Here is a 112238-nt window from a genome sequence, read left to right as displayed (position 1 = left end):
GCAAGAAGAACGCATCCGTCATCTTCGCCACGCAAAGCCTTTCGGACATCGACGGCAGTTCAATCGCGCCCGCCATTATCGAGAGCTGCCAGACCCGGCTTCTGCTCCCCAACGAACGGGCGATCGAGCCGCAGATCACCGCCATCTATCGCCGCTTCGGCCTCAACGACCGCCAGATCGAGATCCTCGCGCGGGCCACGCCCAAGCGCGACTACTACTGCCAGTCGCGGCGCGGTAACCGGCTGTTCGAGCTGGGCCTGTCCGACGTGGCGCTGGCGCTCTGCGCCGCCTCGGCGAAGACCGACCAGACCGCCATCGCCCGCATCGTCACTGACAACGGCCGCGACGGCTTCCTCGCCGCCTGGCTGCGCCATCGCAGCGTCGCCTGGGCCGCCGACCTCATCCCCGACCTCACCAACATGGAGACACCATCATGATGTTTCGTCGTTCACGCGCGGCGTTTGTCGCCGCATCCATCCTGTCGCTGCCAATCGCGCTATCACCGGTGTTCACCACGCCCGCGGCCGCGCAGTGGGTGGTGTTCGATCCGTCGAACTATGCGCAGAACATCCTGACGGCGGCGCGCACGCTCCAGTCGGTCAATCAACAGATCACCCAGCTTCAGAACGAAGCCCAGATGCTGATGAACCAGGCCCGCAATCTCGCCAGCCTGCCATATTCGTCGCTGCAACAGCTTCAGCAGTCAGTGCAGCGCACGCAGCAACTGCTCAATCAGGCGCAGAATATCGCCTTCGACGTCCAGCAGATCGACCAGATGTTCAGCCAGAAATACGGCAATGTCTCGATGTCGGCCTCCGACCAGCAACTGGTCACGGACGCCCGCGCGCGCTGGCAGAACACCGTCGGCGGCTTGCAGGACGCGATGAAGGTGCAGGCCGGTGTCGTCGGCAATATCGACACCAACCGCGCTCAGATGTCGGCCCTGGTCGGATCGAGCCAGTCCGCGACCGGCGCGCTTCAGGCGACGCAGGCCGGCAACCAGCTTCTCGCGCTTCAGGCCCAGCAGCTCGCCGACCTCACCGCCGTGGTCGCTGCCAACGGTCGGGCGCAGGCGTTGACCGAAGCCGAGCGGGCGGCGGCGGCCGAACAGGGTCGCGAGCAGCGCCGTCGCTTCCTGGCGCCGGGCACGGGCTATCAGCCCGGCAATGCGCAGATGTTCAACAACGGCAACAACTGAGCGGGGGATAGCGCCATGGACGGCAAGACCCTCGCGCGCCTTGGCGCGGTCATCTTCGTCGCCATCGCCGTGACGGCCACGGCGATCGAGATGACCCGTCAGGACGAGCCGCCGACGAACGCAGCCATGCCTATGGTCGCGCCGTCCGCTCCCGATCCGCTGCGTGAGGGACAGCGCCGGTGCCAGCGCCTCGGAGAGGCCGGCGCGCGTGACGCCGAATGCCTGCGCGTCTGGGCCGAGAGCCGCGACCGCTTCCTCGGCATCAAGACCCAACCGATCGCACCGACCGAACCCAACTCGGTCGGGGAGCGCTGACCATGGGCGGCACCGGCGTCATCGACCAGTTCCTGGCCGTCTTCACCCGCTACATCGATAGCGGCTTCGGCCTGCTGTCGGGCGAGGTCGCCTTCATCGCCACGACGCTGATCGTCATCGATGTGACGCTCGCGGCGCTGTTCTGGTCGTTGGGCGGCGACGACGACATCATCGGCCGGCTCATCAAGAAGACCCTGTTCGTCGGGGTCTTCGCCTACATCATCGGCAACTGGAACAACCTTGCACGGATCGTCTTCGAGAGCTTCGCCGGTCTCGGCCTGAAGGCATCTGGCACGGGGTTCACGACCACCGATCTCCTGCGCCCCGGCAAGGTGGCGCAGGTCGGCTTGGACGCCGGACGGCCGCTGCTGGAATCCATCTCCGGCCTGATGGGCTGGATCTCCTTCTTCGAGAACTTCATCCAGATCGCCTGCCTGCTGTTCGCCTGGGCGCTGGTGTTGCTCGCCTTCTTCATCCTCGCCATCCAGCTTTTCGTCACCCTGATCGAGTTCAAGCTGACGACGCTCGCCGGCTTCGTGCTCATTCCCTTCGGGCTGTTCGGCAAGTCCGCCTTCATGGCTGAACGGGTGCTGGGCAACGTCATCTCGTCCGGCATCAAGGTGCTAGTGCTGGCCGTCATCATCGGCATCGGCTCGACGCTGTTCAGCCAGTTCACCGCCGGATTCGGCGGCGCCGCGCCGACGATCGACGACGCGATGGCGATCGTACTGGCCGCGCTCTCGTTGCTTGGCCTCGGCATCTTCGGTCCCGGCATCGCCAACGGGCTGGTTTCCGGCGGCCCTCAACTCGGCGCGGGCGCGGCGATCGGAACGGGTCTGGCGGCAGGCGGCATGGTCGCCGCCGGAGGTGCTGCAATCGGCGCCGTCACATCCGGTGGCGCCGCTCTGGCCGGAGGGGCTGCCGCTGCCGCACGAGGCGGTGCGAGCCTCGCCGGTGGAGCCACGGCTGCCTATCGCGCGGGTGGCGCGTCAGGCGTCGCCAGCACGAGCGCGTCCAAGGCCGGTTCCGCCATCGCTAGCCCGTTCAAACGTGCCGCCGCCTCCATGAAGGACAGCTTCCAGGCCGGCGAACGGTCGGTCAGCGGCGAGGCCGCGCCGGATAGCGCCGACGCGCCATCCGCATCGTCTTCGTCCGCCAGCGCTGGCGGCCCACCCGCATGGGCCAAGCGCATGAAGCGCGGCCAGCAAGCCTCCCACGGTGTCCAGGCCGCTGCCCATGCCGTCAAGTCTGGCGATAGCCATGGCGGCGGCTCTTCCGTCAACCTCTCCGAAAGCGACCGCTGATGTTCAAACGACCCTCCACCCACTACGGCAAGACGCCGCAACCCGAGACCCCTTACCAACGCGCCGCCCAGGTCTGGGATGAGCGCATCGGCTCGGCCCGCGTTCAGGCGAAGAACTGGCGGCTCATGGCCTTCGGCTCGCTGATCCTGTCGGCCGGATTGTCCGGCGCGTTGGTCTGGCAATCGGCCAACGGCTCGATCGTGCCGTGGGTGGTGCAGGTCGACCGGCTCGGACAGGCGCAGGCCATCGCACCGGCGCAAGCCGACTACCGTCCGACCGATCCGCAGATCGCCTGGCATCTGGCGCGCTTCATCGAGCAGGTCCGCTCGATCCCGGCCGACGCCATCATCGTGCGGCAGAACTGGCTGCGCGCTTACGAGTTCACCACCGATCGCGGCGCGATGGCGCTCAATGACTATGCCCGCGTCAACGACCCCTTCACCAAGGTCGGCAAGCAACAGATCGCCATCGAGGTGTCGTCCGTCATCCGCGCATCGCCCGACAGCTTCCGCGTCGCCTGGGTCGAGCGCCGCTATCAGGATGGCAGCCTCGCGGAAACCTCGCGCTGGACCGCCATCCTGACCATTGCTGTAGCGCCGCCGCGCGACGCCGAAAAACTCCGGGCCAATCCGCTCGGAATCTACGTCAACGCCATCAACTGGTCGAAGGAGCTGGGTCAATGAGACCGTCTTTCCGTAACGCCGGGAAGCCGGCTTCCCGCACATCCGCGTTCGCGGCTTTCCTGCTTTGCACGTCGGCGCTCGCCGGCTGCGCCACGACGCAAAAACCGCCCGAGATCGCCTATGACGATGCCGCGCCCGCCGTGCAGACCGTCGATCCGCCGTCGCCCGTCACCGTCGTCGAATTGCCGCGTCCCTTGCCGTTGCCCGGCCAGATGAAGCCGGTGGAGCGGTCGCGCCAGACACCGGAGCCGACCGATCCGGCCGCCCGCGTCAATCAGGCAAACGCCGCCGCACGCATCCAGCCGGTGCGGGACGGCTTCATCAATGCCATGCAGGTCTATCCCTATACCGGCGGCGCGCTCTATCAGGTCTACACCGCCGTCGGCCAGATCACCGACATCGCGCTCCAGCCGGGCGAAACCCTCGTCGGCTCCGGCCCGGTCGCTGCCGGCGACACCGTGCGCTGGATCATCGGCGACACGCTGAGCGGCTCCGGCGTGACCCAGCAGGTGCATATCCTGGTGAAGCCGACGCGGCCCGAGCTGATGACCAACCTCGTCATCAACACCAACCTGCGCACTTATCACATGGAGCTGCGCTCGACCGAGCGGACCTATATGGCGTCCGTCTCCTGGCAGTATCCGCAGGACCAGCTCATCGCCCTGCGCCGGCAGAACGCCCAAGCGGAGGCCGCTCAGCCCATCGCAAACGGCGTGGATCTCGCCAACGTCAACTTCCGATATTTGATCGAGGGCGACCGCGCGCCGTGGCGGCCGTTGCGCGCCTTCGACGATGGCCGACAGGTGTTCATCGAATTCCCGCGCGGCATCGCGCAAGGAGAGATGCCGCCGCTGTTCGTGGTCGGTCCCGAGGGCGACACCTCCGAGCTGGTCAACTACCGGGTTCGCGGCCGGCACATGATCGTCGACCGGCTGTTCGCCGCCGCCGAACTGCGCTTCGGCACGGGCGACACCCAGCGCCGCGTCCGCATCACCCGCACCGACGGGAGGCCGGCATCGTGAGCGACATCGGTCCCGAGAAGAAGCTGACGCCTGAGCCGGATGACGATGACGCCCGCCCGTTGACCGGCGAACCCGCCGCACCCATGCGGCTGCGGGCCGAGCCCCCGCGCGTCACCCGTCTGTCGCGCAAGGTGCTCGCCGGTCTGGGCCTGGTCGGCAGCCTCAGTATCGGCGGCGCGCTGATCTACGCCCTTCAGACCCGCGATGGCGGTAGGCCGGAGGAGCTGATCTCTACCGACAACCGCTCGACCCCAGACGGTCTGGCCGGTCTGCCGAAGGACTATACCGGCCCCGTTCTCGGCCCGGCGTTGCCCGGCGATCTCGGTCGGCCGATCCTCGACGCCCAGAATCGCGGTCAGCCCGTGCCTGCGCCGGGCATTGGCGCACCCACCGCGACGCCGCCGGGTCTCAGCGCCGAAGAGCAGCGCCGGCTTCAGGAAATCGAAGCGGCGCGGACCGGCCGGCTGTTCGCCTCCACCGAGACGCGCAACGTGGCGTCACCGGCGACCACGACCGCCAATGCCACGCCGTCCCTGCCGGACCTGGCCAGCCTCGGCCTCGCGCCTCAGCCGGCGACGCCTTCGGCCCAGGACCGGCAACTTGCCTTCCTCAATCAGGCGGCCGACCGGCGTACCGTCGCGCCCGATCGCGTCACGGCACCAGCCTCGCCGAACATCCTGCAAGCCGGAGCGGTAATTCCGGCCGCGCTCATCACCGGCATCCGCTCCGATCTGCCCGGCCAGATCACCGCCCAGGTCACGGAGAATGTCTATGACAGCCCGACCGGCCGCATCCTGCTCGTGCCGCAGGGCACGCGATTGATCGGCCAGTACGACAACGGCGTCGGCTTCGGTCAGCGCCGCGTCCTGCTGGTCTGGAACCGGCTGATCCTGCCGACCGGCCGGTCGATCGTGCTGGAGCGCCAGCCGGGCGCGGACGCCGAAGGCTATGCGGGATTGGAGGACGGCGTCGATTACCACTGGTGGGATCTGGCGAAGGCCGCCGCCCTCTCGACGCTGCTCGGCGTAGGTGCCGAACTCGCTACCGATCAGAACGACCGGCTGATCGGCGCCATCCGCGACGGTGCGCAGGACACCATCAACGACGCCGGTCAGCAGATCGTCCGCCGCCAGCTCAACGTCCAGCCGACCCTCACCATCCGGCCAGGATTCCCCGTCCGTGTCATCGTCACCCGCGATCTCGTGCTCGAACCATACGGAGCCACGCCATGACAAAGCTGAAGCTCGGACCGATTGCCGACGATAAGCCGGTGAAGGTGACGGTCGAACTGCCCGCCGACCTCCACCGCGACCTGACCGCCTATGCCGACGTGCTCGGCCGCGAGAACAACCATCCGCCCACCGATCCCGTCCGCCTGATCGTGCCGATGCTGGAGCGGTTCATCGCCACCGATCGCGCGTTTGCGAAAGCGCGGCGGACTATGCCGGGGAGTGGGGGCGGGCCATCGTGATGCCGACGCTTGCATATCTCCATCAGACCGATCGCCAAACCCGATCGCGATATCGCAACGCGCCGTCTTCACAGTTCGCGCAATCCGCCGATGCTGGAAGAATTGCGCGGCGTCAGGGCGAAGGCCAGCAGCAGGATGAAGGGTCAGGTGTCGTTACGGTTGATCATCTCACACAACGTGATTCCCATGTCCCGGCGCGCCGCTGATCGCCCGCGACGCCGGCTCCGTATCATGTCCGGCGCTCTGCCCGACGACCTCTACGACTATATCCCGCAGGACGACATCGAGACGCCAGCCCCGCGCATCGGCCGACCGCCGAAACACGATGTCGAGACCTGGACCGTCACTGACGACTGGCCCGAGCGCGTGCCGGTGACGGAGGCCGAGATCGACCTGTTCGAGGCATGGTTCGGCGACATCTTCGACGAGCTATTCGGGCCGTCCAAGTGAGCCGTGATCGGCCCTGGCTATGCCCGTCCGGACGCATTTTCACTTGAAGTAGTTACTCTGTGATGATAACTATAGGCGGTGATTTTCCGATCCGCCGTCGAAGACCTTGGTCAGGCCCGGCGGGCGCCAGACGGAGGCAATACGCCATGACAACGCTGAAGGTCGGCATCGCCGATCCCGAGGAGATGAAAGCCCGCACACTGCGCATCGCACAGGGCGAGGAGAAGCCGTCGCCGGGTGATCCCACCGCCTGGTTCGCCTCGACCGAATCCTTTGCCCGCATTCTTTCGGCTCCCAATCGCGAGATGCTGCGCATCATCGCAGAGCAGGCCCCGGACTCGCTCGACGAACTGGCGGCGCTATCCGATCGCGCCAAGTCCAACCTCTCGCGCACACTCAAGACGATGATCGGTTGCGGCCTGATCCGCATGGAGCGCAGCGGGCGAAAGCTCGCACCCAAACTCATCCACGATCGCGTCGTGCTGGAATTGGCGTTGACTGGTCCACGCCGCCAGCCATCCCGCCGCAAGGAGAACGACCATGAATAAAGAAGCTCCGCTGGTCGCCACGCGCGCCGCCCTCTATCTCCGCGTCTCGACCGCGCGGCAGGCCGAGCATGACGTGTCCATCCCAGACCAGCGCAAGCAAGGCGAAGCCTATTGCCAGGCGCGCGGCTACCAGCTTGTCGAAATCTTCGTCGAGCCGGGCAACACCGCCACCAACGATCGCCGGCCCGAGTTCCAGCGCATGATCGAGGCGGGCACATCCAAACCGGCGTCCTTCGACGTGGTGCTGGTTCACAGCTTCTCTCGCTTCTTCCGCGACGCCTTCGACATGGAATATTACTACCGGAAGCTCGCCAAAAATGGCGTCCGGCTCGTTTCCATCACGCAGGAACTGGGTGACGATCCGATCCACGACATGATGCGTCAGATCATGGCGCTGTTCGACGAGTATCAGTCCAAGGAGAACGGCAAGCACGTCATGCGCGCCCTCAAGGAGAACGCCCGGCAGGGCTTCTGGAACGGCGCGCTGCCACCGATCGGCTATCGCATCGTCGCAGCCGAGCAGCGTGGGGCGAAGACCAAGAAGAAGCTGGAGATCGATCCGCTGCACGCCGACACCGTGCGACTGATCTACCGGCTGGCGCTGGAGGGCAACGGCACGTCCGGCCCGATGGGCGTCAAGGCGATCGTATCCCATCTGAATGCCCGGAGCATCTTCACCCGTGACGGCGGGCGCTGGGGCATCGGCCAGCTTCACCGCATCCTGACGCGCCGCACCTATATCGGCGAGCATGAGTTCAACAAGCGCTCCAAGACCAAGGAGCTGAAGCCCATCAGCGAGATCGTCACGGTGCCCGTGCCGCCGCTGATCGACCTTGAGACCTTCGACGCGGTGCAGGCGCATCTGAGAGCCCGCAATCCCAAGGTCACGCCGCCGCGCGTGGTCAGCGGGCCGACCTTGCTGACCGGGATCTGCTTCTGCGAGAAGTGCGGCGGGGCCATGACGATCCGTACCGGCAAGGGCGGGCGCTATCGCTACTACACCTGCTCGATCAAGGCGCGGCAGGGTGAGACCGGTTGCTCGGGCCGCTCGATCCCGATGGAGAAGCTCGACACCATCGTCGCCAGCCATATCGAGGATCGGCTACTCCAGCCCGACCGGCTGGAAGAGGTGCTGGCCTCGGTCCTCGACCGTCGCCACGAGCGAGCCGAACGCCGGCAGGACCATATCGCCGAATTGAACCGCCGGGCGGCCGAGACCGATCTTCGGCTCAAGCGCCTCTATGACGCGATCGAATCAGGCGTGGCCGATATTACCGACCCGGCGCTGAAGGACCGCATCGCCGGGCTGAAGGCGCTTCGGGACCAGGCGCAGGTCGATGCCGAGCGGGCGCAGGCCATGCTCGAAAGCTCCGGCAATCGGGCGGTGACGCCCGCCACCGTGCGCCGGTTCGCTGACGTGGCGCGGCAGCGCATCCGCCTCGACGGGGGCGGCTATCGGCGGGATCACCTGCGCGCTTTCGCCCAGCGGGTCGAGGTCGGGGAGACCGAAGTCCGCATCATGGGATCGAAGGGAGAGCTGCTGCGCACGCTCACAGCCGTTTCCAGCGGGAAATCGGCGGGAATCGGCGTGCCCAGCTTGGGACTGAAATGGCGGTGAGAGAGGGATTCGAACCCTCGATAGAGTTTCCCCTATACACGCGTTCCAGGCGTGCGCCTTCAACCACTCGGCCACCTCACCAGCGCGTTCGAGACGAGGGTGGTTGAGACCCCCGGCGCGGGAAGGCGCGCAATATACTCAGGGGCCGGCCGGTAGCAAGCGCGTAACGGGATGAAAACGGCGGGGGCCGGCACTATATCTGGCGACGCGAAATCCCCGCCTGCGAAAGGGCCGCGCCATGCTGTTCAAGAAGTCCCTCGAAATGCCCACCGCCGACACGGCCCTCCCCGGCCGCGCCGCGCCGATCCCCACGGCGACCACGCACTTCGTCAACGGTCGCCCGCTGAAGGGTCCCTACCCCGACGGCCTGGAGACCGCGATCTTCGCCATGGGCTGTTTCTGGGGCGTGGAGCGGGTGTTCTGGCAGGTTCCCGGCGTCTATGTGACCGCCGCCGGCTACGCGGCGGGCATCACGCCGAACCCGACCTACGAGGAGGTCTGCACCGGCCGCACCGGCCACACCGAGGTGGTGCTGGTGGTGTTCGACCCCAAGGTCGTCACCTACGAGGCGCTGCTGAAGACCTTCTGGGAGAACCACGACCCGACCCAGGGCATGCGCCAGGGCGGCGACATCGGCACCCAGTATCGCTCGGGGATCTATGTCACCAGCGACGCCCAGGCCGCCGCGGCGGCGGAGTCGAAGGAAGCCTATCAGCAGGCCCTGTCGGCCAAGGGCCTGGGCGCGATCACCACCGAGATCGCCGCGGCCGGCCCGTTCTATTTCGCCGAGGACTATCACCAGCAGTACCTCGCCAAGAACCCTGGCGGCTATTGCGGCATCGGCGGCACCGGCGTGGTCTGCCCGATCGGGGTGGGCGTCGAGGCCTGAGCCGGCGGGCGGGGCCGGGCCGGGCGGGGTCAGGGGCCGGCGACGGCCTTGGGTCCCGCCAGGCCCTTCAGCGCCATGACCTCGATGGCCTCCAGCAGGCGCTCGTTGGTCAGGCCCGGCGTGGTCGGCGCCCACTTGGTCAGCCAGATCAGCATGCCGACCATCAGCTGCACCACCAGCGCCGGCTCGCAGGGCGCGATGGTGCCGTCGGCCATGCCGTCCTCGAGAAACCGTTCCAGCCGCGCCGACAAGCGCGCGCTCCAGGCCTCGATGGCCTGGCGCTGCTCCGCGTCGAGATACGAGTTGTCGCCGAAATAGAGCTGCGGGCCGTTGCCAACCGCGTCGTCCAGCAGGGCGGCGAGCAGGCGGCGCAGCTTGCAAAGGCCCGTGCCGCCCTCGGCCTCGACCCGGGCCAGGATGGCCTCGAACCGCTCGAGCGAGCGCTGGTGTCCGGCGAAGGCCAGGGCCTGCTTGTTCGGGAAATAATAGTAGAGCGCCGCGTCCCGCAGATCGATCGCCGCGGCGATCTCGGTCATTGTGGCGGCCGCGAAACCCTTGGCGTTGATGACCTCGATGGCCGCGCTCAGGATCGCCTCGCGCTTCTTCATCGACTTCTGGCTATGCGCCAGGGGCCTGACGTCTTCCGCCAGGATCATCAGGTCCGCGCCCTTCGACAACCGTTCTCTCCCGCGCGGCCGCCCGATTCTGTCGCCGGGGCAAGCGCCGCTGGCCTAGTTTGTCCCGAACCTTCGCGGGTTCAATCGGATAAATTCTAACTTGCGCTAGAATATCGAGATCATATTAAAATCAGCGTCAGTTACGGACGGGATGCAAGCTCGTCCGGGCTGGGGCGGAAACATGACGCAAAGCGTCCTACTCCACGGTCAAACGCCTTCGACCGCCTTTCGCGGGTCGACCTTCCGGCCAGGAGCGCCCTTCCGCTACGTCAACACGGCTGTCCTTCTCCACAAAGAACCCGCGAGTGCTCGAGGCGGGATGAGAGGGAGCGTGGCCGATAATAAAGAAAAACAGGGAGTTAGTAATGAGAAACGTCCAACTGCTGGGGGCGTCGGCCCTGGCGCTCGCCATCGCCGCCCCCGCCTACGCCCAACAAACCCCCGCCGATAACAACTCGATCGCGGAAATCGTCGTCACCGCCACCAAGCGCGAACAGACCCTGCAGGACGTGCCGATCTCGGTCGCCGTCACCGGCCAGCAGACGATCGAACGCGCTCAGGTTCGCGACCTGCTCGACCTGCAGTCGGTCGTGCCGTCGCTGAAGGTCCAGCAATTCAACGCCGCGGGCCAGACCAACTTCGTGATCCGCGGCTTCGGCAACGGCAACGGCAACGACGGCATCGAAAGCTCGGTCGGCATCTTCATCGACGGCGTCTATCGCTCGCGGTCCGCCGCCGCCCTCGACGACCTGCCCGAGATCGAGCGCGTCGAAGTCCTGCGCGGCCCGCAGTCGACCCTGTTCGGCAAGAACGTGTCGGCCGGCGCGATCAGCATCGTCACCAAGCGGCCCCAGTTCGACTTCGGCGGCAAGGTCGAGGCCACCTACGGCAACTACAACACCCGGCAGCTGAAGGGCACCATCACCGGCCCGCTCAGCGACACCCTGGCGGTGCGCCTGTCGGGCAGCGTCAACAAGCGCGACGGCTATTTCACCAATCAGACCACCCGCAGCGACGTCAACGACCGGAACCGCTGGTCGATCCGCGGCGACGTGCTGTGGGAGCCGACCGACAAGACCTCGTTCCGCTTCATCGCCGACTACAACAAGATCAACGAGACCTGCTGCGGCGTGACCTCGATCTATAACGGTCCGGCCACCCTCGCCATCGGCGGCATCCTGAAGAAGCCGATCAGCGATACGACCAAGATCTTCGACCGCAACGTGATCTTCAACACCGACCCGGCGAACAACCTGTCGGGCAAGGGGGTCTCGGGCCAACTGGACCACGACCTCGGCTTCGCCAAGCTGACGGTGATCACCGCCTATCGCGACCAGAAGAACGCCTCGTTCCAGGACATCGACTTCACCGGCGCGGACATCTCCAACAACCGCACCGCCAACGACATCAAGACTTTCACCCACGAAATGCGCCTGGCGTCGAGCGGCGATGGCCCGATCAACTGGCTGATCGGCGGCTTCTACCAGAACGAGAAGCTGGATACCGGCCGCACCGTCAGCTACGGCACGGACGTCCGCGCCTTCGCCGACGCCCTGGGCGGCGCGGTCCCGCCGACCTTGCTCGGCGCCCTGCCCCCCACGCTGCGCCCGGCCCTGAACGGCCGCTCGAACATCTACGCGCTGGAGTTCCTGCAGAGCCTGGTGACGCCGTCGATCAGGCCCGGTTCGACCTACTTCCAGGCCGGTCAAGGCATCAACGACTACTACAAGATGAAGCAGGAGTCGTACTCGCTGTTCGGCCAGGTCGACTACAAGGTCACCGACAAGCTGACCCTGACCGGCGGCCTCGCCTACATGAACGACACCAAGAACGCGCGCTCCAACGTCGTGCTGAACGACCCGTTCTCGTCGCTGAACCTGGGCGCCGTGCCGCAGTTCACGGCCCTCGGCCTGCCGGGCAACATCTATAGCGCCCTGGGCGGCCTGCAGTTCTTCTACGGCAACGATCCGACCCACGGCCCGACCAACTATCCGAACGCCACCGAGTCCGGCCAGTTGAAGGGCGACAAGGTCACCTACGCCGTGCGCGCGGCCTATGACTTCGGCGCGATCAACGCCTATGTCAGCTACTCCACGGGCTGGAAGGCCGGCGCCTACAACCTGTCGTCCGACAGCCGTCCGCCGAACGCCAACGGCGTGGGCCGCACGGCCAATCCGGAAGACGTCAGCGTCTATGAAGTGGGCGTGAAGGCGCGCTTCCCCGGCGGCTACGCCAACCTCGCGGCCTTCAAGCAGTCGATCAAGGGCTTCCAGTCGAACGCCTTCACGGGCCTCGGCTACAGCCTGGTCAACGCCGGCGAGGAGTCGGTGAAGGGCTTCGAGGTCGACAGCGCCTGGCGTCCGGTCCAGTGGCTGAACCTGGCCGCTTCGGTCACCTATCTGGATCCGAAGTACGACAGCTTCACCGGCGCGGCCTGCGTGACCTTCGACACCGTCCGCTGCCCGGTCGATCCGACCACCGGCCGTCGTCCGAACTTCCGCAACCTGACGGGCGACACGCCGGCCGGCATCGCCAAGTGGTCCTTCTCGACCTCGGCGACGGTCAATCACGACATCGCCGAGAACTGGCAGGGCTACGCGCGCGTGGAATACGACCACAGCAGCAAGGTCCAGCTGACCGAGACGGTGTCGCCGACCCTGGCCAGCTACGGCACCGACGTCGTCAACGCCAGCCTGGGCGTCATCAACACCGCGCACCAGATCGAGGTGTCGCTGTGGGCGCGTAACCTGACCGACGACAAGAGCCTGATCTCGGCCTTCCCGACCGTGGCCCAGGACGGCAGCTACAGCGGCTATCCGAACCAGCCGCGCACCTACGGCGTCACGGTGCGCAAGTCGTTCTAAGCCAAGACCAAGACCCCACCTCCAGCGGTCCGGCGTCACGCCGGGCCGCTTTTTCTTTGCGCAAAGTGGCCTGACCAATCTCTATTGCGCCCTGACCATCGGCGATGTTTGATGGGGCCAAACCAAGACGGGGGGAACGATGGGACTGAAGACCTTGGCGGGCGCGCTCGGCGCCTTGATCCTGCTGGCGCCGTTGGCCGCGACAGCCGGCGCGCCCACCCTGACGCGGGCCGACACCCGCGAGGGCCTGGACCTCTCCGGGACCTGGCATTGGTCGGTCGATCCCTACCGCGACGGACTGGAAGGCTTCCACCACGGCCCGCCAGGCCTTGGCCATCGACGCTATGACGATGTCGACGTCGACGCGGCGACCCGCGCCAAGCCGACCGCCCTCTACGAATACGACATGGACCGCGCCCCCACGGCGGTCCTGCCCCAGGCCTGGATCGGCCATGATCCGACCCTGCGCTACTATCAGGGCCTGATGTGGTACGCGCGGCGCTTCGACGCCCCGCCGCTCAAGCCCGGCCAGCGCGCCTTCCTGCGCTTCGAGGCCGTCAACTACACGGCCAAGGTCTATCTGAACGGCAAGAGCGTCGGCGAGCACGAGGGCGGCTTCACGCCGTTCTCGCTGGAGGTCACCGACGTCCTGCGGGCCAGCAACAACCAGCTGACCGTCGGCGTCGACTCGACGGCCCGCACCGACGGCGTGCCGCCGCCGGTCACCGACTGGGAGAACTACGGCGGCGTCACCCGGCCGATGCGGCTGGTGATCACGCCCGGCACCTTCGTCGACGAGGCCTGGGTGCGGCTGACCAAGGACGGCAAGATCGCCGCGACGGTCAAGCTGGACGGCGCCCGGGCCGCGAACCAGACGGTGCATGTCCGCATCGCCGAACTCGGTCTTGACCTGGCCGGCGTGACGGACGCGGGCGGCGCGCTGAACGCCTCGACCGCCGCGCCGAGGTCGCTGGTCCGCTGGTCGCCCGAGACGCCGAAGCTCTACGACGTCGTCGTCCAGACCGACGAGGACCGCCTGACCGATCGCGTCGGCTTGCGGACCATCGAGACGCGCGGCAGCCAGATCCTGCTCAATGGCAAGCCGATCTTCCTGCGCGGCATCTCGGTCCACGAAGAGGAGTTCGGCGACAACCCCGCCCGCACGATCACCGAGGCAAGCGCGCGCGCCCTGCTGGCCGAGGTCAAGCAAGGCCTGCACGGCAATTTCGTGCGGCTGGCGCACTATCCGCACAGCGAGATCATGACGCGGCTGGCCGACGAGATGGGCCTCCTGGTCTGGAGCGAGATCCCGGTCTACTGGCTGGTCGACTTCTCCAATCCCCGCACCCTGGCCCTGGCGCGCGGCATGCTGGCCGACAACATCCGCCGCGACCGCGACCGCGCCTCGATCATCCTGTGGAGCGTGGCCAACGAGACCCCGATCACGGAGCCGCGCAACACCTTCCTCGGCCAACTGGTCGACGACGTCCGCGCCCTGGACGATAGCCGCCTCGTCACCGCCGCCCTGCTCACCGCCCGCAAGACCGCGCCCGACGGCACGGTGGAGATGGGCCTGAACGACCCGCTCGCCGCCAAGCTCGATGTGCTGGCCGCCAACACCTATAACGGCTGGTACAGCGACGACCCGCTGGACCGCCTGCCAGACATGGTCTGGAAGGCGACCGACAAGCCGCTGGTGTTCTCGGAATTCGGCGCGGACGCCCTGGCCGGCTTCAGCGACCCCAAGCTGATGCGCAAGTTCTCCGAGGACTTCCAGAAGGCCTACTACGAAAAGACCCTGGCCATGGCCGCCAAGGCCCCGACCCTGCGCGGCATGTCGCCCTGGATCCTGAAGGACTTCCGGGCGCCGCGCCGCCAGCACCCGATCTATCAGCAGGGCTGGAACCGCAAGGGCCTGGTCTCGCCGACCGGCCGCCGCAAGCCGGCCTTCTTCGTGCTGCGCGGCTTCTACGAGGCCAAGGAGGCGGGCCGATAGGCGGGGCTTCCGCGTCCGCTGGCGCCTGCGCCTCTTTGTCGCAGCGGCGCGACAAGCTCGGTGGTTGCTACGAAGGGGAGACTCGTCGATGTGTCGAGGACTCGGCGCACCCCACCGCGTCCGACACCTTCTGTGGCCGGCTGGCCCGCCTCGCGCGCGCCAGCCGGCTTCATTTGGGCCAGGACTTCGCCATGCTTCACGGCCAATACGTCGTCAGCTTCGACCCGGGCGCCTTTCTGCTCCGCCGCCTGCTGCCTGTCCTGCTGACGCTCGTTCTATGGAGCGCGCTGATTGACAGCCTACGCCTGCTGACCGGCGCGCTCTGATCCGAGCGGTCACCGCGTGGGATCACGCGCGTAGTCGCGCTCGCGGTATTCGAACACGTCGAAATCGGCCGGCGCGGCGGCGCCCGATGTGTCCTGGCAAGCCATGCCCACGAACGCGCCGGTGAAGTTCGGCGCCCCCGGCGTGGTGGCCTCGTCGGACAGGATCGAGGCGTCGAACACCTCCGGCAGCCAGGTCCACGCCCCGTCCCCCTGGCGGTAGCCGAACCGCAAGCGCTCGAAATCGACCTCGGCCCGCAGCGCGATCGGGCCGGCGGCCAGCGGGATCGGGGCGGTGAAGCTGTCGGCCTGCGGGCTGTCGGGCGTGCAGGTCATCACCCGCAGATGCTTGCCGATCGCCTCGTCGTGGCTGACGTGCAGATAGTGCAGCTTCTGGCCGTTGTAGTAGCAGACCAGCCCCGCCGCCTGCTGGAAGTGCGCGGGCTCGAAGTCCATCACGGTGGCGGCCGAATAGCAGTGCGCCTGCTGGCGACGCGCCACCAACGCCTGGCGGAACAGGCTGCCCAGGCTCTCGCGGCCGAACAGGCGCAGGAAGCCGGGCCGCTCCGTCAGGCTGAAGAGTTCGGCCGGGAACGGCGAGCGTAGCCACTGGAAGTCGATCGGCAGGCTTGGCGCGTCGAAGTCCTCCCGCGTCGAGGGCGAGGGCCAGGGGTGCGGCGGCAGGTCCGGGGCCGGCGTCTCCAGCGTGGGATCGCCCGAGCCGTCCAGCGTCCGGGGCCAGCCGTCCTCGCCCCAGACCAGCTTCTGGATCGCCGTCTCGCGGCCCAGGACGCAGCGCCCGCGATTGGGAAGCGGCCGGCCGCACAGATAGACCGCGTAGGTCTCGCCGGCGGCGGTCTCGACCAGGTCCGCGTGCCCCGCGCGCTGCAAGGCCACGTGCGGCCGGTCGTGGGCCGTCAGCATGTGCGTGTCGGGATGCAGGTCGTACGGTCCGTCTATCGTCCGCGACCGCGCCATGGTCACCGCGTGCCCCCAGCCGGTGCCGCCCTCGGCCGTGACCAGATAGTACCAGCCGTCCCGCTTGTAGAGGTGCGGCGCCTCGGTCAGCCCTAGGGCCGTGCCCTGGAAGATCACCTTGCGCTCGCCGACCAGCCGGCGCTCGGCGACGGAATATTCCTGCAGCACGATGCCGGCGAAGCGATTGCGGCCCGGCCGGTGGTCCCAGAGCTGATTGAGCAGCCACTTGCGCCCGTCATCGTCGTGGAACAGCGACGGGTCGAAGCCGGAGCTGTTCAGGGGGATGGGGTCCGACCATTCGCCGTCGATCGTCTCGGCCGTGACCAGATAGTTGTGGAAGTCGCGCAGCGACGCGCCGGAGGCCCCGCCCACCGTGGTGCGGCCATAGCGCTTGACGTCGGTGAAGATCAGCCAGAACCGGCCGTCGGCGTGGCTCAGGCACGGCGCCCAGACGCCGCAGCCGTCGGGGTCGCCCAAAAGGTTCAGCTGGCTCGGGCGGGTCAGCGGCCGGGTCAGCAGCCGCCAATTCACGAGGTCCCGCGAATGGTGGATCTGCACACCCGGGAACCATTCGAAGGTCGAGGTGGCGATGTAATAGTTCTCGCCCACCCGCACGATCGACGGGTCGGGGTTGAAGCCGGGCAGAATGGGATTGCGGATCATCGGCGCGCTCACGATCGGACGACCTCCGGCGCGGCGGGGTCCTTGACCAGGGTCCACAGCAGTACCGCGCCGCCGATGTCCAGCACGCCCAGCGCCACGAAGAACGGGTCATAGCCGATCCGCGTCACCAGGCCGCCGATCAGCAGCGAGAACAGCAGCACGCCGAGATTGCCCATCATCCCCGCCAGGCCCGCGACCGTCGCCACCTCGTCGCGGCGGAAGAGGTCCGAGGCCATGGTGATCACCGTCACCGACAGGGTCTGGTGCGCGAAGCCGCCCAGGCACAACAGGGCGATGGCGGCGTAGGGGCTGTGAACCCGGCCCACGAACATCATCCCGGTCATCAGCGCCGCCCCCAGGGTGAAGGCCATCCGCCGAGCATTGATCAGCGACACGCCGCGCTTCTGAAACAGGTGCGCGACGGCCGGACCGAACAGGCAGCCCAGATCCGCCGCCACGAACGGCATCCAGGCGAACAGCGCGATCTGCTTCAGATCAAAGCCGCGCGTCTGGGTCAGATACAGCGGAACCCAGAACGACAGCGTCCCCCAGGTGGGATCGGCCAGGAAGCGCGGCAGGGCGATGCCCCAGAACCACCGCTGCCCCAGGATCGAGGGGATCGACGGCCGGGCGCCGCCGGCCGACGCCAGATGCGCCTCCTGGCCGGCGGCGATCCGCTGGCGCTCTTCGGCGCTCAGGGCGGGATGCCGGTCCGGCGCGCGATAGAAGATCAGCCACAGCGCCACCCAGAGGAGGCCCAGCACGCCCGTCAGCACGAACGCCGCTCGCCAGCTCCAGGTCAGCACGGCCCAGACCACCAGCGGCGGCGCCAGCACCGAGCCGATCGAGGCGCCGATATTGAACACGCCGCCGGCGAACCCGCGCTCGGAGGCCGGGAACCAGGTGGCCACCGCCTTCATCCCCGCCGGCTGGGCCGAGCCCTCGGCCAGGCCCAGGAGGCCGCGCAGGGCGGCGAGGCCTTGCCAGTTCGCGGCCAGGCCGTGGGCCATGGCGATCAGCGACCAGGCCGCCGCGAACACCGCGAAACCGGTCCGCAGGCCCAGCGTGTCCAGCACGTAGCCGCAGGCCGGCTGCAGCATGATCCCCAGCTGGAAGGCGCTGGTGATCCAGGAATATTCCTTCACCGAGACGCCGAGATCCTTCAGCACCGTCGGCGCCGCCACGCCCATGGCCGAACGGGTCAGGTAGTTGACGATCGCGCCCAGCATGACCAGGCCGATGATCCACCAGCGCAGGGCGCGCAGCTTGGGCAAGGCGGTTCTCCCCATCGGGGCGCCTCGTCGAGCGGCTCCCTTTCGATGTTACCGCTATCGCCGATGTGGTCAGGCGTCCACTCCGGAGTGGTCTGACGCCGGGTCAGAGGGAGGCGTCGGCGTCCCTGGCCCGCGCCGGCTGGCGAGCGTCCGGCTTGGCGGCGCGGGTCATCTCGCCGACGAAACGGTCCGCGCCCCCCTCGGCCAAAGCCGGCGCCCATACGAAGACCCCGGCGCAGTCGTGCGCTTGGGCGATCTCGGAGGCGAGGCCCAGAGCCTCGACATCGTTCTCGGCGATCTCGGCGATGAAGGTCAGGGAGACGCCGTCGGCGCGTCGCGGATAGAACAGATAGGTCGGCATGACTTGGGCTACGGCTATAGCGAGCGGGAGCGAAAGCCTGAGCCTCTTCTCTCAGCCACCAGCGCTCGATGAGGTCGTTGCCGATGATGACTAAACCTTACCACCTGTACTTCAGGAAAGCGAGAAAAAAGGCTCAAGCTGTGCAATAGACAAATGTCGAGATTTCGACATTGACATGGATAATGCTAATTTAAGCCCGCCAATTACAGCGCTTTTACAGGCGAATTCACGCCGGAAGCTCTCCTAATTCCTGGCCAGCGAATCCACCCAACGCGATGAATTTTCGCTGGCGTCGATCGCCGCCTTTGGCCACCCTGCCCCCGCGCAACGAACGGGAGGGAGCGCGATGATCGGATACACGCTGGTCGGCAGCAACGACCTGGACAAGGCCAAGGGCTTCTATGACGGGCTGTTCGGCGCGCTGGGCGTCGGCCGGCTGATGGAGTTCTCGACCGGCGGCTGCGCCTGGGGCGTGGACTGGAGCAAGCCGATGTTCGGCGTCGGCAAACCCTATGACGGCCAACCCGCCAGCTTCGGCAACGGCGCGATGATCGCCCTGGCCGTGGACGAGCGCGCCAAGGTCGACGCGCTGTACGCCAAGGCCATCGAACTGGGCGGTCAGTGCGAAGGCGGCCCGGGCGTGCGCGGCGAGGAAGGCCCCCAGGCGTTCTATGCCGCCTATTTCCGCGATCTCGACGGCAACAAGCTGTGCGCCTACCGCGTGGGGCCGGCGCAATAGCCTCGGCTCGAGAAGCGCTTATCGGTAAGTGAGCGTCCAGCTGACCCGGATCGGCCCCGTGGCGCCGGCCGCGCCGGTACAGCTGGTCAGGGACGTCATCGGCCCGGTCGGGCTCTCATAGGCCCGCTCCTCGGCCAGCGGCCGGGTCGAGCAGGTCAGCCCCTCGACCTGGAAGCCGGTGACGTCGCCGGTCCCGAACGTGGTCACGCCGCCCCTGGTCGTCGCGTTGCCCGAGAAGCCGGCGAAGGCCAGGTCGACCGCCTTGACCGCCACGCCGGGCTTCGGCGTGAAGACGTCGGTGCGCCGGATCCGGCCGGGCTCGAGCCCATAGGTGGTCGCGACGCTGAAGCGGTCGTCGGCGACCGGCGCCTTGCCCCCCAGGCGGTCCAGCCGATCCTGGTCGTAGGTGATCGTCGTGCGCGCGCCGCGGCCGGCGACCTTGACGTTCGCGGCATAGGCCAGCGGCGCCAGCTGGGTCCCGTCGGACAGGGTGATGCGCGGCAGGAGCTGCGGGAACGCCCCATCCGCCACGCCCTGCAGCATCCCGGGGGAGAACGGGATCGGATAGTAGGGCGTGTTCATGTGCTGGCTCTCGCCGCCATTGATGATCGGCAGGCCGATCACCCGCCCGCGATCCCGGATGGTCACGACCAGCCGGTCGTTCCGGCCCCGCGCGAACCAGGTCACCGTGCGCTTGGGCAGCGTGTCGAGCCAGGCGGCATAGCCCGGGTCGGGCGCCTTGTCCTTGAAGCCCTGCCCGTTCCAGATCGCGTTGGTGTAGATGTACTGCCGCCCCAGACTCAGGTTCTCGCCCAGGATGCGGTGCTTGGCGCGATAGGCATCCGTGCGGCGGCCATGCTCCCACATGTTGACCGAGCCCATGGCCGGGTCGAACCAGAAGTCCATGTAGCGCGCCGCCACCCGCGACGAGAAGGCGTAGGCCATCGCCTTTTCCTTCGGCGTCAGCACGTCCAGCTTGGCGGCCGCGGTCAGCACCTCCAGGAACGCCGTCTCGCCATAGGTCCCGATGCTGCGGCCGTATTCGAAGCCCTCGCCGCGCATATTGAGGCGCGGCAGCATCAGGTCGACCGAGCGCCGCAGCCAGGCGCGGACCTCCGGCGTCGCGGGCATGCCGGCCTCGATCAGGCGGTGGCTGATCTCGCCGATCAGCAGCACGCTGTAGCGGTCGAAGCGACCGTCGCCGTCGGTCTCGTCGGCGAAGCCGTATTCGCCGGAATATTTCCGGTAGTGTTCCAGGGTGCGGCTCAGCAGGGCCTCGCTCGCCGAGGCGTCCTCCCAGCCCAGACGGTAGCGCAACCGCGCCACGCTGAACGCCACGCCGTAATAGTTGTTCGGCAGGTTGATCAGGGAGAGGTCGTCGGTCCGTACGAAGCGCCGCCAGTCCAGCTTGGCCTTCAGCTTCTCCAGCGTCGCGGGCGCGATCGCCTCGTCCAGCAGGCCGGCTTCCTTCAGCATGAAGATGGCCTGGCAATAGTAGTAGATGCCCCAGGTGTCGTTGGGATCGTCGACGGTCAGGTCGGCGATCTGGCGGTAGGCGGCCAGATACTTGGCGAACCTCGGATCGGCGCGCGGCGTGTCGACGATCAGATAGGCCAGGCCGACGGCGATCTTGCCCGGCAGGAACTTGTCGTCGGCCTCGAACACCTTGACCCCATCCAGGGTCATGTCGCGCTTTTCGGCCACCAGCTTGTCGGCCAGCACCGCCAGTTGCGGCAGCAGGCGCGTCTCGATCGTCCGGTTCATCGGCGCGACGGCGCCGGCGTAGAGCGGTCCGCGCGGATCGCGGGCGGAAGGCGGCGCCTTGGTCTCGGCGGCGATGGCGGGGACGGAGCAGCAGGCCGTCAGGGCCGCCGTCAGCAACAGAAATCTACGCACGCGCATCGCTCGCTCAAGGCGCCCGCCCTCCCAGGCGGGTCGGTTATGCGGCGTCGCGGCGCAAGCCGGCGGACGCCGAGTTTGGTATGACCAATCTCAGCGCCCGCCCGTAGGTGTCAAGCCAATTTGGCCTTACCAGTTGAACATGGTGCCGTCCTGCAGACGGTTCACCGGCAGATAGGCGCGCTTGTACTCGTACTTGGAGGCCAGTTCCTCGTCGATATCGACGCCCAGGCCCGGCTTGTCGCCCGGATGCAGCATGCCGTCGGCGAAGGTGTAGGCGTGCGGGAACACCGCGTCCGTCTCGGCCGTGTGGCGCATATATTCCTGCAGGCCGAAGTTCGGGATCGACATGTCGAAGTGCAGGGCCGCGGCCATGGTGATCGGCGACAGATCGGTCGCCCCGTGGCAGCCGGTCTTGACGTGGTGCAGGTCGGCGAAGGCGGCGATCTTCTTCAGGTTGGTGATGCCGCCGGCGTGCAGGACGGTGGCGCGCAGATAGTCGATCAGCTGTTCCTCGATCAGCTGCTTGGCGTCCCAGACGTGGGCGAAGATCTCGCCGACGGCCAGCGGGGTCGTCGTGTGCTGGCGGATCAGGCGGAAGCCGGCCTGGTTCTCGGCGGGGACCGAGTCCTCCAGCCAGAACAGGCGGTAGGGCTCCAGATCCTTGCCCAGGCGCGCGGCCTCGATCGGGGTCAGCCGGTGGTGGACGTCGTGCAGCAGGTGGACGTCCCAGCCCAGCGCCTCGCGCGCCTTCTCGAACAGTTTCGGCACGTGCTTCAGATAGGCCGAGGTCGACCAGACGTTCTCGGACGGCAGATCGTTGTCGGCCGGCTCGTAGAACATCTTGTCCTTCGAGACGCCATAGGTGCTGGGCAGGCCCGGCACGCCGGTCTGCAGGCGGATGGCCTTGTAGCCCATGGCCTTGTACTTCACCGCCTCGGCGATGGTGTCCTCGATGGTCTCGCCGTTGGCGTGGCCATAGACGGTGACGCCGGTGCGGCAGGCGCCGCCCAGCAGCTGGTAGACGGGCAGGCCCGCGACCTTGCCCTTGATGTCCCACAGCGCCATGTCGACGGCGGCCAGGGCGGTCATGGCCACCGGGCCGCCGCGCCAGTACGAGCCGCGATAGAAGAACTGCCAGATGTCCTCGATCTGGTGGGCGTCGCGGCCGATCAGGCTGGGGATCATGTGATCCTGCAGGAAGCTGACCACCGACAGCTCGCGGCCGTTCAGGGTGGCGTCGCCGACGCCGGTGATCCCGTCCTCGGTGGTGATCTTCAGGGTCACGAAGTTGCGACCGGGGCAGGTGACGATGACCTTGGCGTCGATGATCTTCAGCATGGACCTAGGAAGTTGAGCATGGCCGTAAAGTGGCCTGACCACTTCTAGCCGGTTATCTGGCAAGATGCTAGTGGCCTTACCACCCCGCCGACCAGGGTTCTGTAGCGCGCCCCCGACGGATGCAATAGGCTACTTCGACCCGACTCCGCGTCGGACGGATAGTGAGACCATGACGACCTCCACGGCCGAAACCCGCAAGCTTTACCAACAGGTGGCCAATTCGATCGCCGACGCGATTCGCGACGGCGTGCACCGGCCCGGACAACGTCTGCCGTCCGAACGGGACCTCGCCGAGGACTACAAGGTCAGCCGCCCGACGGTGCGCGAGGCGATGATCGCCCTGGAGATCCGCGGCCTGGTCGAGGCCCGCCACGGCTCGGGCGTCTATGTCACCGAAGCGCCGCGCCCCGAGGTTCCGGCCCCCGAGCTCGACATCGGCGCCTTCGAACTGACCGAGGCCCGCCGGCTGATCGAGGGCGAGGTCGCCGCCCTGGCCGCCGCCACCATCACCGACGAGGAGCTGACCGAGCTGGCCACGATCATGGACGACATGGTCGTGGAGAACGACAACAACGTCCGGGGCGAGCGCGCCGACCGCCGCTTCCACGTCACCATCGCCCGCGCCAGCCGCAACAGCGCGCTGGTCACCGTCGTCGAGAACCTCTGGGACCTGCGCTACGCCTCGCCCCTGTGCCGGGCCATGCTGGAGCGCGCCCGCCAGGTCGGCGTGCGCCCGCTGATCGACGACCACCAGGAGATCCTGCTGGCCCTGCGCGAACGCGACCCTACCGCCGCCCGCAACGCCATGCGCGAGCACCTGGGCCGGGTGATCGACAACCTGCTCACCGCCACCGAGATCGACGCCCTGGAACGCGCCCGCAGCGAGGTTGCCCAGCGCCGCACGGAGCTGGCGCGGCGGTCGGCGATTTAGCGGCGGGGGATGTGGTTGGGTTAGGGATCGGCGGCGCCGCGTACGCAGCTCCGCCGATCCCTCTAAACCACCGTCATTCTCGCCCTCGTGGCGAGAACCCCTGGTTCAGCCCGCAAGTGAAGCGCCTTGGCGCGCCAGCGCGCCACACCTCCGCCCCTGCGGCAGACAGAGGGTTTCCCGCCACGAGGGCGGGAATGACGGGTTGTTTGGAGGTGTTGTGGCTCTCGTCCGCCCGTCGGGAGGAGCCATCCTTACATCTCATGGCGAGACGATCACAGGGCTGCGGCAAGAGATGTAAGGATCGCACCCGACGCTGAGGTCGGCTTCCGACCCAAGTCGGACGTCAGTCTTCTGTCGGAGAAGACGTGTCGACAACGCCCACGTCGCGATCGACTTTGTTACGATCGCCAAAGGCATAGGTTGTCATCAGGTAGCTTCTGCGAGGCTCCTCGACGATCCGATATTCGCCAACAAATCGGCCGAACTCACAGCGAAAGATGGTTTGTGAGCTGTTGGCGAAGCGATCGATCCGCATGAAGCGAGTATTGCGGTAGCAGGCTTCAACCTCGTCTACCCGAGGAGGGCTTGGCAGCACGCCCGCCGACTTGGTCGGCGCATAATAGCATTCGCGAGAGCCGCCGTTGCATCGCCGATACTCCGCCAAGGCTCGCTCCAAGGGCGTCTGCGGTTTTGAGCAAGCGGCAAGCAGGCTGAGCAAAAGCAGGGTCGTCGCTATGGTCGTCTTTTGCATATCGGCAAAATATCTCGCGATCGGGGCACCGCGAGTATGGCAGGTCGGAGTTCCACTTCCCACCCTAGTTGGCCATCGAGATCGTCCGCTAGCCGCCCAGGGCTTAAACGGTGGCGCGTTCCCAACGAGTTCGTTCAACCTCGATCGCTTGTTCGGTCACGGCCCAGATCTCATCTGCAAACTGTCGCATGGCCGCCAGGTCGTTAGCTTCGGCTTCCGATGTTGGCACGAATCGCTTCAGGCCGGCCACCATCTCACCATGCCAGCTCTGAAGGCGGGCGTGCAGGGCAGCCGGATCGTCCACACCCGTAAAATAGGCGTCGTTGCGGCGGTACACATACGCGCAATCACCATGCTCGACGATGTGCGAGACAGGCCCCGCCAGGTTGTCCTGCCATCCCTCCAAATCAATCCAACACGATCTCGCGCGCTCGCTCTGCCAAACGTAGGCTGCGAAAGGGAAAACGAATGCTGCGTCAAAAGCCGCGCGTAGGTGGGAGTTGTGCTTGCTCACGCCCAAGCCTTAGGTGCAACCATGGGGCCGGACAAGCCACAGTCGAACGCAGTCTTCCCACACTGTTCAGACGTTCCGACAAGCAGGTAGTGTCCCGGCATGATTGATGACGACGATACTTGCGTCTGCGCCGACCATGGCGTTCAGCCTGTCACATTTGTTTGCGGCCATATCGTCGCCGTGCCTCGTGGCGAGACGGTTGGTTTCGTCTCTGGAGCGCCGGAGAACGAAGCCGACCTGCGGGATGCTTGGTGTGACAACTGCCACGAGTATCTCATGTCGCACGGCGGCGAGTGGACTGACGATGGGGTCGATGTTCCCGGCGGCATCAAGATCATATGCGCTGAGTGCTACCGTGTTCGGGAGGCCGACGCTCAGAGTTTGGGCCGCCGGACGATCTACTAGCGTCCGTTCTCCACCCATCGCGGACCCTCGCGGCGTCCGCTCGCCCGCCCCTACGCCGGCCCCCGCAGGATCTTCGCCATCGCCTTTCCCTTGGCCAGTTCGTCGATCAGCTTGTCGAGATAGCGGATCTCGCGCATCAGCGGCTCCTCGATGTCCTCGACCCGCACGCCACAGACCACGCCCGTGATCTCGACCCTGGCCGGATTGAGCCTCGGCGCGCTCGCGAAGAAGGTCTGGAAGTCGGTCTTGGCCGCGATTTCCGCCTCCAGCCCCTCCGGCGTGTAGCCGGTCAGCCACCGCAGGATCTCGTCGACCTCGGCCTTGGTCCTCCCCTTCTTCTCCGCCTTGGCGACATAGAGCGGGTACACGCTGGCGAAGCTCGTCGTGTAGATGCGGTGGGTCATGGCGGCCTCCGAACCGCATTTGGCTAGCATGTTTTCACGCCGATGAACAAAGGCGCGGCCGGCGGGTTTGCCTTCCGAAGGAGCCCGTCATGCTCGAGAAGATCCCCCACGGCCTGGGCCACGCGTTGCGCGGCGTGCGCGCCGGGTTCGACAAGATCGCCAGCGAGGACCCCGCCTTCGCCGACATCCCCGACACGATCGCGCTCTCCAGCGTGGCGTTCGAGGACGGCGGCGCGATCCCGGCGCGCCACACCGCCGATGGCGAGGGCCTGTCGCCGCCGCTGGCCTGGCGCGTGTCGCCGCCCGGCGCCGGCGCGGTGGCCCTGCTGGTCGAGGACCCCGACGCGCCGACACCCGAGCCCCTGGTCCATCTCTTGGCCTGGGACCTGCCGCCGGACCTCGCCGGGCTCCCCGAGGGCCAGTTCCGCGGCCCCGGTCACGACGGCCTGGACGAGAACCTCGGGCGCAACAGCTTCCTGCGCGCCGGCTGGCTGCCGCCCGATCCGCCGACCGGCCACGGTCCGCACCTCTATGTCTTCCAGCTCTTCGCGCTGGACCGGCCGCTGGCGTTCGACCATCACCCGAGCCGAGGCGCGTTCCTCGACGCGATCAAGGGCCGGGTGCTGGCGCGCGGCATGCTGGTCGGGACCTACGAACGCCCCTGAGCCGGTAGCCTATTTCCGGTAAGCCGCCACGGTCAGCCGGCTGCGCGCCGCCGGCTGCTTCTTGGCGATGAGCTCGGCCGTGGCCGCCAAGCCCGGGTCGTCATAGGCCCAGGCCGCCAGGTCGTAGAGCGGCAGCGCCTCGTCGCTGGCGTCCTGCGGCTTCAGCTCCTGGTACGGGAACGCCGCCTCGGCGCCGACGAACTGGGAAAGATAGGTCAAGGCCGCGCGGATGCTCTGCCCCTTCGGTCCCTTGTAGCCCCACAGATCGACGCCGACGCACGGGCCGAGCTCCGCCAGGCCGATCAGCGGCTCCAGGGCGAAATAGCTGTAGTGCAGCCCCCGGGTGCGGGCGAGCTCCTTGGGCATCTTGCCGTCGGCCTCGATCTGCGGGTCGATCCGCCCCTTGGCGGCGCCGGCGATGGTGGCCTTGGCGAGGTCGGGCTGGCGCGCGAACAGGGCGTACTGGGCCAGCTGGTCGTCGTACCAGATGCCGTGATTGTTCTCGGCGGCGCGCTCCTCCTTGGCGGTCGGGGCGGTTCGCAGCCACTGGACATAGTCGCCGAACCAGGTCTCCAGCCCCTTCTGTTCGGCGGCCGTCAGCACCTTGGCCGGGGCCAGGACGCCGATCGACTCGATCACCGGCAGCAGGCGATAGGTGTCCAGCACGCCCTCGGCCCGGCCCAGGGTGCGGCCCGGCACGCCCTGGGCATAGGCCATCGACGGGTTCATCCGCGTGGCCGGGTCCAGGAACCAGACGCGCAGCAGCTGGGCGGCCTTGGCGGCGTATTTCGTCTCGCCGGTCAGGTAATAGGCCAGGGACAGCGCCTCGACCGCGCCGCCGAACGCATCCATGCGCACCGCGTCGAAGGCGTTGGTGGCGCGCTCCGGATTGAACTCGCCGTCCTTGCGGATATAGGGCTCGCCGTTCGGCTTGCTCGGGTCGGGCCACCAGTAGGGGCCCATCGAGATATAGTCGTGCTTGTCGCCGCTGGGCGGCGTGCGGCTCTTGTCGGTCACGCTGTAGACCGGACCGGCCAGGGCCTTGTCGGCGCGGGCGATCAGCGCCTGGCGGGCCGGCGCGAGCGCCGGGTCCGTCTTGGCCGCTTCCAGCCATTGCGGCTTCCAGCGGAAGGTGCGGCGACCGCCGAAATCGGCGGCGTAGCCGTCGCTGGCCTTGCAGACCGGGGTCGCGGCGCTGGCCGGGACGGCGACCGCCAGCGCGCCGATGGCGGCGCAGAGGGTCAGCACGCGGACCGAGGCTCTGATCATCTGTCTTCCCCCATGGATGGGCTCTCCGGCCCTCTGGACGGTCGGAGCTTTACCCGATCCCGAAGCCGGGGCAAGGATATTGGTATGACCAAATAGGCCCTTTCCGCCCAAATTGGTAATTTGTCTTCTGCCCGTTTGCGTGGATCGGGTCAGGTCGGTTATCACCGAGCGAAGCTTTCGCGGCCTTGCCCGGCCGCCATGGCGCCCGTCAGAGGCGCGCGGAGGAAACAGGACAGATGACGCCGACGCGCTTACGTCTCGCCGCCGCCCTCGCCTGCCTGGCGCTGGCCCCCGCGCCCGCCCTGGCGCGGCCCGCGCCGATCCCGGCCGCCGCCTCGCCCGACCTCGCCGCCTCGGCCCTGACGCTGGGCCGGGCCGTGGCCGACTGGCAGCTCCGCTACCTGGACGGTCGGTTCGACTATGTGCAGACCCACCGCCCCGGGACGCAGAACCCGCGCGGCTGGATCCAGGGCGCCTTCTATGTCGGCCTCGCCGCCTTCGCCGATCGGACGGGCGACGCGCGCTACGTGGAGGCGATCCGCGCCCACGGGGTCCAGGAAGGCTGGGGCCTGGGCGCCCGCCCGCTGCACGCCGACGACCACGTGGTCGCCCAGAGCTGGATCTGGCTCTATCGCCGCGACCGCGATCCGGCGCGGATCGCGCCGGTCAAGGCCCGCTTCGACGCCATTCTCGCCGCGCCGCCCGAGGCCGACCTGACCTTCATCGACGGGACCGAGAACCAGCCGTGCCAGGCCCGCTGGTGCTGGAGCGACGCGCTGTTCATGGGGCCGCCCACCTGGACCGCCCTGTCGGCCGCGACCGGCGACCCGCGCTACGCCGCCTATGCCGACCGCGAGTTCTGGGCGACGACGGACTGGCTGCTGGACAAGGAGACCGGGCTCTATTTCCGCGACAGCCGGTTCTTCGATCGCCGCGACGACCAGGGCCGCAAGATCTTCTGGAGCCGCGGCAACGGCTGGGTCTATGCCGGCCTCGTCAACATCCTGAAGACCCTGCCGGCCGACCACCCCTCGCGGCCGCGCTATGTCGCCCTATTCCAGCGGATGTCGGCGCGGCTGGTCAGCCTGCAGAAGTCCGACGGCTACTGGTCGGTGTCGCTGCTCGCGCCCGAGCACAGCCCGCCGGAGAGCAGCGGCACGAGCTTCTTCGTCTACGGCCTGGCCTGGGGCGTGAACCAGGGTCTGCTGACGGCGCCGCGATACGCCGCCTCGGCGCGTCTGGGCTGGTCGGCCCTGGCCAGGGCCGTGCGGCCGGACGGCATGATCGGCTGGGTGCAGCAGGTCGGCTACGCCCCCGATCACGTCGAGGCCGACGACACCCAGCTCTACGGCGCGGGCGCTTTCCTGCTGGCCGCCTCCGAGGTCTCGCGCGGCCGCTTCTGACCGCGACGATCCAAGGGTTCCACGGGCCTGACCGGGCGCCAGCGCCGCCTCGCGAGCGCGTCTACGCTTGCGATGACACCGGTCACCAATCGCCGTTATCAAGTATACCCAGCCATCGAAAATCGATGTTTCACCAAGCTGTGCAATACGCGTGGCCGCTGCAACGCAGGCGACCTTGAATCGATCCCGACTGATTTCTATAAAGTTTTGTAATGTTTCCCCCTCGATACCAACTTGACTTAATCACGCCGCAATCCGACCTAAGCCGTTGCCTTTGAGATACAGCTTCAAGACAAAATTATTACATAAAAGCGGCCGCGATTGACCCTCGGCGCGACGCGGTCCTAAGCCGCCAGCAACCGCCTGAACGGGGCGGGAAACTCGTCTTGCATCGGACCGTCACGACGTCGGCGCGCGCGCCGAAGGGAAGGTCTGGAAGGGTCATCTCATGAAGTATCAGCTTAACCGCGGCCGCCTGCTCGCGACCACGATGATCGCGGGCCTGGCCACCCTGGCCGGCTTCGCCGCCAACGCTCAGACCGCGCCCGCCAAGCCCCCGGCCGACCCGAACACCGAGGTCGAGGCCGTCGTGGTCACCGGCTCGCTGCTGCGCCGCACCGACACCGCCACGCCCTCGCCCGTGACCGTCCAGACCAGCGAGCAGCTGAAGGCCCAGGGCATCACCACCGTCGCCGACGCGATCCGCAGCCTGTCGGCCGACAACTCCGGCTCGATCCCCGCCGCGTTCGGCAACGGCTTCGCCGCCGGCTCGACCGGCGTCTCGCTGCGCGGCCTGTCGGTGAACTCGACCCTGGTGATGATCGACGGCCTGCGCAACGCCAACTATCCGCTGGCCGACGACGGCCAGAAGGCGTTCGTCGACCTGAACTCGATCCCGTTCAACGCGGTCGAGCGCATCGAGACCCTGAAGGACGGCGCCTCGTCGCTGTACGGCGCCGACGCCATCGGCGGCGTGGTCAACATCATCATGAAGTCGAACTATCAGGGCATGAGCGCCGACGCCTCGTACGGGCGCAGCCAGCACGGCGGCGGCGACCAGTACCGCTTCAACGCCGACATCGGCCACGGCGACCTGGAGACCGACAAGTACAACGCCTATTTCGACGTCGAATACCAGCTGGACAAGCGCATCCGCGGCAACCAGCGCGGCTTCCCCTACAACACCAATGACCTGTCCTCGATCCCCGGCGGCGAGAACAACAATCCGCAGACCGGCGGCAGCACCTTCTACGGCAACGTCAAGCGCGCCACCCTGACCACCCCGGGCAATCTGGCCAGCGGCCTGGCGATCGACAGCCCGACCAATGTCTGGCAGCCGCTGCGCACCTGCGCCGCCGACGCCCCGCTGACCACCCAGCGCGACGACGACGGCACGCTGATGGGCACGTACTGCGCCCAGAACGTCGCCAACTTCGGCGACATCCAGCCCCAGCAGTCGCGGATCGGCGCCTATGGCCGGTTCACGATCAAGCCGACCGACAATCTCGAGGCCTACATCTCGGGCAGCTTCGTGCAGAGCAAGACCTCGGTGAACGGCACGCCCGTCACCGTCTCGTCGAGCACGCCGAACAACCTCTCGAACCTGGTTCTGCCGGTCTATATCTGCTCGGCCGGCGCCAACTGCGCCACCGCGCCCGACCGTCGCCTGAACCCGAACAACCCGTTCGCCTCGACCGGCGACTACGCGCTGATCAAGTACCGCTTCAGCGACCTGCCCGCCTCGTCCAACTACACCAACCGCATGTTCCGCATGGTCGGCGGCGTGAAGGGCAACGCGATGGACTGGGACTACCAGGCCAATCTCGTGATCGCCCACGACACCCTGGAAAGCGCCCAGACCGGCTTCCTCAGCTACAAGCAGCTGATGAGCGACATCCAGACGGGGGCCTACAACTTCGTCGACCCGTCGCAGAACAGCCAGGCCGTCCGCGACGCCCTGTCGCCGGTGCTGGCCAAGACCTCGACCACGGACCTGGACTCGCTGAGCGTCCAGGCCTCGCGCAAGCTGTTCAGCCTGCCGGGCGGCGACGCCCAGCTGGGTCTCGGCGGCGAGTTCCGTTACGAGGCGACCAACGACCCGGCCCTGAACCCCGTCAACGACGCGCAAGGGTTGGGCAACGCCCGCACCCAAGGCAACCGCACGGTGGCCTCGGCCTTCGCCGAACTGGGCATGCCGGTCCTCGACAAGCTCGAGGTCAACCTGTCGGGCCGCTATGACCACTATTCGGACTTCGGCGGCAACTTCTCGCCCAAGCTCGGCGTGAAGTTCACGCCGATCAAGTCGGTGGCCCTGCGCGGCACCGTCTCGAAGGGCTTCCGCGCGCCGTCGTTCTCGGAAGCCGGCAACTCGGCGAGCCAGGGCTTCACGACCTTCTCGTTCAAGGCCGACCAGTACGCGGCCTTCCGCGCCGCCCACGGCAACAACGACTACACCAAGGCCTATTCGCTCTCGTCGATCACCTCGGCCAATCCGGACCTGAAGCCGGAGAAGTCGACCAGCTACACGTTCGGCGCGGTCTGGGCCCCGACGCGGACGTTCAGCGTCGCGCTCGACTACTACCACATCAAGAAGAACGACGTGATCGCCCAGGCCAGCGCGGGCACGGCCCTGGCCGCCTACTATGCCGGCCAGGCCATCCCGACCGGCTATATCGTGACCCCCGACGCCCGCGACCCGGAACATCCCACGGCCCTGCCGCGGGTGCTGTCGGTGTCGTCGCCGTACATCAACGCGGACTCGCTGGTGACCAGCGGTCTGGACCTGAACGTCCAGGCCTCGTTCTACCTGCCGGCCGACGTGAAGTGGACCAGCACCGTCGATGCCACGACCATCTTCGACTACAAGTACACGCAAGGCGGCGTGACCTACGACTATGTCGGCACCGAAGGGCCCTACGCCCTGTCGTCGGGCGCCGGCACGCCGAAGAACCGCCTGCAGTGGACCAATACGTTCGAACGCGGCCCGATCCGCGTGACGGGCACGATGAACTATGTCAGCGGCATGCGTGAAGGCGACGACAGCTATCAGGACGGCTGCCTGTACGGCGACTCGAACTTCAACTGCCGGATCAAGTCGTTCACGACCTTCGACCTGACGGGCGCCTACGACGTGACCAAGAACGCCTCGGTCTATGCCGACGTGCTGAACCTGTTCGACACCGGCCCGATGTTCAACCCGGCCAACTACGCCGGCGTGAACTGGAACCCGACCTATTCGCAGTCGGGCATCGTGGGCCGTTACTTCCGCGTCGGCATGCGCGTGAAGTACTAAATCCCGAGCTATCTCGCGTACGGGTCGCGTGCATGTATGACCCGATGAGATGGAGGGGCCGCCCGCGAGGGCGGCCCCTTTTTGGCCGCTTTCACATGAGTCCGCGCTCGGTCCGGATGGAAATCCTCCTCCCCCCGGGTCCGGCGGCGCCGGCCCGAGGACGTGCTTCGACAAGCTCAGGATGAGGATTTTGTGCCCGGGGACCGACAGTCGTCCTCACCCTGAGCTTGTCGAAGGGCGAGGACGGCCTCCGCCGCACCTCGACACGCAACGTCGAAACGGCCTTCGAGCCCGCCCCACAAAAAATGGGCTGAGCCGACCATTGCCGAACGTGCGGAAACATCGTCCGCTTACGTCAGTCTAGGGAGAGGCGGGCGCGTCCCAGCGATCGCCGAGGGCTTACGGGGTTTCAGATGATGACGCGTGGCGGAGCGATGGCCGGGGCGGCCCTCGGCGTGGTGCTGGCTTTTGGCGGGATGGCGGGCGCGTTCGCGGCCGATCTGCCAACGCCCCAGACGGCGTTCGCGCAGCCGGTGGGCAGCGACTACTTCCTGGCCGACTACACGGCCTACGAGGCCTATCTGAAGGCCCTGGCCGCCAAGTCCGACCGCATGAAGCTGGTCGACATCGGCAAGACCGAGGAAGGCCGCACCATGTGGATGGCCATCGTCTCCTCGCCCGCCAACCTGGCCAAGCTGGACCGCTACAAGGAGATCGCCCGCAAGCTGGCCAAGGCCGAGGGCGTCAAGGAGGACGAGGCTCGGACGCTGGCCGCCGAGGGCAAGGCCATCGTCTGGATCGACGCTGGCCTGCACGCCAGCGAGACCATCACCTCGCAGGGCCAGATCCAGGTGCTCTACCGGATGCTGACGGAGAACGATCCGGAAACCCTGCGGATGCTGGACGACTGCGTGATCCTGTTCGGCCAGGACAATCCGGACGGCATGGAGATGATCGCCGACTGGTACATGCGCAACCCGGATCCGAAGAAGCGCGAGTTCGGCTCGCTGCCGCGCCTGTATCACAAGTATATCGGCCACGATAACAACCGCGACAGCTTCATGTCGGCGATGTCGGAGACGACCAACGTCAACAAGCAGCTGTTCCGCGAGTGGTTCCCGCAGATCGTCTACAACCAGCACCAGACCGGCCCGAACGGCATGGTGGTGTTCGTGCCGCCGTTCCGCGACCCGTTCAACTTCAACTACGACCCGCTGGTCATGACCGAGCTCCAAGAGGTCGGCATGGCCATGCACAGCCGGCTGGTGGCCGAGGACAAGCCGGGCTCGGGCGCCCGCAGCGCCGCCCCCTACTCCACCTGGCACAACGGCATGGAGCGGTCGGTCGCCTATTTCCACAACTCGATCGGCCTTCTGACCGAGATCATCGGCGGCCCGACCCCGACCACGGTCAATCTGGTTCCGGAGCTGCAGCTGCCGGGCAATGACCGCCCCGCCCCCATCGCGCCCAGGGAATGGCATCTGCAGGACTCGCTGGACTACCAGTGGACCATGAACCGGGCGGTGATCGACTACGCCTCGCGCAACCGCGAGCGGCTGCTGTTCAACATCTGGAAGATGGGCGACAACAGCATCAAGCGCGGCTCGCGCGACAGCTGGACCATGACCCCGACCCGCGTCGATGAGCTGGCCAAGGCCGGCAAGGACAAGCCGGGTCCCTATGGCGCGGCGATCGACCCCAGCCTCTACAAGACCGTGCTGCAGACCCCCGAGGCTCGCGACGCGCGCGGCTATGTCCTGCCGTCCGACCAGGCCGACATGCCGACCGTCACGGCCTTCCTGAACACCCTGATCAAGAACGGCGTCGACGTCGACAAGGCCACCAAGCCCTTCACGATCGGGAGCAAGACCTATCCGGCCGGCTCGTACGTGATCCGCGCGGCCCAGGCCTATCGCCCGCACATCCTCGACATGTTCGAGCCGCAGGACCACCCGCACGACCTGGAATATCCGGGCGGTCCGCCCAAGGCGCCGTACGACGTCACCGGCTACACCCTGGCCTATCAGATGGGGATCAAGTTCGACCGCATTCTCGATGGTTTCGAGGCCCCGACCACCCGCGTGCCCGACCTGATCACGGTGGCGCCGGGGGCGGTGAAGGGCTCGGGCGGCGCGGGCTGGCTGATCAGCCACGAGACCAACGCCAGCTTCACCCTGACCAACCGCCTCTTGAAGGCCGGCGCCAAGGTCTACTGGGTCAAGGACGGCGCCAAGGCCGGCAAGGTCGCCTTCGGCCCCGGCGCGATCTTCGTCCCCGCCTCGCCCGCCGCCAAGGCGGTGATCGACAAGGGCGTCAAGGATCTGGGCATCGACGCCTACGCGGTGGGCGGCAAGCCCTTGGGCGCGACGATCGCCCTGAAGCCGATCCGCATCGGCCTTGTCGACGTCTATGGCGGCTCGATGCCCTCGGGCTGGAACCGCTGGATGTTCGAGAAGTTCGAGGCGCCGTTCCAGGTCGTCTATCCGCAGCGCCTGGACGCCGGCGACATCCAGAAGGACTTCGACGTCCTGGTCTTCCCCGACGGCGTGGTGCCCAGCGAGACCGGCCGCGGCGGGCGGGGCGGCGGCGGCCAGCCCAAGCCCGAGGACATTCCGGCCGAATACCGCGCGTGGCTCGGCCGGTTCAGTGACGACAAGACCCTGCCCAAGGTCGCCGAGTTCGTGAAGGGCGGCGGTACGGTGGTGGCCATCGGCGCCTCGACCCGCTTGGCGACGGCCATGGGCGCGCCGATCGAACTGGCCACGGCCAAGACCGAGAACGGCCAGACCAAGCCCTACTCCACCCGCGAGCTCTACATCCCCGGCTCGGTGCTGCGCGCCAAGGTCGATCCCAAGCAGCCCCTGGCCTACGGCGCGGCCGATCAGGTCGACGTCTTCTTCGACCGCAGCCCGACCTACACGATCAAGGCCGACGCCAAGGGCGTGGCCAAGGTCTCGTGGTTCGACACCGACAAGCCCCTGCGCAGCGGCTGGGCCGTCGGCCAGGAGAAGCTGAAGGGCTCGGTCGACATGCTCGACATCGACATCGGCAAGGGCAAGGTCTTCGCCTTCGGCCCCGAGATCACCCAGCGCGCCCAGTCGTGGGGCACGTTCAAGTTCCTGTTCAACGGCCTGCTGTACGGGCCGGCGGTGAGCGGGAAGTAGGACCGCCGCTGGCCGGCTCATCCCGGGCCGCTAGCGGTTGTCTGGCGTGAAGCGGTCGGTTAGCCATGACAACGCCGCGGCTCGGGGGCGGCGCGGCGAACGGTCGAGCATGGCCGTGATCGGCTGACGCCCTCTGACATGGGGGAAGAGATGCTGGATCGACGCGTTCGATGGGCGATGGTCGCCCTGACCGTTCAACTGCTTTGCGCCGGCGCGGTGGCCGCCCAACAGCCCGCGCCGTCGCACGACCCAGCGCCGGCCGCCGCGCCCGCCGTGGAAGACTATGGCGCGCCCATCCATTACGACGAGGCCCTCAAGATCATCCAGGCCGGGATGCTGAAGAGCCGGGCCGCGGGCCTGCGCCAGGCGTTCGCGATCGTTGAACCGTCGGGCGAACTGGTGGCCTTCGGGCGCATGGACGGCGTTTCGTATGGCGCGATCCGCGCGGCGCAGTTGAAGGCGCGCACCTCCGCCCGATACCGGGTCGCGACCAGCGTTCGAGAGTCCCAGCTGCAGGGCGGCCGCTTGGCCATTCTGTCCAACGACGAGGTCATAGCGATCGGCGGCGGCGCGCCGATCGTCCGAGACGGGCTCATCGTCGGGGCGGTCGGCGTCTCGGGCGGCAGCGCCGATCAGGACGCCAATGTCGCCGCGGCCATCGCCGCCGCCGAGAACGCGCGCCCGCGTTGATCTGAGCGTTCGCGAAGCCGCCTTCGCGGCGGCTTCCTCGAAGGCTTGGGCCTCGGAAGCGCGTTCGGCGCCGGAGGGGAAGCTCCGGCGCCGGGAACCGACGCGAGGTCGCGGGGAGCAAAGGCCTCGCGCCGATCCGTTCAGGCGGCTCGACGCCAGGGGTCGGCGGCGTGTCCGGCGCTCTCGCCCAGTTGGAACATGCCGACCAGCTCGGCCAGGCGCGCGGCCTCGGAGCCCAGGGCGTGGCTGGCTGCGGTCGCCTGCTCCACCATGGCCGCGTTCTGCTGGGTCACCTGGTCCATCTGGTTGACGGCCGAGTTCACCTCGGTCAGTCCCATGGCCTGGTCCCGGGCCGAGGTGGCGATCTCGCCGACCAGGGCGTTGATCTCGCCGACCCGGCCGACGATCATCTCCAGCGCCGACCCCGTCTTGCTGACCAGACCCACCCCCTGCTCCACCTGCTGGCTGGAGGCCTGGATCAGGCCCTTGATCTCGCGCGCCGCGTCGGCCGAGCGTTGGGCCAGCGCCCGCACCTCCTGGGCGACGACCGCGAAGCCGCGGCCGCTCTCCCCCGCCCGCGCCGCCTCGACGCCGGCGTTCAGGGCCAGCAGGTTGGTCTGGAAGGCGATCTCGTCGACCACGCCGACGATCTGGCTGATCTCCTGCGCGTAGCGGGCGATCTCGTTCATGGCGACGACGGCGTTCAGCGCGATCTTGCCGGAGGTCTCGGCGTCGCCGCGCGCGGCGGCGACCACGCTCGAGGCGTTGTTGGCGTTCTGGGCCATCTTGCGGACCGCGCCGGTGACCTCGTCGAGCGCCGCGGCGGTCTCTTCCAGGCTGGCGGCCTGGCGCTCGGTGCGCCGCGACAGGTCGGCCGAGGCGCTGGAGATTTCGCGCGCGCCGCCGTGGATGCCTTCCGAGACCACGTTGATCGTGCGCATGGCTTCGCCCAGCTTGGCGATGGCCTGGTTGAAATCGGTCCGCAGCTTTTCGTACGCCGGCGGGAACGCCGTCCCGAGGCGATAGGCCAGGTCCCCCGAAGCCAGGCGCTCCAGCCCCCGCGCCAGCCCCTCGACGACGCTCTGCTGCTCGGCCTGGGCCAGCGAGCGCTCGCGCTCCTGTTCGGCGCGGGCGGCGGCTTCGCGGCCGTTGGCGCTCTCCTGCTCGGCCCGGAGGGCGACGATACGATGCTGATTGTCACGGAAGACCGAGAGCGACCGCACGATCGCGCCCAGTTCGTCGCCGCGTTGCAGGGCGTCCAGATCGAGGGCGACGTCGCCCTCCGCCAGGCGTTCGGTGGCGTTGGAGATGGCGTCGACGGCGCGGCGGATGCCCATCACCCCGGCGATGGCCACGACGGCGACGGCGATGATGGTGAAGAGCACGAGACCCATCAGCATCGCGCCATAGAGCCGGGCCTTGGCGGCGCTGGCCTGGGCCTTGGCGCTGGAGTCGGTGATGACCTCCTTGGAGGCCTTGTCCAGCGCCGCCGTCATGCTGGCGTACTGCGCCTCGAACGGCTCGACGAAGGCGGCGGCGGACGGGAAGTCAATGCCGAGCATCGAGCCCACGACCTCGATGCCGCCGCGATAATTGGCCAGATCCTTCAGCACGCCGGCGAACTTGGCCTGCTGGTCGGCGGGAAGATCGGTCTTGATGGCGGTCAGTTCGGCCTTGATGCCGTCGACCTCGCCGATCAGCGCCTTCAGCTTGGCGTCGCTGCCGGTCGCGCCGGCGGCGCCGGCGGCGGCTTGGCGGGTCAGGACCTGATAGAGCGTCCCATGAGCGGCCGCGATGCGCTTGGAGGCCAGGAGCAGGCGACTGCTGGTCGTCATGTCCTGTTCGACCACGTGCCGCAGCAGCACGGTCTGCTGGGTCTGGGTCCAGAAGGCTCCGGCCGCCACCAGGGTGAGCATGATCACCGCGAAGGCCGGCGCCACCGCCATCTTCACCACCAGCGGCAGGTTGGCGATCTTAAGCTTCGTCATCGACTGTCTCCGAAGGAAGTCGGCCCCGCGGTCGCCCGCGGGGCCGCCAGGCGTCACCAGCTCTTGCTGACGGTGAACTGGACGCGGCGCTCGGCTTGCAGCCCGCGAGTCTGCTGCTGCCGCGCGTTGAGCAGGTTCTGGCCGCCGACGGCGAAGACCAGGCCGTCGCCGGCCTTGTACCCGACGCGGCTCGACAGCGACGCGTAGGCCTTCACCGGCTGCAGGGCGCCATTGGTGATGTCGTACCATTGGAAGTCGCCGACATAGTGCAGGTTCGCGTCGGCCTCCCACGGCCCGCCGGACCAATCGACGCCCAGGTTGCCGCGGCTCTTGGGCGTGGTCTGCGCGAAGGCCACGTAGCGCTGCACGGCGTTGAAGCCGGGGAACAGCGAGTCCTTGACGTCGGTATAGGTGTAGTTGGCGCGCCAGCCGAAGCCGCCGGCGACCTTGCCCGAGGCGATCAGTTCGACGCCCTTCATCTTGGAGTCGCTGACATTGCGGTAGGTGAAGCCCGGCGCGGTCGTGGCGGTCGGCGCGAAGTCCATGGCCGCCGTGCTGATCCCGCTCTTCAGGTCGGTCCAGTCCTGAAGGAAGAAGCGCACGCCCAGCTTGGCGTTCTTAAGCTCCCGATCGTAGGCCGCCTCGTAATTGGCGACGATCGTCGGTCTCAGGTTCGGGTTGCCCAGCAGATAGACCGGACCCGAACCCAGCTGCACGCCGCCCAGCTCGGTCAGGCTCGGGGCCTGAACGCCGCGCCCGTACGAAAGGCGGAAGGTGTCGAAGTCCGTCGGCCGCCACGCGGCCGTCAGGTTCAGGCTCGGCTCGTTGATGTCGCGGTTCCAGTACTTGTTGTCGCCCAGGGGGATCCGCGCGGGGAACGGACCGGTGCGCGCCAGGCTCAGCTTGTCGAAGCGAAGCGCCGCCGTCGTGGTCAGCTTATCGTTGACCACCCAGTTCCACATGGCCGAGGCGGACCAGACATCGTAGCTGACCTTACCGCCGGTGATCGGCGCGGTGTTCAGGGTGTTGTGGCGATATTCGCCGCCCAGGCGGATCGTGTTCGCCGCGCCGATCTTGAACAGATCCTGCACGCTCACGACGTCGATCGTGTTCTTCCAGTTGATGCCGCCGGCCAGGCCGTACTTGGCGGTCAGCCTGTTCTCGTAGGCTTGGGCTTGCAGCTGCCCCAGGCGCGTGTCCGAGGTCAGGGTCGCCTTGCCCGAGCTGGTGATCATCTTCATCGCGGTGTAGCTGTAGCCGCCGGCCACGCTGTCTTCCTGGATGTTCGACCACGAGCCTTCGGCGCGGAGCTCGGTCTTGGGGGCCAGTTGCGCCACGACGTCCAGAGCCGTGGAGAGGCGCCGCGGATCGTGCAAGCTGGCCGCCGTCGGCAGCGCCCCCGTGCGGGCCCATTCGTTCTGCTTCTCGGCGCCGGCCGAAAGGCGCGCCGAGATCGCCTGGCCCAGCTTGACCGTCGTCGCCAGCGAGACCGTCCTCTGGCCATGGTCGCCCACGCGGGCGGTCGCGACGTTCAGGTCGTCGAACTTCGGATTGAAGGTGATGATGTTGACCACGCCCGAGACGGCGTTGAAGCCGAACAGCGCGCTGTTGGGCCCCTTCACGACCTCGATCTGACGGATCTCGTCCATCTGGACGGGAAGGGAGGCCCAGACGGTCAGGCCATAGTGGTCCAGATAGACTTGGCGGCCGTTGACCAGCACCAGCAGACGCGGAGAGCTGACCTGATCGTAGCCGCGAACATTGACGTCCGCCTGGCCGGCCGAGAAGTTCAGCACGTCGATACCGGCGACGCGCTGCAGAACGCCTGGCAGCGTCACCTCGCCCGAGCGGCGGATGTCGGCGGCCGAGATGATCTGCATGTCGGCGGGCGCCTGGGTGGCGCGCTGCGGCGAGCCGGTGGCGCTGGTGGTGACGGGCTCGTTGAACAGCTGCTCCAGCGCGCCGTAGTCGATCGACTGGGCGGAAGCGGCGGTGGCCGAGGCCAGCATGCAGAGGCCGACGGAGGCGCCGGCGAAGAGCGTGGTTTTCATGGTCATGGTTCTCTGGGCGGCTCGGATCAGACTTCGCGGATCATCATGCGGAAGGCGGCCTTGAAGACCGCGCCGACGGCGGCGGCGGCGCCGCGGTTGACGATGATCTCGACCTTGGGCTCGGTGGCGACGCTCATGGCGCAGCCGCCGCTGGTGGCGCACTCGGGGTCCGACCCGATGGTGATGATCTTCTTGGCCTTGGCCGCGCCGCCGACGGCCGCGTAGTTGACGCCCTTGGTGACGAACAGGGCGACCACGCCGCTGGCGCCGCCCACGGCGCCGGCTTCGATCGGCTTGCCGGTCAGGGTCAGCGCGCCCGCCTGCAGGCCGCCGCCGATGGCGGACATCAAGGCGTTCTTCTCGGCCACCGAGGCGGGCTTGGACGGGTCGTAGACGATGCCCAGCACGCCCGATCCGCTCGGTCCGTTTTCGAGGAAGGTAAGCCCCCGCCCCGCGACCTGCAGATCCTTGGCGGGGTCGGCGTGGGCGGCGGTGGCGAGCAGCGCGCAAGACAGCGCCGCCCCCAGAGCGGTTAGGTTAGTTCGAGACATCTGTATCCCCATAAACGCGACAACTTCTGGCCGCGAAATCTGGGGACAAACGCTGCTTTAAAAGAAAACAAGTCGTTAATTCGTCAATACCCAAATAGGGTACAAAATGGAATGAAAGACTTGCTACAATATAATTACTTTGCACTCAGGCCGATATATGCATGGCGGTTCGCGGTATATCGACATATATTTACTCGATATCGATGCGAGATTATCGGCTCATCCGGTAGATCGCCCTTAAATCGATAGGTGCGTTTGAGCTTATCGAGGACTAGAATCTGAAACTCGCCTTCCGCCGGCTGTTCGCTGCTCAGGTCCAAGCGCGGCTTTGCCTGAGGACGGACAGATTGTCGCACCCCGAAAAAACCGTTTTGAGACAGTCGGTTGCCCGGTTGTATCGCGCCGCCGCGCTCGCTCCGCGACCGTCGCCGGGCGGCCAGAAACGCGTTCGGCGCCGGAGGGGCAGCTCCGGCGCCGATGATCGAGACCCTTGGAGGACGTTCAGGGAGGAAGGACGTCCCTAGGGCGCGACCGCCTCGGCGCCCGGACGACGCGGATCCGCGCCGCCCAGATAGAGGCCATTCTCGATCATGATCGATTGGGCGGAGCCCATGGTCTCGTCCGAGGATAGGGGGTGGCCCATCGCCTTGAGGGCGGCCACCGTGTCGGGATTGAAGTTCGGCTCGACGCGCAGATTGTCGCTGGCGTCCTGGAAGATGCGCGGCTGATGGGTGGCCTCGGCGACGTTCAGCTTGAAATCGACGACGTTGACGATGACCTGCAGCACCGTGTCGATGATCGTGCTGCCGCCCGGCGTGCCGGTGATCAGCCAGGGCTTGCCGTCCTTGAAGATCATGGTCGGCATCATGGTCGACAGCACCCGCTTGCCCGGTTGCAGGGCGTTTGGCGGCAGCGGGCGACCGGCCTTCCGGGCCCGCCAGGCGGCCTCGTGGGCGTAGTTGTTCATCTGGTTGTTCAGAACAAAGCCCGCGCCCTCGACCATCACGCCAGAGCCGAAATCGGCGCCCAGGGTGAAGGTGTTGCTGACCGCGTTGCCCTCGGCGTCGGCCACCGAGAAGTGCGTGGTGTTGTGGCTCTCGAACGCCCAGGGGTCGCCGACGCCCAGGTCCTTGGCGCTCTTGGCGCGGTCGGGGTCGATCAGCTTGGCCCGCTCGGCGCCGTAGGCCTTGGACGTGAAGCCCTTCAGCGGGACCTTGACGAAATCGGTGTCGCCCAGGAACCGCGCGCGATCGGCGTAGCCCAGCTTCATCGCCTCGGCTTCCAGGTGCAGCGTCTTGGCCGAGCCGAGGCCCGCGGCCTTCAGGTCGAACCGCTCCAGGATGTTCAGCATCTCGAGCAGGGTCGCGCCGCCGGCGCTGGCCGGAGGCGAGGTCTTGACCGTCAGGCCGCGATAGCTGCCCTCCAGCGGCTGGCGGATCACCGCCTTGTACGAGGCCAGATCCTCGGCGGTGATCAGGCCGCCGTGCGCCTTCATGTCGGCGGCGAAGCGCTGGGCGATCGCGCCGCGATAGAAGGCGTCGGCGCCCTGGTCGGCGATCTGGCGCAGCGACCAGGCAAGGTCGGGCTGCTTCAGCACCTCGCCGGCGCGATAGAGCTCGCCGCCGGGCTTGTAGAAGGTCCGCTTGCCAGCCGCGCTCTCGGACAGGCGCTGCTTGCCCCAGCTGAAGACGAAGGCCTCGTCCGGCGACAGGGTCACGCCCTCGCCCGCCAGCTTGATGGCCGGCTCGACCAGCGTCTTCCAGGGCAGCCGTCCATATTTCTGATGCGCGAGATAGAGGCCCGCCACCGTCCCTGGCACCACCGGCGCCCGATAGCCGCGCGAGGAGACGTCGTTGTCTTCCTTGCCGTCGGCGTCGACGAAGGTCTCGAGCCTGGCGGCCATCGGCGCGACGCCGCGGTAGTCGATGAACACCGTGTCGTTGGTCTTGGCCATGTAGACCATCATGAAGCCGTCGCCGCCGATATTGCCGGCGCGCGGCAGGACCACCGCCAGGGCGAAGGCGGTCGCGATGGCGGCGTCCACGGCGTTGCCGCCCTGGCGCAGGATGTCGGCGCCGACCCGCGTGGCGATCGTGTTCTGGCTGACCACCATGCCGCGCTCGCCGACCACGGGCGAGTGGATGCTGGGATATTCCAGCAACTGCTTCTTCTGGGCCAGCGCCCCGGTCGAGGCGATCGGCGCGATCGCCAGCGCCAGGGTGGCGAGGCCGGTGGAGATCAGACGAAACGGCTTCAAAACGCCCTCTCCCGCGATAGAGGCGAACACCCTTCCGCCTCCCCGGCCTTGGCCGGGGAGATCGGTGTTCCGGGTTAGAACTTCTTGGACAGGTTCATGTACCAGTAGCGGCCCGTGGCGTTGTGCAGCGCGCCGAGGAAGCCGAAGTTCGAGGCCGAGATCGGCGGGTCCTTGTCGAAGGCGTTGCGCACGCCCAGACGCACGGTGGACGCGCCGAACATGCCCTTCTTGAAGGCGTACTGGCCGTAGAAGCTGACCGTCGTCCAAGCCTTGATCGGGAAGTACTCGCCGTTCACCTGGGCCGGACCCGTATCGTAGACCTGGCCGACATACTGGACGAAGGCGCCCGCGCCCCAGCCCTTGTAGCGCCAGGTGAAGCTGCCCGAGCCACGGAACTCGGGATAGCCGTCCAGCTTGATCTGGTTGCCGGCCGACGAGATCGTCAGGCCCGGCAGTTCGCCGGCGGAGACGGCGGTCTGCAGCAGCGACTCCAGCGGGCTCGGCGCCTGATCGTACTTCAGCAGCTTGGCGACATTGACCGTCAAGCCGAAGTCGCCCCAACGGGTGTCGTCGAGGTCGTAGTCGAGGCTGAAGTCGGCGCCCCGGACCACGCGCGGCTGCAGGTTCTGATAGGTGTCGTTGATATAGGCGATGTTGCCCACCGTGGCCGTGCCGACCGGGGCGTCGCGCACGACGTTCGGGTTCGACGAGCCGTGCAGGCGCAGATAGTAGTCGTAGGCGATGGCGTTGTAGCCGCCGACCACGCCGATGACGCCCTTCTCTCGGATCGACCAGAAGTCGCTGGTCAGGGTCAGCTTGCCGAACGCGCGGGGGATGAAGGTGGGCTGGTAGACGAAGCCGACGGTGGCGTTGTCGGCCTGTTCGGGCTGCAGGTTCTTGTTGCCGCTGCGCGACTCGATGGTGCTGACGCTGGAGCAGGTCACGCCGTTGAGGCGGCAGGCGGCGTAGTCGATGCGGTTGTTGGAGACCGTCGCCCCGTCGCTGTAGAACTGCGGCAGGTTCGGCGCGCGGAAGCTCTGGGAGACCGAGCCGCGCAGCGCGAAGCCGTAGCCGACCTTCCAGTAGATCGCGCCTTTCGGCTTCAGCACGTTGCCGAAGTCGGAATAGCGCTCGTCGCGCGCGGCGATCTGCAGGCTGACTTCCTCGACGAACGGAATGCGCATCTCGGGCGAGATGACCGGCACGGCCAGCTCGAAGAAGGCCGAGGCGACCGAGCGGCTGCCATGGACGTCCGGCGCGCCCGACGCGCCCACCACGTCGGTGCCGTAGGTCACGCCGGTGACGTTGTTGGTGTACTTGATCTTGCCGTCCAGGCGATCGTCGCGGTTGTCGTCATAGGTCTCGCGACGCCACTCGACGCCCGCGGCCAGGCCGACATCGCCGCCCGGCAGCCGCACCAGATCCTTCTTCGAGACCTTGAAGTCCGCCAGGGCCAGCGAGGTCTCGCCGATCCGATAGACATTGATCAGGAAGCTGTTGATCGTCTCACGGCTGTTGGGCGTCGCGTCGCCCAGCGAATAGTTGTCCAGGCTGCCGCCGTTGAACGGGTTGTAGGCCGTGGCGTCGGTGCGGTTCAGCGCCTGCTGGAACAGGGTGTTGCTGATCGCGTTGTGGGTCATGTCCTTCGTGCGCGCCATGGAATAGAGCAGCGCCGAGTCCCACTTCCAGCCGTTCCATGAGCCCTTCAGCCCGCCCAGCAGGCGATAGCTGTTGTCGGTGACGGTGTAGGTGCGCGGTCCGGTGTCGACCACGCGATAGGTCGTGATGTTCATCGCCAGGCCCGTCGTCGGCACGCCGGTCAGGTTGGCCAGGCGGTTGGGGCTGGAGGTCGGGCCGAAGGGGTTCCAGTAGGCGTTGGCCGCGATGGTGATCGGGGCGGTGCTCAGCGGCGCCGACTGCTCGCGGCTGCCCGAGAACAGCGCGTGATAATAGCCCGCCTCGCCATAGGCGGTGACATCGCCGAAGTCGTGCTCGACGGTCGAGAACAGGTTGGTGCGCTCGACGCCGCCCTTCATCGTGCGATCGGGGTTCTCGTCATAGCGCAGCACGCGGTCGGCCGCGCCGGTGATCGTGCCGGACTTCAGGCAGAGATTGCCCGTCAGCACCGTGCTGGAGCAGCCGGCGGCGGTGTTGCCGACCGGCTCGACGTGGAACACGCCCGAGGTGGTCAGCGCCGTCGTCCCCTGGCGCACCGCGGTGGTCGACGGAATGACCGTGAACGAGCCCCAGGGGCTGGACGTCGAGCGGCTGTCGAAGGTGGTGTTGTCGGCCCAGGGCGTGTTGGCGACCTGCGGGCGATGATCCTCGCTGGCCGAGTAGTCGCGCTCGGACGCCATCAGGCGGCTGCGGCCGGTATAGTTGGCGAAGAAGGTCAGGCGCGTGCCGTCCTTCAGCCGTGTCCCGGCCTTCAGGTTGATCGAGCCCTCGCGATAGCTGGTGCCCTCCGAGCCGCCGTACTGGGCTTCCATCCGCAGGCCGCGGAACCGCGTGTCGAGCACGGTATTGACCACGCCCGCCACGGCGTCGGTGCCGTAGATGGCCGCGGCGCCGTCGCGCAGCACCTCGACGCGCTTGATGCCGGCGACCGGGAACGAGTTGGTGTTGACGGTCTGGACCGGCACCAGGTTCTCGGTCTGGCTGCCCGGCGCGAGGACGGCGCGGCGGCCGTTCAGCAGGGCCAGCGTATTGCCGGTGCCCAGGCTGCGCAGATTCAGCGAGGCCACGTCGCCGCGCGCGTCGTTCAGGTTGCCGGTGGTGCGCGCTTCCTGGAACTGCACGTCGCCGGCCTGCGGGATCGAGCGGAACAGCTCGTCGCCCGACACCGCGCCGCTGGCCAGGATCTCGCGCTCGCCCACGACGGTCACCGGCAACGCCTCGGTGGTCCGAGCGCCCTCGATCTGCGAGCCGACGACCACGACGGTGTCGACGACCTGGGCCTCTTCAGTCGCGCCGGCCCCCGCGCTCTGGCGCTGGGGGACGGACGCCTCCACGGTCTCCGGGCGCAGGGTGATCGTGGCGCCGTTGTTGGACTGGACGGTCAGGCCGGCGGCGCGCGCCAGGCGGGTCAGGGCGTCGCGGTCGGCGATCTCGCCGGTCACCGCCGGCGTCTGCTTGCCGGCGGCCGCCTCGAACGGAAACAGGACCTGCTTGCCCGACTGGCGGGCGAAGGCCTGCAGCGCGGTCACCGCGTCTCCGGCCGGAATGTTGAAGGTGTGACGGCTCTCTTGCGCCAGGGCGGGCCCGGCCAGGACCAGGACGGCGGCGGACGCCATCAGGAAGCCGCGAACCGTGCGGCGGCGCGTGTGGATCGACATCGTTGCTTTAGCCCCTCTCGGCGCCCTCTTTTCCTTATGCGGAGGGGCGGCCTTGCTGGAACGACGCACCGATATCGGGTTTCCGCCATCTACCGGCGGGATTTATCCGCCCATTTTTTACGAGATCGGACGCCGGGACAGCCGGATCGCGCCGTCGGCGCCCTCGGCCGCGCGCACCGGGAAGGCGTTGGTCACGGCGTTGACGAAGCTGGTCGGCTCGGTCGTCTGGAAATAGCCGGCCAGACGCAGGCCCGAGATCGACGGGTCGGCGATGCGGATCTGCTGGCGGTTGTAGCGATTGAACTCGGCCACCGCCTGTTCCAGCGACTGGCCGTTCAGGGCGATGGCGCCCTGACGCCACGCCAGCGCGCGGTCGATCTCGCTCTCGGGGATGGGGCGGGCGCGGGCGCCGGCCGAGCCATAGACCGCCGCGACGCCGGCCGTCAGGCGCACCTCGTCCTTGCGCTCGGCCGCGCCGGGATCGAGTTCGACGGCCCCGCGCTTGACGGTCACCGCCGCGCCGTCGGCGCGCAGGCGCACCGCCATCTCGGTCGAGCCGTCGGCCTGCATCACCGCCTTGGCGGCCTTGATCACGAACGGACGCTTGTCGTTGGCCGCCTGGAACACGGCCTCGCCGCGCACCAGGCGAACCTCGCGCACCCCGCCGTGATAGCGGACCACCACCTTGCTGTCGGTATTGAGCTCGATACGGCTGTTGTCGCTGAGCACGACGACCCGGCGCTCGCCGATCGCGGTGGCGTAGGCGGTGGAGGTTCCCAGCGAAAGCACTCCGCCCACCACCATGGCCGCCGCGGCGGCGGCGGCCAGACCGCGCGCCCACGGCGAATGCCTCAAGCCGCGCGCGGGGGCGGCGATCAGCAGGTCGGGTTCGGGCTTGCCGGCCCCGGGCCGCAGGGCGCGAAGACGCTCCAGACGCCCCCAGGCGACCGCTTCGCGCTCATAGGCGGCCTCGTGCTCGAACGACTCCCCGCGCCAAGCCTCGAAGGCGGCGCGGTCGGCGTCGGAGCACGAAGGATCGTCAAGCCGGACCACCCAGAGGGCGGCCGCCTGCCTCACCGCTTCGCGTCGTGATCCCGCTTCCCGCTCCATGAGCGCCCTTCGTCGACCCTGGTCTTGCCGCGTCCATTACGCCGTCCCAGTCTGTCGGAACAGTGGCGCAAGCCCTTCACCAAATGCTTCTCAACAGTAGAGACGGACAGACCCAGCCGGACCGCTATAGCGTCCGGCGAGAGGCTGTAAACTTTTCTCAACGTGAAGACGCGGCGACACTGGGCGGGCAGCTCGGCGATGGCCTCGGCCAGGGCGCGCAGCTCCTCGCGCGATTCGAGCATCGCTTCAGCGCCCGGCGTCTCGTCCAGCGGCTCGATCCGCTCGAAATCGGCGACGGCGGTGATCGTCAGCACCTTGCGGCGACGCAGGGCGTCCAGGGCGCAGTTGCGGAGGATCCTCGTCGCGAAGGCGCTGGGATTGCCGATCTCCCGCCAGGTCTTGCAGGCGATGGCGCGCGCGAAGGTCTCGTGGACCAGATCCTCCGGATCGGTCTGCCCGTCGCGACAGAACTGGCGCGCATAGGCCAGCAGGTCCGGCTCCAGCGGCAGGATTTCCCGCCGGAACCAGGCGCGCCTGTCATCGTCCTCTTGCGCCATGAACGCTCCCCTCGCCGGGCAGCCAAGCCTATCGGACGCGGGTTGGCAACCCGGCGGCCGGCGCGCCGCGCGGCGAGCGGCCAAGAACGCCTAATCTTTGGTCGTCCTAATCGTCGATGCGGTTGTGTCGAGTGTCCTTCAGGAACAGTCCGCCGACCACGGCCGTGATCCCGGCGATGATCACCGGATACCAGAGCCCCGAATAGATATCGCCGGTCGCCGCCGTAATGGCGAAGGCGGTGGTGGGCAGGAAGCCGCCGAACCAGCCGTTGCCCAGGTGATAGGGCAGCGACATCGCCGTATAGCGGATGCGCGTGGGGAACATCTCGACCAGCATGGCCGCGATCGGGCCGTAGACCATGGTCACATAGATCACCAGCAGGGCCAGCAGGCCGACGACCTTGGGCTTGTCGACCCGCTTGCTGTCGGCCTTGGCCGGATAGCCGGCGGCCTTCAACTGGTCGCCGAGATCGGCTTCCCAGGCCTTGCGGGCGGCGGCGAAGGCCTTGCCGGTCGCGCCCTTGGCGTCGAAGCCGGCCATGGTCACGGCGCCGACCTGGACGCTCGCGGCCGCCCCGGCGCCGACGTCCTGGACGCGGTAGCTGACGCCCGCCTTGGCCAGATAGGCCTTGGCCACGTCGCAGGCGCTGTTGAACTTGGCCTTGCCGATCGGATCGAACTGGAAGGCGCAGGTGGCGGGGTCCGCCGAGACCGTCACCGGCGCCGCCGCCTCGGCCTTGGCCAGGGCCGGATTGGCGTAGGTCGTCAGGGCGTTGAAGATCGGGAAATAGGTCGCCGCCGCCAGCACGCAGCCGGCCAGGATGATCCACTTGCGGCCGATCCGGTCCGACAGCCAGCCGAAGACCACGAAGAATGGCGTCCCGATCAGCAGGCCCGCGGCCACCAGCAGATTGGCCAGGGCGCCGTCCAGCTTCAGCGTCTTTTCCAGGAAGAACAGCGAATAGAACTGGCCGGTGTACCAGACCACCGCCTGGCCCATGGTCAGGCCGACCAGGGCCAGCAGCACGACCTTGAGGTTCTCCGGCCGGGCGAACGCCTCGGCCAGCGGCTTCTTGGAGCCCTTGCCCTCGGCGATCATGCGCTGGAAGGTCGGGCTCTCGTGCAGCTTCAGGCGGATCCACAGCGAGACGCCCAGCAGCAGCAGCGACACCAGGAACGGCACGCGCCAGCCCCAGGTCTTGAAGGCGTCCTCGCCGATCTGGAGGCGCGTGGCCAGGATCACCAGCAGCGACAGGAAAAGGCCCACCGTCGCGGTGGTCTGGATCCAGCTGGTGTAGAAGCCGCGCCGCCCCTCGGGCGCGTGCTCGGCGACATAGGTGGCCGCGCCGCCGTACTCGCCGCCCAAGGCCAGGCCCTGCACCAGGCGCATCACGACCAGCGCCGCCGGCGCGGCGACGCCGATCTGCGCGTAGGACGGCAGAAGGCCGACGACGAAGGTCGACAGGCCCATCAGCAGCATGGTGATCAGGAAGGTGTTCTTGCGCCCCCACAGGTCGCCCATCCGCCCGAAGATCACCGCGCCGAACGGCCGCACCGCGAAGCCGGCGGCGAAGGCCAGCAGGGCCAGGATGAAGCCCGTGGTCTCGTTGACGCCGGAGAAGAAGTGGCTGGTGATGATCGGGGCCAGCGAACCGTAGAGGTAGAAGTCGTACCACTCGAACACCGTGCCCAGCGACGACGCGCCGATCACCAGAGCGTCGCGGCGCTTGCCCGACGCGGCTTGGCTATCCGCCCCCATGACCTTCCCTTCCCTCGTCCCCGCCGCGTTTTCGCGGTCGTCCCGCCAGCCTAGCTCAGCGAACGTGGGTTTTGCGACACGGATTATTGGTAGCGGTCACTTTTATCCCCCTTGATGGGGGAGGGAGACAAACCGGGGCTTCACATGCCATCACCGCTTCAACGAAGAGGAGCCGCCATGACCATCTCGACCCTCGCCCGCCGCGCCCTGATCGGCGCCCTGGCCGCCCTGGCCGCCGCGCCCGCCCTCGCCGCCGACAAGCCGCGCGTGGCCATCGAGACCGACAAGGGGACCATCGTCGTCGAGCTGGAGGACAAGAAGGCCCCGATCACGGCGGCCAACTTCCTCTACTATGTCGACAAGCACCGCTTCGACGGCGGCGCCTTCTTCCGCGCCAACCGGGCCAAGGGCGCGCCGGGCGCTGGCTCGATCCAGGGCCAGCCCAAGCCCTATGCCCGCCGCGCCCCGCCGATCGCCCACGAGAGCACGCTGAAGACGGGTCTGAAGCACACCGCCGGCGCCCTCTCGATGGGCCGCGACGCGGTCGGCTCGGCCACCGCCGACTTCTTCATCTGCGCCAGCGCCCAGCCCTATCTCGACGCCAAGCCGGGCAAGTCCGACGCCGACGCCGGCTACGCGGTGTTCGGCCACGTCGTGCAGGGCATGGACGTCGTCAAGAAGATCCTGGCCGGCAAGACCGACGGCCCGACCAACGTCCCGGCGATGAAGGGCCAGATCCTCAATCCGCCGGTGAAGATCCTCTCGATGAAGCGGATCGGTTGACGAAAGGCCGCGCTGGGCTTTTCATGCGCCCAGCGCGCTTCTGGAGCGCCGCCTGTCCGCGGCAAGGGAGAGATCTCCCATCCAGCCTCACCTTCTAGGTCTTACGAGCCTTCTTCCGGCCCTTCGTAAGCGGACGCTCGGCCATTGGAAGGAAGGTTTGCCATGAGCCGCGCGCTCACGCCGAAGACTCATATCGAAACCCTGCGCAAGGACGCCAAGCGGTGGCTGAAGGCCCTGCGGGCCGGCGACCCCGACGCGCGCGCCCGCCTGACGGCCGCCTGGCCCAAGGCGCCCGCCGAGCCCGCCCTGCGCGACGTCCAGCACGCCCTGGCCCTGGAATACGGGCGGGACAGCTGGATCGCCCTGAAGGCCGCGCTCGACGACCTGGCGATCGAACGCCAGACGCGGGCGCAGCGGATCGAGCAGATCCTGCGCCACGGCTGGGACGGCGATCCGGCCATCGCCCGCCGCATCCTGGCGCGCCACCCCGACCTCGCCCGCGATAGCCTGTTCACGGCGGCGGCCTGCGGCGATCGCGAGACCGTGGAGCGGCATCTGGCCCGCGATCCCGAGGCCGTCCGGCGCGTCGATCCCGTGCGCGGCTGGACCGCCCTGGCCCACGTCGCCTACGGCCGCCTGGACGACACGCACGGCCCGGAGATCGCCCGCCTTCTGCTGGAGGCGGGAGCCGATCCGAACTTCGGCTTCACCGACGACTGGGAGACTCCGTTCAAGGTCCTGACCGGTCCCATCGGCCTGGGCGAAGGCGCCAAGCCCAGCCACCCGCGGGCCGAGGCCATGGTCGCGCTGCTGGTCGCCCACGGGGCCGACGCCTACGACTCCCAGGCGCTCTACAACGTCTCGATCGTCGGCCACGACACCCACTGGTACGACGTGCTGTGGCGCCAGGCCGAGGCGGCGGGCGCGCTCGACGCCTGGCGGGTGCGCGGACCAAACCGGCTGGGCTATCATCTGGGCTGCTCGACCCTGAACTATCTGCTGGGCAACGCGGTGGGGCAGAACCATGTGGACCGCGCCCGATGGCTGCTGGAGCGCGGCGCCGACGCCAACACCCCGCACGCCTACGAAAAGCGCCCGGTGCTGGCCGTGGCGCGGCTGTCGGGCTTCACCGCGCTCGCCGAACTGCTGGAGGCGCACGGCGCGGCGCCGGTCGCCTTCGACGGCGCCGAGGCGCTGCAGGCCTTGGCCGCGCGCGGCGACGCGTCCGGGGCGCGGGCCCTGGTCGCCGCGCGCCCCGAGGTGGTCCGCTCGCCCCAGCCTCTGCTGTCGGCGGCCATGCACGGCAACGCCCGGGCCGTGGCGCTGCTGCTGTCGCTCGGCGCCGACGCCATGGCCGCCGACCACGAGGGGATCACCGCGCTGCACCGCGCCGTGCAGTCGGGATCGCTGGAGGCGGTGGAACACCTGCTGGCCGCCGGGGCCGACGTCGATGTCCGCGAGCGCCGCTGGCGGGGGACGCCGCTCAGCTGGGCGGTCGTGCTGAACCAGCGGCATCTGGCCGAGCGCCTGGCGCCGATCAGCCGCGACCTCCGCGCCCTGGCCAGTCAGGCGCGGCTGGAGCGGCTGGCCCAAGTGCTCGACGCCGAGCCCGATCTGATCCGCGAGGTCATGCCGGGCGACGCGCCGACGGTCCTCTTCTGCCTGCCCGACGACGAGGACGACGCCATCGCCGTGGCGCGGCTGCTGCTGTCGCGCGGGGCGGATCGCCAGGTCCGCAACGACGAGGGCGACACCGCCGCGACCGCCGCGCTGAAGCGCGGGCTGGACGCGGCGGCGGAGGTGCTGAGCTAGCGGCCATTTCTCCTGTCATCCCGGCCGGAGCGCAGCGTAGAGCCGGGACCCAGGGCCACGCGCGGTGCGGCGGCCCCTGGGTCCCGGACAGCCTCCACGAGGCTTCCGGGATGACAAGGATGTGGAGCTCGGATCGGAAGCCGCGAGGCCCCCTAGTTCACCTGCCGCTCGCGCCCTTCCCAGTACGGCGCGCGCAGCTCTCGCCGCAGGATCTTGCCCGAGGCGTTCCTCGGCAGGGCCGGCACGAAGTCGACGCTCTTGGGCGCCTTGAAGTGGGCGATGCGGGTGCGGGCGAAGGCGATGATGTCGGCCGGGTCGGGGGTGACGCCCGGCTTGGGCGCGACCACCGCCTTGACGGCCTCGCCCCACTTGTCGTCGGGCACGCCGATCACCGCCACCTCGGCCACGTGCGGGTGGCCATAGACGGCGCTCTCGACCTCGGCCGGATAGATGTTCTCGCCGCCCGAGATGATCATGTCCTTCACCCGGTCGTGGATGAACAGATAGCCGTCGGCGTCCAGATAGCCGGCGTCGCCGGTGCGCAGCCAGCCGTCCGCGTCGATGGTCTTGGCCGTCGCCTCGTCCAGCTTCCAGTAGCCGGCCATGTTGGCGGGCGAGCGGACCGCCACCTCGCCCACCGTCCCGGCCGGGACGCTGTTTCCCGCCTCGTCGACGACCTTGATCTCGACGCCGGGCATCGGCAGGCCCGCCGCCCGCATCCGCGCGTTGCCGGCGGGGTCGTGGTCCTCGGGCGGCAGATAGACGACGGTGCCCGTGGTCTCGGTCATGCCGTACTGCTGGACGAAGCCGCAGCCGAACACCTCCATGCACTCGCGCAGCAGGTCCAGCGGAATGGGCGCGGCGCCGTACAGGATGTGCGACAGGCGCGAATAGTCGACCTCGCGCGCCCTCGGCTGGCGCACCACGATCTGCAGGGCCGCCGGCACCATGAACATCTTCGAGATGCGATCGTGCTCGATATAGTCCAGCACCTTGAACGGGTCGAACTCGCGCGCCACCACGCCCTTGGCGCCGTTCAAGAGGCCGACCAGCCCCCAGCCGGTGCCGCCGATATGGGCCACCGGCATGGCGACCAGGCTGACGTCCTCGGGACCCCACTGGTTCCAGGCCAGCGGCGCCTTGGCGGCCTCGCGGCGCATGACCAGCAGGTTGTCGTGGGTCAGCATCGCGCCCTTGGGCCGGCCGGTCGTGCCCGAGGTGTAGAGCTGGATGGCGATGTCGGACGTCTTGATCGGCGTCCTCGGGTCGGCGTCGCCCTGGGCGTCGCGCCAGGCGACGAAGGTCGGATGCTCGCCCGCGCCGTCGGCCTCCATGGCGATGACGACGGGACGGTGGGTCAGCTCGGCGGCCACGGCCTCGACATGGCCGATCAGCTCGGGGCCGACGAGGACGATCTTGGCGTCGCTGTCGCCGACGATATAGGCGATCTCGGGCGCCGCCAGCCGCCAGCCGATCGGGGTGGTCACCACGCCGGCCTTGGCGGCGCCGATCAACAGCTCGAAATAGTGGTCGCTGTTCTTGCCGACATAGGCGACCCGGTCGCCGACCTTCAGCCCCGCCGCCAGCAGGGCGTTGGCCACCTGGTTCGTATGCCGGTCGAATTCGGCGAAGGTCGTCTCGCGCCCCTCGAACACGAAGGCCGTGGCGTCGGGCCGCGCCTCGCCGTGATAGCGGGCGACATCGCCCAGCGTTGGCATGCGGTCGAAATCGATCGCCTCCGCCATCCTGACTGCTCCCTCGGTGGGCCCGCTCTGAAGGCGGGTTCAAACGGATGTTGGGGCAGAGTTGGGAGAGCGGCAAGCCCGTGGTTGGCTATTCCGGCTCGCGCCTTCTTCTCATTGCCTTCCTCGCCCTCGTGGCGAGGATCCAGCGTTCCGGCGGCGTTGAGCGTCTCGCGGGAAAGCCGAGCAAGCCGAACCCTGGGTCCTGGGCACAAGGCCCAGGAAGACCGTTATTTTTGGCGTTCGTATTCGACGGGCCTTTCGCCGCCTCGCCCTACCGCCAGGCCCGCACCCCCACCACCACCGCCGTGCTCCCGGCCCGCTCGCCGGCGGGCCGCATCGCCCCGAACGCCCGCTCGCGCACCAGGCCGACATAGGGCGCGAACCGCCGGGTGATCTCGTAGCGCAGCCGCAGACCGCCCTCGAGCCGCCCCGCCCCCGCCTCGGCGATCTCGGCCTCGACGCGCGGGGCGAGGATCAGCCGCTGGGTCAGGCGCAGGTCGTGGGACGCCTCGGCCCGCGCCGAGACCTTGCCCCGGTCCGACAGATAGGCCGCGCCCTGGACCTCGATCCAGTAGGGCGCCAGGCCCTCGAAGCCGACCGTGGCGTAGCCGCGCCCCTTCGGCGCCAGGTCCTGGCGCAGGCCCGCCTGCAGGTCGAAATAGGGACCGACCGGCCAGGCCTTCAGCGCCTCGACCTCGGCCTTCTCCCAGCCCTCGCCGGCCGCGCGTTCGCCACGCGCCTTGACGACCCAGCGGGACGCGTCGCCACCCCACCAGGCCTCGCCCTCGACCGCCTGGGCGTCGTGGCCCTGGCGGGCGCGATATTCCAGGAGGTCGGCGCGGACGACCCACGCGGGCCCGCCGCCGTGCTCCTTCATCAGCTGGGCGCGGGCGGCGGCCATGACGGACGGCGAATAGAACCGCTCGGCCGCGTGGTCGCTGGGGATCGGCGGCGGCGGGGTCTCGGCGACGGAAGTCGGAGCGCTCATCGCCGACATGTCATGGCCGGCGTGCGGGTCCGCCGCCTGGGCGGGCGGCGGCGCATGATGTTCGTGCTGGAGATCGACGATCACGCGGCGGCTCCGTCCAGCGGCCGCACGGTGACGATGTTGAACATGCCCGCGTGCATGTGCAGCAGCATGTGACAGTGGAAGGCCCAGTCGCCGGGCTCGCTGGCCGTCAGGTCGAAGGCGACCTTGCCCCCCGGCGCGACATTGACCGTGTGCTTGACCGGCGGCCGGTCCTGGCCGTTGACGACCTCGAAGAAATGGCCGTGCAGGTGGATCGGGTGGGCCATCATGCTGTCGTTGATCAGCACCACCCGCACCCGCTCGTCGCGTTGCAGGGCGATGGGCTTCTTCAGCGGCCCGAACGCCTCGCCGTCGAACGCCCACATGAAGCGCTCCATGTTGCCGGTCAGGTGAATCTCGATCGTCCGGCCCGGCGGGCGCGGGTCGACCGGCGCGTGGAGACTGGCCAGGTCGGCATAGGTCAGTACTTTGTGCCCCACGTCCTCGAGGCCCTGGGGCGGCTCGGCCAGGCGGTCCATCGGCATCGGCGAGATCGTCTGGACGCCCGGCGTCAGCGGCACAGACGGCGCGTTGGCCTGCGACCGCATCGACATGTCCATGCCCGGCATGTCCATCCCGTGATGCATGGCCCCCATGCCCATGTCCTTCATCGTCGCCAGCGGACGCTGACGGAGCGGCGGGACCGCGGCGGTCATGCCCAGGCGCGGCGCCAGCGTCCCGCGCGCCAGACCCGACCGGTCGGACGCCTCGGCCACCAGGGTGAAGGCCTTGTCCTCGGCCGGACGCACGATGACGTCGAAGGTCTCGGCCGGCGCGATCTGGAACTCGTCGACGGTGACCGGCGCCACGGGCTGGCCGTCTGCCGCGACGATCTCCATCGACAGGCCCGGGATGCGGACGTTGAAGATCGTCATGCCGCCGGCGTTGATGAAGCGCAGCCGCACCCGCTCGCCCGGCTGGAACAGGCCCGTCCAGTTGTCGCCCGGCCCGTGGCCGTTGATCAGATAGGTGTAGACCGAGCCCGTGACGTCCAGGACGTCGGTCGGGTCCATCCGCATCCGCCCCCAGTCCAGGCGGTCCTTCAGCGGCTGGTCGCGGCCGGCCAGCAGGCCCGCCACGGTCTGCTTCTGGCGGTTGAAGTGGCCAGGGTCGGCCTTCAGCCGGCGGAACAGTTCGTGCGGATGCAGGAAGCTCCAGTCCGACAGCATCACCACGTGCTCGCGGTCGTGGGCGATCGGATCCTCGCCGGCCGGATCGACGATGATCGGCCCGAAGTGGCCCATCTGCTCCTGCAGGCCCGAATGGCTGTGCCACCAGTAGGTCCCGCTCTGGCGGACCGGGAAATCGTAGACGAAGGTCTCGCCGGGCTTGATGCCCGGGAAGCTGACGCCGGGCACGCCGTCCATCTGGAACGGCACCAACAGGCCGTGCCAGTGGATCGAGGTGTCCTCGTCGAGGGTGTTGGTGACCGACAGGCGGACCCGCTGGCCCTCCTTCAGCCGGATCAGCGGACCCGGGATCGTGCCGTTGACCGCCGCCGCGTGGCTCGCCCGGCCGTCGATCCGCGCCATCGCGTGGCCTACCGTCAGCTTGATCTCTTCGCCCGACAGCGAGATGGGCGTCCGGCCCGCCTCCCCGGCGCGGGCCCAGTCAGGCAGAAGGCCCAGGGCGCCCAACCCAAGGGCGCCGCGCAGCAAGGTCCGTCGATCGAAGGTCTTCATCGGATCGCTTTATTCCAACACCGGGCTCAATTGGCTATGAGCCGGATCATGTCCAAGAGCACCCCCGCCACGATCGCATTGACCAAGGCCGGCGTCGCCTTCGACCTGCATACGTACGACTACGATCCTGGATCGGAGCGCGTGGGCCTCCAGGCCGCCGAGGCGCTGGGCGAGGACCCGCGCCGCGTGCTCAAGACCCTGATCGTGCTGCTGGATGGCAAGCCCGCCTGCGCCATCCTCCCCTCCGACCAGGAGGTCAGCATGAAGAAGCTGGCCGCCGCCCTGAAGGGCAAGTCCGCCGCCATGGCGCCGGTCCCCGACGCCGAGCGGATCACCGGCTACAAGGTCGGCGGCGTCAGCCCCTTCGGCCAGAAGAAGCGCCTGCCCACGGTGATGGAGCAAGCCGCCCTGGCCGAGCCCTACGTCTTCTTGAACGGCGGCCAGCGGGGCCTGCAGGTCAAGCTCGCGCCGGCCGACGCGGTCAAGGCGCTAGGGGCGGCGACGGCGGCGATCGTGGCGGAGTAGGCGGGGGACCGAAACCTCGTCCTTCGACGGGCTCAGGATGAGGTTTCGGAATGAGGCGGCGTGGAAATAGGCCTCACCCTGAGCTCGTCGAGGGGCGAGGCCGGGCCCCCGGCGCCGAGGCGGACTGGGCTCTAGACGGCCCGCGCCCTTCTCGCCTATAAGCCGCGCCTCCTGGTGCGGCTGGGTAGCTCAGATGGTTAGAGCGGTGGATTCATAACCCACAGGTCGGCGGTTCGATCCCGCCCCCCGCCACCAGGGATTTCCGGCTTTCTTGACGCCGCTCGCCTCGCGAGCCATCCTTTCGCCGCATGCTGGAGGTTGCAATGCACGAAGGGCTGAAGCGGCTTGTCCTATGGGCTGTCGTGTTGTGGACAAGCTTCGGGCAAATGGCTCGCGCCGTGCGGGTGGAGCCATGGTCGTTCTACATCGGCTCCGTCCATGTTCACCCTTTTCCGCTTGACGTGAGGTTCCAAGCCACGGGCTTCGACGCCGCCGCCTTTGCGTTGGGTCTGGCGGTCCTGAGCGTAGGCGGCCTCTACCAGCTTTGGCGGGCGACACGGCATCGCCGCGCGTCGTGACGCCCTCCGCCGCCTTCCAAGGCGGCTGACTATGTGGCGCTCCGCGGTGGGCGGCCGATCGCGCTCCGCGGCGATTGTCGTGCTGGTCGAGTCGATGCCCGACTGATCAGCCGCCCGGGAACGTGCCCGGCCGGATATAGGCGAACATGTGCTGGACCCAGTCGGGCCTGCCCAGGGGGACGCCCTTGTGGCGCAGGATCGCGTAGGCCGTCGTCAGGTGGAAGTAGAACTGGGCGAAGGCCCAGTCGCGGACGAACTGCTCGCCGGTCAGGTCGAAGACGATCCCGTTGGGCATCTTCATCTCGATCGCCTTTTCGGCGACCCCGTCGAAGGCCGAGGCGGGCGCCGCCTCGAGCCGCGCCACGGCGTCGGCCAGCTGGGCGCGCAGGCTCGCGAAGTCGGTCGCGTCCTCGGCCGGGGCGAACGAGTCGGCGCCGGTCAGGTGGCGCAGCAGGTCGCTGGCCTGGGTGCAGCAGAACCGGACCTGGGTCGACAGCGGGAACATGTCCGGCGCCAGCCGCCCGCCGATCAGGTCGTCCGGCGACAGGCCGTGCTCGGCGGCGTACGCCTCGCCCTTGGCCAGCTGGGCCGACAGCCCCTTCAGCATCTGGACATAGGTCGGGATGGTCAGCGCGCGCAGGTCCATGGTGTTCTCCAATTTCGGGCGCGAGCTAACCGGGAATCGCTCTCAGGCGCCAGGGCCGAAGCGCGCCACCAGGTCATAGGCCTCGCCGGGGAAGATCTGGCGGACGCGGGTGACGCCCAGGCCCTCGCGCCAGGTGCGGCGTTCGACCACCAGGCAGGCGGCCCCGTCGTCCAGGGCCAGCAGGCGCGCGTCCCTGGCGTCGGCGTTGACGGCGCTGATCCGGCTCTCGGCCTCCGTCCAGGCCACGTGCTCCAGCAGCCAGGCGCCGGGCGGCTTTTCGGCGAAGTCGGCGCTCGCCATCTCGGGCGCGGCCGTCAGCGAGACCAGCCGCCGCTCCAGGGCGAACGGCCGGCCGCCCGCCTCGTGCACGCCTTCCAGCGCCAGCAGCCCGCCGTCGGCGGCCAGGGCGCGCTCGTCGTCGTCCGATGGCCGCCGCGTCGTCCGCGCCAGCAGCCGGAAGGCATAGGCCTCGCCACGCGCGAGGATCGTGGCCTGGATGTCGGGGATGTTCAGCACCGGCGCATGGACCCGAGGCCGCGCCACGAACGAGCCGGCCCGCTTGCGCCGCACGATCAGCCCGGCCTCGACCAGGGCGGTCATCGCCTTGCTGACCGTCATGCGCGCGCAGCCGTACGTCGCCATCAGCTCGGCCTCGGTCGGCGCGCGATGGCCCGGCGGCCAGGCGCCCGAGCGGATCCTCGCCTCGATATCCGCGCGGATGCGTTGGTGAAGCGGTCCGGTCACGATTTTCGCCGCCTCGATCCTTCGGAAAAGACTCGTCCGTCTCGATTATGTCTATACATATCGCGGCCCGCCGCAAGAACGGCGCCGAGGCCGCCAAGACGCGCGTGGAGAGTTTGGTGATCGAGCTTGTTCTCACCCCCGGCCAGGTCGATCTGGCCGACTGGAAGGCGATCTATCGCGGCGACTCCGCCCGGCTGGACGACGCCGCCTGGCCGGTGATCTCGGCCAGCGCGGCGGCGGTCGAGCGCATCCTGGCCAAGGGCGAGCCGGTCTACGGGATCAACACCGGCTTTGGCAAACTGGCCAGCGTCCGCATCGAGGCGGCGGATCTGGAGACCCTGCAGCGCAATATCGTGCTGTCCCACGCCGCCGGCGTCGGCGCGCCCTCGCCCGCGCCGGTCACGCGGCTGATGATGGCCTTGAAGCTGGCCAGCCTGGCGCAGGGCGCGTCGGGCGTGCGGGTCGAGACGGTGCGGCTGTTGGAGGCGATGCTGCGGCAAGGCCTGACGCCGGTGGTGCCCTGCCAGGGCTCGGTCGGCGCCTCGGGCGACCTGGCGCCGCTGTCGCACATGGCCGCGACCATGATCGGAGTCGGCGAGATCTTCGCGGACGGTCAGCGCCTGCCGGCCGCCGACGCCCTGGCCCGCGCCGGCCTCACGCCGCTGACCCTGGGTCCCAAGGAGGGCCTGGCCCTGCTGAACGGCACGCAATTCTCGACCGCCAACGCCCTGGCCGGTCTGTTCGAGGCCGAGCGGCTGTTCCAGTCGGCCCTGGTCACCGGCGCCCTGTCGACCGAGGCGGCCAAGGGCTCGGACACGCCGTTCGACCCGCGCATCCACGCCCTGCGCCGCCACGCCGGCCAGATCGAGACCGCCGCCGCCCTGCGCGCCCTGATGGCCGGCTCGGCGATCCGCGCCTCGCACCTGAAGGAGGACGAGCGCGTTCAGGACCCCTACTGCCTGCGCTGCCAGCCCCAGGTGATGGGCGCGGCGCTCGACGTGCTGCGCCAGGCCGCCGCCACCCTGTCGGTCGAGGCCAACGGCGTGTCGGACAATCCGCTGATCTTTCCGGAAGCCGACGAGGCCCTGTCCGGCGGCAATTTCCACGCCGAGCCGGTGGCCTTCGCCGCCGACATGATCGCCCTGGCCGTCTGCGAGATCGGCTCGATCGCCGAGCGCCGGATAGCGATGCTGGTCGACCCCGCGCTGTCGGGTCTGCCGGCCTTCCTGACGCCCAAGCCGGGCCTGAACTCCGGCTTCATGATCCCGCAGGTCACCGCCGCGGCCCTGGTGTCGGAGAACAAGCAGAAGGCCTATCCGGCCAGCGTCGACTCGATCCCGACCTCGGCCAACCAGGAAGACCACGTCTCGATGGCCGCCCACGGCGCGCGGCGGCTGCTGGCGATGGTCGAGAACGCCGACGCCGTGCTGGGCATCGAGCTCCTCGCGGCGGCCCAGGGCTGCGACTTCCACGCGCCGCTGCGCTCCAGCGCCGTGCTGGAGGCGGTGCGGACCCTGACGCGGCGCCAGGTCGCCCCCCTGTCCGACGACCGCCACTTCCACCCGGATCTCAAGGCCGCCACGGCGCTGGTGCGCTCGGGCGCGGTCGTGAGAGCGGCGGCGGCGCAGATCCTCCCCCGCATCGCGGGGGAGGTGGCCCCCACGGGTCGCGCGAACCGCGCGCCCGAGGGCGGGCTCCGGGCCGGAGGGGGCTAGCTCGACTTACGCCGCGAAGTCCCCCTCGGTCACTTCGTGACAGCTCCCCCAGCGGGGGAGCATCTTCTACCGCCGTCCCAGCGACCGCGCCGCCTCCGCCGCGCTCCGCTTGCCGGTGTCGCGATCGACCGCGTAGTTGGCCGCCTGCATCGCCTTGACGTCGATGCGACCGGCCAGCGGCCCCAGCGCCGCGCGCAGCCGCCGATCGCCGGCCCGCTTGGGCGAGACCAGGATCACCGCGTCGTAGGGCGGCAGCGCGCCCTTGGGATCGGCGAGCAGCACCAGATCGTCGGCGGCGATCCGGCCGTCCGACGAGAAGGCCGAGATCACGTCGGCCTCGCGGCTGGCCAGGGCCCGGTACATGAAGGTCGGCTGGAACTGGCGCTTGGCCTTGAAACGCAGGCCGTAGGCCCTCTCGACCGCCGCCCACTCGGGCCGCGAGAAGAACTCCAGGTCGCCGCCCATGGTCAGGCTCGGCGCCTTCTCGGCGAGATCCGCCAGGGTCCTGACCCCCAGCTGCTCGGCGCGGTCGCGGCGCATGGCCAGGGCGTAGGCGTTCTCGAAGCCCAGCGCGCCCAGCAGCACGACGCCGTCACGGGCCTTCAGCTCGATCCGCAGGCCGTCCAGCACCGCCTGCCGGCCGGGATTGTCCTGGCGATGCAGGACATTGGCCCACAGGGTGCCGGAATAGTCGACATAGGCGTCGAGCTCGCCGGCCGCCAAGGCGCGATAGGCGACCGCCGAGCCCAGGTTCACGCGCCGCTGGACGCTCGCGCCCTCGGCCTCCAGCCGGTCGGCCATCAGCTCGGCCAGGATGTATTGTTCGGAGAAGTTCTTGGCCCCGACCACATAGGCCGGCCGGCCCTGCGACAGCGCCGCGACCGCCAGCGGCGTCAGGGCCGCGACGAGACCGAGCGCGAGGCCCAGGCCCCCGGCCCACAGCCGCCGCCTGTCGCGCCGCGCCACGCCCCCCTCGATCAGGCCTAGGAGGCCGTCGACGATCAGGGCCAGCCCCGCCGAGGCGGCGCAGCCGACCAGCACCGCCACCCAGTCCTCGGTCTGCAGGCCCGAGAAGATGTAGTCGCCCAGCGAGGTCTGGCCGACCGGCGTCGACAGCGTCGCCGCGCCGATGGTCCAGACGGCGGCGGTGCGCGCCCCGGCCATGATCACCGGCGCGGCCAATGGCAGCTCCACGCGCCACAGGCGCTGGCGGTCGGTCATGCCGACGCCGCGCGCGGCCTCCACGATGGCCGGGTCGATCCCCGAGATCCCCGCCGCCGCGTTCCGCAGGATCGGCAGCATCGAATAGAGGGTCAGGGCCAGCAGCGACGGCAGGAAGCCCAGGGCCGGGAAGCCGTGGCCCAGCACCCTGGTCGCCAGGCCCGACAGCAGCAGCAGCAACGGATAGAACAGGGCCAGCAGCGCCAGGCTGGGGATGGTCTGGACCAGGCCGGCGGCGGCCAGGGCGATCCACTTCAGGCGCGGCTGGCGGGCGGCGGCGATTCCCAGCGGCAGGGCGATGGCGAGGCCCAGCGCCAGGGCGCAGGCCGATAGGGCCACGTGCCAGCCGAGGCGCTCGGGCAGGACGGCAAGGGCGGCGTGCAGACGATCAGCCACGGGCCAGCTCCGCCAGGCGTTCGGCCTGCCGCCGGGGCGCGGCGATCAGGTCGGCGACGACCGGGTCGGGGTGGCCGGTGAGCAGCTCGCGCGGCGAGGCCTGCGCCAGCACCCGGCCGCCGGCCATCACCACCACCTGGTCGGCCAGCAGCAGGGCCTCGCCGACGTCGTGGGTGACCATCACCGTGGTCAGGGAAAGCCGCTCGTGCAGCGCCCGGACGTCGTCGGCCAGGGCGACCCGCGTCACCGGATCGAGCGCGCCGAATGGCTCGTCCATCAGCAGGATCGACGGCCGCGCCGCCAGGGCTCTGGCGACGCCCACCCGCTGCCGCTGGCCGCCGGACAGTGCGGACGGCGCCCGGTCGGCCACCGCGCGCGGCAGGGCCACCAGGTCGAGCAGCGCGTCGACGCGCGCGGCGATCTCGCCGGCGGACCAGCCCAGCAGGGTCGGGGTGATCCCGATATTCTGGGCGACGGACATGTGCGGGAAGAGGCCGATCTCCTGGAAGACGTAGCCGACGCCGCGCCGCAGCTCGGGACCGGGCCGCGCGGCGATGTCGCCGCCGTCGATCAGCACCCGCCCCGTCGAAGGCGACTGCAGGCCGTTCATCAGCTTCAGCAGGGTGGTCTTGCCCGCGCCCGAGCCGCCGACCAGGGCGACGAACCGGCCCCGCTCGATCGACAGAGAGGTCTCGGCCAGCACGGTCTGGTCGCCATAGGACTTGCTCACCCTGTCGAGGACGATGGCGCTCATGCGGGCTCCGGGGGCGAGATCGGAATCAAGGTTTCGCCCGTTCCAAGCGTTGAATCAAACCCCAGGTGCGACAAGGCGGCGCGCGACAGGTCGTCCGGTTCGCACAGGCCGAGTCAATCTCGACCATGGGCTCATGGTTAAGGAGCCGCCCATGACCGCCGTTTCTCGCGCCCGTCCGTTCGATCCCCGCCCCGCCCGCGCCCCGCGCCAGTGGCCGCTCGGCGTGGCGGTGCTGATGGCGACGGTCCTGAACGCGATCGTCTGGGGCGGCCTGCTGGCCGCGGCCAAGACGCTCCTTCACCCCTGAGTTTGTTCAGTAGGCGTAGCGTACTCATCTCCCCCGAAGCGAACTGGGCCGCGTCCGGCGACGGACGCGGTCTTCTTTTTCAGGGGTGAAACTTCAAAGGGATAACGACGTTGCCGCCCGCGACCGGGCGACCATCGGGAAGCTTGGTCCGTAGCCGAAACTTATCGGCGAGCTTGAGGCCCGCCTCGCCAAAGCCCTGGCCGGCGGGCTGCTCCTTGGACAGGCGGCAACCCGACAAGCCGCCGTCGGCTTTGACCCCGCAGCGCAGCTCGACCTCGCCCGCCAGTTTTCCTTTGCGCGCCTCGGCCGGATAAACGGCCATGAAGTCCCGAGGACGGGGCAAAGCGCTCCACATGGCTTTTTCGATCCTGACCGCTTCGATCTTTTGGCCTGGCGCGGGCGGCGCCGCGCTCACGGCCGCGGAAAGCAACAAAGCCAGCATGAATTCCCCCTTGTCTCAACGGTCGCGACCCTAGAGAGGCCGCGCGGCCATTGCAACTCAAAGGGGAAGTTAGATCGGCATCCGCATGATTTCCTGGTACGCCGAGATCACCTGATCGCGCACCGACATCACGGTCTCGAGGCTGGCTTCCGCCGAGCTGATGGCGGTGACGACGTCAACCAGTTCGGCCTTGCCCGCCACCTGGTCGGCGATCTTGTGCTCGGCGATCTTGGAGGCCTTGGTCGCCCCCTCCATGCTGGCCTTCAAGAGGTCGCCGAAATCCAGGCCCTTCTTCTCCGACCCGCCCAGCGAGCCGATCGAGCCGACGCCCATGGCGCCGGAATTGGCGTAGGCCTTGGCGGCGGCGAGCGCGGTGATCATGACCTAGCCCCCTACTTCTTCAGGATGTCGAGAGTGCGCGACTCCATGGCGCGAGCCGTCTCGATCACGTTCAGATTGGCCTCGTAGGCGCGCTGCGCCTCCTTCATGTCCAGCGCCTCGACCATCGCGTTGACGTTCGGCAGCTTGACGTAGCCCTTGGCGTCGGCGGCCGGGTTGCCGGGGTCGTACTCGGTCTTGAAGTCGCTCTTGTCGGGGTCGACGCGCAGCATCTGCACCCCCTCGGCGCCCTGGACCTTGGTCGGCTGGAACACCGGCACCTGACGGCGGTAGGGATCGCCGCCGGCCGTGCGCGCGGTCGAGTTGGCGTTGGCGATGTTCTCGGCGATGACCCGCATGCGGCCCTGCTGGGCGCGGAGGGCCGAGGAGGCCACGGCCATGGCGGCCAGCGAATTGGACTTGATCTCGGGCATCGTCTAGCGCCTCAACCGTTCGGCTTGCGGGCGGCCATGCGCAGCATGGTCAGCGATTTCTGGTAGAAGGTGATCGCCGCGTCATAGTTCATCCGCGCGTCGGTCATCTTGAGCATCTGGTCCTCGAGCGACACGGCGTTGCCGTCGAGGGTGGTCTCCGAATCGGCGCCGGTCGTCGCCCGCCACGCGGTCGCGGCGTGGCTGGGGCCCATGTGCGAGTTCGAGGTGGCGATCATCGCCACGCCCGAGGTCGGCGCGACGGGGCCGCCGCGATAGGCCTCGCCCGAGCCCTGGCTCATCAGCGAAGCCTGAAAGCTGAACGGCTTCAGGTCGCTGGGCCGATAGCCCGGGGTGTCGGCGTTGGCCACGTTCTGGGCCACGACCCTCTGCCGCTCGGTCAGATAGCCGAGCCGGCTCTTGAGCATGCCGAAAAGGGGGATGTCGTCCGGACCCATGCGAACATGGTGAAGAAACAGGGTTAATTCGGCATTAAGAACCCCTGGGGCACACCAGGGCGGCGAGGGCCCGCGCCCGCGCCAAGTTGTCTCGCCTGCAGAGCGGCCCCGAGCCCATGGACGTCATCGAATTCATCCGCGCCCTGGCGGCGCTGGCGTTCACGCTGGGCCTGATCGGCCTGGCGGCCTGGGCCCTGCGCAAGTACGGCCCCGACGCCATCGGCCGCGCCATCGCCGCCCGCCAGGACCGCCGCCTGAAGGTCGTCGAGAGCCTGGCCCTCGACCCGACCCGGCGCCTGGTCGTGGTCAGCCTGGACGGCGAGGAGCGCCTGGTCCTGCTGGGCGACGGCAAGCTGCTGGACTGGATTCCGCCCGCCCCTTCTCCCGCCCTCTCGCCCGCCGCCGCACCGGAGCCCGTGGCCTGATGATCCGCGACCTGATCAAGTCCCTCACCGGGGCCAAGCCCGAGGATCTGCGCCGCGCCGCGGTCATCTCGCTGCTGGCGGCGATCGCCTGCGCGGTCATGCCGGCCGCGGCCATGGCGCAGTCGGCGGTGAACATCAATCTCGGCAACGGCGCGGGCCTGACCGATCGCGTCGTGCAACTGGTCGGGCTGATGACGGTGCTGTCCCTGGCCCCGTCGATCGTGATCATGACCACCTCGTTCGTGCGGATCGTGGTGGTGCTGGGCCTGCTGCGCACCGCCATCGGCGTGCAGTCCAGCCCGCCCAACCCGGTGATCATCAGCCTGGCCCTGTTCCTGACCGCCATCGTCATGGGCCCGACCTTCGAGCGCTCGTACGAGGCCGGGGTCAAGCCGCTGCTGGACCACCAGATGGAGCTGACCGACGCCTTCGAGGCCGCCGGCGGGCCGGTCAAGCAGTTCATGCTGGGCCAGGTCAATCGCGACGATCTCGCCCTGTTCGTTCGCCTCTCCAAGATCCCGCAGCCGAAGACGGCGCAGGACACCCCGCTGAAGGTCGTCACCCCCGCATTCATGATCTCGGAGCTGAAGCGGGCCTTCCAGATCGGCTTCCTGCTGTTCATCCCGTTCCTGGTCATCGACCTGGTCGTGGCCAGCGTGCTGATGAGCATGGGCATGATGATGCTGCCGCCCGCCACGATCAGCCTGCCGTTCAAGCTTATCTTCTTTGTGCTAGTGGACGGGTGGCGACTCGTGTGCGGCAGTCTTGTCGAAAGCTTCCAGCACGGGCCGCCGACCTAGTTTCGGTTCTTTAGAAGACCTCATCCATGACCGTTTTCGTTCTCGGCTCGATCAATCTCGACGCGGTGGCGCGGGTCGACGACCTGCCCCGGCCCGGCGAGACCGTCGCGGGAACCTCGCTGTCCCTGTTCCTAGGCGGCAAGGGCGCCAACCAGGCCGTCGCCGCGGCGCGAATGGGCGTGGCCACCCGCCTGATGGGCGCGGTCGGGGCCGACGACAACGGGCCGGGCCTGAAGGCCAAGCTGGCCGGCTACGGCGTTCAGGTCGCCGACGTCGCCGAGCTGGAGGGCGTCCCGACCGGCCAGGCCCACGTCTGGGTGGCCGACAACGCCGAGAACATGATCGTCGTCACCGCCGGCGCCAACGCCCTGGTGACGCCGCAGCAGGTCACGGCCACGCCGATCGAGGGCCAGCGCGTGCTGCTATGCCAGCTGGAGACCCCGCCGACCGCGATCGAGGCCCTGTTCCGCCTGGGCGCGGCCAAGGGCGCGCTGCGGATCCTGAACGCCGCCCCCGCCCTGCCGCAGGGCGCGGCCCTGTTTCCGCTGACGGACATTCTGATCGTCAACCAGACCGAGCTGGCCAGCTACGCCAAGCTCGACCGCGAGCCGGTGCGCCTGGAGGAGGTCTCGGTCGCCGCGCGCAAGCTGATGAGCCGCCCGGACCAGATCATCATCGTCACCCTGGGCGCGGCCGGCGTCGCCGCCGTGCGCCGCGACGAGGCGTTCCTGATCGAGGGCCGCAAGGTCAAGGCGATCGACACGGTCGGGGCCGGCGACTGCTTCTGCGGCGCCCTGGCCGCCGCCCTGGCCTCGGGCATGGACCTGCGCGAGGCGGTCGAGCTGGCCAACGCCGCCGCCGCCCTGTCGGTGCAGAAGGCCGGCGCCGCGCCGTCGATGCCCAGCCGGCGCGAGGTCGAGGTGTTTCTGGAAGGCTAACGGTCCCGCTCGTCGGCGATGGTCCGCTCCAGGGCGGTCGCCAGCGGCGTTGGCTCCTTCCAAGCGCAGCATTCGCGAAAAGCACGCGTATCGAGCACGAGCGGATAAGACAAATCGAGCGCGGCCAGCGGCCCGCGCGACGGCGTTTCAACCACCGCTCCTCGCCAGTCGAGCCGCTCCGCGAACCGATCGATCCAGCCGCGATGATCCGGCGTTTCCATGCCGCCGATATTGAACGTCCGCCCGCCGCAGCCCGGATGCGTGGTTGCCGTTGCGATGGCGTCGGCGACGTCCTCGACATAGCCGTAACTGGCGCGCCAAGCCGCCCAGGTCGGGTCGACGGTGAGGCGCTCGTGAGAAGCCAGCATCGGACCCAGCAGCCAACGGAAACGTCTCTGCCGGTCCCCTGGACCAAAGATCATGGGCAGGCGAAGGATCACATGCCCTGGCCGTTTCCGCAGCGCGGTCTCGAGCGGGATCTTGTCGTAGGCGTCCATCCAGGCGTCAGCGTGCGCCGGCGGCCGGGGCGGATCGGTGCGGTAGGGGTAGCGCGTAGCGCGCAGCGGCGCGTCTTCGCCCAGGAGCGTGATCGGCTCGGGCGAGGACTTCCGGTGCAGGCCCTCGTAATTGCGATAGACATCGCAGGAACTGGCCATGACCCAGCGCTCCACATCGTCGCACGGGCTTTCCAGCAGCGGGAGCGTGTCCGCCTCGGTGTAGGCTAAAAGATCGATGACCGCGGTCACTCGCTTTTCGCGGATACAGGCTCTGATGGTCCCGATGTCGCGCCGGTCCAAGCCCACGCGCCGGCTGGCGGCGACGACTTCATGGCCCGCGGCCTCAAGCGCGCGGACGATATGACGGCCGATGAACCCTGTCGCGCCGAGAATGAGCACGGTCATTCCGCGAACGTCGATCGCTCGCGCCTAGCCGTCAACTTTTCTAGAACGAGCCCCTCAGGCCGCCCGGATGCCCGAGACGCCCTCGGCCGCCGCGCCGACCACGGCGTCGTAGCCCAGGATCATGTCGACGTCCTTGCCGTTGCTGGCCAGCGGCAGACGCAGCCACAGGATCGACATGTGCGGCGCGCCACGCCAGGCCAGGCTGTGGACGCCGACGCCGGGACGGCGCTCGTCGACTACCTTGTCCAGCTCCTTGCGCCAGTATTCGGCGGCGGCGGTGTTATAGACCTCGTTCAAGGTCCGGCCGGTGATCTCGCGCCCGTAGACGCCGTAGAGGCCGGTGCCCGCTAGGCGCAGGCGGTAGTCCCGCGGCTCGCGCATGACGTCGATCAGGCTGACCGTGGGCAGCAGCCGCTTCATGCTCGAAGGCTGCACGTCGACGCGCGCCGGGAGGCTCGCCCCCCGTCGGAGGGACGCCCAGTAGGCGAACATCTCCTGGTGAGCGCGGGCCGCCGTGGCGGATGCGCTCAATTGCGCGGACATCTTCAGAGTCCTTAACAAGCCTTTGGAATCACTTCGATTCACTATCGCTTAAGGAACGAATCGGCGGCAAGTGAAAAACATGTCGCGCGACAAGATTCACATTTGGAGTCAATCGCCAAAGACAACGCCCGTCGTCCGGGTTCGGACGACGGGCGCCTGGAAAAATTCGCCGGCCGCGAGGCCAAGCTTTTGTTCCGACTCGGCTATTTCGCCTTGCGCGGCGGTTTGCGACCGCCCTGGCCCAGGCCCATCTGCTTGGCCAGGCTCGACCGCGCCTCGGCGTAGTTCGGCGCCACCATCGGGTAATCCTTGGGCAGACCCCACTTGGCGCGATACTCCTCGGGGGTCATGTCGTACTTGGTGCGCAGGTGACGCTTCAGCGACTTGAACTTGCGGCCGTCCTCCAGGCAGATCAGGAAATCGGGCGTGACCGACTTCTTGATCGGCACGGCCGGCTCCTTGGGCGCCTGGGCCGGCTCGGCGGCGGGCGCCCCGACGGTGGTCAGGGCGGCGTGCACTTGCTTGATCAGGGCCGGCAGGTCGGCGGTCGCGACCATGTTGTTGCCGACATAGGCGGATACGATTCCCGCCGTCATCTCGATCAGGTCGGATTGATCTTCCATACGTCTCGCCCGTCGACAAACTATTGTTGATGCAACCGATTCACAGATCAGTGTACGGCTGCATACAAACATTGTCGGCGACGAGCAATACGCCGCCTCAAAGAGATCGACCGTAGAAACCTAGTGTTCGCGGCGCCGTCATGACGCGCCTCAAATTGAGTTGTGGCCGGCAAGTTCATGAACCTGGCCGAATGGCCCGGTCTCGGAACCCGGAAATATCCGTAGTCATCGGCCGAAGTCGCGCGACAGCGCCAGCATGGCCGCGCGCTGTGGAGCCGAGTATTCGTCGACCGCGGCTTCGTCGCCTTCTCGTATGGCCTTCAGCAACGCGGGGGTCAGGGCCGAGGTCAGCGACCAGTTCCAGTAGCGCAATACCGTCTGGGCGCGATCGACGGCGATCATGTCGTAGACCGTCAGCACGCGCTCCAGCGCATGATCGGTCTGGCCGCTGCGGTCGACGTCCTGGCGGCGCAGACCGCGCCACAGCTGGCGGACGCAGACGCGCGGCAGGCCCGTGGCCTTGCAGAGAATGGCCAGCGGCTCGCCGCCCGGATCGGTGAAGATCTTGGCGCCGGTCATCGGCTTGAGGCCCGACAGGTAGGAGATTTCCTCGGCGATCTCGCGGGTGATGCCGGCCTCCGCGGCCGTCACCGCCTCGTCCAGGCTGGCGAAGGGGCTCTTGGCGATGGCGGCGCGGTTGCGCTGGCGACGCTCGATGAACTGCAGGGCCTTGCGCGACAGCGGGTCCTGCCAGCCCTCGGCCGAGGCCAGGGCGAAGACGTCGCCGACCGCCTCCTGCAGGATCTCGCGCGACACCGCGAAGCGCTGCAGGATCGTCCGTCGCGCCTCGGCGTCGGCCCACCAGAACATCACATAGGCATGGCTGGGCCGCAGCTCGGCCCGACGCAGCAGCAGCGGGATCAGATAGGGCGCGTCGCGCGTGGCCGCGACGATGTTCTCCACCCCCTGATGGCTGATCTTGACCAGATCGTTGCGCAGCAGGGTCTCGATGACCGCCGGCTCGCCCATGTCGATCAGGGCGTCGGCCACCACCTCGCTGACCCCGCGCCGCTGGGCGATCAGCCGGCGGTGATCCGTCGAGGTCTGGTAGAGGCAGCTGATCAGGTCGGCGTCGGACAGCTTCTCGGCGTCGACCAGCAGCGCCCGCGCCACCGGCAGCTCGTCGCGCAGCAGCAGGCGCACCAGAACGCCCGGCATTTCGTTCAGCATGGCCAGGCGGCGCGCCACCTTCTCGCGCTCGTCGATATTGGCGTCGCGCAGCATCTCGACCAGCAGGTCGGCGGTCATCGCGCGCTCGAAGGCGTTGATCCGGCTGGTCGGCAGGCAGACGACGTCGGCGAGCCGCTTGAGCAGGGTCGTGCGCGAGCGCGGCGCGGCCTTCGCGGCCGGCGGCTCTCCAAACGACGACATCGGCGCGGCTTCGCTCATCCCGCGGAGCAGACCAGATCGTGATTAACGGGGGGTGAGCGGACGGGCGTTCTCCTCCCCCTTCCGGGGAGGCGGATCGCCGCGGACGCGGTGGGACGGAGGGGGCTGGTCATCACGCGATGGCGCGGCGCTGTCCCCCTCCACCGCCTTCGGCGGTCCCCTCCCCCAAAAGGGGAGGAGAGATCTTGAGCGTCTAGCGGAAGGCGGGCTCTTCCCACTCCGGCCAGATGTCCGGCAGGTCGGTCGAGACCTTGTTCGGATAGACCGGCGCGCGCTTTTCCAGGAACGAGGTCACGCCCTCCTTGGCGTCGCCGGAGGCGCCGCGCGACTGAATGGCGCGGCTGTCGGCCTTGTGGGCCTCCATCGGGTGGCTCGCCCCGGCCATGCGCCACAGGAGCTGGCGCGTCAGGGCCACCGAGACCGGCGCGGTGTTGTCGGCGATCTCGCGGGCCAGGGCCCGAGCGGCGGGCAGCAGGTCGTCGGGCGCGTGCAGCGAGCGGACCAGCCCCTTCTCCAGCGCCTCCGACGCCGGGAAGACCCGGCCGGTGTAGCACCACTCCAGCGCCGTCTGCAGGCCGACGAGACGCGGCAGGAACCAGCTCGAGGCGGCTTCCGGATTGATGCCCCGGCGCGCGAAGACGAAGCCGAACTTGGCCTCGGTCGAGGCCAGGCGGATGTCCATCGGCAGCTGCATCGTCACGCCCACGCCCACGGCCGCGCCGTTGATCGCGCCGATGATCGGCTTCAGGCTGTCGTACATCCGCAGGGTCACGCGGCCGCCGCCGTCGCGATAGATGTCGCCGACCTTGCCTTCCTCGCGCTCCAGGGCCTGGGGCGAGGTGCGGTCGAAGGTGGCGCCGCCCGCGCCCAGATCCGCCCCGGCGCAGAAGGCCCGCCCGGCGCCGGTCACGATCACCGCCTTGACGGCGTCGTCGGCGTCGGTGACGTCGAACACCTCGATCAGGTCCTTCATCATCCGGGCGGTGAAGGCGTTCATCCGGTCGGGACGGTTCAGGGTGATCGTCGCGACCCCGTCCTCGACGGCGTAGAGCAGGGTCTCGAAGGTCGGCTGCGACATGGTGATCTCCTTGGCTGGAGCGATCCAAACATGTGTATGAAATCGGAGCAATCCCTTCTCCCCTTGCGGGAGAAGGTGTCGCCGCAAGGCGACGGATGAGGGGTCGCGCGTCGCTATCCGGATAGGGTTTTCAACCCCTCATCCGACCGCTTCGCGGCCACCTTCTCCCGCAAGGGGAGAAGGAAAACCTACCCCCGCCGCACCCCAAGCTTGCTGATCGCGTGCACGAAGTTGTTCGGCGCGATCTCGATGTTCCCGGTCCAGGTCAGGTCCGGGAAGCGCGCCAGGATCTGGCGATAGGCCTCCTCCAGCTGGATCTGGGCGACACGCTTGCCGATGCAGGTGTGGGGGCCATAGCCGAAGGCGATGTGCTTGCCGGCATTGGCGCGGGTGACGTCCAGCTGGTCAGGGTTCTCGAACATCGCCGGATCGCGGTTGGCCGCGCCGTAATACATGATCACCTTCTCGCCCTCGCGGATCAGCTGGCCGTTGACCTCGGCGTCGCGGGCGGCGGTGCGGCGCATGTAGATCACCGGGCTGACCATGCGGATGAACTCGTCCACCGCGCCGGGCAGCAGCGACGGATCGGCGATCAGCCGGGCCTTCTGCTCCGGGAACTCGGTCAGCAGCTTCATCGACCCCGAAAGGGTGTTGCGCGTCGTGTCGTTCCCCGCGAACACGATCAGCAGCCAGGAGCCGTCCAGATATTCGTCGGCCAGCAGGGCCCCGTCGACCTGGGCGCGCGCGATGGCGGTCATCAGGTCCTCCTTCGGGTCCTCGCGACGCTTCTTCAGCATCGCGCGACCGTAGTCGAACATCTCCTCGACGTTGTTGTTGAAGTCCATGACGAACTGCATGAGCTCCAGCGTCGGCTGCATCGGCGCGTTGGCCTGCTTCACCGCCAGGTCCTGGGCGCGCTCCAGATAGTGCATCCAGGTCAGGAACTTGGGCCGATCCTCGGGCGGCACGCCCAGGATTTCGCAGAGGGTGAACAGCGGCAGGACCGAGCTGAAGTGCTCGACTATGTCGATCTCGGCGCCGTCCTTCAACAGCGGCTCCATGCCGTCGAGCAGCCGGGTCACCTCACCCTTCACCCGCTCGGTCAGGCCGCGCAGATAGGCCGGGGTGAAATAGGGCATGTGCTCGCGGCGCAGCTGCAGGTGATGCGGCGCGTCGAGATTGATCATCGTGTCCATCGAGGCGCGGAACAGCAGCGCGTGCCGCTTCTCGGGCGCGCCCATCGACATCAGGATGCCGCCGCGTTGCGACGAGAAGGTCTCCGGATCGCCATTGACCCGGTGGACGTCCTCGTAGCGGGTTAGCGCCCAGAAACCCGGTCCGCCAAAGGGCTCCGGATGCCACATCACCGGCGCCTGCTCGCGCATGCGGGCGAAGTCGGCCCAGGGCTGGCCGCCGGTAAAGCGGAAGATGTCGGCGAGATCGACGTCGGCGAGGGTCGGATAGGTCGGCGGCGCGCCCGGCCCGGCCACGCCGTCCACCACCGTCTGGCTGATCAGGTCCATCTCACGCCTCCCTGGTTGTTGGCCGCGACGATACCCGGGAAACCCAAAGCGCCAACGGCGCCGCGACGGCAACTTGCGCAACCGCGAAACCTGCGCGCATCCTGCCAACTGAACGCCGATCACGCGGGGCACACGCGGACGGCCAAAGGGAGAGAGCGATGGCGGGGATCATCGAGGCAGACTACGTGGTCGTGGGCGCGGGATCGGCGGGTTGCGTGCTGGCGGCGCGGCTGTCGGAGGGCGGCCGGTTCAAGGTGGTCCTGCTGGAGGCCGGCGGCGACGATCGTCCGACCAAGAACCTTTCCCAGTTCGGCTCGAACCTGATGATCCACATCCCGGTCGGCTACTCGTCGACCCTGAAGGATCCCAAGGTCAACTGGCTCTACACCACCGAGCCCGACCCCGGCACCGGCGGCCGCGTCCACGTCTGGCCGCGCGGCAAGGTGCTGGGCGGCTCGTCCTCGATCAACGCCATGCTCTATGTGCGCGGCCAGGCGGCCGACTATGACGGCTGGCGGCAGCTGGGCTGCGAGGGCTGGGCCTGGGACGATGTCCTGCCCTATTTCCGCAAGGCCCAGAACCAGGAGCGCGGCGCCTGCGACCTGCACGCCACCGGCGGGCCGCTGAACGTCGCCGACATGCGCGACGTCCACCCGATCTCCGAGGCCCTGATCGAGGCCTGCGACCAGGCGGGCATTCCGCGCTACGCCGACCTCAACGGCCCCGACCAGGAGGGCGCGACCTGGTACCAGGTGACCCAGAAGAACGGCGCGCGCTGCTCGTCCGCCGTCGCCTATCTGCATCCGGCCATGAACCGACCCAATCTGAAGGTCGAGACCAACGCCCTGGCCAGCCGCGTCCTGTTCGAGGGCAAGCGCGCCGTCGGCGTCGAGTTCGTCCAGAACGGCCAGCGCCGCGTGGTCATGGCGCGCGGCGAGGTCATCCTGGCCGGCGGCGCGATCAACTCGCCGCAGCTGCTGCAGCTGTCCGGCGTCGGTCCCGGCGCCCTGCTGCGCGAGCACGGGATCCCGGTCGTCGCCGACCTGCCGGGGGTCGGCGAGAACCTGCAGGACCACTACCTCGTCGCCGTCCGCTACCGCCTGAAGTCTGGCACGATCTCGGTCAACGAGCAGAGCAAGGGCGGGCGTCTGGCCGCCGAGGCCATGAAGTACCTGCTGTTCCGCAAGGGCCTTCTGACCCTGTCGGCCGCCCACGTGGCCGCCTTCTGCAAATCCCGTCCGGATTTGGCGGGGCCGGACATCCAGTTCCACATCCTGCCGGCCACCATGGACCTGGAGAAGCTGTTCACCGAGCAGAAGATGGAGCTGGAGGGCGCGCCGGGCATGACCATCGCCCCCTGCCAGCTGCGGCCGGAAAGCCGCGGCCACATCCGCATCAAGTCGGCCGATCCGGCCGCCTATCCGGCCATCTTCGCCAACTACCTGGCCGATCCGCTGGACCAGGAGGTCACGGTCGCGGGCCTGAAGTGGGCGCGCAAGATCGGCTCCCAGCCCGCCATCGCCCAGTATGTCGACCACGAGATGAACCCCGGTCCCGACGTGACCACCGACGAGCAGCTGCTGGACTTCGCCCGCCAGACCGGCTCGACGCTCTATCACCCCGTGGGCTCGTGCCAGATGGGCAACGGCCCGATGGCCGTGGTCGACGCCCAGCTGCGCGTGCGCGGCGTCGAGGGCCTGCGCGTGGTGGACGCCTCGATCATGCCGCGCCTGATCTCGGGCAACACCAACGCCCCCTCGATCATGATCGGCGAGAAGGGCGCGGCGATGATCCTGGCCGACGCCAAACAGGCCGTGGCGGCCTGAAGCTTGGAGGTCCAGACATGCACCCCTGTCACCACGCCCGGACCCAGGCCGACAAGCCCGCCTATGTGATGGCCGGCTCCGGGGAGGTCGTCACCTACGCCCAGCTCGACGCGCGCTCGAACCAGGGCGCGCACCTGTTCCGCTCCCTGGGCCTTACGGCCGGCGACGTGGTCGCCATCATGATGGAGAACAACGCCCGCTTCTTCGAAATCGCCTGGGCGGCGCAGCGGGCGGGGCTCTATTACGTCTGCGTCTCGACCAAGCTGACCGCCGCCGAGGCCGAGTACATCCTGAAGGACTGCGGAGCCAAGGTGTTCATCACCTCGACCGCCATGGGTCCGCTGATCGACGAGATCGCCGGGCTGGCGACCGGCTTGGCCCTGTTCGCCGTCGGCGGCCCGCACGGCCCCTATGCCGGCTTCGAGGAGGCGCGCGCCGGCCAGCCGACCACGCCGATCGCCGACGAGAGCGCCGGCTCGGACATGCTCTATTCGTCGGGCACCACGGGCCGGCCCAAGGGCGTCAAGCCGACGCTGTCGGGCGGTCCGATCGACGCGCCGCACGCCCTGCAGATGATGGCCCAGGGCCTGTTCGGCTTCTCCGGGGACAGCGTCTATCTGTCGCCCGCTCCGCTCTATCACGCCGCGCCGCTGCGCTGGTGCATGACCGTCCACAAGCTGGGCGGGACCGTGATCGTGATGGAGAAGTTCGATCCCGAGGCGGCGCTGGCTCTGATCGAGAAATACAAGGTCAATTGCGGCCAGTTCGTCCCGACCCACTTCGTGCGCATGCTGAAACTGCCCGAGGCGGTCCGCGCCCGCTACGACGTCTCCAGCATGAAGTCGGCGGTCCACGCCGCCGCCCCCTGCCCCATCCCGGTCAAGGAGCAGATGATCGCCTGGTGGGGGCCGGTGATCTTCGAATACTACGCCGGCACGGAGGGCAACGGCTTCTGCTGGATCAATGCCGACAATTGGCTGATCCGCAAGGGCAGCGTCGGCCAGGCCGTGCTGGGCGAGCTGCGCATCTGCGACGAGAACGGCGATCCCGTTCCGCCCCGCACCGAAGGCACGGTCTATTTCGCCAACGGCCCGGCGGTGAACTACCACAACGCCCCGGAGAAGACCGCCGAGAGCTACAACAAGCACGGCTGGACCACCCTGGGCGACGTCGGCTGGGTCGATGAGGAGGGCTACCTGTACCTCACCGACCGCAAGAGCTTCATGATCATCTCGGGCGGGGTGAACATCTATCCGCAGGAGATCGAGAACCTGTTGATCACCCACCCCAAGGTCGCCGACGCGGCCGTCGTGGGGGCGCCGTGCGAGGAGATGGGCGAGAAGGTCGTGGCGGTGATCCAGCCGATGGATCTTTCCGACGACCAGGTCGCCCTGGCCGAGGAGCTGATGACCTTCGCCCGCGCCAATCTCAGCCACGTCAAGTCGCCGCGCCGCATCGACTTCATGGCCGAGCTGCCGAGGCACCCGACCGGCAAGCTCTACAAGCGCCTGATCCGCGACGCCTATTGGGGCAAGGGCGAGAGCCGGATCGTTTAGGCTACATCACCGCCATTGATTTTTTCGCCGTTGCCACCAGAATAGATATCTGGTGGCAACGGTGATTTAGATGCTCCCCCAACGCCTTCCCCTAGCGATCCATACGAACGTCGCCGAACTGCTGGATCAGCTCCGCGCCGCTCAGGTCGCGGCGTTCGGAAACGACACCAGCTTCCTGCGTCGAGAACGCAAAGGCCGCTACTATTGGTACGTCCGATCGGCCCAAGTCGACGGCGAGCGTCACGAAAGGTATCTAGGACCCGAAACCGCCGAATTGCTGCGGACCATCGAGCAAGCCAAGTCTGTCAAGAACGCCGCCGACGGACGTAGACTGCTGGTGCGCGCCCTGCGCGCCGCAGGGCTGCATGCCCCCGATAACCGTACCGGAAGGGTACTCCAGGTTCTCGCCCAAGCCGGCGCCTTTCGTCTCCGCGCCGCGGTCGTCGGGACGGTGGCGTTCCAAACCTATGGGGCGCTCCTAGGCTTCACTTTGCCGTCGACGGCCGTTCGCACCGGCGATCTGGATATCGCTCAAGACTACGGCGTTTCAGTCGCGCTGGACGATGGCCTGGACCGCCCCTTTCTCGACGTTCTTAGAGCCGCCGATCCTACGTTCATCGCCGTGCCCAAGCTTGATCCCGCCAAAAGCGCGAACTACCGGACGCCCGACGGCTACGCGGTCGACGTGCTGACCACCAGCCGCCACGCGGGAGACGAGGCGACCTCGCGGCTAGACGCTCTCAACACGGACGCGACGCCGCTTCGCTTTCTCGACTTCCTGCTCCGCGACAGTGTCGAGGCGGCGGTCCTACATGGCGACGGCGTGCTCGTGCGCGTGCCGGCTCCCTCGCGCTACGCGGTCCACAAGCTGATCATCTCGCGTAAGCGAAGCCAGGCCAATCCTAAGCGGCGAAAGGATCTCGAACAGGCCGAAATCCTGATCCACGCGCTCGCCCAAGACGATCCCTTCGCCCTCCGCGAGGCCTATTCCGAGGCGCGCGACCGGGGCGAGACTTGGCGCGAGCTGTTGGACCAGGCCGTCTCCCTGCTGCCGGAGGCCGCGCGGGCCGCCCTGGAGCCGTGACCCGGCTTGCCCTCCGGGGCTGCCCATGCCACCAATCCAAACAACTGTTCGAGGGAGAATTCGCATGAAGGAAGTCGCCTACGCCGACATCGCCGGCCTGGTGGGTCAGGAGCTCGGCGTGTCCGACTGGGTCGAGATCACCCAGGAGCGCGTCAACATGTTCGCCGAGGCCACCGGCGACCACCAGTGGATCCACGTCGACGTCGAGCGCGCCACCCGCGAGATCGGCGGCCCGATCGCCCACGGCTATCTGACGCTGTCGCTGATCCCGATGCTGGGTGCGGGCATCCTGCGCGTCACGGGCGTCACCCGCGGCATCAACTATGGCTGCGACAAGGTCCGCTTCACCGGCATGGTCCGCGTCGGCAAGAAGGTGCGCATGCGCCAGAAGCTGCTCGCCGTCGAGCCCAAGGCGGGCGGCCTGCAGATGAAGAACGAATGCACCATCGAGATCGAGGGCGAGGAGCGTCCCGCCTGCGTCGCCGAGACCATCTCGATCATCTACGGGGCTTAGGGCCGCCTTCCTCGTGTCATCCCGGCCCTTCGCTTCGCCACGGCCGGGATGACAAGACGGGTGGCTGAAACCGAGGGATCACCGTCATTTCAGCAGGCCAAGCTGGCGGTTATCTACCGGCATGCTCCAGCTGCGCCCCAACTGCGAACTGTGCGACCGCGACCTGCCGCCGAACGCCCTGGACGCCCGCATTTGCAGCTACGAGTGCACCTACTGCGCCGCCTGCGCCGACGAGGTGCTCAAGAACGTCTGCCCGACCTGCGGCGGCGGCCTGGCGCCCCGGCCGATCCGGCCGCGCGAGGCCTATCGGCGTCCGCATATTTCACTCGGCCTGGGCTTCGATCCGGCCAGCGATGTCCGTAAACACAGCCGCTGGAGTCGGGACGAGATCGCCGCCATGACCGCGCGGCTGAAGGACGTTCCGCCCGAGGAGCGCTAGATGGCCAAGCAGCACGACTATACGAGCCTGATCGAATGGACCGGCGACCGAGGCCAGGGCACGCGGAGCTATCGCGGCTATGACCGCACCTGGACCATCGCCACGCCGGGCAAGCCGCCGATCCCCTGCTCCAACGATCCGCTGCTGGGCGGCGATCCTTCCCTGCACAATCCCGAGGACCTGCTGCTGTCCTCGCTGAGCGCCTGTCACATGCTGTGGTACCTGCATCTGGCCTCGAGCGCCGGGATCGTGGTGCGCGGCTATCGCGACCAGCCGCTGGGCGTCGGCGAGAGCACGCCCGACGGCGCCGGCCGCTTCCTGCGCGCGACCTTGCGGCCGCATATCCTGGTCGAGCGGGGCGCGGACTTGGCCAAGGCCGACGCCATCCACCACGAGATCCACAAGGTCTGTTTCATCGCCCGCTCGGTGAACTTCCCGGTCGACTACGCGGCGACCTACGAGGAAGTCGGCTAGCCCGCCTCGTCCGGGGGCCCCGGCATCCTGGGAAAGTTGAACCGCGCCGGCGGCGGCGCGATCCAGGAGGCGGCCTCGGCGAGATAGACGTTCGACAGCGCCTTGAAGGCCGACGGCTCGGCCAAGGTGCTGGCGAAGATGTTCATGTGGCCGGTCGCGCCGGCCGACTCAGCGAACATCCGAGCCCCGCAGGCCGCGCACAGCCAGGTCGTCACTTCGTGACCGGCGTCGGACGGACGGCGGAAGGGGCGAGTCTCCCCTTCGAAGGCGAAGGCTTCGACCGACACGCAGAACGCCGAGACGAACGGCGCGCCGCTCAGCCTCTGGCAGGCGCGGCAGTGGCAGTTGACCGACCAGAACGGCGGCGCGGAACAGACATAGCGCACCGCGCCGCAGAGACATCGCCCGGTGATCGGCGGCGTCATTCCGGCCAGTTCACGCATGACGTCTTCTCCTTGCCCATGGCTACGGTCCCGGCGTGGGCGGGCGGAAAGCGCTCCAACGCCTAGTCCTCTCCGGTCGCCTCGACCTCGACCGGCTCAAGGTCGGCGGGGTCGAGATCGTAGTCCAGAAGATCGCCGGGCCGGCATCCCAGGGCGGCGCACAGCCGGGAGAGGGTGCGGAAGCGGATTCCCCGCACCTTGCCCGAGCGGAACAGCGACAACTGGGTCTCGCTGAGGCCCACCTGCTGGGCCAGGTCACGCGCCTTGAGGCCCTTCTTCACGATCAGGGCGTCCAGGGTCACGCGCACCGGCATCAGATCATCTCGTCGAGTTCGGCCTGGGCCGCGTTGGCCTGGTCTACGACCCGACCCAGCAGGAACAGCGCGCCGCCGATCATGCCCAGGGCCATGCCCGGCACGTCGAAGTGCAGATAGCCGCCCTTGGCGCTCCCGACCAGGCGCAACAGGTTCGAGACCAGGAATACGCTGGCGACCCCGCCGGCCACCAGCGCCAGGCCGACGCGCCGCAGCGCCGCCGACAGCGCCGGCTGGATCAGGCGGCCCTTGCCGATCTCGCCCATGGCCTGGCCGATGGACCACACCCCGAACAGGTAGCAGATCGCCGGCGAGGCCCAGATCGCGCGCGGCAGGATGTCCTCGCGCGGGCCGCGTCCCGTCAGCGCGAACAGAGCCGGGAACACCAGATAGATCAGCGCCATCAAGGCCCCGACGCTCACCACCATGAAGATCGCCAGCCCGCGGAACTGTCCGCATCGGCGGCGAAAACGATCGATCTCGGTCTGTCGCACCAGCCACTCCATCCTGTCCTATCTTTAATCTTGACTTAAAGACGGCCGCTTCGCAACTTTATATCTAACTTAAACAGATCGAGCCCCGGCCCATGGCCGCAGCGATTGAAACCGAGCACCTTCGCCGACGCTTTGGCGCGCGGCTGGCGGTCGACGATGTGAGCATGACCGTGCCCGAGCGCGCGGTTTACGGCTTCCTGGGCCGCAACGGCGCGGGCAAGACCACGACGCTGAAGATGCTGCTGGGCCTGATCCGTCCCTCCGGCGGCGCGGCCAGGATCCACGGCGTCGACATCGCCCGCGATCGGATGGCCGCCGCGCGCAAGGTAGGCGCCCTGCTGGAGGCGCATGGCTTCTACGGCAACCTGACGGGGGCCGAGAACCTGGCCCTGACCGCGACCCTGCTGGGCGCGCCGGCGCGCGAGATCGACCGCGTGCTGGAGATCGTCGAGATGCGCGCCGACGCCGGCCGCAAGGTCGCCGGCTATTCGTTGGGCATGCGCCAACGTCTGGCCCTGGCCCGCGCCCTCTTGGGCGCGCCGCCGGTGCTGATCCTGGACGAGCCGACCAACGGCCTCGACCCCGACGGCATCGCCGACATGCGCGGCTTTCTGAGGAGCCTGCCCGAGCGCACCGGCGCGACCGTGCTGCTGTCCAGCCACCTGCTGGGCGAGATCGAGCAGATCGCCACCCATGTGGGCGTGATCCATGACGGGCGCCTCGTGCTGGAAGGGCCGCTGTCCCGCCTGAAGGCCGATCTCGCGCCCGAGATCCTGCTGCGCACCGACGACGACGCGCGGGCGCGGACGCTGCTGGGCGGACGCTCGGTCTCGCCGGCCGACACGGGCCTCGCCGTCGCCCTGCGTCCGGGCGAGGACGCCGACCAAGCGGCGGCGGCCCTGAACCAGATCCTCGTCCAGGCCGGACTGGCGGTCTTCGCGCTGGGTGCGCGCGAACAGTCGCTGGAAGACATCTATCGTCGGGTCGCCGCGCCCGCCTACCCCAAAGCCGAGGCCGCCTGATGCTCGCCATGCTGTCCGTCGAGTTGCGAAAGCTCAATCGCTCCCTGGCCGCCGTCCTGGCCCTGGCCGCCCCGTCGCTGATGGGGGCCTTCCTGTTCTTCGTCCTGCTGCGCGGCACGAAGCCCGCCGTCTGGTCCTCCTGGCTGCAGGCCTCGACCCAGATCTGGGCCTATTTCATGCTGCCGATGAGCGTCACCGCGCTGACCGCCCTGGTGGCGCACATGGAGCACGGCCCGCGCGCCTGGGATCATCTGCGCGCCCTGCCCGTGCCCCGCTGGCGGATCTACGCGGCCAAGGCGCTCTGTGTGATCGCGCTGGTGCTGGTCATGACGGGGCTGAACCTGCTGGTGAGCTGCGCCGCGATCTCGGCCGCCGGCGCGCTGAAGCCGCTGGTCGCCCCCAAGGGCGCGCCCGACCTGGCGCATCTGCTGGCGCTGAACGGCAAGGTCGTGGCGGCGGCCGTGCTGCTGATCGCCATCCAGCTTTGGACCGCCCTGCGCTTTTCCAGCTTCGTCCCGGCCCTGGCGCTGGGCATCGGCGGCACGTTCTTCTCCGTGGTCGCGACCAACGCCAAGGAGGGCGTGTTCTTCCCCTGGCAAATGCCCGTGAACATGCTGGCCGGCGATCCCGCGCGGGTGAGCACGGCGCTGAGCCTGGGATGCGGCCTGGGCCTGGTCGCCCTCGTCCTGGCCGTACTGCACCTGGCGCGACGCGAAGTGCTTTAGCCAAAAGGAAAACGGCCGCCGGATCGCTCCGGCGGCCGCTCGAATTCGGTTCTGGACAGCGCTTAGCGCTTGATGGCGTCGCCGATCTTGTCCTGGGCCTGGCCGACCTTGTTCTGGACGTCGCCCTTGGCCTTCTGGGCCGCGCCCTCGGCTTCGAGGCGCTCGTTGTCGGTCATCTTGCCGATGCCTTCCTTGACGGCGCCCACGCCCTTGTCGATCGCGCCTTCGACTCGATTGGTGCTCATGATCTTGCTCCTGCGATGCTTGAGTTGCGTCGCGGGAGAAAACGGGCGCGGCCCGGCAGCGGTTCCGTCAGTGAGACGCGCCCATCGCCGTGGCCGAGACCGCCGAGGCGGGGGTGGCGCCAGGCATGGCGGGCTCCGAGCGGCTGGCGCGCGCCTGGGTCGTCGCGGCGCCCGGGAGCCTGTCCAGCAGGGCCAGGGTCTCGCGGATGAACTTGGCGTGGGTGACGATGCCGATCTCCAGGCGCTCGCCCGACAGCTCGACCTGCTGGGTTAAGAGGCCGGCCACGAACTGGACCTCCTGGCTCTCGCTCGCGCCCGGCCGGCGGCGCGCGCCTTCGGCCATGAACACCGGCCCGCCCGAATTGCCGGGGAACACCGAGAAGTCCATCAGGAAGGTCGGGAAGTTGCTGGCCGGCGCCAGCGGATAGCTGGCCACCCGGCCCGAGCGCAGGATCGGAAAGCCGGCCGGATTGGCCGACAGTCCGCGCGGAAACCCCAGCGCCATCATCTCGTCGCCCGGGCCGAGGTTGTATTTGTTGAAGGTGTCGTCCTGGGCCAGGTAGTTCAGCGGGATCGCCGCCTTGACGAACTCGGGCGGGGCCTCGACCGCCAGGGCCGCGACGTCGCGGGTCGGGTGCTTGGTCCACAGCGGATGGTCGCCGTCGCGGATCTTCAGCGTCTCGGGATCGAAGCGCCAAACGCCGTCGCCGCCCTGCACGCGATAGCCGATCTTGGCCGACGCCGAGGGCATCTTTTCGAAGACGTGGGCGGCGGTGATCAGGATGGTGCGCGGCTTGCCGTCCGGGGTGGGATCGGACACCAGGAAGCCCGTGCCGACCGTGCGAGAGCCGTCGCCCAACGGCTGCTCCAGCTGAACCGTCGCCTTGATCAGGTCGACGGACAGATCCCAGGCCATGTCGCCCCCTTGCTACGCTTGATACTCAACTCGCCCGACCGCGGAAGGAATTTGACCACAGGATTCTCGCGCCGCAAGTTGTCGTTCTGCCGCACGCGCGCGTTACAGCAGGTTGGGGAAGATTCTGGCCATGAACCGGCGACAGATGGTGACGAGCGCCGCCGCCGCGCTTACGTCAGCCCCCACGATGCTCCCAGGAACAGCTTCCGGAACGCCCATGTCCGCAGACAAAGTCGCCCGCCCCGTCCCGCCGGTCGCCCGGAAGATCCCCAAGACGATCGAGCAGTTGGGCCGCCGGCGTACCGACGACTATGCCTGGATGAAGGACGACAACTGGCAGAAGGTCCTGCGCGATCCCAGCCTGATCAAGGCGGACGTCAAGGCGCACCTGACCGCCGAGAACGCCTATACGACCGCGATGCTCGCCTCGACCGAGGCGCTGCAGGCGGCGATGTTCGAGGAGATGAAGGGCCGCATCAAGGAGGACGACGCCAGCGTCCCCGCCAAGGACGGGCCCTGGGAATACTACACCCGCTTCGAAAAGGGCGCGCAGCATCCGATCCACGCGCGCAAGCCCGTGGGCGGCGGCCTCGAACAGGTCCTGCTCGACGAGGAGGCAGAGGCGAAGGGCAAGGCCTTCTACCAGGTCGGCGCCGCCAGCCACTCGCCGGACCACGCGCTCTATGCCTGGGCCGTGGACGCGCAAGGGTCGGAAGTCTACCGCATCCACGTCAAGGATCTGGCCACCGGCGCCGTGCTGGACAGCCCCGTCGAGAGCAGCACCGGCGACTTCTGCTTCTCGCCCGACAGCCACTGGCTCTTCTGGACCTTCCGGGACGACAACGGACGCCCGGCCAAGATCTATCGCCGCCCGGCGCGCGGGACCGCCAAGGACGACGTCTTGATCTATGACGAGCCCGACGAGGGCTTCTTCATCGGCGTTGGCGTCACCGCGTCCGAGAAATACGTGGTCATCTCGTGCGGCAACCAGGAGACCAGCGAGGCGCTGATCATCCCCGCCGCCACGCCGGCCGCCGCGCCGGTCGTCTTCCACCCGCGCGAGGTCGGCCTGCGCTACGAGGTCGAGCACTGGAACGACCACTGGGTGGTCCGCACCAACGCCGACGGCGCGGTCGACTGGAAGCTGGCCGCCTGCCCGGAAGACGCGACCGGCAAGGCCCACTGGAAGGACTGGATCGCCCACCAGCCGGGCCGCCTGATCTCGGGGACCATGGCCTTCAAGCGCTGGTTCGTGCGGCTGGAAAAGGTCGACGCGCTGAACCGCGTGACCGTCACCGCGCTCGACGGCGCCGAGCACGCGATCGCCTTCGACGAGGCGGCCTACGCGCTCAGTCTGGAAGGCGGCTACGAGTACGACACCGACAATCTTCGCTTCGTCTTCAACTCGATGACCACGCCCCGGCAGTGGTTCGACTACGACCTGGCCTCGCGCACGCGAACCCTGCGCAAGACCCAGGAAATCCCCTCGGGCCACGATCCGGCGAAGTACGAGACCCGCCGCCTGAACGCCAGGGCGGCCGACGGCGCCGAGGTTCCGATCTTCGTCCTGATGAAGAAGGGGACCAAGCTGGACGGCTCGGCCCCGCTCCTCCTCTACGGCTATGGCAGCTATGGCATCGCCATGGAGCCCAGCTTCTCGATCCGGAACCTCTCCCTGGTCGACCGGGGATGGATCTGGGCCACGGCCTGCCCGCGCGGCGGCTCGGAAAAGGGTTGGGGCTGGTTCCTGGACGGCAAGAAGTTCAAGAAGAAGAACACCTTCACCGACTTCATCACCTGCGCCGAGCACCTGCACGCGGCCGGCTATGGCAAGCCCGACAACACCGTGGCCTATGGCGGCTCGGCCGGCGGCCTCCTGATGGGCGCCATCACCAACATGCGGCCGGATCTGTTCGCCGGGATCATCGCCGCGGTGCCGTTCGTCGACGTGGTCAACACCATGAGCGACACCTCGCTGCCGCTGACCCCGCCCGAATGGCCCGAATGGGGCAATCCGCTGGAGGACCCGGCGGCCTACGACTACATCGCCAGCTACAACCCCTATGACAATGTCACGGCCAAGCCCTATCCGGCGGTGCTGGCCACCGGCGGCCTGTCGGACCCCCGCGTCACCTACTGGGAGCCCGAGAAGTGGGCCGCCAAGCTGCGCGACCACACCACCAGCGGCAACCCGGTGTTGCTGAAGATCAACATGGACGCCGGCCACGGCGGGGCTTCCGGGCGGTTCGATTTCCTCAAGGAGATCGCGCTGGACTACGCCTTCGCCGTCTGGGCGGTCGAGAAGGGTTGGGAAGCGGCGTGAGCGTCCTGATCCGCCCCTCCGGCGACGCCGACCTTCCCGCCATCACCGCCATCTACGCCTGGAACGTCCTGAACGGCCTGGGCACCTTCGAGGAGGTTCCGCCCGACGAGGCCGAGATGGCGCGTCGCCGCCAGAGCTTCCTGGACCGCGGCCTGCCCTATCTGGTCGCCGAGCTGGACGGCGAGGTCGTCGGCTACTGCTACGCCGGCCCCTTCCGGCTGCGCGCGGCCTATCGCTACACGGTCGAGGACAGCGTCTATGTCTCGCCCAAGGCGGTCGGCAAGGGGGTCGGGCGCGCGCTCCTGGCCGCGCTGATCACCGCCTGCGAGGCCTTGGGCCTGCGACAAATGTGCGCAGTCATCGGCGACAGCGGCAACGCCGCCTCGATCGGCCTCCATGCCGCGCTGGGCTTCGAAAAACACGGTGTTTTCCCGGCCATGGGCCATAAATTCGGGCGTTGGGTGGATCTCGTCTGGATGCAGCGCCCTCTGAACGGCGGAGGTGAAACCCCGCCCGACGCCCCCGGATTGAGCTTAAGCGGGGTATAGCTCGAAGGAAACTTAACCAGTCCCTCGCAGTATTCTCGAAGGGAGATGCGCGAGGACTGGCCTTGACCGCCACGAAACCTGAAGACCCACGGCGGGCGAAGATCGCTCTGATGCGAGCCTACGGGCCGATCGTGCGTGGCTATCTGCTGGCGACCTCGATTTACTACGCGCTGATCTCGCTCTCCCACCCGCTCTACGAAAAGGGCGTGGCGTTCGTCATCCTCGAGGGCCTGGCCGTCGCCTCTTGCCTCTACGCCCTGGGGGCCTGGGCGATGCTGCGCCGCGGCCGCTTCATCGGCTTGCCGCTGGAAGCGATCGCCCTGGGCATGAACGCCTTGTTCCTGGCCAATACCGTCGCCTACCAGACCCTTCATTTCGAACCGCAGAAGCTGGTCTATTTCATCCTGATGGCCCTGGTCTTCGCCACCTCCGCGCCCAGCCGACGCGTGGCCCTGACCAGCGTCGCCGCCGCGATCGGCGGGATGGTGTGGATGAGCCGTGGCCTCGAGCCGAAGATCGCCGACCAGAGTCTCTTCATCGGTCTCGCGGGCACCTTCGCCGCCGTCGGCATGTCGGGCCTGATGCGGGGCGTGGTAGGCCGCGAGGTGCGGGCGCGCCTGGCCAGCGAGACGCTCAACGCCGAGCTCGAGCGCGAGCTGACCGAGAACCGTCGCCTTCGGGCCGAGGCCCAGGCCCTGGCCGTCGCCGCCGAAGCCGCCAACCGCGCCAAGACCGAGTTCCTGGCCACCATGAGCCACGAAATCCGCACGCCGTTGAACGGCGTGCTCGGCATGGCCCAGATCATGGCCGCCGGTCCGCTGGAGCCGGACCAGCGCGGCCGGCTGGAGACGATCAGCGCCTCGGGACGCTCGCTGCTGACCGTCATCAACGCCATTCTCGACATCTCCAAGATCGAGGCGGGCAAGATGGAGGTCGTCCCCGCGCCCTTCGACCTGACCGCCCAGCTCGAAGCGCTGCGGCAGCTCTATGGCGGGCTGGCGCGCGACAAGGACCTGGCCTTCGATCTGGAGCTCTCGCCGGGCGCGGCCGGGTGGCGGCTGGGCGACGCCGAACGGCTGCGGCAGGTCCTGTCCAACCTGATCTCCAACGCCGTCAAGTTCACCGAGGCCGGATCCGTGCGGGTCACCGTCGCGGGCGACGACGACGGCCTCGTCGCGCGCGTGACCGACACCGGCGTCGGGATTCCGGAGGCCCAGCGCGAGCGGCTGTTCGCCAAGTTCGCCCAGCTGGACAGCTCCAGCACCCGGCGCGTCGGCGGCTCGGGCCTGGGGCTGGCGATCTGCAAGACCCTCGTGGAGCTGATGGGCGGAACGATCGCCTTCTCGGCCCCGGCCGAAGGCGGCGCCTGCTTCACGGTGACCTTGCCGCTGAAGCGGGTCGCGCCGGCCGCGGCCTCGGCGGCCCTCGACGTCGTCGATCCGCGAACCGACGAGACCGCGCCCCGGATGCTGGTCGTCGACGATAACCAGACCAACCGCGCCGTCCTCCTGACCCTGCTGCGCCACCTGGGCGTCGAGGGCCATTTCGCGGCGGACGGCCGCGAGGCCGTGGCCATGTGGGAGAAGGACCGCTGGGACGCCATCCTGATGGACATCCACATGCCGGTGATGGACGGGGTGCAGGCCAGCCAGGCGATCCGCGAGGGCGAACGCCGCGCCGGTCGCCCGCGCACCCCGATCATCGCGGTCACCGCCAGCGTGCTGACGCACGAACGCCTGCTCTATGCCGAGGCCGGCATGGACGGTCTCTTGCCCAAGCCCATCGAGGCCCCGCGCCTGGTCGAGGCCCTGGCCCAGGCCCTGGCGCTGAACGGCGACGACCCGCCGGCGGCGAACGCGGCCTGAGAAGGGGCGTCCGCGCTCCACGCGTCCAGGCGCCAAAAAGGCTGCCCTAGAGTCGAGCGCCGACGGGCTCTCGGGCGCCGTCCTCGCCCTTCGACAAGCTCAGGGTGAGGACGACTGTCGGCCCCGCTGGCGCACAATCCTCATCCCGAGCTTGTCGAGGAACGAGGACGTCATCCGGACCCGCGGCCACACTCAGCGTGAACACAGGCAACAAAAAAGGGGACGCCCCAGCATCCCCTTTTCCGTTGGTGTCGTTAAGTTCGGGTCGATCAGGCCTTGCGGGCGCGCGGCGCCTTGCCCTTGCGGCCGCCCTGGCCGAGGCCCAGGGCCTTGGCCATCTGCGAACGCGCTTCGCTGTAGGCGGGCGCGGTCGTCGGATAGTCGTTCGGCAGACCCCACTTGGCCTTGTATTCGGCCACGGTCATGCCGTGCGTCGTCAGGTGGCGCTTCAGCGTCTTGTACGGCTTGCCGTCCTCGAAGCTGATCAGAGCCTCGGGCGTGATGCTCTTGCGGATTTGAGCAGGCGTGGCCTTGGTCACGGTCTCGACGGTCGGAGCCGGCGGGGCTCCAATACCAGCCAGGGCGTCGTGCGTGGCCCGGATCAGCGCCGGTAGTTCGGAAACCGGCGTCGAATTATTGGCCACGTAGTTAGCGACAATTTCAGCGGTAAGCTCGATTAGGGTAGCCTTGTCTTCCACGATCACAACTCCATTTCCCCTTTAATCCCGCAATTACACCGTCGCCTCGGAAACACAAGTAGTTGTGCGTTAATTTTTACGCGAATTCGTGAATTGTTGTAACAATTCACTGTCGATGAGCGGGTTCAACGAAGCGAATTTTGCAAAAATCGCGATGACGACAGCGCGTTCAACAGCGACCGATTCGTCGGCTTCCGCCGGTCCGGGCGAGCGGTTGTCTCGCGGGCGCGAACTCGACTTGCGATAGCTTGGGCGTGGCGGCCGAATACCGAAGCTTCGTAGGCGCGGTACGTTGGAGAGCCTCGGACGCGCGGTTCGGCGCCATCGCGCGGCGTGGCGTAAAGCACCGCGCCCACGCGAGATGGCGCAAGACTAGCCGACTATTCGGGGAGAGGCGTGGCTGGGGAACTAGGACTCGAACCTAGAATGACGGTACCAAAAACCGCAGTGTTACCATTACACCATTCCCCAGCAGGAACGGCGAGACCCGTCAGGGCCCGGCGAGGCGGTGGAGATAGCGCACGAGTCGGACGGATGCAACGCGCTTTTCAGAACTTTTTTCGCCTCGTCATCGCCACGTCGAAAAAGGCGCTTGCGCCCCCCGGAACACCCTCCTATAAGGCCGGCCTCCAAGTCGGAGTGTGGCTCAGTCTGGTAGAGCACTGCGTTCGGGACGCAGGGGTCGCAGGTTCAAATCCTGCCACTCCGACCATTCTCTCCCCGCCAACCAGAGGCGGGAAACTCTTCGAAAAATCAGAGATCTAGCCAAGGGCGGCGCGGAGACGTCCGCGCCGGACGCAAGAACCTCCCCGCGTCGCGCGCTCTTCATTTGGTCGCAACCCGAACAGCGGTTAGCTTGTCTCCGGTTTCGCAAGCAGGACCTCCGATGAAGCAGTTCTTCCTGACCGTCGCCGGCGTGTTCGTCGGCCTTCTGTTGGGCGTGGTCGGAGTGCCTTTCCTGCGCGTGGTGATGGCGGCGGGCGCCGCGCGCCCCGCGCCGGTTCCGACCCAGGCGGTGCTGCAACTGGACCTGCGCGGCGGACTGACCGATCAGGCGCCCAAATCGCCGTTCGCGGCCTTCGGCGGCGGCGGCGGCGGCAGCGTGATGTCGATCGTCGAGACGATGCGGCGGGCCGAGAAGGACGACAAGGTCAAGGCCATCCTGGTGCGCCTGCCCGAGGGCGGCGTCGCCCCGGCCGCCGCCGACGAACTTCGCCTGGCCTTCAAGCACTTCCGCGAGGTCGGCAAGAAGCCGATCTACGCCCACAGCCAGGGGCTCTATCCCTCGGGCATGATCACCTCGACCTACATGCTGGGCGCGGCGACCAGCGAGCTGTGGATGCAGCCCGACAGCAGCTTCCAGGCGGTCGGCGTCTCGACCGAGTCGATGTTCTTCAAGCGCTTCTTCGACAAGTACGGCGTCAAGGCCGAGTACGAGCAGCGCTACGAGTACAAGAACGCCGTCAATCCGTACCTTTATAGCGACTACACCCCGGCCCACCGGGAATCGACGTTGTCCTGGATGGGTTCGGTCTATCGCACGGCCCTGACCAGCGCCGCCGTCGACCGCAAGCGCGATCCGGCCCAGCTGGTGAAGACGCTCGAGGCGGGCCCCTACAGCGCCCAGGAGGCCCAGGAAAAGGGCCTGATCGACAAGGTCGGCCAGGTCAGCGACATCCAGGCCTTCGCACTCAATCAGGCCGGCAAGGGCGCCAAGCTGGTCGATTTCGATGACTACGCCTCGCGCTCCAAGCCGACGCCGGTCAAGACCGGCCCGGCCATCGCCGTCATCGGCGCCGAGGGCGCGATCGTCACCGGGACCGGCGGCGGCGGCTCGCCGTTCAGCGGCGACAGCAATGTCTATTCCGACGACGTGGCCCAGGCCTTCAAGACCGCCGTCGACGACAAGGACGTCAAGGCGATCGTCTTCCGCGTCTCCTCGCCGGGCGGCTCGGACACGGCCTCCGAACAGATCCTGGCGGCCATGAAGAGCGCCAAGGCGGCCGGCAAGCCCGTGGTGGTGAGCATGGGGACCTACGCGGCCTCGGGCGGCTACTGGATCTCCAGCCAGGCCAATTCGATCGTGGCCCAGCCGTCCACCCTGACCGGCTCGATCGGCGTCTATGGCGGCAAGTTCGCCCTGGGCGACGCCCTGGCCCGCTTCGGCGTCGATACCAAGGACCTGCACGTCGGCGGCGCCTATTCGGAGGCGTTCGGCTCGGCCGACGGCTTCACGCCCGACCAGCGCGCCAAGTTCGCCGGCTGGATGGACCGCATCTATGCCGGCTTCGTCAGCCGCGTGGCCGAGGGCCGTCACCTGCCCCCCGCCCGCGTGCGCGAGATCGCCAAGGGCCGGGTCTGGACCGGCGAGCAGGCTAAGCAGCTGGGCCTCGTCGACCAACTCGGCGGCTTCTACGACGCCGTCGACCAGGCCAAGGCCCTGGCCAAGCTGAACGGCGACGTGCGCCTCAAGCGCGTGGATGGGGCCAAGTCGCCGTTCGAGGCCTTCGAGCGGTTCCTGGGCGTCAGCGAGACCTCGGCCAAGACCTTGGCGGCGGCCGCGTGGGTGCTGGGGGACCCGCGATCCCAGGCCATCCTCGACGAAATGGCCAAGGCCCGCCTCCGCGCGGCCCCGGGCGGCGCGGCGGTGCTGGCCGATACGCCGGTTCGGTAACCCGCCCGCGCCTCTCCAACAAAGGGTCGGGGACGTCCGAGCGGCCTCTTTGTTGGCTGTGTTCACGTTAAGTAATGAGGCTGGCCCGGACGGAAGTCGTCGTCCTCCCGGGGTCCGGCGGCGCAGGCCCGAGGACATGCTTCGACAGGCTCGGGATGTGCATTTCGCACCCGCGGGGCCGCCAGTCGTCCTCACCCCGAGCCTGTCGAAGGGCGAGGACGGCCCTGAAGAGCGCCATCAACACTCGAGGCTAAAGCAGCCTCCTTGTTGCGCCTCGCCCGCCCCGGCGCGCGGCCGTCGTGATCGGCGATGAGCCGCCGCCCGGCGCGTCGCGGGCCATCGGCGGGCGGTCGCGGTCCTTGGCCTTTATCGCGCCGGGATTGCGGCTTTGCCCTTGGGACTGGCGAGGCCGCTGCCGGCGCGGCCGAACAGCTATGCGGACGCGGCCTACGTCACCGGCGCCGCCCTTTGCGCGCTCGGCCCTCACCACCTCGGCCGCTTCAGGGTCCGGCGCGGCGGAAACATGCTCTCGAGCCTTCAAGAAGCAGCCCAAGACAAGGGCCGCGAAAGCAGAAATGGCGGGCTTTCGCCCGCCATTCCATTTTACGCTTGATGTCTTTCGACCAGTCGCGGCGCTTAGAAGTTATAGCGAGCGATCAGTCGCAGCGACCGCGGCGTTTGATACCGGATCGGTTGCAGGTAGTTCGGGTTCGGCTGGAACGAAGACGCCGAGCCCTTCGCCGACGACTGGTTGAGCATCTCCACGCCCTGCAGGTTGAACACATTGTTCACCTGAGCAATGAAGGTGACTCGGCCTTCAGCCCACTTCGGCTTGTAGGCGACGTTGGCGTCCAGGCGGTAGATCCAGTCGGTACGGCCTTCGCTGCCGCGGTTGGTCAACCGGGTCTTCCCGTCGGCCCCGAGGCAATAGAAGCTCGAGCCCGAGTAAGCGGACAGAGTACCACGGTCATAGCCAACCCGCGGGTCGTCCAGCGGGATGAAGCCCTGGCAGCTCAGCGGGGCGCCCGAAGCGACGTACAGGTTGCCGCCCAGCGTGATCTCGGAGGTCGGCGAGTAGTTGCCGAACAGCTTGAACACGTGACGGTGATCGTTCGGCAGGTAGCCTTCGGCGCCGTCCTCGAACAGCGCGTTGTCGAAGTCCTGCGTCGCGCCGGCGTCGTCTTGGCCCAGGGTCGAGTTGACGTAGCCCTCGACGTTACCGCGGCTCGCCGACAGGGTGTACGAACCGTTCACCGACCAGTTCGGGCCCGACGCGTCGCCGAAGAACTCAACCGACAGGTATTTGCGCTTGTACTTGGGCAGGCGGAAGTAGCTCGCCGCGATCGTGTTGAGCTCGGAGACGCCGTCGTTGTTGGAGTCGAACGACAGAACGACGTCCTTACCCGGATTGATGATCTGGCACGACGGAATGTTGCCGGCCAGCGCCTCGGCGGTGGCCTGAGCCACACCCTTGCTCACCATCCAGGAGACGTACGGCTGCCTGGAGCAGTGGTCGTCCATGCCGTTCTTGACGTCGCGATAGACCGAGCGAACACCCAGGGTGAAGCCCGTGTCGAAGCGATGTTGCGCGCCAATGATCACTTCGTCCTGGAACATCGGCGTCAGACCCTTCGAGGTCACCGACTCCGGCAGCGGCGCGCTCTTCGAGCCGTTCAGATTGTAAGGACCGATCTGAGCGCCCTTACCGGTCGGCAGGCCCGTCGCCGGGTCGAAGCCGGTGGTGTAGTAGTAGGTCTCTTCGCGGTACTCGATGCCCGACGAGCGAACGTTCGTGTTGGACGAGATCGGGATGTAGTAGCGGCCCGCGTTGGCGAACACCTTGGTGTTGCCGTCGCCGTTGACGTCCCAGGACAGGCCCAGGCGCGGCGCGATCAGCTTGTCCGCCTTGGCGAACGAGACGCCCTGAGAGTTCATGTTGTTGAACGACTCGGAGCGCAGGCCGCCATACACCAGCAGGTTCGGCAGAGCTTGCCAGCTGTCTTCGATATAGCTGGCGGTGTTCTTGATCTTGTAGATGCCCGAGCCCGTCACGTTATTCCAAAGACGGGCATAGAACGTCCCGGTCGGGAGCAGGACGCCGTTCACGGTGCGGCCGGCCGCCTCATAGACCTTGTAGTGACGCCAGTAGGCGCCGCCGGTGTAGGTGGTGCCGCGGTGGCTCGAGCTGAAGTCTTCGGCGTCGTAGCCGAACCGGATCTTGTGATCACCCAAGTTCCACTCGGCGTCCAAGCGGTACGCCTTGCGGACGTCGGTGTCCTGCTGGAAGTTCAGGTCCGGAATGGTGATGTTGTTTTCGTCGTAGCAGCCGACATAGTTGGTGGCGCTGCGGTTGGCTTGCGAGTCATAGGCGCGAACGCAGGTCCCGCGCTTATCCGTCGCCGGATCCAGCTTGCCTTGCAGGTTCTTCAGACGACCGAACATCGCGGAGATCGAGAAGCTGTCGGTCAGTTGACCGTTGTACTTCAAGATATTGACGTCGCCACCGGTGGTCAGGTCGTTGTTGCCGGTGCTGGTCCCGTGCTTGCCGGTGTAAACGGCGCCGGCGGCGTTCTGGTAGAAGCTGCGGTGATCGGTATCCTTGTTGTAGATACCGGTATACTCGAAGTGATGGTTCGGCGTCAGATAGTAGTCGAGCTTCACCAGGCCCTTCGGCGAAGTGTTCGTCACGTGGTTGCTGGTCGTACGGCCGTAGGTATCCGACCTCGCATCCTGCGCGTTCAAAAGCGCGAAGATGAACAGCTTGTCCTTAATGATCGGACCCGAGGCATAGATGCTGTAGTCCAGATTGGAGAACGTGTTGTCGCTGCTGTAGACGGTGTAATAGTTGTCCGCCTTATCGTCCGGATCGATCGAACGGATGTTGCGCGGCTTCGAGCGCAGGTCGGAGGAGGTGTATTCAGCCGAACCGCCGAACTTCCACTTGTTGGTGCCGCGCTTGGTCACCACCGACACCACGCCGCCCAGCGAACGACCATATTCGGCGCCGTAGCCGCCGGTCTTGATCTGCTGTTGAGCGACGGCGTCAAACGGCAGATCGGCGTAGGACACGAACTTGAAGAGGTTCGTGACGTCGAAACCGTTGATGTAGTAGCCGTTTTCGGCGACCGACGAGCCACCGATCGACACCAGATTGCCGAAGGCGCCCGGGTTGCCGTTCGAGACGGTGCCCGGCGCGAGCAGCGCGACGGACGACAGGTTGCGGCCGACGGGCAGGGCGTCCAGGCGCGAGGAGTTGAAGATCGTCGTGGATTCGACCGACTTCACGTCGATCGGGTTCACGGTGTTGGACGCGCGGATGACGACTTCCGAAACGGCGTCGACGAAGTTGATCGGCGAACCGTTGCCGGCGCTCACGCTGAAGTCGGCGACGCCACCGCTCGAAACCTTCGCGCGGTAGGAGCCCGGCGCCAGGCCAGCAAAGCTAAAGTCGCCCGAGGCGTTGGCCGTGGCCGTCCGCGACACGCCCGTGTCCGCGTCGGTCAAGGTGACGACCGCGCCCGGAGCAACCCGGCCATAGGCCGAGCCGACCGAGCTTTGCGCCGACGCGAAGCCCGGAGCCATGACGGCTACGGCGGCCACGCCAGCAAGCAGCGTCGACGCCAACAGACGCGCGCGAGCGCTGCTCTTGTTTTTGGAAATCATGCTCTTCAATCCCCTCTGAACATGGCGCGGGGCGGCAGGCGGACAAAGAACCCCTCTAGTTACTTTGCCCCGCCTGGAGCGGAAAACCGCCCTTTGGCGCCACGAGATCACTGGTGTCCCGGAAACATTCCCCCGGTTATGGCGACGTTAGGGGGCCGCCGTGGCGAGGGTCAATTGTCATTGCAAATATTTAATCCATATCGCGCCAGGCCTGTCGCAAAAGCGCCACAGGGGAGCCGGTTTTGCCGTTTTTCGAGCGCCAGCGAGGCGCCGGGGCTTCGCTCGGCGCGGGGCTTCCTGGGTTAGTCCGCTGTTCTAAAAGACTTATCTCGGCCCCAGCGAACACAGTAACGCGCGTTACAATTTCGAAAAGGTTCTGGCGAAAAATTGCCATACACGACCAGCGTTACGGCAACGCTTGCCCCTGTTCCGTGCGCGTTTCATGAAATTTCATTAATTCTTGAGCCGCAAGAGCACACTTTCACTCAGGTAAAATTTGCCGCCGGATCTCGGGGCCGACAACGCCTGGGCATTGCGTCCCAGCCGAGCCCTGGCGAAGATGCGACCGCGACAGGTGGTGTCGCGTGGTCATTTTCCGAGCGGTCCCATGAGTGATTTTCGACGCGTCACCGACGCGCTTTTCGTCAGCCCGCAGGTCAGCGAGGCCGACATCGCCGAGGCCGCGGCGAAGGGATTCGCGCTCGTGATCAACAATCGCCCCGACGGCGAGGATCCCAGCCAGCCGCCCGGCGCGGCGATCGAGTCGGCGGTTCGCGCGGCGGGTCTGGACTATCTGCACGTGCCGGTGCGCGGCGGCCCCACCCCGGAGCAGGTCGAGACGGTTCGGGCCGCCATCGAGGCCGCGACCGGGCCGGTCCTGGCCTTCTGTCGCTCGGGCACCCGCTCGATCATCACCTGGTCGCTGGGCCGGGCCTTGGCGGGCGACGACCGCGAGACGCTGGTCGCGCGGGGTCGCGAGGCGGGATACGATCTCTCGGGCGTGCTGCCTTAATAGGCGCCGGCCTCGCGGGCGGCCATGGCGGCGGGTTCGGGCTGGCAGCTGGCCAGGGCGAACTGGGCCAGGATGATACAGAGAACCGCGAAGGCCGCGCGCTGGAGCCGTTTTGAGACAAAAATCGCCGCGTCCGCCGCCATGGCCGGTCCTCCGATGGTTACTGGCGGGTTAAGGCGCAAGACCGGCGCCGCGGTTCACGGAGTGCTTCGATGATCCCCTTCGTCCGCGAGCTGGCCTTCGAGTACGGGCGTCCCGACCAGGTCTCGCCGCTGATCCGCCGGATCATCGCCCGTAATCCGGGGCCGTTCACCTATACCGGCACCGGCGTCTACATCGTCGGCCACGGCGAGGTGGCGGTGATCGATCCCGGTCCGGACCTCCCCGAGCACTTCGAGGCCCTGAAGGCGGCGCTGGCCGGCGAGCGGGTGACGCACGTGCTGGTCACCCACCATCACCTGGACCACTCTCCCCTCGCCCACCCGCTCGCCGAGGCGTTCGGGGCCAAGGTCCACGGCCTGCCCGCCCCCGCGCCCCACGTCAACGACGCCCCAGCGCTCGAAGAAGGCGCCGACGACCGGTTCCGCCCCGATGTCGAGCTCGCCGACGGCGACGTGGTTTCGGGTCCCGGCTGGACGCTGGAGGCGATCACCACGCCGGGCCACACCTCCAACCACGTCTGCTTCGCCCTGCGCGAGGAGAACGCCCTGTTCAGCGGCGATCACATCATGGGCTGGTCGACCACCGTGATCACCCCGCCCGACGGGAACATGGGCGACTATTTCGCCAGCCTGGAAAAGGTGAAGGCGCGCGGGTTCGAGACGCTCTGGCCGACTCACGGCGCGCCGGTGCGCGACGTCGCTCCCTTCATCGACGCCTATGTCGCTCACCGCCGCGCGCGCGAGGCGCAGATCCTCGAGGCGCTGGGCGCCGGCTTCAGCCAGATCAAGACGATGGTGCCCAGCCTCTATGCGGCGGTCGATCCCCGCCTGCACCCGGCCGCCGCCCACTCGGTCCTCGCCCACCTGATCCAGTTGGTCGCCGAGGGGCGAGTCGTGGCGGACGGCGAGCCGGGGCTGGAGACGGTCTACCGGCTGGCTTGATCTCGAAAAGCCGTTCTTCCCGGCGTTCGCCAGGAAGAAGGATCTATTGAACGCCCTTCACCGCCGCGATCAGCCCGCCGATGCGCGCGCAGTTGCGGCCCTGGTCGGGACCGGCGTCGCGGCCGATCGAGCGCAGGTCGAGGCGCGAGCCTCGCGCGTCGGGGCGCACCCGCACCACCAGGTCGTCGGTCAGGCCGTACCAGAAGCTCTTGGCCGTGGCCTCCAGGCGGCCGTCGACCGGATCGTCGGTGGTCAGGGTCATGCCGGCGGCCAGCACCGCGGCCTTGACCGCCTCGTAGACGTCGCCCGGCGCGCGTTCGCTGACCAGAGGACGGGCGGCCGGACAGGTTTCGGCGTTAATCTCGGCGATCCGCCGGCCGGCATAGGCCGCCGAGCCGACGGGGAGGCTGGGATCGTCGAAGACCGCCTCGGCCGAGCCGCCCCGCGCGGCCATGGCCGCGTCGGAGAACGACAGCGGCGTCTTCCAGTCGGTGGCCACGTCGTGGATCGGCGGGGACTGGCCGGTCATGGCCTTGGCCGCGACCATTACGCCGAAGGTGGCGGCGGTGATCACAAGCGCCAGCAGGGCCGGCTTCCACAGACGCCCGAAGCCGGCGATCAGCGCGACGATCAGGCCCAGGAGGCCGGTGGCGACGCTGATGAACGCCAGGCGCGGCGCCCAGTCCAGGGTCATCGCCGTGTAGCCGAGCGAGACCGGAATCAGGCCGAGCTTGACCCCCAGCGCGCCGCCGCCCGCCAGAATGGCCGGAGCCAGCGCGACCAGCAGGGCGAAATCCAGATAAAACGCCGCCCAGCCCGGCGCCTTGCCGGCGGCCTGGGCCGCCTTGCGCGTCTTGCCGCGCTTGCCGGGCGTGATCGGCATGGCGAACGGCAGGACCTCGGCCGCGTCGGCGCTGACCGGGGTCGCTTGAGGCGGTTCCGTATCCGCCGGCTCGCGCAGGCGCAGCGGCGCTTCCGGCGCCGGCTCGGCGGGGGCGACGACGGCGGTGGCCGTGGGTTCCGCCGCCGCCGGCTCGACGGGAGTCTCGGCGCCCTTCGCGGGCGCGGCGGCGGCGATGGCGGCGGCCTCGGCGATGATCGCGTCCGCCGCCGACAGCGGCTGGGGTTCGGGTTCGACCTCGGACGCCGATGTCGCCGCGGCCTGGGGCTCCGGCGGCGGCTTGGCTGGAGCCTCGGGCGCGTCGACCATGGCCTCCGCCGCGACCTCTTCCGACGGCTCCGGCGCGTAGATCTTGATCGGATGCCCGCCATCGGCGGCGGCCAGGGTCGTCGGCGCGGCGACGGGCGGCTCGGGCGCCGGCTTAGGCGACGGCTGCACCGGCGTCTCGGGCAGCGCGTACCCCTCGTCCTGCAGGCGCTTGCGGATCAGCTTCTTGTCGATCTTGCCGGTCGCGCCCAGCGGGATGTCGTCGACGAACAGCACGTCGTCGGGCATCCACCACTTGGCGATCTTGCCCTGGAGGTAGTCGATGAACTCCGCCTTGGTCGCCGTCTCGCCATCCTTGAGCTTGACCAGCAGCACCGGCCGCTCGTCCCACTTGGGATGCGGCATGCCGACCACCGCCGCCAGGGCCGCCTTGGGGTGGCCGACGGCGATGTTCTCGATCTCGATCGTGCTGATCCACTCGCCGCCCGACTTGACCACGTCCTTGGCCCGGTCGGTGATCTGCATGAAGCCGTGCGCGTCGATGGTGGCGATATCGCCGGTGTCGAAGAAGCCGTCCTCGTCGAGGATCTTGCCGCCCGCGCCCCGGAAATATTCGGCGGCGATGATCGGCCCCCGGATCTTCAGATGGCCGAAGGCCTTGCCGTCGTGCGGCAGGAGCTTGCCGTCGTCGTCGGTCAGGCGCAGCTCCACGCCCAGCGGCGGCCGGCCCTGCTTCAGGCGATAGGGCATCTGCTCGTCGTAGGAGAGCTTTTCGAGTTCGTCGGTCATCACCGACAGCGTGCCCACGGGCGAGGTCTCGGTCATGCCCCAGGCGTGGACCACCTCGACCTGATACTTGTCGTGGAAGGCGCGGATGATGCTTTCGGGGCAGGCCGCGCCGCCGATCACCACCTTCTTCAACAGCGGCAGCTTGGCGCCGGTCGCCTCCAGGTGCTGCAGCAGCATCTGCCAGACCGTGGGCACCGCGGCCGAGAAGGTCACGCCCTCGGTGTCGAGCAGCTCGAAGATCGAGGCGCCGTCCATCTTGGCGCCGGGCATGACGATCTTGGCTCCGGTCGCCGGACCCGAGAACGCCACGCCCCAGGCGTTGGCGTGGAACATCGGCACCACGGGCAGGATCACGTCCCGCTGCGACAGGCCCATCACGTCGGGCTGCATGGTGATGAAGGTGTGCAGGAAGTTCGAGCGGTGGGAGTACATGACCCCCTTCGGATCGCCGGTCGTGCCCGAGGTGTAGCAGAGCCCCGCGGCCGTGCCCTCGTCGAAGCCGCCCCAGGCGCAGTCGGCCGTGTGCTGCTCGACTAGATCCTCGTAACAGACCAGACCCTTGAAGTGGGGCGCCTCGGCGGCCGGAGCGAACGCGGCCGGCATGTGGCCCCGGTCGGTGAACACCACCACGTGCTCGACATGCGGCAGGCGCGGCAGGATGGCGGCGATGATCGGCAGGAAGGTCAGGTCGGTGAAGATCAGCCGGTCGCCCGCGTGGTCGGCGATCCAGGCGATCTGTTCGGGAAACAGGCGCGGGTTCAGGGTGTGGCACACCGCGCCGATGCCCATGATGCCGTACCAGGCCTCCATGTGGCGGCCGGTGTTCCAGGCCAGGGTGCCGACCCGGTCGCCGGGCTTGATCCCCAGGGCCAGCAGCGCGTTGGACACCCGCTTGGCGCGGTCGCGGATCTCGCGATAGGTCGTGCGGACGATCGGCCCCTCGACCGAACGGCTGACCACCTCGCGCCCGCCATGCCACGACGCGGCGTGGTCGATGATCTTGTCGAGGGTCAGCGCCCCGTGCTGCATCAGGCCCTGCATCGGCGCCCGTCTCCCGGTCTCTTATCGTTGTTCAGGCGAAGCTATCGTTGTGCGTCGCAACACGCAACGCGGCAGCGCCCGAGGCGAGAAAACACCCCGCCCCCGCCGTTGCTCCACCAGGGCGCGCCAATCGGCCGCACGCCACTTTCGAGACTATTGTCCGGGAACAGTCGATAGTCCCCTCGGGGCGAAGGTGCTTCGCCGGGGGGATTCGAATTTGCGCTGGATCGCCGAGACCTTGCGGGACGAGCGGTTGGACGAGGTCGCCACCGACATCCGGCGGCTGACGTCCTCGCGGATTCTTTCGGGCGTGCTGGGCGCGATCATGGTGAAGCTGGGCCTGGGGCCGATGATGGCCCTGGTCTGGCTGGCCGGCTTCCTGGCCGCCGAGAGCCTGGCCTATATGGCCGTCAGGGGCTTTGGCCGCGGTCGCCCGGCGACGCGGCGCGAGCGGGCGCTGTTCGTGCTGGCCTCGATCCCGGTCAACGGCGCCTGGGCGGCGCTGGCGGCCATGCTGTGGCTGCGCGGTCCCGATACGCTGAAGATCGCGGCGGTGGCGATCTGGTGCGGCCAGCTGGTCTTCGTCCAGCAGTATCGCCACCAGCCGCTGGCCCTTTTGGTGATCAGCGCGCTGCCGCCGGTGTCCAGCCTGATCGTCTTTCCGTTCTTCCTGATGCCCGGTTCGGATCCGCTGACCGAGGCGACCCGCTGGTCGCTGGCCCTGCTGATCGGCGTCACCCTGAACGTCGTCCTGCGCAATCGCGCCGCCGCGCGCCGCATGGCGGCCCTGACGCGCGGCCTGCGCGAGGAGCATGAGCGCGCCCTGGCCGCCGCGCGGGCCAAGTCGACCTTCATCGCCGTGACGAGTCACGAACTGCGCACGCCGATGAACGGCCTGCTGGGCATGGCGCACGCCCTGGCGCGCTCGAAACTGACCCAGGCCCAGCGCGACCAGGTCGCCCTGATGATCAAGTCGGGCGACAACCTGATGCGCCTGCTCAACGACGTCTTGGACCTGTCGCGGATCGAGGCCGGCGGGGTCGAGCTGGCGCCGGAGGTCTTCGCCCCGTCCGCCCTGGTCGCCGACGTGGTCGAGGCCTGGCGCGACGCGGCGGCGCACAAGGGTCTGTCGCTGCACGCCGACATCGACGCCACGGCGCCGGCCTGGGTTCGCGCCGACCCGCTGCGCATCCGGCAGATCCTGACCAACCTCGCGTCCAACGCCATCAAGTTCACCGAGCGCGGCGAGGTGCGCCTGCGTCTCGACGCGCGCCAGGACGGCCCGGCCTGGACGCTGCGCTTTTCCGTCAGAGACACGGGGCCCGGCGTGCCGAGCGACGCCGCCGAGCGGGTGTTCGACAGCTTCACCCAGGCCGACGACACGGTCTCGCGCCGCCACGGCGGCGCCGGCCTGGGCCTGACGATCTCGCGCGCCCTCGCCCGCAAGCACGGCGGCGACCTGGTGCTGGCCAAGGGCGGCCCCGGCGCGACCTTCGTCCTGACCGTCCGGGCCGAGGCGGCCGACGCCCCCGCCGACGCCGCGGACGCCGCCCCCGCCGAAGAGCGCGACATCGGTCCGATCCAGGTGCTGATGGCCGAGGACAACGCGGTCAATCAGCTGGTCGTGCGCACCATGCTGGAGCCGACCGGCGTCGCCCTCACCGTCGTCGAGCACGGCCAGGCCGCGCTCGAGGCGATGTCGCAGGAGCACTACGACTGCGTGCTGATGGACATCAACATGCCGGTGATGGACGGCATCACGGCGCTGGAGGCCATCCGCGCCGGGCGCGCGGGCGATCCGGCAATCCCGGTCATCGCTCTGACCGCCTCGGCCATGACCGGCGATCGCGAGCGGTTCCTGGCCCTGGGTTTCGACGACCACCTGGGCAAGCCGGTCAAGCCGCTGGACCTGATCACGGCCATCCTGCGGGCGGTGGACGGCGCGTCCGCCGCGACGGGCAGGCGCGCGGCGTAGAGCCCGTCCGGGCCTTTCGGCGGCGAGCACGCTCTAAATGTTTGAAAGCGAGCCTGTCTATCTGCTTCGAATGAGTCCATTCGAACAGACAGGCTCTACCCCATCGCCTCGGCCAGAGCCCGGGCCTCGTCCTCGAAGGCGCTGACGGTATCGACCTTGCGCCAGCCGATCTCGCCGGCGTCGCGCGCGAGCTGGCTTTCCAGCACCGCCACGTCGGCGTCGGAGGCGTCGTTGACGCGGGCGGCCACGCGGGCGCGCAGCACCTCGGGCGGCGCCTCCAGCCAGACGCCCTGGAAGGCGACGTCGACCTCGCGGGCGAGGGCCTCGGCTCGCGCCCGCTCCTCGGGTTTCAGGAACACCGCGTCCAGCACCACCGAGCGGCCGGCCTTCAGGCACAGCGCCGCGTCGTGGAACAGCTGGTCATAGACCTTGGCGCTGGTCTCGGGCGTGTAGGCCTCGCGCGGCAGGCGCTGCAGGGACGGAACGCCCCACAGGCGCTTGCGGATCTCGTCGGTGCGCAGCACCACCGCGCCGGGCGCCGCGCCCAGGCCGGGCGCGCAGACCCGCGAGAAGGTCGACTTGCCCGAGCCCGACAGCCCCCCGGCCGCCACCAGGCTGACGGGCCTCGGCGCCAGATGCTCCAACGCCGTCTGCAGATAGGCCCGCGCCGCCTCGTCGTCGCCGGTATAGGCCCACACGTGGGTGCGCACGGCCGCCCGCACGCTGAGCATCAGCGGCAGGGCCGCCAGACCGGTCCACAGCCCGTCGCCGAACACGCGGGCGGCCTCGTCGAGATAGGCGTTCAGCACCCGCCCCGCGGCGTCGCGCCGGCGGCGGAAATCCAGATCCATCAAGAGGAAGGCCAGGTCGTACTGCACGTCGATGTCCGACAGGGTGTCGTTGAACTCGATGCAGTCGAACAGGATCGGCTGGCCGTCCTCGATCAGGATGTTGCCCAGGTGCAGGTCGCCGTGACAGTGGCGGGCGAAGCCCTCCTTGGCGCGGCCGTCCAGCAACGGACCCAGGCGTTCCAGGGCGATGTCGGTCTCGTGGACCAGGCGCTCGACCGCCTGCCGGCCCAGACGCGGCGCCAGGCCGCGCAGCAGGTTGGCGTTCGAGCGGATGGTGTAGCCCAGGGCCGACACGCCGCCGCCTTGCGGGCGCGGGGATGCCCCGGCGTGGAAGCGGGCCACCGTGCGGCCCAGCGAATCCTCGAGCGCGTCGTCGATCGCCCAGGGCTGCGTCGCCAGCACGCCCGACTGGTCGAAGCGGCGCATCTCCAGAAGGTACTCGACGATCTCGCCCTCACCGTCGATCTCGATGCCGCCGTCGGCGGCGCGCGTCAGGCGCTTGACCTCGCGATAGATGTCCGGCGCTGCGGCGCGGTTGAAGGTCAGCTCGCGCTCCAGGGCCCAGCGGCGCAGCTCCAGCGTCGAGTAGTCGAGAAAGCCGAAGTCGACGGGCCGCTTGACCTTGAACGCCGAGCCGCCGATCAGGAACACGCGGGCGCACGAGGTCTCGATCGTGCTTTCGGCCCGCTGGCTGAACCAGGCGGCGACTTCCTGCTCGCGCGCGGCTTCCGCGTCCTTGATCACGCCTAAAATCCCATCTCGTCCCGCCCGAAAGCGGGCGCCGGCGCTGCATAGCCGAAACCCGCCGCCAAGTCCTCTCGCGCGGACCTTGCTTGGGCTGATTTTTCACGGTTAGATTGTGTAAAGTTCAGTGAGTGCGAGTTCAGCGATGCTTATCGGCGCGGGTTTGAAGCGGGCGGGACACAAGCGCGAGGAGATTCTCGCCTCCGCCGCGGCGCTTTTTCTCAGGCAAGGTTACGCCGACGCCGGCATGGAGGTGGTGGCGCGAACGGCGATGGTCTCGACGGCCACGCTCTACGCCTACTTCCCCAGCAAGGCCGACCTGTTCAAGGCGATCGTCATGGAGACGGTCGAGGCTCTGTCGGCGCCGGTGCGCGAGGCGACACGGACGAAAGGCGACGCCCGCGCGCGGCTGAACGCCTTGGCGAGCGCCTATGCCGCGCTTCAGGCCCGCCCGGAGACCCGCGCCGTGTTCAGGATGGTGACGTCGCAGCGTCGCCGCTTCGAGGATGTCGCGGACTATTTCCTGCACGCGGCCCGCGACGAGGTCGGCGGCGCGGCGCTGGCGGTGATCCAGGATCTCGCGCGGACCGGCGAACTGAAGGTCGACAAGGCGTCGTGGGCGACCGGTCAGCTGCTGGGCATGCTGGACCACGCGACCCTGACGCTCGGCCTGACCGCCGGCGACCCGGTCGAACCCCGCCGATCGGTCACGGCCATCGCCGAGGACGCGGTGGAAACCTTCCTGGCCCGGTACGGGGCGCGGTAGGGGCGGCGCGCTCGCCCCGGCCAGGCGGTATGAAGACGCGGAGCTCTGTCGTTGGAACCGGAGTTGCCCTTCGAGTTCGTGGTGGCGGGCACGGCGATCAGCCTCCAGGGCTCAAGCGACTCCAAGCGCGCCTGGAAGGAAACGGTGCAACTGGCGGCCCGCGCGGCGCTTCCGGAGGGTTCGTGGCTTTTGACCGACCCTCTCGCGGTCACGATCTATATTTTTCCCGGCGTCGAGATGCGGGGCGACCTGGATAATCGCGTCAAGCCCATCCTCGACGCCGTGGTGCGGTGCGTCTACAGCGACGACGAGATCGTCGAGCGCGTGGTCGTGCAAAAGTTCGAGCCGGAGCGCATATTCGCGTTCCAGGCGCCATCGCCCGTCTTGCTCTCCGCCTTGGAGGCCGAGGAGCCGGTAGTCTATGTTCGGATCACCGGCGACGTACATGAGGAGCTCTCGTGATGGCTTCAGACGCCCTGACCGAAAGCGCGATGCTCGACAGCCTTGAACCGCGCTGGGTCAAAGAGGGCTATCGCGTCATCCGACGCCCCAAGCCCCATGAATTGCCGGCGTTTCTTCAAGGATTTCAGCCAGACGCCATCGCGATCGGCTCGCAGCCGTCCCTGCTGATCGAGATCCTTCGTCATCGCGGGCGCTCCGGCGACACCAAGGTCCGGCAGCTGCAAGGCCTCCTCGCCGGCCACCCGGAATGGCGCCTCGAGGTCGTCTATGCCGCGCAGGAAGGCGTCGCCGTGGCGCCCACGACGGAGGCCGAGGTGCGGGCGGCGCTCGATGAGGCGCGCCGCGTCGCCGAGGTGGCACCGCGCTCCGCGCTGCTGCTCGCATGGTCGATCTTCGAGGCGGTGGCCAGGCGGCTTGAACCGGACCTCGCGGCGCGAAGCTTGTCCCCGGGATCACTGATCGACGTCATGATCTCGACCGGCCGGCTTCCCCAGACGGAGGCTCATTTCCTCCGTGAAATGGCCGGCGGCCGAAACGCGGCGGCTCACGGCCTGCTGGACTACCGGCCAACCGAAGGAGATGTGGATCGCCTGATCGACCTGTCCGAAGCTCTGAGCCGGGAGCAGACAGCCCTCGCCTAGCCCATTACGGAAACAGCCGCTTCGTCGTCCAGCCGCCGGCGGCGCGGTCGAAGACCAGGCGTTCGTGCAGGCGGAACGGGCGGTCGCGCCAGAATTCCAAGGTCACCGGGACGATCCGATAGCCCGACCAGTGCGGCGGACGCGGCACCTTGCCGAGGCCGAACTTCAGGCCCATCTCGGCGACCCGTTTCTCCAGGGCCAGGCGATCGGGCAAAGGCCGCGACTGGTCGCTGGCCCAGGCGCCCAGCTGGCTGTGGCGGGCGCGGCTGGCGAAATAGGCGTCGGCCTCGGCCTCGCTGACCGGCTCGACGGTCCCTCGGATCCGCACCTGGCGGCGCAGCGACTTCCAGTGGAACAGCAGCGCGGCCTTGGGGTTGACCGTCAGCTCCACGCCCTTGGCGCTCTCTGTGTTGGTGTAGAAAACAAAGCCCCGCGCGTCGAAGTCCTTCAGCAGCACCATCCGCGAGTCCGGCATGCCGTCGGCGTCGACGGTCGACACCGTCATGGCGTTGGGGTCGTTGGGCTCCTTCTTGCCCGCCTCCTCCAGCCACTCGGCGAACAGCGCGAACGGGTCCTCCTCGCTCAGCAGCGGCGGCGGCGTGGCCTCGCGCACCTGGCGGACATAGTCGTCCTCGCTGGGCGAGGCGGGGATCAGGGTCGGATCGGCGCTCATGGCTCCGATATAGGTCGCGGCGGCGGCGGAGGCCACAGCCCGGCGCGAAGTCTTAACTTAACCCGCCGTTGACCATCCGGGCGGCAGGGTCGGAGGATGACCGCCCGTCCCTCCGCCCTGACGCTCTCGGCCGCGCGCGCCCTGCTGGGCGTGGCGCCGGGCGCGGACGAGCGCGAGTTGCGCGCCGCCTATCGCGAGGCCGCCAAGCGGGCTCATCCCGACCGGCCGACCGGCGACGCGGCCCTGTTCCGCGACGTGCTGGCCGCCTATCGCCTGCTGCAGCAGACCCCGGTCGCCCAGACCTGCTTCCCGCCCGCCGTCGCCTCGCCGCCGCCGATCGCCGACCGGGTGTTTCTGGAGATCGACATCGCCACCGCGCTCTCGGGCGGCGCCGAGGACCTGACCATCGACGGCCGCCGCCTGCGCCTGAAGCTGCCCGCCGGTCTGCGCGAGGGCGACAAGGTGCGGGTCGAGGGCGTGATCTTCGAGGTGCGCCTGCGCTCCCAGGACGGCGCCCTGGTGCGCGGCGACGACCTCTGGCTGACCGGCAAGGTCGATCCGCGCGTGCTGGCCGAGGGCGGCCGGGTCGAGGTCGAGACGGTGCTCGGGCCAAGGCAGGCCTGGGTCTCGACAAAGGCCGCCGCCCGCGGCCTGGTCCGTCTGTCCGGCCAGGGCCTGCCCGCCCGCGCCCACCACCGCGCCGGCGAGCTCTTCCTGCGCCTGGAGCCCGCCGAGGCGGGCCAAGAGGACAGCCCGGCCCGCTCCCTGCTCAAGCGTTTCGCCGCCGCCTGGGCGGCTTAAAGAATTTACTCTCCTCCCCTCTTGGGGGAGGAGAATGATTCTTCCGTCGCCCCCTTGAATTTATATCGTGTGCGATTAAATCGCTCACATATCTTCAAGCCAAGGAGGCTCTCATGACCACGCTCTACACCACCCGCGCCACCGTCGTCGGCGGCCGTGACGGCCATGTCCGCAGCGACGACGGCCTGCTGGACGTCCAGCTGTCGATGCCCAAGGCCCTGGGCGGCAAGGAGACCGGCACCAATCCCGAGCAGCTGTTCGCCGCCGGCTACGCCGCCTGTTTCCAGAGCGCCATGGCCCACGTCGCCCGCACCCAGAAGATCGCGCTGACCGGCTCGACCGTGACCGGCCAGGTCGGCCTCGCCACCCAGGAGGTCGGCTTCAAGCTGGAAGTCGCGCTGGAGGTCGAGACCCAGGGCCTGAGCCAGGCCGACGCCGAGGCCCTGGTCGCCACCGCTCACCAGGTCTGCCCCTATTCGAACGCCACGCGCGGCAATGTCGACGTCGCCATCACCGTCAAGGCGGCCTAACATCCCGGCCATGAGCCAGAAGACCCCCGCGTCCGCCGATGCCCCGATCGAGGCCCTGCGCCTCGACAACCAGCTGTGCTTCGCCCTCTACGGCGCGGCCAATCGGATGACGCGGCTCTACCGGCCGATGCTGGACGCCCTGGGGCTGACCTATCCGCAGTATCTGGCGATGCTGGTGCTGTGGGAGGCCAGTCCCAGGACGGTCGGCGCCCTGGGCGACGCGCTGGATCTCGACTCCAGCACCCTGACCCCGCTGCTCAAGCGTCTGGAAGCCGGCGGCCTGGTCGAGCGTCGGCGCGATCCCGAGGACGAGCGGCGAGTGATCGTGGCGCTGACCGATAAAGGCCGCGCCCTGCGCGACCAGGCCGCCAGCGTGCCTGAAAAGCTGTTCTGCGCCCTCGACATGCCGCTGGAGGCGATGGGCGCCCTGCGCGAACGGCTGAAGACGGTCGCGCGCTGAGGGCGCTCCGGCGTTGTGATCGCCGGTCCCAGCGCTTAAGCAGGCTCCGACCGAGGAGTCTCATGTCGCGTCGAAAGCCGATCCGCGCCGCCATCTACGGCGCCTGCCACGCCAACGCCTTGCTGGAGCTGCTGCGCGGCGTTCCGGGCCTGACCGGCAAGATCCAGTTCACGCCGATCCCGGCGGTGATGAACATCACGCCCGAGGAGATGGAGGCGTTCATCGCCTCGGTCCCGGACCTCGATGTCGTCCTCTACCAGCCGATCTCGGCCAATTATCGGGGACCCCAGTTCGCCTCGGCCAGGATCGTCGAGGCCGCGCCGTCGTCCACGACCCTGATCAGCTTCGCCTACTACCATTTCGAGGTCTACACGCCGTTCATCACCTCGGCCCTGCCCGGCCTGCCCGAGCCGCCGACCGAGTACATGGACTATCTCCTAGGCGCGCTGATCGCCCGGGGCTTCTCGGACGAGACCATCGTCGAGCGCCTGCAACACCTGAAGGGCCTGGAGCCTTATGTCGAAGGCATGGTCGGGGCGGCGTTCTACGAGTTCGGCGTGCGCGAGGAGCGGGTGCTGGACGGCGACCGACCGCTCGACATCCGCATCTCCGACCGCGTCCGCGCGCTCTACCAGCACAAGCGGCTGGGCCACACCGCCAACCACCCGTCGGTGCTGCCGATGCGCTGGATCGCCGACGACATCCTGGCGCGCCTCGAGCCGCTGATCGGCAAGACGCTGGGCGCGCGCTGGTCGCTGAAGGCCGATCCGCTCGGCGACATCCAGTTCTTCGCCGCGCCGTTCGTGCGCGAGGCGTTCGGCATGACCTTCCAGGATCGCCCGACCGTGCGGACCAAGACCCATGGCCGCCAGAGCCTGGCCGCCTATGTGCGGAGCCAGCGGCCGTTCTACGAGGCCATTCCCCGCGAGCAGTTCATCCAGGCGGTCGAGACCATGGCCCAGCCGACGGCCAGGCCCTGGTACGCGACGCTGCTGGCGACGGACTAGATCTGGGGAGGGGTTTCGCGGCGCGCCCGCAGCAGGGCGTGGTCGGCGTCGCTGGTCTGGCGCAGCGCGCGCAGGTCCTCGCTGATCCGGAAGATGGCGACATAGAATTCGCAGAAGGCGCGCCACAGCAGCACCATGGCGCTGGCGACCAGCAGGCCGGCGACCATCACCGGCAGGGCCAGCAGCAGCGAGGCGAAGCCCGGCTCCTTCAGCGCCAGGCCGACGGCGGCCCCGACGACGCCGAAGCCGAACAGGACCACCACGCCCAGACCCGCCCAATAGATGAAGTGAATCACCGGGCCGGTGACCAGGCGATCAAAAGTCAGCAGATCCCACAGCAGCGAGTTGGACCCACGCTTGGTCTTATTGGCCGGAGGCATACGGAACCCCAAGTCGGCGAAGAACGCCCCTCAACAGGCTCCATCGCTATCAGTGACGAGCCCGCTCGGCAATGCCGGGCGGGCTCGCGGATGTTCGGTCCGGGCGAAGATCGGGTTTATTGCGGCTTGGCGCCCGCGACCGTCGCGTCGATCTGCGCCTTGGTGGCCGTGGTCGAGACGCTGCCGTCGGCGCCCGCGCTCAGGCTGTTGGCCGGCAGGGCGAACTTCACGCCGCCGTTGGTGACGATGACATTGGTCGAGCCGTCGGCGCCGGTGCTGGTGCCGGTGATCTGGCCGACCGCGACGCCCTGGGCGTCCTTGACGGCCGAGCCGACCTTGAAGCTGGCGACGGTGGCCGAGGTCGGCGAGCCGGCGCTGTCGGCCGTATTGGCCGAGGACGAGCTGCTTTGCCCCGACATGCCCGCCGACGGCGTGCTGGTCGAAGGCGTGGTCGTCTGGGGCGACATCGGCGTCGTCGACTGGGTCGGCGCCGTCATCGGCGAGGTTTGGGGCGAGGTCTGGGGCGAGGTCTGCGACCCCGACTGGCTGGCCGGCGGCATCTTGCCCGTCGAGGGCGTCGTGGTGGTGGTCGTGGTGCTTTGGGCGAAGGCGGCGCCGGCGAACGTCACGGACGCGGCGGCGGCGAGCAGGGCAAGCTTGGTCATCAAAACTCTCCGTCGAAGAGCCCCTCCCTTGGCCAAGAGAACGTCACCTTGCCGGCGGAGTTCCGTCGGCGGTTCGACGCGACGACGCTTGACGCCGCGTCGCGCTTGCGTCGAGCCGGCGCCGGGGGGAGGATCGGCGGAGCCTCCGGAGAGGATCCCATGAGCGCTTCTCTCGACCGCGTGCGGACCAAGGTCGCCGCCCAGAAGACCGCCCTGCCCGCCCTGTACGGCGATGTCGACTTCGACGTCACGCCCGAGCGCTTCACCACCGATCCGGCGACCAGCGTGGCGCCGCGCCTGGCCAAGGTCGCGCTGGATCCCGACAAGCTCGCCCTGATCAAGGCCTATACGATGCTGGGCGACGTGGTGGCCGACGCCTATGCCGCCCTGATGCCGAGGTACGGCTTCCGATCTCTGATCCAGATGCTGACCCAGGCCTGCGACGAAGGTCTCGAGGCCGTGCCCGACGCTCCGCCGGAGCTGGCGGCCTTCATCGCCGACATGGAGCGCGTTCCCGACTGGTTGGACATGGACCTGGTCCGCCAGGGCCAGCGCCTGGACCGCAACGCCGCCGCCAATCTCGGCCCGTTCGCCATCCGGGGGGCGTTCATCGCCACCTTCATGAACAAGTACGCCGCCCTGCCGATGGCCCTGACCGGAACGCTGTCGAACGATACGGCCGCGCGGCGGGTCAACGAGACGGCGACCTTCTTCACCACCACCCTGCTCCCGGGCGCCCTGGAGCGTCACGGAGCCGGCTTCAAGGCCGCCGCCATGGTGCGGCTGATGCATTCGATGGTGCGGTTCAACGCCTTGAAGCGCTCGAACCGCTGGGACGTCGGGGTCTACGGAATCCCGATCCCGCAGGTCGACCAGATGCCGGCGGGCCTGATCCCGATCTTCCTGATGAGCTACAAGATCGTCGCCTCGGGCCGGACGGCGTTCACGCCCGAGGAGCGGGCGCGGGTCGAACTGGCCCGCTATCGCTGTTTCCTGCTGGGCCTGCCCGAGGACCTGCTGGCCGACACGCCCCAAGGCGTCGTCGACACCATGAACGCCCGTAGCGCCACCCTGCGGGCCGGCTTCGACGACGCCACCTGCGGCGAGCTGGTCCGCGCCACGCTGAACGCCTATCTGCCGCCGGACGAGACGCCCGCCAACCGCCTGTTCGACCAGGTCGAGCGGGGCTTCGCCAAGGTGTTCTTCCTGCGCAACTTCCTGAACGGCGACCGCGCCGCCGCCCGCCGCATGGGCGTCGAGATCGGCGCCCGCGACTTCATGCTGTTCGGCCTGGTGGCGCTGCTGGTGACCGGCAAGCTGACGGCCTATCGCCTGGCGCGGAGCGTTCCCGGGATCGCCGATCTGGCCGACGCGCGCCTGGTCGCCAAGCTGCGGCGCCAGCTCAAGCGCTACGGCCATGCCGAGTTCGCCAGCGACGCGGAGCAGTATCGGCCCGCTCCCGGCGTGAAAACCGCCGCCGCCTGACAAACGAAAAGCCCCCGCCGGCGGACCGACGGGGGCGTTTCATACAGCCTTCAGGCGTGGACGCTTACGCGCCGCCCGGGAAGCGGAACGGAACCTTCACGGCGCCGGTCTTGCCGCCCATCGGCAGCTTCTCGGCGATGCACATGGCGGCCTTGTCGAAACCCTTGCCCGCGGCGCTGTTGTCGA

99 protein-coding genes, 4 tRNA genes and 6 pseudogenes (1 of these 109 running past the window's edge) are annotated in these 112238 nt (G+C 68.3%); 57 read left to right on the top strand and 52 right to left on the bottom strand.

The window, feature by feature from the left end:
* From trbE to Q0V34_RS06500, 11 genes are all read left to right on the top strand, one after another.
* Positions 1-437, top strand: partial view of a conjugal transfer protein TrbE gene (gene trbE, locus Q0V34_RS06550; protein ID WP_297509531.1) — the final stretch only. It extends 2002 nt beyond the left edge of the window; the window shows 437 of its 2439 coding nt (coding positions 2003-2439); the start codon falls outside the window, past its left edge; the stop codon is at positions 435-437.
* Positions 434-1198 (top strand): P-type conjugative transfer protein TrbJ, encoded by a 765-nt coding sequence (trbJ, locus tag Q0V34_RS06545; protein ID WP_297509528.1) that lies wholly within the window; start codon positions 434-436, stop codon positions 1196-1198. Before trbE ends, trbJ begins: the two co-directional genes overlap by 4 nt.
* Before the next feature lie 15 nt (positions 1199-1213).
* On the top strand, positions 1214-1513 hold the full coding sequence (gene trbK-alt / locus Q0V34_RS06540) for a putative entry exclusion protein TrbK-alt (protein WP_297509525.1): 300 nt from the start codon (positions 1214-1216) through the stop codon (positions 1511-1513).
* Between the two features lie 2 nt (positions 1514-1515).
* The gene (trbL, locus tag Q0V34_RS06535) at positions 1516-2817 is read left to right on the top strand and encodes a P-type conjugative transfer protein TrbL (protein WP_297509521.1); all 1302 of its coding nucleotides are present in this window, start codon (positions 1516-1518) and stop codon (positions 2815-2817) included.
* On the top strand, positions 2817-3500 hold the full coding sequence (trbF, locus tag Q0V34_RS06530) for a conjugal transfer protein TrbF (protein ID WP_297509517.1): 684 nt from the start codon (positions 2817-2819) through the stop codon (positions 3498-3500). Before trbL ends, trbF begins: the two co-directional genes overlap by 1 nt.
* Positions 3497-4522, top strand: coding sequence for a P-type conjugative transfer protein TrbG (trbG, locus tag Q0V34_RS06525; protein ID WP_297509514.1), 1026 nt, complete (start codon positions 3497-3499; stop codon positions 4520-4522). Before trbF ends, trbG begins: the two co-directional genes overlap by 4 nt.
* 83 nt (positions 4523-4605) lie before the next feature.
* Positions 4606-5754 (top strand): TrbI/VirB10 family protein, encoded by a 1149-nt coding sequence (locus Q0V34_RS06520; protein WP_297509571.1) that lies wholly within the window; start codon positions 4606-4608, stop codon positions 5752-5754.
* Positions 5751-5993, top strand: coding sequence for a DUF2274 domain-containing protein (locus Q0V34_RS06515; protein WP_297509511.1), 243 nt, complete (start codon positions 5751-5753; stop codon positions 5991-5993). Before Q0V34_RS06520 ends, Q0V34_RS06515 begins: the two co-directional genes overlap by 4 nt.
* Positions 5994-6002: 9 nt before the next feature.
* Entirely contained in the window at positions 6003-6443 is a 441-nt protein-coding gene (locus Q0V34_RS06510) for a hypothetical protein (protein ID WP_297509509.1), read from the top strand.
* Between the two features lie 146 nt (positions 6444-6589).
* On the top strand, positions 6590-6991 hold the full coding sequence (locus Q0V34_RS06505) for a helix-turn-helix domain-containing protein (RefSeq protein WP_297509506.1): 402 nt from the start codon (positions 6590-6592) through the stop codon (positions 6989-6991).
* On the top strand, positions 6984-8609 hold the full coding sequence (locus Q0V34_RS06500) for a recombinase family protein (protein ID WP_297509502.1): 1626 nt from the start codon (positions 6984-6986) through the stop codon (positions 8607-8609). Before Q0V34_RS06505 ends, Q0V34_RS06500 begins: the two co-directional genes overlap by 8 nt.
* Here the strand turns inward: Q0V34_RS06500 and Q0V34_RS06495 are convergent.
* Positions 8601-8690 (bottom strand) — tRNA-Ser (locus Q0V34_RS06495). The genes Q0V34_RS06500 and Q0V34_RS06495 overlap by 9 nt on opposite strands.
* A 157-nt stretch (positions 8691-8847) precedes the next feature.
* Between Q0V34_RS06495 and msrA the strand changes: the two genes are divergently transcribed.
* Positions 8848-9498: a peptide-methionine (S)-S-oxide reductase MsrA gene (gene msrA / locus Q0V34_RS06490; protein ID WP_297509499.1), complete on the top strand. Its 651-nt coding sequence runs from the start codon at positions 8848-8850 to the stop codon at positions 9496-9498.
* Between the two features lie 29 nt (positions 9499-9527).
* Here msrA and Q0V34_RS06485 read toward each other — a convergent pair whose 3' ends face one another.
* Positions 9528-10175 carry a TetR/AcrR family transcriptional regulator gene (locus Q0V34_RS06485; RefSeq protein WP_297509496.1) on the bottom strand — a complete coding sequence of 216 codons (648 nt, stop codon included), beginning with the start codon at positions 10173-10175 and terminating at the stop codon, positions 9528-9530.
* 365 nt (positions 10176-10540) lie between these two features.
* Between Q0V34_RS06485 and Q0V34_RS06480 the strand changes: the two genes are divergently transcribed.
* The 3 genes from Q0V34_RS06480 (at position 10541) to Q0V34_RS06470 (ending at position 15361) form a co-directional block, all read left to right on the top strand.
* On the top strand, positions 10541-13039 hold the full coding sequence (locus tag Q0V34_RS06480; protein WP_297509493.1) for a TonB-dependent receptor: 2499 nt from the start codon (positions 10541-10543) through the stop codon (positions 13037-13039).
* Positions 13040-13178: 139 nt separating this feature from the next.
* Entirely contained in the window at positions 13179-15035 is a 1857-nt protein-coding gene (locus Q0V34_RS06475) for a glycoside hydrolase family 2 protein (protein WP_297509491.1), read from the top strand.
* A gap of 191 nt (positions 15036-15226) precedes the next feature.
* Positions 15227-15361 (top strand): hypothetical protein, encoded by a 135-nt coding sequence (locus tag Q0V34_RS06470; protein WP_297509488.1) that lies wholly within the window; start codon positions 15227-15229, stop codon positions 15359-15361.
* Positions 15362-15370: 9 nt separating this feature from the next.
* Here Q0V34_RS06470 and Q0V34_RS06465 read toward each other — a convergent pair whose 3' ends face one another.
* From Q0V34_RS06465 to Q0V34_RS06455, 3 genes are all read right to left on the bottom strand, one after another.
* Positions 15371-17011 (bottom strand): glycoside hydrolase family 43 protein, encoded by a 1641-nt coding sequence (locus Q0V34_RS06465; RefSeq protein WP_297509485.1) that lies wholly within the window; start codon positions 17009-17011, stop codon positions 15371-15373.
* Positions 17008-18288, bottom strand: coding sequence for an MFS transporter (locus tag Q0V34_RS06460; protein ID WP_297509482.1), 1281 nt, complete (start codon positions 18286-18288; stop codon positions 17008-17010). The genes Q0V34_RS06465 and Q0V34_RS06460 overlap by 4 nt, the downstream gene beginning before the upstream one ends.
* Positions 18289-18376: 88 nt before the next feature.
* Positions 18377-18634 (bottom strand): hypothetical protein, encoded by a 258-nt coding sequence (locus tag Q0V34_RS06455; RefSeq protein WP_297509479.1) that lies wholly within the window; start codon positions 18632-18634, stop codon positions 18377-18379.
* Positions 18635-18980: 346 nt separating this feature from the next.
* Between Q0V34_RS06455 and Q0V34_RS06450 the strand changes: the two genes are divergently transcribed.
* Complete coding sequence (locus Q0V34_RS06450; RefSeq protein ID WP_297509476.1) at positions 18981-19373, top strand: VOC family protein; 393 nt, start codon at positions 18981-18983, stop codon at positions 19371-19373.
* Positions 19374-19391: 18 nt separating this feature from the next.
* Here the strand turns inward: Q0V34_RS06450 and Q0V34_RS06445 are convergent, their stop codons facing one another.
* Both Q0V34_RS06445 and manD read right to left on the bottom strand, forming a co-directional pair.
* The gene (locus Q0V34_RS06445; protein ID WP_297509473.1) at positions 19392-21275 is read right to left on the bottom strand and encodes a hypothetical protein; all 1884 of its coding nucleotides are present in this window, start codon (positions 21273-21275) and stop codon (positions 19392-19394) included.
* Between the two features lie 126 nt (positions 21276-21401).
* A complete protein-coding gene (manD, locus tag Q0V34_RS06440; protein ID WP_297509471.1) occupies positions 21402-22613 on the bottom strand; it encodes a D-mannonate dehydratase ManD in 1212 nt (403 codons plus the stop codon).
* 169 nt (positions 22614-22782) lie between these two features.
* Between manD and Q0V34_RS06435 the strand changes: the two genes are divergently transcribed.
* On the top strand, positions 22783-23544 hold the full coding sequence (locus Q0V34_RS06435; RefSeq protein ID WP_297509468.1) for a FadR/GntR family transcriptional regulator: 762 nt from the start codon (positions 22783-22785) through the stop codon (positions 23542-23544).
* Positions 23545-23887: 343 nt separating this feature from the next.
* Here the strand turns inward: Q0V34_RS06435 and Q0V34_RS06430 are convergent, their stop codons facing one another.
* Together Q0V34_RS06430 and Q0V34_RS06425 are read right to left on the bottom strand one after the other, a co-directional pair.
* Positions 23888-24295 carry a hypothetical protein gene (locus tag Q0V34_RS06430; protein WP_297509466.1) on the bottom strand — a complete coding sequence of 136 codons (408 nt, stop codon included), beginning with the start codon at positions 24293-24295 and terminating at the stop codon, positions 23888-23890.
* 103 nt (positions 24296-24398) lie between these two features.
* Positions 24399-24809, bottom strand: a complete 411-nt coding sequence (locus Q0V34_RS06425; protein WP_297509463.1) for a hypothetical protein — start codon at positions 24807-24809, stop codon at positions 24399-24401.
* A 99-nt stretch (positions 24810-24908) separates the two neighbouring features.
* Here Q0V34_RS06425 and Q0V34_RS06420 point away from each other — a divergent pair, with 99 nt between their 5' ends.
* On the top strand, positions 24909-25214 hold the full coding sequence (locus tag Q0V34_RS06420) for a hypothetical protein (protein WP_297509460.1): 306 nt from the start codon (positions 24909-24911) through the stop codon (positions 25212-25214).
* Positions 25215-25264: 50 nt separating this feature from the next.
* Here the strand turns inward: Q0V34_RS06420 and Q0V34_RS06415 are convergent, their stop codons facing one another.
* Entirely contained in the window at positions 25265-25618 is a 354-nt protein-coding gene (locus tag Q0V34_RS06415; RefSeq protein ID WP_297509457.1) for a DUF2200 domain-containing protein, read from the bottom strand.
* An 89-nt stretch (positions 25619-25707) separates the two neighbouring features.
* Between Q0V34_RS06415 and Q0V34_RS06410 the strand changes: the two genes are divergently transcribed.
* Positions 25708-26283 carry a YbhB/YbcL family Raf kinase inhibitor-like protein gene (locus tag Q0V34_RS06410; protein ID WP_297509454.1) on the top strand — a complete coding sequence of 192 codons (576 nt, stop codon included), beginning with the start codon at positions 25708-25710 and terminating at the stop codon, positions 26281-26283.
* Positions 26284-26292: 9 nt separating this feature from the next.
* Here Q0V34_RS06410 and Q0V34_RS06405 read toward each other — a convergent pair whose 3' ends face one another.
* Complete coding sequence (locus Q0V34_RS06405) at positions 26293-27552, bottom strand: alginate lyase family protein (RefSeq protein WP_297509452.1); 1260 nt, start codon at positions 27550-27552, stop codon at positions 26293-26295.
* A 236-nt stretch (positions 27553-27788) separates the two neighbouring features.
* Here Q0V34_RS06405 and Q0V34_RS06400 point away from each other — a divergent pair, with 236 nt between their 5' ends.
* On the top strand, positions 27789-28955 hold the full coding sequence (locus Q0V34_RS06400; RefSeq protein WP_297509449.1) for a glycoside hydrolase family 88 protein: 1167 nt from the start codon (positions 27789-27791) through the stop codon (positions 28953-28955).
* 448 nt (positions 28956-29403) lie between these two features.
* On the top strand, positions 29404-32247 hold the full coding sequence (locus Q0V34_RS06395; protein WP_297509446.1) for a TonB-dependent receptor: 2844 nt from the start codon (positions 29404-29406) through the stop codon (positions 32245-32247).
* A 165-nt stretch (positions 32248-32412) separates the two neighbouring features.
* Here the strand turns inward: Q0V34_RS06395 and Q0V34_RS06390 are convergent.
* Positions 32413-32497, bottom strand: a pseudogene (locus Q0V34_RS06390) (hypothetical protein); the annotation flags it as partial.
* A gap of 163 nt (positions 32498-32660) precedes the next feature.
* On the opposite strand from Q0V34_RS06390, the gene Q0V34_RS06385 reads away from it, so the two are divergent.
* Positions 32661-35411 carry a M14 metallopeptidase family protein gene (locus Q0V34_RS06385; protein WP_297509443.1) on the top strand — a complete coding sequence of 917 codons (2751 nt, stop codon included), beginning with the start codon at positions 32661-32663 and terminating at the stop codon, positions 35409-35411.
* Positions 35412-35561: 150 nt separating this feature from the next.
* Entirely contained in the window at positions 35562-36101 is a 540-nt protein-coding gene (locus Q0V34_RS06380) for a heme-binding protein (RefSeq protein WP_297509439.1), read from the top strand.
* Between the two features lie 140 nt (positions 36102-36241).
* Here Q0V34_RS06380 and Q0V34_RS06375 read toward each other — a convergent pair whose 3' ends face one another.
* From Q0V34_RS06375 to Q0V34_RS06340, 8 genes are all read right to left on the bottom strand, one after another.
* Positions 36242-38089 (bottom strand): methyl-accepting chemotaxis protein, encoded by a 1848-nt coding sequence (locus Q0V34_RS06375; protein ID WP_297509436.1) that lies wholly within the window; start codon positions 38087-38089, stop codon positions 36242-36244.
* A gap of 53 nt (positions 38090-38142) precedes the next feature.
* Entirely contained in the window at positions 38143-40140 is a 1998-nt protein-coding gene (locus tag Q0V34_RS06370) for a TonB-dependent receptor (RefSeq protein WP_297509434.1), read from the bottom strand.
* Between the two features lie 26 nt (positions 40141-40166).
* A complete protein-coding gene (locus Q0V34_RS06365) occupies positions 40167-40691 on the bottom strand; it encodes a hypothetical protein (RefSeq protein ID WP_297509431.1) in 525 nt (174 codons plus the stop codon).
* A gap of 520 nt (positions 40692-41211) precedes the next feature.
* Complete coding sequence (gene ggt / locus Q0V34_RS06360) at positions 41212-42978, bottom strand: gamma-glutamyltransferase (protein ID WP_297509428.1); 1767 nt, start codon at positions 42976-42978, stop codon at positions 41212-41214.
* A gap of 44 nt (positions 42979-43022) precedes the next feature.
* Positions 43023-46283 (bottom strand): TonB-dependent receptor, encoded by a 3261-nt coding sequence (locus Q0V34_RS06355; RefSeq protein ID WP_297509425.1) that lies wholly within the window; start codon positions 46281-46283, stop codon positions 43023-43025.
* Positions 46284-46400: 117 nt separating this feature from the next.
* On the bottom strand, positions 46401-47393 hold the full coding sequence (locus Q0V34_RS06350; RefSeq protein WP_297509422.1) for a FecR family protein: 993 nt from the start codon (positions 47391-47393) through the stop codon (positions 46401-46403).
* Entirely contained in the window at positions 47357-47950 is a 594-nt protein-coding gene (locus Q0V34_RS06345) for an RNA polymerase sigma factor (protein WP_297509419.1), read from the bottom strand. The genes Q0V34_RS06350 and Q0V34_RS06345 overlap by 37 nt, the downstream gene beginning before the upstream one ends.
* 106 nt (positions 47951-48056) lie before the next feature.
* Complete coding sequence (locus tag Q0V34_RS06340) at positions 48057-49709, bottom strand: MFS transporter (protein WP_297509416.1); 1653 nt, start codon at positions 49707-49709, stop codon at positions 48057-48059.
* A 177-nt stretch (positions 49710-49886) separates the two neighbouring features.
* Between Q0V34_RS06340 and Q0V34_RS06335 the strand changes: the two genes are divergently transcribed.
* From Q0V34_RS06335 to Q0V34_RS06325, 3 genes and pseudogenes are all read left to right on the top strand, one after another.
* Positions 49887-50492 carry a peptidylprolyl isomerase gene (locus tag Q0V34_RS06335; protein ID WP_297509413.1) on the top strand — a complete coding sequence of 202 codons (606 nt, stop codon included), beginning with the start codon at positions 49887-49889 and terminating at the stop codon, positions 50490-50492.
* A gap of 162 nt (positions 50493-50654) precedes the next feature.
* A complete protein-coding gene (locus tag Q0V34_RS06330; RefSeq protein WP_297509410.1) occupies positions 50655-52304 on the top strand; it encodes an ankyrin repeat domain-containing protein in 1650 nt (549 codons plus the stop codon).
* Between the two features lie 10 nt (positions 52305-52314).
* Positions 52315-52392, top strand: a pseudogene (locus Q0V34_RS06325) (hypothetical protein); the annotation flags it as partial.
* A 64-nt stretch (positions 52393-52456) separates the two neighbouring features.
* On the opposite strand, the gene Q0V34_RS06320 reads toward Q0V34_RS06325, so the two are convergent.
* From Q0V34_RS06320 to Q0V34_RS06310, 3 genes are all read right to left on the bottom strand, one after another.
* Positions 52457-54049, bottom strand: coding sequence for a fatty acid--CoA ligase (locus Q0V34_RS06320; RefSeq protein ID WP_297509407.1), 1593 nt, complete (start codon positions 54047-54049; stop codon positions 52457-52459).
* A 271-nt stretch (positions 54050-54320) separates the two neighbouring features.
* Entirely contained in the window at positions 54321-55046 is a 726-nt protein-coding gene (locus Q0V34_RS06315; RefSeq protein ID WP_367272041.1) for a copper resistance protein B, read from the bottom strand.
* A 71-nt stretch (positions 55047-55117) separates the two neighbouring features.
* On the bottom strand, positions 55118-56800 hold the full coding sequence (locus Q0V34_RS06310) for a copper resistance system multicopper oxidase (RefSeq protein WP_297509404.1): 1683 nt from the start codon (positions 56798-56800) through the stop codon (positions 55118-55120).
* Between the two features lie 48 nt (positions 56801-56848).
* Here Q0V34_RS06310 and ybaK point away from each other — a divergent pair, with 48 nt between their 5' ends.
* Together ybaK and Q0V34_RS06300 are read left to right on the top strand one after the other, a co-directional pair.
* Positions 56849-57325, top strand: a complete 477-nt coding sequence (ybaK, locus tag Q0V34_RS06305; protein ID WP_297509402.1) for a Cys-tRNA(Pro) deacylase — start codon at positions 56849-56851, stop codon at positions 57323-57325.
* Between the two features lie 178 nt (positions 57326-57503).
* A tRNA-Met gene (locus Q0V34_RS06300) sits at positions 57504-57580 on the top strand.
* A gap of 429 nt (positions 57581-58009) precedes the next feature.
* Here the strand turns inward: Q0V34_RS06300 and Q0V34_RS06295 are convergent.
* Positions 58010-58549 carry a DUF1993 family protein gene (locus Q0V34_RS06295; protein ID WP_297509399.1) on the bottom strand — a complete coding sequence of 180 codons (540 nt, stop codon included), beginning with the start codon at positions 58547-58549 and terminating at the stop codon, positions 58010-58012.
* Between the two features lie 42 nt (positions 58550-58591).
* On the bottom strand, positions 58592-59293 hold the full coding sequence (hutC, locus tag Q0V34_RS06290) for a histidine utilization repressor (protein ID WP_297509396.1): 702 nt from the start codon (positions 59291-59293) through the stop codon (positions 58592-58594).
* A gap of 104 nt (positions 59294-59397) precedes the next feature.
* Between hutC and hutH the strand changes: the two are divergent.
* Positions 59398-60936, top strand: a pseudogene (gene hutH, locus Q0V34_RS06285) (histidine ammonia-lyase); the annotation flags it as partial.
* Between the two features lie 138 nt (positions 60937-61074).
* Here hutH and Q0V34_RS06280 read toward each other — a convergent pair.
* The gene (locus Q0V34_RS06280) at positions 61075-62625 is read right to left on the bottom strand and encodes a glycine betaine ABC transporter substrate-binding protein (protein WP_297509392.1); all 1551 of its coding nucleotides are present in this window, start codon (positions 62623-62625) and stop codon (positions 61075-61077) included.
* The gene (locus tag Q0V34_RS06275; protein WP_297509389.1) at positions 62618-63379 is read right to left on the bottom strand and encodes an ABC transporter ATP-binding protein; all 762 of its coding nucleotides are present in this window, start codon (positions 63377-63379) and stop codon (positions 62618-62620) included. The genes Q0V34_RS06280 and Q0V34_RS06275 overlap by 8 nt, the downstream gene beginning before the upstream one ends.
* A 151-nt stretch (positions 63380-63530) precedes the next feature.
* Between Q0V34_RS06275 and Q0V34_RS06270 the strand changes: the two genes are divergently transcribed.
* Entirely contained in the window at positions 63531-63686 is a 156-nt protein-coding gene (locus tag Q0V34_RS06270) for a hypothetical protein (protein ID WP_297509386.1), read from the top strand.
* 79 nt (positions 63687-63765) lie between these two features.
* On the opposite strand, the gene Q0V34_RS06265 is transcribed toward Q0V34_RS06270, so the two are convergent.
* The 4 genes from Q0V34_RS06265 to flgB all read right to left on the bottom strand — a co-directional run bounded on the left by Q0V34_RS06265 (position 63766) and on the right by flgB (position 65395).
* Complete coding sequence (locus Q0V34_RS06265) at positions 63766-64128, bottom strand: TonB family protein (RefSeq protein WP_297509384.1); 363 nt, start codon at positions 64126-64128, stop codon at positions 63766-63768.
* 69 nt (positions 64129-64197) lie between these two features.
* Complete coding sequence (gene fliE, locus Q0V34_RS06260) at positions 64198-64509, bottom strand: flagellar hook-basal body complex protein FliE (RefSeq protein ID WP_297509380.1); 312 nt, start codon at positions 64507-64509, stop codon at positions 64198-64200.
* Positions 64510-64520: 11 nt separating this feature from the next.
* Positions 64521-64940 (bottom strand): flagellar basal body rod protein FlgC, encoded by a 420-nt coding sequence (flgC, locus tag Q0V34_RS06255; RefSeq protein ID WP_297509377.1) that lies wholly within the window; start codon positions 64938-64940, stop codon positions 64521-64523.
* Positions 64941-64951: 11 nt separating this feature from the next.
* Positions 64952-65395, bottom strand: a complete 444-nt coding sequence (flgB, locus tag Q0V34_RS06250) for a flagellar basal body rod protein FlgB (RefSeq protein WP_297509374.1) — start codon at positions 65393-65395, stop codon at positions 64952-64954.
* Between the two features lie 116 nt (positions 65396-65511).
* Here flgB and Q0V34_RS06245 point away from each other — a divergent pair, with 116 nt between their 5' ends.
* The 3 genes from Q0V34_RS06245 to Q0V34_RS06235 are packed head-to-tail and all read left to right on the top strand — an operon-like array spanning position 65512 to position 67558.
* Positions 65512-65820 carry a flagellar biosynthetic protein FliO gene (locus Q0V34_RS06245; RefSeq protein WP_297509371.1) on the top strand — a complete coding sequence of 103 codons (309 nt, stop codon included), beginning with the start codon at positions 65512-65514 and terminating at the stop codon, positions 65818-65820.
* A complete protein-coding gene (gene fliP, locus Q0V34_RS06240; RefSeq protein WP_297509368.1) occupies positions 65820-66620 on the top strand; it encodes a flagellar type III secretion system pore protein FliP in 801 nt (266 codons plus the stop codon). Before Q0V34_RS06245 ends, fliP begins: the two co-directional genes overlap by 1 nt.
* A 26-nt stretch (positions 66621-66646) precedes the next feature.
* Positions 66647-67558: a ribokinase gene (locus Q0V34_RS06235; RefSeq protein ID WP_297509365.1), complete on the top strand. Its 912-nt coding sequence runs from the start codon at positions 66647-66649 to the stop codon at positions 67556-67558.
* Here Q0V34_RS06235 and Q0V34_RS06230 read toward each other — a convergent pair.
* The 6 genes from Q0V34_RS06230 to Q0V34_RS06205 all read right to left on the bottom strand — a co-directional run bounded on the left by Q0V34_RS06230 (position 67555) and on the right by Q0V34_RS06205 (position 73676).
* Positions 67555-68460 carry an NAD-dependent epimerase/dehydratase family protein gene (locus Q0V34_RS06230; RefSeq protein ID WP_297509362.1) on the bottom strand — a complete coding sequence of 302 codons (906 nt, stop codon included), beginning with the start codon at positions 68458-68460 and terminating at the stop codon, positions 67555-67557. The genes Q0V34_RS06235 and Q0V34_RS06230 overlap by 4 nt on opposite strands.
* A 54-nt stretch (positions 68461-68514) precedes the next feature.
* Positions 68515-69009 (bottom strand): PAS domain-containing protein, encoded by a 495-nt coding sequence (locus Q0V34_RS06225; protein ID WP_297509568.1) that lies wholly within the window; start codon positions 69007-69009, stop codon positions 68515-68517.
* A 197-nt stretch (positions 69010-69206) separates the two neighbouring features.
* Positions 69207-69626, bottom strand: coding sequence for a MucR family transcriptional regulator (locus tag Q0V34_RS06220; RefSeq protein ID WP_297509359.1), 420 nt, complete (start codon positions 69624-69626; stop codon positions 69207-69209).
* Positions 69627-69851: 225 nt separating this feature from the next.
* On the bottom strand, positions 69852-71075 hold the full coding sequence (locus tag Q0V34_RS06215; RefSeq protein WP_297509357.1) for a DUF2336 domain-containing protein: 1224 nt from the start codon (positions 71073-71075) through the stop codon (positions 69852-69854).
* A 193-nt stretch (positions 71076-71268) separates the two neighbouring features.
* On the bottom strand, positions 71269-72153 hold the full coding sequence (locus Q0V34_RS06210; RefSeq protein ID WP_297509355.1) for a crotonase/enoyl-CoA hydratase family protein: 885 nt from the start codon (positions 72151-72153) through the stop codon (positions 71269-71271).
* Between the two features lie 188 nt (positions 72154-72341).
* A complete protein-coding gene (locus Q0V34_RS06205; RefSeq protein ID WP_297509353.1) occupies positions 72342-73676 on the bottom strand; it encodes a cytochrome P450 in 1335 nt (444 codons plus the stop codon).
* Positions 73677-73834: 158 nt separating this feature from the next.
* Here Q0V34_RS06205 and Q0V34_RS06200 point away from each other — a divergent pair, with 158 nt between their 5' ends.
* The 6 genes from Q0V34_RS06200 to Q0V34_RS06175 all read left to right on the top strand — a co-directional run bounded on the left by Q0V34_RS06200 (position 73835) and on the right by Q0V34_RS06175 (position 79569).
* Entirely contained in the window at positions 73835-75502 is a 1668-nt protein-coding gene (locus tag Q0V34_RS06200) for a GMC family oxidoreductase (RefSeq protein WP_297509351.1), read from the top strand.
* A gap of 17 nt (positions 75503-75519) precedes the next feature.
* Entirely contained in the window at positions 75520-77058 is a 1539-nt protein-coding gene (locus Q0V34_RS06195) for an acyl-CoA synthetase (protein ID WP_297509350.1), read from the top strand.
* A gap of 70 nt (positions 77059-77128) precedes the next feature.
* Positions 77129-78142 (top strand): GSU2403 family nucleotidyltransferase fold protein, encoded by a 1014-nt coding sequence (locus Q0V34_RS06190; RefSeq protein ID WP_297509342.1) that lies wholly within the window; start codon positions 77129-77131, stop codon positions 78140-78142.
* 64 nt (positions 78143-78206) lie between these two features.
* On the top strand, positions 78207-78656 hold the full coding sequence (locus Q0V34_RS06185; protein WP_297509339.1) for a MaoC family dehydratase: 450 nt from the start codon (positions 78207-78209) through the stop codon (positions 78654-78656).
* A 121-nt stretch (positions 78657-78777) separates the two neighbouring features.
* On the top strand, positions 78778-79095 hold the full coding sequence (locus tag Q0V34_RS06180) for a DUF1272 domain-containing protein (RefSeq protein WP_297509336.1): 318 nt from the start codon (positions 78778-78780) through the stop codon (positions 79093-79095).
* Entirely contained in the window at positions 79096-79569 is a 474-nt protein-coding gene (locus tag Q0V34_RS06175; RefSeq protein ID WP_297509333.1) for an OsmC family protein, read from the top strand.
* Here Q0V34_RS06175 and Q0V34_RS06170 read toward each other — a convergent pair.
* The 3 genes from Q0V34_RS06170 to Q0V34_RS06160 all read right to left on the bottom strand — a co-directional run bounded on the left by Q0V34_RS06170 (position 79566) and on the right by Q0V34_RS06160 (position 80820).
* Positions 79566-80012: a GFA family protein gene (locus Q0V34_RS06170; RefSeq protein WP_297509330.1), complete on the bottom strand. Its 447-nt coding sequence runs from the start codon at positions 80010-80012 to the stop codon at positions 79566-79568. The two genes, Q0V34_RS06175 and Q0V34_RS06170, sit on opposite strands and share 4 nt — an antisense overlap.
* 62 nt (positions 80013-80074) lie before the next feature.
* Positions 80075-80326, bottom strand: a complete 252-nt coding sequence (locus tag Q0V34_RS06165) for a helix-turn-helix transcriptional regulator (protein ID WP_297509327.1) — start codon at positions 80324-80326, stop codon at positions 80075-80077.
* The gene (locus Q0V34_RS06160) at positions 80326-80820 is read right to left on the bottom strand and encodes a DUF2975 domain-containing protein (RefSeq protein ID WP_297509324.1); all 495 of its coding nucleotides are present in this window, start codon (positions 80818-80820) and stop codon (positions 80326-80328) included. The genes Q0V34_RS06165 and Q0V34_RS06160 overlap by 1 nt, the downstream gene beginning before the upstream one ends.
* A gap of 92 nt (positions 80821-80912) precedes the next feature.
* Here Q0V34_RS06160 and Q0V34_RS06155 point away from each other — a divergent pair, with 92 nt between their 5' ends.
* Both Q0V34_RS06155 and Q0V34_RS06150 read left to right on the top strand, forming a co-directional pair.
* A complete protein-coding gene (locus Q0V34_RS06155) occupies positions 80913-81842 on the top strand; it encodes an ATP-binding cassette domain-containing protein (protein ID WP_297509321.1) in 930 nt (309 codons plus the stop codon).
* Positions 81842-82567 (top strand): ABC transporter permease, encoded by a 726-nt coding sequence (locus tag Q0V34_RS06150; protein ID WP_297509319.1) that lies wholly within the window; start codon positions 81842-81844, stop codon positions 82565-82567. The genes Q0V34_RS06155 and Q0V34_RS06150 overlap by 1 nt, the downstream gene beginning before the upstream one ends.
* Positions 82568-82624: 57 nt before the next feature.
* Here Q0V34_RS06150 and Q0V34_RS06145 read toward each other — a convergent pair.
* Together Q0V34_RS06145 and Q0V34_RS06140 are read right to left on the bottom strand one after the other, a co-directional pair.
* Positions 82625-82812, bottom strand: a pseudogene (locus tag Q0V34_RS06145) (CsbD family protein); the annotation flags it as partial.
* A 67-nt stretch (positions 82813-82879) separates the two neighbouring features.
* Positions 82880-83823: pseudogene (locus Q0V34_RS06140) on the bottom strand (serine protease).
* 35 nt (positions 83824-83858) lie between these two features.
* Here Q0V34_RS06140 and Q0V34_RS06135 point away from each other — a divergent pair.
* The 3 genes from Q0V34_RS06135 to Q0V34_RS06125 all read left to right on the top strand — a co-directional run bounded on the left by Q0V34_RS06135 (position 83859) and on the right by Q0V34_RS06125 (position 88464).
* On the top strand, positions 83859-86051 hold the full coding sequence (locus Q0V34_RS06135; protein WP_297509316.1) for a S9 family peptidase: 2193 nt from the start codon (positions 83859-83861) through the stop codon (positions 86049-86051).
* Complete coding sequence (locus Q0V34_RS06130) at positions 86048-86599, top strand: GNAT family N-acetyltransferase (RefSeq protein ID WP_297509312.1); 552 nt, start codon at positions 86048-86050, stop codon at positions 86597-86599. Before Q0V34_RS06135 ends, Q0V34_RS06130 begins: the two co-directional genes overlap by 4 nt.
* A 110-nt stretch (positions 86600-86709) precedes the next feature.
* Positions 86710-88464, top strand: coding sequence for an ATP-binding protein (locus tag Q0V34_RS06125; protein WP_297509310.1), 1755 nt, complete (start codon positions 86710-86712; stop codon positions 88462-88464).
* A 269-nt stretch (positions 88465-88733) separates the two neighbouring features.
* Here Q0V34_RS06125 and Q0V34_RS06120 read toward each other — a convergent pair whose 3' ends face one another.
* Together Q0V34_RS06120 and Q0V34_RS06115 are read right to left on the bottom strand one after the other, a co-directional pair.
* The gene (locus Q0V34_RS06120) at positions 88734-89162 is read right to left on the bottom strand and encodes a MucR family transcriptional regulator (protein WP_297509307.1); all 429 of its coding nucleotides are present in this window, start codon (positions 89160-89162) and stop codon (positions 88734-88736) included.
* 397 nt (positions 89163-89559) lie between these two features.
* A tRNA-Gln gene (locus Q0V34_RS06115) sits at positions 89560-89633 on the bottom strand.
* Positions 89634-89797: 164 nt separating this feature from the next.
* On the opposite strand from Q0V34_RS06115, the gene Q0V34_RS06110 reads away from it, so the two are divergent.
* Both Q0V34_RS06110 and sppA read left to right on the top strand, forming a co-directional pair.
* Positions 89798-89874, top strand: a tRNA-Pro gene (locus tag Q0V34_RS06110).
* Between the two features lie 174 nt (positions 89875-90048).
* A complete protein-coding gene (gene sppA / locus Q0V34_RS06105; RefSeq protein ID WP_297509305.1) occupies positions 90049-91836 on the top strand; it encodes a signal peptide peptidase SppA in 1788 nt (595 codons plus the stop codon).
* 636 nt (positions 91837-92472) lie between these two features.
* On the opposite strand, the gene Q0V34_RS06100 is transcribed toward sppA, so the two are convergent.
* Positions 92473-95418, bottom strand: coding sequence for a TonB-dependent receptor (locus tag Q0V34_RS06100; RefSeq protein ID WP_297509302.1), 2946 nt, complete (start codon positions 95416-95418; stop codon positions 92473-92475).
* Positions 95419-96106: 688 nt separating this feature from the next.
* On the opposite strand from Q0V34_RS06100, the gene Q0V34_RS06095 reads away from it, so the two are divergent.
* Positions 96107-96511 (top strand): TIGR01244 family sulfur transferase, encoded by a 405-nt coding sequence (locus tag Q0V34_RS06095; RefSeq protein ID WP_297509299.1) that lies wholly within the window; start codon positions 96107-96109, stop codon positions 96509-96511.
* On the opposite strand, the gene Q0V34_RS06090 is transcribed toward Q0V34_RS06095, so the two are convergent.
* Positions 96508-96654 carry a hypothetical protein gene (locus tag Q0V34_RS06090; RefSeq protein ID WP_297509296.1) on the bottom strand — a complete coding sequence of 49 codons (147 nt, stop codon included), beginning with the start codon at positions 96652-96654 and terminating at the stop codon, positions 96508-96510. The two genes, Q0V34_RS06095 and Q0V34_RS06090, sit on opposite strands and share 4 nt — an antisense overlap.
* 69 nt (positions 96655-96723) lie before the next feature.
* On the opposite strand from Q0V34_RS06090, the gene Q0V34_RS06085 reads away from it, so the two are divergent.
* Entirely contained in the window at positions 96724-97614 is an 891-nt protein-coding gene (locus Q0V34_RS06085) for an MBL fold metallo-hydrolase (RefSeq protein WP_297509293.1), read from the top strand.
* Positions 97615-97657: 43 nt separating this feature from the next.
* Here Q0V34_RS06085 and Q0V34_RS06080 read toward each other — a convergent pair whose 3' ends face one another.
* Positions 97658-100612: a long-chain-fatty-acid--CoA ligase gene (locus Q0V34_RS06080; RefSeq protein ID WP_297509290.1), complete on the bottom strand. Its 2955-nt coding sequence runs from the start codon at positions 100610-100612 to the stop codon at positions 97658-97660.
* A gap of 217 nt (positions 100613-100829) precedes the next feature.
* Between Q0V34_RS06080 and Q0V34_RS06075 the strand changes: the two genes are divergently transcribed.
* On the top strand, positions 100830-102587 hold the full coding sequence (locus Q0V34_RS06075; RefSeq protein WP_297509287.1) for an ATP-binding protein: 1758 nt from the start codon (positions 100830-100832) through the stop codon (positions 102585-102587).
* A 95-nt stretch (positions 102588-102682) separates the two neighbouring features.
* Here Q0V34_RS06075 and Q0V34_RS06070 read toward each other — a convergent pair whose 3' ends face one another.
* A complete protein-coding gene (locus Q0V34_RS06070) occupies positions 102683-104182 on the bottom strand; it encodes a bifunctional aminoglycoside phosphotransferase/ATP-binding protein (RefSeq protein ID WP_297509283.1) in 1500 nt (499 codons plus the stop codon).
* A gap of 145 nt (positions 104183-104327) precedes the next feature.
* On the opposite strand from Q0V34_RS06070, the gene Q0V34_RS06065 reads away from it, so the two are divergent.
* From Q0V34_RS06065 to Q0V34_RS06055, 3 genes are all read left to right on the top strand, one after another.
* Complete coding sequence (locus Q0V34_RS06065) at positions 104328-104948, top strand: TetR/AcrR family transcriptional regulator (protein ID WP_297509281.1); 621 nt, start codon at positions 104328-104330, stop codon at positions 104946-104948.
* A gap of 63 nt (positions 104949-105011) precedes the next feature.
* Entirely contained in the window at positions 105012-105410 is a 399-nt protein-coding gene (locus tag Q0V34_RS06060; RefSeq protein ID WP_297509277.1) for a RusA family crossover junction endodeoxyribonuclease, read from the top strand.
* Positions 105410-106051 carry a hypothetical protein gene (locus Q0V34_RS06055; protein WP_297509274.1) on the top strand — a complete coding sequence of 214 codons (642 nt, stop codon included), beginning with the start codon at positions 105410-105412 and terminating at the stop codon, positions 106049-106051. Before Q0V34_RS06060 ends, Q0V34_RS06055 begins: the two co-directional genes overlap by 1 nt.
* Positions 106052-106055: 4 nt before the next feature.
* On the opposite strand, the gene pdxH is transcribed toward Q0V34_RS06055, so the two are convergent.
* Entirely contained in the window at positions 106056-106724 is a 669-nt protein-coding gene (gene pdxH / locus Q0V34_RS06050) for a pyridoxamine 5'-phosphate oxidase (RefSeq protein WP_297509271.1), read from the bottom strand.
* A 96-nt stretch (positions 106725-106820) separates the two neighbouring features.
* Between pdxH and Q0V34_RS06045 the strand changes: the two genes are divergently transcribed.
* The 4 genes from Q0V34_RS06045 (at position 106821) to Q0V34_RS06030 (ending at position 109522) form a co-directional block, all read left to right on the top strand.
* A complete protein-coding gene (locus Q0V34_RS06045) occupies positions 106821-107525 on the top strand; it encodes a DnaJ domain-containing protein (RefSeq protein ID WP_297509268.1) in 705 nt (234 codons plus the stop codon).
* 113 nt (positions 107526-107638) lie between these two features.
* Positions 107639-108055 carry an organic hydroperoxide resistance protein gene (locus Q0V34_RS06040; RefSeq protein WP_297509265.1) on the top strand — a complete coding sequence of 139 codons (417 nt, stop codon included), beginning with the start codon at positions 107639-107641 and terminating at the stop codon, positions 108053-108055.
* Positions 108056-108065: 10 nt separating this feature from the next.
* Positions 108066-108515 carry a MarR family transcriptional regulator gene (locus tag Q0V34_RS06035; RefSeq protein WP_297509262.1) on the top strand — a complete coding sequence of 150 codons (450 nt, stop codon included), beginning with the start codon at positions 108066-108068 and terminating at the stop codon, positions 108513-108515.
* 62 nt (positions 108516-108577) lie between these two features.
* Positions 108578-109522, top strand: a complete 945-nt coding sequence (locus Q0V34_RS06030; protein ID WP_297509259.1) for a WcbI family polysaccharide biosynthesis putative acetyltransferase — start codon at positions 108578-108580, stop codon at positions 109520-109522.
* Here the strand turns inward: Q0V34_RS06030 and Q0V34_RS06025 are convergent.
* Both Q0V34_RS06025 and Q0V34_RS06020 read right to left on the bottom strand, forming a co-directional pair.
* Positions 109519-109914, bottom strand: a complete 396-nt coding sequence (locus Q0V34_RS06025) for a DUF4282 domain-containing protein (protein WP_297509256.1) — start codon at positions 109912-109914, stop codon at positions 109519-109521. The two genes, Q0V34_RS06030 and Q0V34_RS06025, sit on opposite strands and share 4 nt — an antisense overlap.
* Before the next feature lie 104 nt (positions 109915-110018).
* On the bottom strand, positions 110019-110567 hold the full coding sequence (locus Q0V34_RS06020; RefSeq protein WP_297509253.1) for a hypothetical protein: 549 nt from the start codon (positions 110565-110567) through the stop codon (positions 110019-110021).
* Positions 110568-110726: 159 nt separating this feature from the next.
* Here Q0V34_RS06020 and Q0V34_RS06015 point away from each other — a divergent pair, with 159 nt between their 5' ends.
* On the top strand, positions 110727-112052 hold the full coding sequence (locus Q0V34_RS06015; protein ID WP_297509249.1) for an oxygenase MpaB family protein: 1326 nt from the start codon (positions 110727-110729) through the stop codon (positions 112050-112052).
* A gap of 64 nt (positions 112053-112116) precedes the next feature.
* Here the strand turns inward: Q0V34_RS06015 and Q0V34_RS06010 are convergent.
* Positions 112117-112238: pseudogene (locus Q0V34_RS06010) on the bottom strand (hypothetical protein); the annotation flags it as partial.

This window comes from uncultured Caulobacter sp., assembly GCF_947036865.1.
In the GTDB taxonomy this organism is placed as follows: Bacteria; Pseudomonadota; Alphaproteobacteria; order Caulobacterales; family Caulobacteraceae; genus Caulobacter.
This window is presented reverse-complemented; position numbering and strand designations above follow the sequence as displayed.

What these genes read in the sequence shown, in the direction of transcription:
- Q0V34_RS06180 (WP_297509336.1), top strand. Translation starts at nt 78,778, where the DNA reads ATGCTCCAGCTGCGCCCCAACTGCGAACTGTGCGACCGCGACCTGCCG.
- Q0V34_RS06410 (WP_297509454.1), top strand. Translation starts at nt 25,708, where the DNA reads ATGCTCGAGAAGATCCCCCACGGCCTGGGCCACGCGTTGCGCGGCGTG.
- flgC (WP_297509377.1), bottom strand. Translation starts at nt 64,940, where the DNA reads ATGCCCGAGATCAAGTCCAATTCGCTGGCCGCCATGGCCGTGGCCTCC.
- Q0V34_RS06470 (WP_297509488.1), top strand. Translation starts at nt 15,227, where the DNA reads ATGCTTCACGGCCAATACGTCGTCAGCTTCGACCCGGGCGCCTTTCTG.
- Q0V34_RS06380 (WP_297509439.1), top strand. Translation starts at nt 35,562, where the DNA reads ATGCTGGATCGACGCGTTCGATGGGCGATGGTCGCCCTGACCGTTCAA.
- Q0V34_RS06085 (WP_297509293.1), top strand. Translation starts at nt 96,724, where the DNA reads ATGATCCCCTTCGTCCGCGAGCTGGCCTTCGAGTACGGGCGTCCCGAC.
- Q0V34_RS06165 (WP_297509327.1), bottom strand. Translation starts at nt 80,326, where the DNA reads ATGCCGGTGCGCGTGACCCTGGACGCCCTGATCGTGAAGAAGGGCCTC.
- Q0V34_RS06205 (WP_297509353.1), bottom strand. Translation starts at nt 73,676, where the DNA reads ATGGACCTGATCAGCCAGACGGTGGTGGACGGCGTGGCCGGGCCGGGC.
- Q0V34_RS06100 (WP_297509302.1), bottom strand. Translation starts at nt 95,418, where the DNA reads ATGGCTCCGGGCTTCGCGTCGGCGCAAAGCTCGGTCGGCTCGGCCTAT.
- Q0V34_RS06195 (WP_297509350.1), top strand. Translation starts at nt 75,520, where the DNA reads ATGCACCCCTGTCACCACGCCCGGACCCAGGCCGACAAGCCCGCCTAT.
- Q0V34_RS06520 (WP_297509571.1), top strand. Translation starts at nt 4,606, where the DNA reads ATGCGGCTGCGGGCCGAGCCCCCGCGCGTCACCCGTCTGTCGCGCAAG.
- Q0V34_RS06415 (WP_297509457.1), bottom strand. Translation starts at nt 25,618, where the DNA reads ATGACCCACCGCATCTACACGACGAGCTTCGCCAGCGTGTACCCGCTC.
- Q0V34_RS06030 (WP_297509259.1), top strand. Translation starts at nt 108,578, where the DNA reads ATGTCGCGTCGAAAGCCGATCCGCGCCGCCATCTACGGCGCCTGCCAC.
- Q0V34_RS06515 (WP_297509511.1), top strand. Translation starts at nt 5,751, where the DNA reads ATGACAAAGCTGAAGCTCGGACCGATTGCCGACGATAAGCCGGTGAAG.
- ybaK (WP_297509402.1), top strand. Translation starts at nt 56,849, where the DNA reads ATGTCCAAGAGCACCCCCGCCACGATCGCATTGACCAAGGCCGGCGTC.
- Q0V34_RS06155 (WP_297509321.1), top strand. Translation starts at nt 80,913, where the DNA reads ATGGCCGCAGCGATTGAAACCGAGCACCTTCGCCGACGCTTTGGCGCG.
- msrA (WP_297509499.1), top strand. Translation starts at nt 8,848, where the DNA reads ATGCTGTTCAAGAAGTCCCTCGAAATGCCCACCGCCGACACGGCCCTC.
- fliE (WP_297509380.1), bottom strand. Translation starts at nt 64,509, where the DNA reads ATGATCACCGCGCTCGCCGCCGCCAAGGCCTACGCCAATTCCGGCGCC.
- Q0V34_RS06230 (WP_297509362.1), bottom strand. Translation starts at nt 68,460, where the DNA reads ATGACCGTGCTCATTCTCGGCGCGACAGGGTTCATCGGCCGTCATATC.
- Q0V34_RS06095 (WP_297509299.1), top strand. Translation starts at nt 96,107, where the DNA reads ATGAGTGATTTTCGACGCGTCACCGACGCGCTTTTCGTCAGCCCGCAG.
- Q0V34_RS06220 (WP_297509359.1), bottom strand. Translation starts at nt 69,626, where the DNA reads ATGGAAGATCAATCCGACCTGATCGAGATGACGGCGGGAATCGTATCC.
- Q0V34_RS06265 (WP_297509384.1), bottom strand. Translation starts at nt 64,128, where the DNA reads ATGCTGGCTTTGTTGCTTTCCGCGGCCGTGAGCGCGGCGCCGCCCGCG.
- fliP (WP_297509368.1), top strand. Translation starts at nt 65,820, where the DNA reads ATGATCCGCGACCTGATCAAGTCCCTCACCGGGGCCAAGCCCGAGGAT.
- Q0V34_RS06355 (WP_297509425.1), bottom strand. Translation starts at nt 46,283, where the DNA reads ATGTCGATCCACACGCGCCGCCGCACGGTTCGCGGCTTCCTGATGGCG.
- trbJ (WP_297509528.1), top strand. Translation starts at nt 434, where the DNA reads ATGATGTTTCGTCGTTCACGCGCGGCGTTTGTCGCCGCATCCATCCTG.
- Q0V34_RS06200 (WP_297509351.1), top strand. Translation starts at nt 73,835, where the DNA reads ATGGCGGGGATCATCGAGGCAGACTACGTGGTCGTGGGCGCGGGATCG.
- Q0V34_RS06375 (WP_297509436.1), bottom strand. Translation starts at nt 38,089, where the DNA reads ATGACGAAGCTTAAGATCGCCAACCTGCCGCTGGTGGTGAAGATGGCG.
- Q0V34_RS06295 (WP_297509399.1), bottom strand. Translation starts at nt 58,549, where the DNA reads ATGGACCTGCGCGCGCTGACCATCCCGACCTATGTCCAGATGCTGAAG.
- Q0V34_RS06330 (WP_297509410.1), top strand. Translation starts at nt 50,655, where the DNA reads ATGAGCCGCGCGCTCACGCCGAAGACTCATATCGAAACCCTGCGCAAG.
- Q0V34_RS06335 (WP_297509413.1), top strand. Translation starts at nt 49,887, where the DNA reads ATGACCATCTCGACCCTCGCCCGCCGCGCCCTGATCGGCGCCCTGGCC.
- Q0V34_RS06385 (WP_297509443.1), top strand. Translation starts at nt 32,661, where the DNA reads ATGATGACGCGTGGCGGAGCGATGGCCGGGGCGGCCCTCGGCGTGGTG.
- trbG (WP_297509514.1), top strand. Translation starts at nt 3,497, where the DNA reads ATGAGACCGTCTTTCCGTAACGCCGGGAAGCCGGCTTCCCGCACATCC.
- Q0V34_RS06370 (WP_297509434.1), bottom strand. Translation starts at nt 40,140, where the DNA reads ATGAAAACCACGCTCTTCGCCGGCGCCTCCGTCGGCCTCTGCATGCTG.
- Q0V34_RS06445 (WP_297509473.1), bottom strand. Translation starts at nt 21,275, where the DNA reads ATGCGCGTGCGTAGATTTCTGTTGCTGACGGCGGCCCTGACGGCCTGC.
- manD (WP_297509471.1), bottom strand. Translation starts at nt 22,613, where the DNA reads ATGCTGAAGATCATCGACGCCAAGGTCATCGTCACCTGCCCCGGTCGC.
- Q0V34_RS06135 (WP_297509316.1), top strand. Translation starts at nt 83,859, where the DNA reads ATGAACCGGCGACAGATGGTGACGAGCGCCGCCGCCGCGCTTACGTCA.
- Q0V34_RS06020 (WP_297509253.1), bottom strand. Translation starts at nt 110,567, where the DNA reads ATGACCAAGCTTGCCCTGCTCGCCGCCGCCGCGTCCGTGACGTTCGCC.
- Q0V34_RS06430 (WP_297509466.1), bottom strand. Translation starts at nt 24,295, where the DNA reads ATGCAAAAGACGACCATAGCGACGACCCTGCTTTTGCTCAGCCTGCTT.
- trbF (WP_297509517.1), top strand. Translation starts at nt 2,817, where the DNA reads ATGTTCAAACGACCCTCCACCCACTACGGCAAGACGCCGCAACCCGAG.
- Q0V34_RS06170 (WP_297509330.1), bottom strand. Translation starts at nt 80,012, where the DNA reads ATGCGTGAACTGGCCGGAATGACGCCGCCGATCACCGGGCGATGTCTC.
- Q0V34_RS06400 (WP_297509449.1), top strand. Translation starts at nt 27,789, where the DNA reads ATGACGCCGACGCGCTTACGTCTCGCCGCCGCCCTCGCCTGCCTGGCG.
- Q0V34_RS06500 (WP_297509502.1), top strand. Translation starts at nt 6,984, where the DNA reads ATGAATAAAGAAGCTCCGCTGGTCGCCACGCGCGCCGCCCTCTATCTC.
- Q0V34_RS06215 (WP_297509357.1), bottom strand. Translation starts at nt 71,075, where the DNA reads ATGAGCGAAGCCGCGCCGATGTCGTCGTTTGGAGAGCCGCCGGCCGCG.
- Q0V34_RS06460 (WP_297509482.1), bottom strand. Translation starts at nt 18,288, where the DNA reads ATGGGGAGAACCGCCTTGCCCAAGCTGCGCGCCCTGCGCTGGTGGATC.
- Q0V34_RS06150 (WP_297509319.1), top strand. Translation starts at nt 81,842, where the DNA reads ATGCTCGCCATGCTGTCCGTCGAGTTGCGAAAGCTCAATCGCTCCCTG.
- Q0V34_RS06315 (WP_367272041.1), bottom strand. Translation starts at nt 55,046, where the DNA reads ATGTCGGCGATGAGCGCTCCGACTTCCGTCGCCGAGACCCCGCCGCCG.
- Q0V34_RS06040 (WP_297509265.1), top strand. Translation starts at nt 107,639, where the DNA reads ATGACCACGCTCTACACCACCCGCGCCACCGTCGTCGGCGGCCGTGAC.
- Q0V34_RS06365 (WP_297509431.1), bottom strand. Translation starts at nt 40,691, where the DNA reads ATGTCTCGAACTAACCTAACCGCTCTGGGGGCGGCGCTGTCTTGCGCG.
- pdxH (WP_297509271.1), bottom strand. Translation starts at nt 106,724, where the DNA reads ATGAGCGCCGATCCGACCCTGATCCCCGCCTCGCCCAGCGAGGACGAC.
- Q0V34_RS06090 (WP_297509296.1), bottom strand. Translation starts at nt 96,654, where the DNA reads ATGGCGGCGGACGCGGCGATTTTTGTCTCAAAACGGCTCCAGCGCGCG.
- trbK-alt (WP_297509525.1), top strand. Translation starts at nt 1,214, where the DNA reads ATGGACGGCAAGACCCTCGCGCGCCTTGGCGCGGTCATCTTCGTCGCC.
- Q0V34_RS06125 (WP_297509310.1), top strand. Translation starts at nt 86,710, where the DNA reads ATGCGAGCCTACGGGCCGATCGTGCGTGGCTATCTGCTGGCGACCTCG.
- Q0V34_RS06345 (WP_297509419.1), bottom strand. Translation starts at nt 47,950, where the DNA reads ATGGCGCAAGAGGACGATGACAGGCGCGCCTGGTTCCGGCGGGAAATC.
- Q0V34_RS06015 (WP_297509249.1), top strand. Translation starts at nt 110,727, where the DNA reads ATGAGCGCTTCTCTCGACCGCGTGCGGACCAAGGTCGCCGCCCAGAAG.
- Q0V34_RS06475 (WP_297509491.1), top strand. Translation starts at nt 13,179, where the DNA reads ATGGGACTGAAGACCTTGGCGGGCGCGCTCGGCGCCTTGATCCTGCTG.
- Q0V34_RS06450 (WP_297509476.1), top strand. Translation starts at nt 18,981, where the DNA reads ATGATCGGATACACGCTGGTCGGCAGCAACGACCTGGACAAGGCCAAG.
- Q0V34_RS06190 (WP_297509342.1), top strand. Translation starts at nt 77,129, where the DNA reads ATGCTCCCCCAACGCCTTCCCCTAGCGATCCATACGAACGTCGCCGAA.
- Q0V34_RS06045 (WP_297509268.1), top strand. Translation starts at nt 106,821, where the DNA reads ATGACCGCCCGTCCCTCCGCCCTGACGCTCTCGGCCGCGCGCGCCCTG.
- Q0V34_RS06320 (WP_297509407.1), bottom strand. Translation starts at nt 54,049, where the DNA reads ATGGCGGAGGCGATCGATTTCGACCGCATGCCAACGCTGGGCGATGTC.
- flgB (WP_297509374.1), bottom strand. Translation starts at nt 65,395, where the DNA reads ATGGGTCCGGACGACATCCCCCTTTTCGGCATGCTCAAGAGCCGGCTC.
- Q0V34_RS06210 (WP_297509355.1), bottom strand. Translation starts at nt 72,153, where the DNA reads ATGTCGCAGCCGACCTTCGAGACCCTGCTCTACGCCGTCGAGGACGGG.
- Q0V34_RS06275 (WP_297509389.1), bottom strand. Translation starts at nt 63,379, where the DNA reads ATGAGCGCCATCGTCCTCGACAGGGTGAGCAAGTCCTATGGCGACCAG.
- Q0V34_RS06310 (WP_297509404.1), bottom strand. Translation starts at nt 56,800, where the DNA reads ATGAAGACCTTCGATCGACGGACCTTGCTGCGCGGCGCCCTTGGGTTG.
- Q0V34_RS06065 (WP_297509281.1), top strand. Translation starts at nt 104,328, where the DNA reads ATGCTTATCGGCGCGGGTTTGAAGCGGGCGGGACACAAGCGCGAGGAG.
- Q0V34_RS06350 (WP_297509422.1), bottom strand. Translation starts at nt 47,393, where the DNA reads ATGGAGCGGGAAGCGGGATCACGACGCGAAGCGGTGAGGCAGGCGGCC.
- Q0V34_RS06420 (WP_297509460.1), top strand. Translation starts at nt 24,909, where the DNA reads ATGATTGATGACGACGATACTTGCGTCTGCGCCGACCATGGCGTTCAG.
- Q0V34_RS06185 (WP_297509339.1), top strand. Translation starts at nt 78,207, where the DNA reads ATGAAGGAAGTCGCCTACGCCGACATCGCCGGCCTGGTGGGTCAGGAG.
- Q0V34_RS06340 (WP_297509416.1), bottom strand. Translation starts at nt 49,709, where the DNA reads ATGGGGGCGGATAGCCAAGCCGCGTCGGGCAAGCGCCGCGACGCTCTG.
- Q0V34_RS06480 (WP_297509493.1), top strand. Translation starts at nt 10,541, where the DNA reads ATGAGAAACGTCCAACTGCTGGGGGCGTCGGCCCTGGCGCTCGCCATC.
- trbL (WP_297509521.1), top strand. Translation starts at nt 1,516, where the DNA reads ATGGGCGGCACCGGCGTCATCGACCAGTTCCTGGCCGTCTTCACCCGC.
- Q0V34_RS06270 (WP_297509386.1), top strand. Translation starts at nt 63,531, where the DNA reads ATGACCGCCGTTTCTCGCGCCCGTCCGTTCGATCCCCGCCCCGCCCGC.
- Q0V34_RS06080 (WP_297509290.1), bottom strand. Translation starts at nt 100,612, where the DNA reads ATGCAGGGCCTGATGCAGCACGGGGCGCTGACCCTCGACAAGATCATC.
- Q0V34_RS06055 (WP_297509274.1), top strand. Translation starts at nt 105,410, where the DNA reads ATGGCTTCAGACGCCCTGACCGAAAGCGCGATGCTCGACAGCCTTGAA.
- Q0V34_RS06035 (WP_297509262.1), top strand. Translation starts at nt 108,066, where the DNA reads ATGAGCCAGAAGACCCCCGCGTCCGCCGATGCCCCGATCGAGGCCCTG.
- Q0V34_RS06245 (WP_297509371.1), top strand. Translation starts at nt 65,512, where the DNA reads ATGGACGTCATCGAATTCATCCGCGCCCTGGCGGCGCTGGCGTTCACG.
- Q0V34_RS06175 (WP_297509333.1), top strand. Translation starts at nt 79,096, where the DNA reads ATGGCCAAGCAGCACGACTATACGAGCCTGATCGAATGGACCGGCGAC.
- Q0V34_RS06505 (WP_297509506.1), top strand. Translation starts at nt 6,590, where the DNA reads ATGACAACGCTGAAGGTCGGCATCGCCGATCCCGAGGAGATGAAAGCC.
- Q0V34_RS06405 (WP_297509452.1), bottom strand. Translation starts at nt 27,552, where the DNA reads ATGATCAGAGCCTCGGTCCGCGTGCTGACCCTCTGCGCCGCCATCGGC.
- sppA (WP_297509305.1), top strand. Translation starts at nt 90,049, where the DNA reads ATGAAGCAGTTCTTCCTGACCGTCGCCGGCGTGTTCGTCGGCCTTCTG.
- Q0V34_RS06235 (WP_297509365.1), top strand. Translation starts at nt 66,647, where the DNA reads ATGACCGTTTTCGTTCTCGGCTCGATCAATCTCGACGCGGTGGCGCGG.
- Q0V34_RS06395 (WP_297509446.1), top strand. Translation starts at nt 29,404, where the DNA reads ATGAAGTATCAGCTTAACCGCGGCCGCCTGCTCGCGACCACGATGATC.
- Q0V34_RS06435 (WP_297509468.1), top strand. Translation starts at nt 22,783, where the DNA reads ATGACGACCTCCACGGCCGAAACCCGCAAGCTTTACCAACAGGTGGCC.
- Q0V34_RS06455 (WP_297509479.1), bottom strand. Translation starts at nt 18,634, where the DNA reads ATGCCGACCTATCTGTTCTATCCGCGACGCGCCGACGGCGTCTCCCTG.